Genomic DNA, 114,860 nt, shown 5'->3' on the forward strand with positions numbered 1-114,860 from the left:
AGAAGCAGCCTTAGCGTGGCGCGTGATGCGACCACGCGAGAGAAAGGCACGCTGCTGAGTGGCGACGGCGTCAGCGTTACCGCCGGCAATGACCTGACGGTCAGCGGATCGGCCATTGCCGCCGACCGGGATGTAAACCTGCAGGCCGGCCATAACGTCGATATTGGCGCGGCCACCGAGAGCGACACGCATTACCGACTGGACGAGAAGAAAAAAAGCGGGCTGCTGGGCAGCGGTGGCATCGGTTTCACGCTAGGCAAGCGGTCGAGCAAACATGAAATCGACGAGAAAGGCACCACCCAGAGCCAAAGCGTCAGCACCGTTGGCAGCAACCAGGGCAACGTCGCCCTGTCGGCGAGCAACCAACTGCACGTTGGCGGTGCCGATCTGGTGGCGGGCAAGAGCCTGACCCTGAGTGGCGACAGCGTGCGCATTGATCCCGGCTTTGATGCACGCACGCGTAAAGAAACCTTCGAACAGAAGCAGAGCGGGCTGACGCTGGCGCTGTCGGGTACCGCAGGTAGCGCACTCAACACCGCGGTCAGCTCGGCACAGCAGGCCAGAAAAGAAGGTGACGGGCGGCTTGGTGCGTTGCAAAACACCAAGGCGGCGCTGTCCGGGCTGCAGGCCGTACAGGCCGGGCAACTGGATAGCGCGAAAGGCAACGATGCGGCGAACACTAATACGGTGGGCATCAGCGTTTCCTACGGCAGCCAGGCGTCGAAGAGTGAAACCCGTAGCGATAGCCGCCAATCGCAGGGCAGCACGCTCAACGCCGGGCAAAACCTGTCGATAACGGCGACCGGTAAAAACCACGCGGACGGAAGTGGGGATATCACGATTGGCGGTAGCCAACTCAAAGCGGGCAAGGACCTGTCGCTCGACGCGGCGCGTGATCTCAGCCTGCATTCAGCGCAAAACAGCGAAAGCACCGTCGGCAAGAACAGCAGTCAGGGCGGCAACATCGGCGTGGGGATTGGTGTCGGTTCAGGCGGCTGGGGTATCAGCGTGTCGGCGGGGATCAATGCCGGCAAGGGGCATGAGCGGGGCAACGGCCTGACGCATAGCGAAACCACGCTGGATGCAGGCAGCACCCTCAGCCTGAGCAGCGGCCGCGACACCCGGCTACAGGGCGCGCAGGCGAGCGGAGACAAAGTCACCGTAGAGGCTGGGCGTGACCTGACGCTGCAAAGCGAGCAGGACAGCGACCGCTACGATGCCAGACAGCAGAACATCAGCGCCGGCGGCAGTTTCACCTTCGGTTCAATGACCGGCTCGGCGTATATGAGCGTCAGTCGGGATAAGCTCAACAGCAACTTCGATTCGGTGAAGGAGCAAAGCGGGCTGTTTGCGGGCCGAGGTGGCTATGACGTCAAGGTGGGTGAGCATACGCAGTTAAACGGTGCGGTGATAGCAAGCAGCGCAGCGCAAGACAGGAATCGCCTTGAGACGGGCACGCTGGGCTGGAGTGATATTCACAACCAGGCGGATTATAAAGCGACGCACAGCGGCGGTTCGTTTAGCAGCGGCGGTCCGGTGGGTAAGGATCTGCTGACCCATATGGCTGGCGGCATGCTGTCGGTGGCCAACAACAGCGGGCATGCCGACGGGACGACCAAGGCCGGGGTCAGCGAGGGGACGCTGATAGTCCGGGATAGCGTCAGGCAACGGCAGGATATCACCATGCTGAACCGGGATACCGAGCACGCCAACGACGGCAGCATCAGCCCGATCTTCAACAAGGAAAAGGAGCAGAACCGGCTTAAGCAGGTTCAACTGATCGGGGAGATTGGCGGTCAGGTGATGGATATCGCGCGGACACAGGGACAAATCCGGGCGACGACAGTGGGTAAGGCGGAACTGGAAAAGAGCGGTGTCAAAGAGCCGGGTAAAGGTGCCAGCAAGGAAGCGTGGGCGGCTTACAATGAAAAGCTGACCAATACCTCGTCGTATAAGACGGCCCAAGCCGAATGGGGCACCGGAAGCGCCATCCAACAAGGAATGCAGGCGGCGACGGCGGCGATACAGGGACTGGCCGGTGGCAATAGGGCACAGGCATTGAGTGGAGCTGCAGCGCCGTATCTTGCGGAGCAAATCCACCAACTGGCCCCGGATGAAGCCAGTCGCGCGATGGCGCATGCGGTGGTGGGAGCCGTCACCGCTTACGCCAGTGGCAACAGTGCGGCGGCTGGAGCCACTGGTGCGGTCAGCGGTGAATTGATGGCGCAACTGGTGCTGGAGCGGCTGTATCCGGGTAAAAAAGTCAGTGAGCTGAGCGAAAGCGAGAAGCAGGCAATCAGTGCACTGAGCACACTGGCAGCCGGGCTTGCGGGTGGACTGGCAACGGGCGATACTGTGGGGGCGGTAACGGCAGCGCAGGCCGGGAAGAATGCGGTTGAGAATAACTATCTGAGCAGCATAGAGAAGAGCCGCCAGACGGAGTTGAACCACAGACAGAACCTTACTCCACAGGAACAACAGGAACGGGATGCCCTCAATCAGAAAGATGCCGAAACAAATAAAGTCTTGGTTGATGCCTGTATGGGGGGCAGTGCAGAAGCTTGTACAGTTGCCCGTAAGGATGCACTGGAGAAACAGAATACCTATCAGAACCTGGGATACCAGGATCTGAAAGAAGCCCAGGAAGGTTACCAGCAGATACAGCAGTTGCTGAATGGCACCAGTGAGGAAGCGAAGCAGACGCAAGCGCTGTATAACGGCATGGTAGCGGCTTATATGCGCACAGGGATGAGCGAAAAGGCGGCTAGGTCTGCGGTGGGTTATCAGCTTGGTGCCATGTATATAGCGGGTGGTATAGCAGGTATCGGAGCCGGTAAGGCGGCGGATGAAGGGCTAACGCTGGGTGTGAAACCGTCCACACCTTCGGCGAAGCCAGGAGCCGGTAGTACTCAGGCAGAAAGCAAGTCTTCCAGCATTGCGGAGAATGCAGCGACTTATCCGAAGCTGAAAGACGATCTGGTACAACAGAATCTGAATAATATTGCGAAGCAGGATCCGAGGCTGGCGGAAGTGGTTAAAGGTAGCGGCACAACAAACCCTAATTTCTCTGTCGGCATGGGAACAGCGACTGAAGCTGAGCGGTTAGGTAAAATCTGGGTCGGTGATGGAGCTAGATTGCTTACTGATGGTAAGGGTTGGGTTAGTGCTGATGGTACACGGGTGTATCGCTTCCCAGCATCTAAACCAAATACACCGCAAGACCTGAACCCAACAGGTGTACAGGCCAACTTTGAAACATTAAAAGATGGTAAAAGAGTTAGTAATGGTCACATGGGGATTACTCAGTGAAAGGAGTACTTAAAAGCTTAGGAGTTAACTCAGCAGATTTTAGCCCTGAAACTTACCAGCCTGAAGAAGACGATTGCTTTGGGCTATGGGTTAACTTGTGTATCGGTCCTGATGATCAAGAGGGTGGTCACGATTATCAATTATTTATCTGTACCCCGGAATGGCTCTGCAAGCATCACTGGGTACCAGAACTGATGCGACACACGCTTCTGGTACGTAAATATGATCTTGATGAAATAACAAAGACCATCACTGATTATATTGACCAGTGCGAAGGTAACGACTGGATGGAAATAGCACAAAAGCTCTCCCGCGTCTTTGCCTGGGAATATGAAGACTACCAACCTTAAACGACAATCCCGGCTAACTGGCCGGGATCTTTGCTTCTAAGCCCTAAAAACTTCCTCTTCCCGCCGCCGTAACCGGAGAACAGCGGGAGTTGAGGTGATCGCCAGTTGTTACGCATCGGTGATCCCAGACACAATGAGTCAGCCGTTATTGATGATCTGCTCGCTGTTCTGCCGTACACACGGCTAAGTTTACCAGAATTTCTACAATCAGTCGTTTAATGCGTTGGGGATCGCACAGGAGGCAAGGTTCAACAGGGAATGCAGGCGGCGACGGCGGCGATACAAGGGTTAGCCGGTGGCAATATGGCACAAGCCATCAGTGGCGCAGCAGCGCCGTATCTTGCGGAGCAAATCCACCAACTGGCGCCGGATGAAGCCAGTCGCGCGATGGCTCATGCGGTGGTGGGAGCCGTCACCGCTTACGCCAGTGGCAACAGTGCGGCGGCAGGAGCCACGGGTGCGGTCAGCGGTGAATTGATGGCGCAACTGGTGCTGGAGCGGCTGTATCCGGGTAAAAAAGTCAGTGAGCTGAGCGAAAGCGAGAAGCAGGCAATCAGTGCGTTAGGCACACTGGCGGCGGGATTGGCAGGTGGTGTGGTGGGTGACAGCACGGCGGATGCGGTGGCCGGAGCGCAGACGGGTAAGAATTCGGCTGAAAACAATAATCTTGCCAATGTGCTTGCAGCGGCAGAGAAGAGCAAGCCGGGCACCATCGAGAAATATGAAGCGGATAAACAGTCCGAAATTGCGAAAGCCTGTAGTGGTGGCACACCGGTATCTTGTCAGGCCATGGTAGCCGCAGCGGGTACTGCTTTAGCGGGACCATTATTACCGGGCGCGGCGTTGGTGACGGGAGGAATTGGTGGCGGAGCGAATGCCGGCATCCAATATTTAGCCAATGGAGAAATCAACCCGAATGACGTCATTATTGCTACTTGGGTCGGTGCTGCCACGGCAGGGACTGGATTTTGGGGAACTGTGGCGGCAAATGGAGTGGGAGGTGCGACCTCCAGTTACATTAAAGGTGATGATCCGCTGCAAGGAGGGTTGATCAATGGCGCGGCAGCAGGCTTGGGGTATGGTGCAGGCAAATTGACACAAGGAGCGTTGGATAAAGTCATTAACCCTAACTGGAAAAACTGGGAGTGGGTTGATATGGGAATGGGGATATCGAAGCCTATGCCATTAGATCCGTTGCCTGGGGTTCTTGGGAATATGGGAGGCTCCGCTTCGACCGAATATATAAATGACCGATTAGGAAAGTCTTTGAGTGATAATTCAGGAGATAAGAAATGATATCTCCTGATCGTAAAAATATTTTCATGCTTTTTATATACATGGTGATCGGTAGCGCTGTTGGCATTTTTATGACCGTTTTAATAACCTCACTACTGGTAGATGTTTATTTATATATTATCAAGGGCGTGAAGATTGATATTTACTCATATGATTTTATGAAGCTTTTTAACATTAGCTTCTTTTGTGGGCTTATCGGTGGTGGAGGTTGCTGGGCAATCTATTATCGGAATTACAGACGAAACAAATAGCCCCAATCCTGGCCACCGAGCCGGGATCGTTATTTTTACGCCCTAAATGTTGCCGGGGTTCGCTGGCTAATCTCAATCCTGCCCACTCCCGTGATGGCCTTGATGTGCTTGAGTCTGGTGAGGTCAAACCCGCTGAGCCAGTCGCCGGCAATGATCAGTTCGCAGTGGTAGTTATCCAGGGACTGAAGGCGCAGAAAGACCCGGAGGCACTGGCAGCAGCAAAAGCAACCTTGCAACAGGAAGGCAAACCGGCGACGGCAGCGATACAGGGACTGGCCGGTGGCAATATGGTACAGGCATTGAGTGGCGCAGCAGCGCCGTATCTGGCGGAGCATTTGTTAGTGAGAACGCAGGAACTGCTATTCAAGCTCAATTATTAGCTCATGAAAAGTCTGGAGATAAGAAATGAATATCCAGACTGTTGGGATAAAATTATTAGTTTATCTGATTTTTTTCTGTGTTTTATTGTTTGTAGGGATGGCATTAGGCACGAGGTTGATAATTGATTTAATTTTTTACTATCAACAAGATACCTTTGTTTTTGGTTGGGGGAATGATGTTGTTTACTCGGTCAAAGCAGGTTTAGCCACAGGCATTCCCGCAGGTATCGGCATCTGGTTTATGTCGTGGATGAAAGCGCGCAAAGAAAAGCAACCTCCACCAAAAGAGTAACCATTCAACCCGGCTACAGGGCGCGCAGGCGAGCGGAGACAAAGTCACCGTAGAGGCTGGGCGTGACCTGACGCTGCAAAGCGAGCAGGACAGCGACCGCTACAATGCCAGACAGCAGAACATCAGCGCCGGCGGCAGTTTCACCTTCGGTTCAATGACCGGCTCGGCGTATATGAGCGTCAGTCGGGATAAGCTCAACAGCAACTTCGATTCGGTGAAGGAGCAAAGCGGGCTGTTTGCGGGCCGAGGTGGCTATGACGTCAAGGTGGGTGAGCATACGCAGTTAAACGGTGCGGTGATAGCAAGCAGCGCAGCGCAAGACAGGAATCGCCTTGAGACGGGCACGCTGGGCTGGAGTGATATTCACAACCAGGCGGATTATAAAGCGACGCACAGCGGCGGTTCGTTTAGCAGCGGCGGTCCGGTGGGTAAGGATCTGCTGACCCATATGGCTGGCGGCATGCTGTCGGTGGCCAACAACAGCGGGCATGCCGACGGGACGACCAAGGCCGGGATCAGCGAGGGGACGCTGATAGTCCGGGATAGCGTCAGGCAACGGCAGGATATCACCATGCTGAACCGGGATACCGAGCACGCCAACGACGGCAGCATCAGCCCGATCTTCAACAAGGAAAAGGAGCAGAACCGGCTTAAGCAGGTTCAACTGATAGCGGAGATAGGCTCGCAGGCCGCCGACATAGCCAGGACGCAGGGGGATATCAACGGGCTGAGCGAGGCGAAAAAACAGCATCCGGGCCTGAGCGCTGACGAACTGAGAAAGACCGATACGTACAAGGCAGAAATGGCGAAGTACGGCACGGGCAGTGCACTGCAACGTGGAATGCAGGCGGCAACAGCGGTAATACAGGGACTGGCGGGTGGCGATATAGCGAAAGCTGTCGCGGGAGGCGCAGCGCCTTACATCGCGAACATTATCGGCAGCAGCGGACTGGATGATGCCGGAAAAGTGATGGCGCACGCGGCGGTGAATGCGGCGCTGGCGGCAGCGCAGGGGAATAATGCGCTGGCCGGAGCGGCAGGCGCGGCGACAGCAGAGCTGGCGGGGATGATAGCGCTGGACGTCTACGGAAAAAGCGCCGGAGAGCTGAGTGAAAGCGAGAAGCAGACGGTAAGCGCCCTGGTAACGCTGGCGGCAGGTCTGGCAGGCGGGCTTGCCGGAAACAGCGCGGCGGACGCGGTGGCGGGAGCGCAGGCGGGTCAGACGACTGTCAGTAATAACCTGTTTGGCGGCAACGAAGAAAGCCAGACGAAGTTTGTTCAGGAACACGGTAAGGGTGTGCTTTCCTGTACGGAGGCGCCTTCATCAGCCAGTTGCCAGCGCGGTGAGGCGGTGAATAAAGCGATAGCCGGGGCGCTGGCAACCGGTGGAGTGGCATTGTTACCGGGTTCTGCACAGGCCATGTGGGGGCTGGGGGCAGGGGTGAATGCAGGTGCTCAGTACGCTGAAGATGGCAAGGTGAATCCGGTTAACTCTGTTGTTGCAGGCTGGACAAACGTTATCAGTATGGGAAATGGCCTCTGGGGAACAGTGGGCTGGAATGCCGCAGGAGGAGCCTTAACCAGTCAGATCAATGGTGATAATCCTTTGACCGGAGCGATTACTAATGGAGCTGGGGCCGCACTGGGCTATGGTTTTGGCAAAGTTGCAACCTCAGTAACGAATAGCGCCGGAAAATGGATAACAGGAGGATGGGATCCTAAGTTTAATCCTGACTTGCTGAAATACACTGAAATCAAAGGGCAATTAGGGATCTCTAAGGAGAAGCTGCCAAGTAAGCTTCCGAGTGTAGCGGGTAATATTACATCTTCAATCAGCTCTGAATCAGGTAGTAATGCTGTGCAAAAATTAATCGATGGTCGGGGTGAAAAATGAGGGTTAATCAACAAAGTAACTTGGTTAAAAATATTCTTTTTTCATTAGCCACCGTATTTATTATCTCCCTGTCAATAATTTTTGCCGCTCTTTCTGCAAGGTTGTTATTTTCTGGGCTGCTTTGGGCATTCTGTGGTGAGTTTGATATGACCTGGAAAGACGTTATTAAAGTCTTCAAAATGGGGTTATATGCAGGAGTAACTCTTGGAGGCGCAGTTATTTTATTCCGCCTTTTTAAAGTAAAAGGCTTTTAAACTACGCTGAAAAGATCCCGGCTCTGTGGTCGGGATCTTTTTACCTGTCACTCAGCAGGCCGGATCAACTGATCGGGGAGATTGGCGGTCAGGTGATGGATATCGCGCGGACACAGGGACAAATCCGGGCGACGAATGCGGGTAAGGCAGAATTAGCGGCGAAGGGCGAGAAAGAACCGGGTAAAGGTGCCAGCAAGGAAGACTGGGCGGCTTACAACGAGAAGCTGACCAACACCTCTTCGTATAAGACGGCGCAAGCCGAATGGGGCACCGGAAGCGCCATCCAGCAAGGAATGCAGGCGGCGACGGCGGCGATACAGGGACTGGCCGGTGGCGACCTGAAAGCCGCGATAGCGGGTGGTGCTTCACCTTATCTTGCCGAAATGATAAAAGTATCGACCCAAGGTAATGAAGCAGCCAGGGTGACAGCACACGCTATTGTGGCCGGTGTACTGGCAGAAATGCAGGGTAACAATGCTCTTGCAGGTGCTGCGGGTGCGGCAACCGCGGCGGCAAGTACCAATGTGATTGCGAAAGCGATGTATGGCACCGATGACTTTAGCAAGATGACGGAAGAACAACGCCAAACGGTCTCAGCCTTAACGACCTTGGCGAGTGGTCTGGCTGGCGGGTTAGCAGGCGGTGATAGCGGCAGTGCGATTGCAGGCGGTCAAGCAGGTAAAAATACCGCTGAAAACAATGATATGTCGACTCTAATCCCCCTAGGAATTCAATAAGATGCTTCCTTGGCATTTTGGATGGCGCAACAAGGATCTAGCCCGGAAGAAATCAATCAGGCTGTAGCTGATTCCCATCTCGGCCCATCCTTTGGTGTTACGTATAAAGTGAAACCCTATGTAAAAGGTGAGGTTGCGGTTGGAGCAGGGTATGGTTTTTATGCGGATGGAACAATTGAACATTCACAACTATCCCTAAATAGTGGGGAAACTCTTGCTATCGGTGGCCGAGCTGCGGGACAGGTTGGTATACAACTCGGCCCTTATTATCCAAATTTGATTGCGATGGAAAAAATAACTCTTTAGATTTTGGATTTGGAATGGTGGGGTTGGGATTGGCTTATGGTAAAGATGGCGTTGGATTATCTATCGGTGTCGGCCCTGCTATTGGATGGAGTGGAATATCGAAAAATACTACCGTAGGCAATGTTGATATAAATGGCTCATCAGGAAGTGAATTTTATCATTATAATTTTAATCATAAAGGTGAAAAAAAATGAGTCTGCTTTATATTCAGCTTTCAGGATTGGTGCTGTTTTTCTTTTCTTTTTTGTTCTTTTGTAAAAAGATAGGGGTCAATATTTCAGCACCATCATCAATGTCTATGTTTATTGATTCTATTTTCTTTGTTTTTGAAGGAAATAAAGCCACGTTGATTGGCAGGATGATTTTGCTTTTTATCATCCCTTTGTCATTTATTGTTCGGAATTTTCATGATGATAAAAATAGTTATCTGTTAGTGTTTATCTGTGGGGCATGGTTGTTACTTTTATATTGTTATTATTATAGAGTTAGCATTCAGCCTGGAAAGATAAAGAGTTCGGCACTATTTAGTGAGGTGATTTTTTCAAGAAGACAAGGTGTAAGAGGTGTACTCCTTTGGGGGATTAGGTTGCTATATATAGCGGGATTTTATTTGCACTTCACCTTAATGTAATAGATCCCGGCCACCGAGCCGGGATCATTGCTTCTAGGCCTTGAAAATAGTCAGTGTTCGCCGTCTTACCTCGATCCTGCCTGGTGCAGTGGTGATGACGATGTGTTCCGGTTGGGTAATGCCAATCTCGGTAAGCCAATCGCCACCGATGTTGAGTTCACCGTTATCGAGAACCCAGTCGGCGCTGAGGTCGCCCCGTTTCTGACTCTCTTACACACACGGCTTCCCAGCGCTGCGGGTCGCTGACGTAGAGCGCCGAGTTCTGGTGTTGCACTGCAATCCAGGTAAAGGATATGGATGGTACTCCAGTACCGAAGAAAGAAGGTGGTCATTGGGACCACCTCCAAGAGATGCAAAATACTCTTAGAGGCTTGAGAAATCATGCTGATACATTGAAAAATGTTAATAACCCAGAAGCTCAGGCGGCGTATGGGAGGGCGACAGACGCAATAAATAAGATTGAATCTGCGATGAAAGGGCATGGTATATGAGTAGCTTTAGAACACTAATTGGAAACATCAATACGGAAACAGATCCAGATAAACAGTCCTCTCTAGAGTTATGGTTCGAAAGTGTACTTGATGTGCCTTTTGAAGAACTAACAGTGGAAGATCTGTGTCGCTCTGTACGTCAAAAGCTATGTGTCAGTGTTTTATTGCCTAACATACTGGAAATAATAAAAAAAGATCCACTGGCGGGGGAGCGTTATGATGGTGAAATGATAGCTGCACTATCAACCTTGAAGCGAGACGAGCTAGGTGATCAGGTAGAAGTTTTTAGGGAAATTAAAAACGTTGTTAATCAGATAGATCCTGCTGATATTGATAATGAGTTAAAGAAAGAAATTTTTAAAATTAATGAAATAGCTTAAGGCGGATTATAAAGCGACGCACAGCGGCGGTTCGTTTAGCAGCGGCGGTCCGGTGGGTAAGGATCTGCTGACCCATATGGCTGGCGGCATGCTGTCGGTGGCCAACAACAGCGGGCATGCCGACGGGACGACCAAGGCCGGGATCAGCGAGGGGGCGCTGATAGTCCGGGATACCGAGCACGCCAACGACGGCAGCATCAGCCCGATCTTCAACAAGGAAAAGGAGCAGAACCGGCTTAAGCAGGTTCAACTGATCGGGGAGATTGGCGGTCAGGTGATGGATATCGCGCGCACGGAAGGTGCAATAGCAGCGACCAAAGCCGCTAACGAAAAGATGAAGTCTGCGAGCCCGGAAGACCAGTCGAAAGCGGAGGCGCAGTGGCGCAAGGCCAATCCAGGCAAGGAGCCAAAAGCGGAGGACATCAACAAGCAGGTTTACCAGAACTTCTACAATCAGGCGTTTAACGACTCGGGGTTCGGCACAGGTGGCAAGGTTCAGCAAGGAATGCAGGCCGCCACCGCTGCGATACAGGGCTTGGCCGGTGGAAATATGGCCGCCGCCATAGCCGGAGGCGCAGCGCCCTACATCGCGAACGTGATTGCGCAAAGCACCAATGATCCGGCAGCACGAGCACTGGCTCATGCGGCAGTAAACGCAGCCATTGCAGCAGCGCAGGGAAATAATGCGTTGGCCGGCGCTGCTGGCGCCACTGCGGGTGAAATCGCAGCGGGCATCATCAAAGACCAGTTGTACGGTAAAGACACCAAAATCAGCGACCTGAGCGAAGAGCAGAAACAAACCATCAGTGCACTGGCGACCTTGGCCGGTGGTTTGGCAGGTGGGTTGACCGGCGATAGCTCGGCAGATGCGCTGGCAGGTGGTCAGGCGGCGAAGACGACGGTTGATAATAACTATCTGAGCAGCACAGAAGGCAGACAGCTCGATAAAGAGCTATCCGACTGTAAATCCTCCGGTGGTGACTGCCAGTCCGTTGTTGAGAAATATATCGAAATCAGCAACAAGAACAGCAAAGAGCTGGTTGACGCCTGTACTGGTGGTGGTGTGGCTTGTGTGACGTGGGAAGAGCTTATTCAAGGTGCAACCAATGTTGCCAATGATGCGCATCCGTCACAAATCCGGTTGGATGAAAAACTGAAAGATCCGGATGCCGCTGCGTTGGTTAATTACCTTAACGGTACGGATCTTAAGTTCCTTCAAGACAACATTACCACCGGAGATCGCTTCATAGCAGTTGTGAGTGATCCGACTTCGTGGCCGGTAGCCATAATGGGCGGGAAAAATATTATTACCAATGCGGTAACGAAAGGGAAAGAGCAATTAATCGCGGTGGGGGTATCAAGCGCAGCCAATGCTGCAATCCAATACGGTACAACGGGTGAAGTTAAACTCTCAGACGTGATTGGTTCAGGTGTGATCGGTGCAATCACTGCGGGTAAGGGCTATAACCCGACAGTGACTTGGAATGCTGCCGGGGGGTATTACCAAGCCGAGATGAAAGGTGATGATCCGTTTATGGGGGCATTGCTGAGCAAGGCAGGTGCATCGGCTGGTTATGCAACTGGTAATATCATTAAAATCCCAATGGATAAGGCATTGAATCCAATATCAAAACAGTATGAGTGGGTGCCTACGGGAGTTTGGACAATAACCAAGCCAGTACAGCAAAACCCATTACCTGTGATAGTGGGTAATGCAGGAGACTCCGCTGCTTCGGGATTATTTACCGAGGGGGTTAATGAAGCCTTGAAAAGCAAAAAGGAAAAATAATGGTCAATAGTAAATATAGATCTTTTATTATTTTACTTTATCTATGCTTGAGCCTTTTTATTGCGTTGTTCATTATAGCGATGTCATTCAGCCTACTTGGTTATTGGGTAGGAGGAGGAGAGGACATACCTTCATTTTTTTTTGATAAACTATTTACTTATTTTAAAGTAGCTCTTGTTGGAATATTGATAGGGTTACCTATATGGTTTTTCTATTATCGCGACCTGTAATTCATGTTGTTATGTACCCCAGCCAGGGCTGAGGTACTTGGTAGCAGGTTCAACTGATCGGGGAGATTGGCGGTCAGGTGATGGATATCGCGCGGACACAGGGACAAATCCGGGCGACGAATGCGGGTAAGGCAGAATTAGCGGCGAAGGGCGAGAAAGAACCGGGTAAAGGTGCCAGCAAGGAAGCGTGGGCGGCTTACAACGAGAAGCTGACCAACACCTCTTCGTATAAGACGGCCCAAGCCGAATGGGGCACCGGAAGCGCCATCCAGCAAGGAATGCAGGCGGCGACGGCGGCGATACAGGGACTGGCCGGTGGCAATATGGCACAGGCATTGAGTGGAGCTGCAGCGCCGTATCTTGCGGAGCAAATCCACCAACTGGCGCCGGATGAAGCCAGTCGCGCGATGGCGCACGCGGTGGTGGTAGCCGTCACCGCTTACGCCAGTGGCAACAGTGCGGCGGCAGGAGCCACGGGTGCGGTCAGCGGTGAATTGATGGCGCAACTGGTGTTGGAGCGGCTGTATCCGGGTAAAAAAGTCAGTGAGCTGAGCGAAAGCGAGAAGCAGGCAATCAGTGCACTGAGCACACTGGCAGCCGGGCTTGTGGGTGGACTGGCAACGGGCGATACTGTGGGGGCGGTAACGGCAGCGCAGGCCGGGAAGAACGCGGTTGAGAATAACTTCTTGGGAGCTACATCATCCGACAAACTCGACAAGGCTGTTGAGAAAATTAAGAACGGTGATAAGTCTCTGGCGACGGCTAACGAGCTGATTAAGCTGGAAAACGCAGACAAGCGCAGTGATGCTCTGGTGTCAAAATTTGCCAAAGACCCTTCACAAATGAACAGTACCGAACGGGCTGAACTGGCGGGTTATCTGCGCGTTTACGCTGCTGAAATGGAAAAAGAGTATGGTCCAGCGGTATCACAGGAGCTGGTTAAAGGGCTACTCTCCGGGCAGGATTATATCAAACGCAGTCCTGATTCAGAGGCAATGGCAAAAGCCCAGAACATCATGAACACCTGGGGTTATCATAAATCGAATGCCAGTATCGGGGATGCACCGTTACTGTTTGGCGGTACAGTGCTGGGAACCACAATAAAAGCTATGGCCACTAATGTAGCGATTGGGGTGGGTGTTAATACTGGGGTTCAGCTCGCAGGCAAAGGTCCGTTCAGTTATGTGGATGCAATTATGGCTGGAGTGACAGCAGCCGCGACAACAGGGAAAGGCATTATAGTTTCTGTTCCGATCAATATGGGAGGAGCTGCAATAGGAAGCGGGATTAAGGGAGAAGAACCGCTTAATTCTATGGCAGGCGCTGGAGCAGGTACTGTAGCTGGAGGTGTAGGCGGCACCATTATAAAAGGCGTGACATCAAAAGTTGCTGAAGAGGCTGTTTCTGATTTAACAGGTGCTATTGGTGGTAGCTATCTCAGTGAAAAAACAGGAAATTATGTAAAAGATAATTTGGATGGAAAGGGGGGGAATGACAATGAAAAGTAATTTTCCCTTATTAATCAAGTTGATGCTAATGTGCCTGATGCTATTTTTATTTTTCGATATTATATCAGTGCTACTTGCATCCTCAATTGTCTATTTTAAAAAGGATTTTTTCCCTTTTAGTTGGAGTGACGTTTTTTCATCTTTCTTTGAGTCTGGATATGTCGGTGGTCTCATTTTGGGGGGTGGGATCTGGATAAAAATCTGGTTAAAGGAGAGAAAAAGCCAGAAAACTCTATCTGAATGAATGCTCGATTCCAACTCCAATGAAATCGACGAGAAAGGTACCACCCAGAGCCAAAGCGTCAGCGCCGTTGGCAGCAGCCAGGGCAACGTCACCCTTGTGGCAGGTAAACAAAAACCTCGGACAAGTGGCCGAGGTTTTGCTTTTATGCACTAAAATACCCTTGTTCTCGCTGTGTTATCACTATCTTGCCCGGCGCAGCGGTGGCCTTGATCTGCTTGGGTCTCGTGAGGTCAAACTCGCTGAGCCAGTCGCCACCAATAACCAGCTCGCCGTTCTGCCGCACCCAGTCTGCACCAAGGTCATAGCCGTGCTGGCTGTCTGCGCACAGGGTGTCCCACTCGTCATTATCGGTAACAAGGGTGAGCGTGATCAGGTTGCCCTGACGTAACAGCCTAAACCGGCTTCCTGGTCGCCAGCCGTGACGGATAAGGGTCAGTGTGGCTATCGGTTCGGCGGTGAAGGTTATCTTCATGGTGTCACCTCGTTGCTGTTGGTGGTCGGTGCTTTGTCGATATAGCGTTGGACCACGGCTCCATCCAGCGTCTTACACAAGGCATCATGGGATTCAGTGATAAGCCGTTCCAGCATCTGGCGCAGGGTCAGGCCGTGGTGATACGCCAATCGGTCAAGTGCAAACTGGGCGCGGTGACTCACTTCCATGTTCAGGCGGGTGATGTTGTGGTTGCAGCGACGGCGTGCGCGGTACTCTGCCTGACGTTGTGCGTTGATCTTGGCCATGATGAACCTCCTTGTTATTGCGTAACGGTGCGCATAACGTCGATATCGGCGTGGCCACACCGAGAGCGACACGTATTACCAACTGGACAAAAAAGGGCGGGCTGCAGAGTAGCCAACTCAAAGCGGGCAAAGACCTGTCGCCCGACGCGGTGCGTGATCTCAGCCTGCATTACTGGTGCCAGTGCGCGTAAAGAGCACGTTCATAAGATAATTTTATTGGTGGTTTTTATTCCCTAACACACTTATGAAAAATGGCAGTATAGCCAGTATTATACACTAGGTCAGCAGCCATAGTGCCACTCTGCCGGGTGTTTAGGCGAGCAGGATTTAAAAAAATTGACTGTAAGCACCACCTGGTATTGCAAAGAAAATAACAGCAATCGCTACCATGCCAAGAGACAGAAAGCAGATTTAATGATCAATTAATAACAAGGAGGTTTTATGAATAAGGATTTGAAAATCACCATAACAAAAGGGCGCTTCAGAAAATTAAGAGAATGGAATCGTCGCAGGAACTACTATTTCAAGCAGCTAAAACTTAATGGAAAGATTTACCTGGCAAAACTGATTTGGGATAAAAGGATAAGGAGTGAGCTAAATGTAAAATCCATTAAAACCATTCTGCTCCTGCGCAATGAGGGTACCGTCGGCGACGTGGTGGTTACTACACCACTGATAAAGGGGCTGTCTGAGGCTGGCTACACGGTTGATTTATTATTGACAACGTCGAGTAGTGTAGTGGTTAAATATAATCCTTATATCAGAGGTGTCTACCAGACAGAGGATTGTAGCACTGCGATTTTTCTTAAGAGCTTTAATCATACCGTTGCAGAGTCGACAATAAATCGGTTAAGAGCGAATCATTACGATCTGATCATTGACCTTTGCCTGTTCGAAACTCCAGTGCATAGGTTAAGGTTATTTAGTGAAATAAATGCCAAAGCGGTTATTGGCTTCAATAAATGGAATTGCATTAACCATTACAGTAAATCGCTTGCATTTGAAAATGGTAAGCAACATGTAACAGAGGCTATTGCCATGGTGGCTAGTTTTATCGGAATTGGCCATATAAATCCCAAAGCTTATGATTTGCACATTCCTGGTGCAGTTTTTCGTGAAGTGCGTGATTTTTATGACGCCAAAAAAGAACGGATAAAAATTGTGATTAATGTATTTACTGGCAGTGCGGAGAGGGATCTATCTCAACGGCAACTGTTCAATATTGTTAAGATGCTTAATAGCAAATCAACCAATATCACGTTCATTCTTCTCGATCATCGGCGACAATTGAATCTACAACTTCCTGATAATGCCATTATAAACCCATTTAATTCACTACATCATGTTATGGCATTACTGTATGGGGCTGACATGGTGATAACGCCAGACACGTCGATTGTGCATATATCTGCCGCATGGGAGAAAACACTTATCTCTGTTTATAAAGACGTCATCGACAACAACTACTTATGGGCGCCGGGTTATGGCAATGCAAGTCAGATAATTGTTCATAATAGAATAATAGCGGATGTTGCGAACATTCCGGAGCTGATATGGCACGAGATAGACCAAAGAGGTTTGCTAAAGTAACCGGCCCTTAGCCACTGGCACTCTCAAGCTCCAGAGTCGCATAAGGTGCCTGGTTGATACGCCAACACCCGCCCCGTAGCAGGGCGGGTTAAAGTGAGCGCAGGCTAAATCAACGCTCTGCGCCGTTGCTGGCGATCAGTTTCTGATACCAGAAGAAGCTCTTCTTGCGCTGGCGCGCCAGATCCTTCTGGTGATCGACATAAACAAAACCGTATTGCTTCTGGAAACCGTTCAGCCAGCTCAGCAAGTCGATAAATGACCACGGATAATAACCACGCACGTCAGCCCCCTGAGCGATTGCATCTTCGATCGCGCCGATATGCTGGTTGAGGTAGTCAATGCGGTCGTCGTCTACCACTTCGCCATCGATAATCGGATCTTTGGCGCCAAGGCCGTTTTCGGTGATGTAAATCGGAATGTCACCGTAGCGCGCCTTGATATTCATGATGCCTTCGGTCAGGCCCTGCGGATAAATCTCCCAGTCCCAATCGGTATAGACGCCGTTCGGATTGCGCACGAACTTGAACAGACCCTTGAAGCCGAACTCATTGCCTTGCTGGTGGCCTTTGCCTTTTTCGCCGGTGGTGTTGATAGTCAGGTGGGATTCCTGATGGTTGGCGGCAATGGTTTCGCGCTTGTAGTAATTCAGGCCAATGAAATCGCAGATATTGTCACGCAGCAGTTGGCGATCGCCGTCAGCGAACTGCGGAACGCCCCACAACGCCTGAGTCTGCGCCAGCAGTTCTGCCGGGTATTCGCCTTTCAGTACCGGGTCATACAGCCAGTGGGTAAAAATGCCATCGGCCAACTGACAGGCGGCGAGATCTTCCGGTGACTGGCTGAGTGGGGTATTGGTCTGCAACACATTGACGAAACCGATCTTGCCGTCGATGCCGCTGGTACGGAATGCCGCCACCGCTTTGGCGTGGGCGACAAAAACGTGGTGACAGGCCTGCACCGCGCGCGCCGGGTTTTGCACGCCCGGTGGATGACCGCCGGTGATATAGCCAAAACCAATAAAGCAGATGGTTTCATTAAAGGTCGACCACAGCTTGACGCGGTCACCGTAACGCTCATAACACAGGCGGGCATAGGCTTCGAACGCCTCGGTAGTGGCTCGCGCTTCCCAGCCGCCTTCGTCTTGCAGCGCCTGCGGCAGATCCCAGTGATAAAGGGTGATCATCGGTTCGATGCCGTGTTCCAGCAGCGCGTCGATCAGATCGCTGTAAAACGCTACCCCGGCCTCATTGACTTGGCCACGGCCCTGCGGCAGCAGGCGCGGCCAGGAGATGGAAAAGCGGTAGCTCTTCATGCCCATTTCGGCCATCAGCGCCACGTCCTCGCGGAAGCGATGATAGTGATCGACCGCCACATCGCCGTTGGTGCCCTGATAGGTGGTGCCGGGCAGGTGGGAGAACACGTCCCAGATGGATGGGCCCTTGCCGTCGGCGTCATGGGCGCCTTCAACCTGATACGCCGCGGTAGCCGCGCCCCAGAGGAAATCTTTCGGGAAAGCAGACATAAACAACTCTCTCTGTCAGATGAATGATTGAATCAGTATCAGCCTAGTCTAGGGGGAACGGGAATGGTTTTGCAACCGGTTTCTGAAACCGGTTGCAGTTTTGTTGGCTGGCAGAGAGAGCGAGATTAACGGCGGTTCAGCTGATAGTAGGCCTCGTTCCAGCGGATTTCGTTCTTGAACGCCGGCAGCGTGGTGTCGTTATCGATCAGCAGGAACTCGATGTTGTGCATTTCGGCATACAGACGCAGATAATCGGCGTTCAGCGCCTGTGAGAATACGGTATGGTGCGCGCCGCCGGCTAAAATCCAGGCTTCGGCAGCGGTAGCCAGCGTCGGCTGTGCCTGCCAGATAGCGCGCGCCACCGGCAATTTCGGCAGTGGATGCGGCTGTTCCACGGTATCCACCTGGTTGACCAGCAGGCGGAAGCGATCGCCCATATCGATCAGACTGGCGTTGACCGCCGGGCCGGCCGGGGTAGAGAAGATCAGGCGTGCCGGATCCGCCTTGCCGCCGATGCCCAGCGGTTGAATGTCCAGCAGCGGTTTTTGCTCCTTGGCAATGGATGGGCACACTTCGAGCATGTGTGAGCCAACCACCAGATCGTTACCCGGCTGGAAGTGGTAGGTGTAATCCTCCATAAACGAGGTGCCGCCGTCCAGGCCGCCGGCCATCACTTTCAGAATGCGCAGCAGGGCGGCGGTCTTCCAGTCGCCTTCGCCGCCAAAGCCGTAGCCTTGCTGCATCAGGCGCTGTACCGCCAGCCCCGGCAGTTGCTTCATGCCATGCAGATCTTCAAAGTTGGTGGTAAAGGCGTGAAAATCCCCTTGCTCAAGGAAGCGTTTCATACCCAGCTCGATACGTGCCGCGTCGATCAGATTTTCGCGTTTGGCGCCGTTGCTTTTTACCGCTTCGCTCAGCACATAGCTGGCTTCATATTCTTCAATCAGCGTATCGACGTCGCCACGACTGACTTCGTTGATCACGCTGACCAGATCGCCGATGCCGTAGGCGTTCACCGCATAGCCGAACTGGATCTGTGCGCCGACTTTATCGCCTTCGGTTACTGCCACCTGGCGCATATTGTCGCCAAAGCGCGCCACTTTCAGCTGCTGGCTTTCCTGACGGGCGGCGGCAACGCGCATCCATTGTGCGATGCGTTGATGCGCGTTGCGGTCCTGCCAATGGCCGGTGATCACGCTGTGCTGCTGACGCATGCGTGCGCCGATAAAGCCAAACTCACGGCCGCCGTGCGCGGTCTGGTTGAGATTCATAAAGTCCATATCCATGCTGTCCCACGGCACTTCGGCGTTGAACTGGGTATGGAACTGCAGCAACGGTTTGTTGAGGATCGACAGGCCGGCGATCCACATTTTTGCCGGCGAGAAGGTATGGAGCCAGGTCAGAATGCCGAGGCACTGCTGTTGATAATTGGCATCGCGGCACACGGTGGTGATTTCATCCGGCGTGGTCACCAGCGGTTTTAGCACCAGCTTGACCGGCAGACCGGCGTCGCGGTTCAGGCTGTTGACCACCTGCTCGGCATGTTCTTTGACCTGTTGTAGCGTTTGCGGGCCATACAGATGCTGGCTGCCGATCACGAACCATACTTCGCGCTGTTTGAATGCGTCCATCAGTAACTCCTGACATGTTGACTGGGTGATAAGAGAGCGGACGCTGCCGCAGGCGGCGCCCGAAAGTTCAATGGCTGTGGATCCTTATGCATGACGTTCAGCGGCGTAGCGCGGCTCGGCGGCGTCGCACCACTGCTGATAACGCTGGTAGAGCTGCTGGAAGCGTGCGACTCGCAGCGGATCCGGTTGCAGCGTGCGCTCCAGCCCACAGGCCATGTGCCGTTGTGCGGCAGGGACATCGGCGAACTGTCCGGCAGCGACGGCGGCGAAGATCGCCGCGCCGAGCGCACAGCACTGATCGGAGGCGACGATCTGCAGCGGGCGATTCATCACGTCGGCGCAAACCTGCATGATGGTCGGTGATTTACGGGCAATGCCGCCCAATGCCAGCACGTTCTCAACCGGGATATCCTGCTGTTCAAAGCATTCCATAATGGCGCGCGCGCCAAAGCCGGTGGCGGCGATAAAACCGCCGAACAGCGTCGGTGCATCGGTGCCGAGATTGAGATCGGTAATCACCCCCTTGAGGCGCTGATTGGCATATGGCGTACGGCGACCGTTGAACCAGTCCAGTACCACCGGCAGGTGATCGAGCGAAGGATTAGCGGCCCAGGCGTCGGTAAGCGACGCCAGCAGCTGGTTTTCAATCTGTTTGAGCTGTGGTTCCAGCTCCGGCTGGCGCGTTGCTGCTTCGCGCAGTGGCCAACTCAGCAGGCGGCTGAACCAGGCGTACATGTCACCGAACGCCGACTGGCCTGCCTCCATGCCGATCAGCCCCGGCATAACGCTACCGTCAACCTGACCGCAGATACCGGCAATGGCGCGATCGCCGACCCGTTCACGATCGGCAATCAGAATGTCGCAGGTGGAGGTGCCGATCACCTTGACCAGGGTATACGGCTGGGCGCCGGCGCCGACCGCACCCATATGGCAGTCGAACGCGCCGCCGGACAGCACCACGTGTTGCGGCAGGCCCAGGCGCTGCGCCCATTCGGCGGTCAGCGTGCCGACCGGCAGATCGGCGGTATAAGACTGTTCGAACAGGGGATAGGGCAAGTCTTCCACCAGCAGCGGATCGAGCGCGGCAAAGAACTCTTTTGGCGGCAGACCACCCCAGTCCGGGTGCCAGAGCGTTTTATGGCCGACGCTGCAGCGCCCGCGTTTTAACCGCGCCGGCGCAGTGGTTCCCGACAGCAATGCCGGCACCCAGTCGCACAGTTCAACCCAGGAAGCGGCGGCGTGGCGTACCGCATCGTCGGCGCGCGATACGTGCAGAATTTTGGCCCAAAACCACTCGGAGGAATAAACACCGCCGATATAACGTGAATAATCGGCCGCGTTGCCGCTATGGCACAGCCGATTGATCTCTTCGGCTTCTTCAATCGCAGTGTGATCTTTCCATAACACGAACATGGCATTCGGGTTATTGGCGAATTCTGGTCGCAACGCCAGCACATCGCCGTTCTCATCAATCGGCGCCGGCGTTGAACCGGTGGAATCCACGCCGATGCCAATCACCTGCTGGCGCTGCTGCTCGCTCATGCGCTGCACCACCGCCACGATTGCCTGCTCCATCGCCTCGATATAGTCGAGTGGGTGGTGGCGGAACTGGTTTTCAGCCGCATGACAATATTCGCCGCGTTGCCAGCGGGGGTAATAAACCACCTCGGTGTCCAGCTCATTGCCGTTATGGCACTCCACCGCCAGCACCCTCACCGAGTCGCTGCCGAAGTCCAATCCCAGGGCGATTGCGCCTGCCGTCATGATGTTGACCCTCATTATTAATCTGTTGTGGCGGATACCCGATAGGTTTCAGGGTGCAGGCGCCGAACGGGGTCGGTTACCGGGGGCAGCCTCGGCTACTGACGGGCGAGCACGTGCCGTCAACGCATCTGCATCGTGAAAGATGGCTATAACCATAGGAGCGTGTGTCATGGGGCAGTGAGGAGCGGTTAGCTGGAAGTATGCACTTTCCTGCTTCCTGCAGTGATTTTGTGATGGCAGTCAAAAGTTAATGATTGGCTAAATTTGCTAAATATATGTACATATCTGCTGTAATCTCTGGATGTGATAGCGCTCTACATTTCAGCAACAAATACCCGCTAAAACTAACCCGGTCTGAAAGTCGATGAGGAACGAAGGCGCATCAATAAGCGTTTTTCTTTATCGATAACCGTATCACTACCCTAATGAAAGCGTTTTCACTGCGCGGTGATTTCAGCGCCGGGGAGAACAACACAGCGGAGAGCATCATGCATAAATTCACTAAGGCACTGGCGGCGATTGGCCTGGCAGCGGTTATGTCACAATCGGCTATCGCCGAAACCATGAAGCTGGGTTTTCTGGTCAAGCAACCGGAGGAGCCCTGGTTCCAGACCGAATGGAAGTTTGCAGACAAGGCCGGTAAAGACCTCGGCTTTGAAGTGATCAAAATCGCCGTGCCGGACGGCGAAAAAACCCTCAACGCCATCGACAGCCTGGCGGCCAGCGGCGCCAAAGGCTTTGTGATCTGCACGCCGGATCCGAAACTTGGTTCGGCGATCGTCGCCAAGGCGCGCAGTTACGATCTGAAGGTGATTGCGGTTGACGATCAGTTCGTCACCGCCAAAGGCAAGCCGATGGACAGCGTGCCGCTGGTGATGATGGCGGCGACCAAAATCGGCGAGCGTCAGGGGCAAGAGCTGTGGAAGGAAATGACCAAGCGTGGCTGGAAAGTGGAAGAAACCGGCGTAATGGCGATCACCGCCGATGAGTTGGACACGGCTCGCCGCCGCACCAGCGGTTCGATGGACGCGCTGAAGGCCGCCGGCTTCCCGGAAAAGCAAATCTATAAGGTACCGACCAAATCCAACGACATTCCAGGTGCGTTTGACGCCGCCAACTCGATGCTGGTGCAGCATCCCGGGGTGAAGAACTGGCTGATTGTCGGCATGAACGACAATACCGTGCTGGGCGGCGTGCGTGCTACCGAAGGTCAGGGCTTTAAAGCACCGAACGTGATCGGCATCGGCATCAACGGCGTTGACGCGGTGAGCGAACTGTCCAAGGGGCAGGCCACCGGCTTCTATGGCTCGCTGCTGCCAAGCCCGGACATCCATGGCTACAAGAGCATTCAGATGCTGCATGACTGGGTTGAAAAGGGCGCCGAGCCACCGAAATTCACCGAAGTTACCGACGTGGTGCTGATCACGCGTGACAACTTCAAAGCCGAACTGCAGAAAAAAGGCCTGATGTAACGCTTTGCATTGCCCGCTCGCCCAGTGCGTATGCCGTGACGGCCATCGGTTGTCACGGCGTTTGCCGGCGAGCGGCGTTTTCAGACAAGCATGAGGAAAGCACTATGACAGCCACCACGCCGTATCTGGCTTTCAAGGGCATCGGAAAAACCTTTCCGGGGGTCAAGGCGCTGGACGATATCAGTTTCAGCTGCCAGGCCGGGCAGATCCACGCGCTAATGGGGGAAAACGGCGCCGGCAAATCGACGCTGCTGAAGATCCTCAGCGGCAACTATGCGCCAACCAAGGGCGAAATCCATCTCAAGGGCCAGCCGGTGCGCTTTAATGCCACCACCGACGCGCTGGACGCCGGCGTGGCGATCATTTACCAGGAGCTGCACCTGGTGCCGGAAATGACGGTTGCGGAGAACATCTATCTGGGCCAGTTGCCGACCAAACGCGGGTTGGTCGATCGCAAGCTGTTGCGTTATGAAGCCCGTTTGCAGCTTGAGCATCTCGGGTTGGACATCGATCCGGATACGCCGCTGAAGTACCTGTCAATCGGCCAGTGGCAGATGGTGGAAATCGCCAAGGCGCTGGCGCGCAATGCCAAAGTGATTGCCTTTGACGAGCCGACCAGTTCGCTGTCGGCGCGCGAGATTGAGCAACTGTTCCGCGTGATCCGTGAACTGCGTGCCGAGGGCCGGGTGATTCTGTACGTATCGCACCGTATGGAGGAGATCTTTGCCCTGAGCGACGCCATCACGGTGTTCAAGGATGGGCGCTACGTGCGCACCTTCGACGACATGAGTCAGGTGAATAACGAACAGCTGGTGCAGGCGATGGTCGGGCGCGATCTGGGCGATGTTTATGGTTATCAGCCGCGTGAGCATGGCGCGGTACGCCTGCAACTGGACAACCTGCAGGCCAGCGGCGTGAAAACGCCGATCAGCCTCAGCGTACGTGCCGGGGAGATCGTCGGCCTGTTTGGCCTGGTGGGGGCTGGGCGCAGCGAATTGATGAAGGGGATATTCGGCGCCACGCGCATCGCCGGCGGTCAGCTGTCGCTCGACGGCGAGAAAATCCGCATAGGTTCGCCCATCGACGCCATTCGCGCCGGCATCATGCTGTGCCCGGAGGATCGTAAGGCCGATGGCATTATCCCGGTGCATTCGGTGCGCGACAACATCAACATCAGCGCGCGGCGTAAAAGCATCAAGGCCGGTTGCCTGATCAACAACGCCTGGGAAACCAGCAATGCGGCGCACCACATCCGCGCGCTCAATATCAAAACCCCGAGCGCCGAGCAGCTGATTATGAACCTGTCCGGCGGTAATCAGCAGAAGGCGATCCTCGGGCGTTGGCTGTCGGAAGAGATGAAAGTGATCATGCTCGACGAGCCAACGCGCGGCATTGACGTTGGCGCCAAACATGAAATCTACAACGTCATTTACCAGTTGGCGCAGCAGGGCATTGCGGTGCTGTTTGCCTCCAGCGATCTGCCTGAAGTGCTCGGGCTGGCTGACCGGATCATCGTGATGCGCGAAGGCGCCATCTCCGGTGAGTTGCTGCATGACCAGGCCAGCGAGGAAAAGGCCCTCAGCCTGGCAATGTTACGCACCCCCGAAATTGCCCCTGACGCCGCCAGCGCGGTGGCCTGACTGTGAAGGAGAAAGAGATGTCGACCATGACAACCAATAATTCTGTAAAAAGCCGCGGCGGCCAGGGGTTGACGCGTATCTGGGACAGCTACGGCATGCTGGTGGTGTTTGCGGTGCTGTTTATCGCCTGCATGGTATTTGTGCCCAACTTCGGCTCGTTCATCAATATGAAAGGGTTGGGGCTGGCAATTTCCATGTCCGGCATGGTGGCCTGCGGCATGCTGTTCTGTCTGGCGTCCGGTGACTTCGATCTGTCGGTGGCGTCGGTGATCGCCTGTGCCGGGGTCACCACCGCGGTGGTGATCAACATGACTGAAAGCCTGTGGATTGGCGTCGGCGCCGGTCTGCTGCTGGGCATGGCTTCGGGGCTGATCAACGGCTTTGTCATTGCTCGCCTGAAGATCAACGCGCTGATCACCACGCTTGCGACCATGCAAATCTTCCGTGGGTTGGCGTATATCATTTCCGACGGTAAAGCGGTGGGCATCGAGGATGAGCGCTTCTTCGCCCTCGGCTATGCCAACTGGTGGGGGCTGCCTGCGCCGATCTGGATCACCATCGGCTGTCTGGCACTGTTCGGTTTTTTGCTGAACAAAACCACCTTTGGCCGCAATACGCTGGCGATTGGCGGCAACGAAGAGGCGGCGCGTCTGGCCGGGGTACCGGTAGTACGTACCAAAATCATCATCTTCGTGTTGTCCGGCCTGGTCTCGGCGGCGGCAGGCATCATTTTGGCTTCGCGTATGACCAGCGGTCAGCCGATGACCTCCATCGGCTATGAACTGATCGTGATTTCCGCCTGCGTATTGGGCGGCGTGTCGCTGAAGGGCGGGATCGGCAAGATTTCCTACGTGATCGCCGGCATTCTGATCCTCGGCACGGTGGAAAACGCGATGAACCTGTTGAACATCTCGCCGTTCTCGCAGTACGTGGTACGCGGGTTGATCCTGCTGGCAGCGGTGATTTTCGACCGTTACAAACAGAAGGCGAAACGTACGGCCTAGGGGAAAAGTTCGCCGGCATCACAGTTCTGCCACCGGCCCGCGCAGTTATCTGGCGGGCCGGTAAACTAAACACAGGTACCTCGCAGTGGCGTCGTCGGCGCAACGCGGGCGGGGTGGACGCGAATTTTGGAGGCTAGATGTATCATCGCATGGTTCAGGAACCCCAACCGAACCCGCTGTTGCCGGGTTACACCTTTAATGCCTACCTGGTTGCCGGGCTGACGCCGATCATGGCGGACGGGCCGCTGGATTTCTTTATCGATCGCCCTGGCGGCATGAAGGGCTACATTCTCAATCTCACCATCAAAGGCCAGGGCAAGGTGTTTGACGGTGAAGACACCTTCTACTGCAACCCCGGCGATCTGCTGCTGTTTCCGCCCAAGGCGGCGCACTATTACGGCCGCTCGCCGGAAAGCGATTGCTGGTATCACCGCTGGGTCTACTTTCGTCCGCGAGCCTATTGGGCCGACTGGCTGGAGTGGCACAGCAAAACCCATGAGGTTGGACGCCTGTCGCTGCCGAACAACAACCTGCTGCTGGAGTTTGATCGGTTATTTGCCAACATTGAACAAACCCAGCGTTCCGGTCGACGCTTTGCGGAAGAAATGGGGATGAATCTGCTGGAGCGCCTGCTGCTGCGGGCGATGGAGGAAGATCCGCTCAGTCCGCAGAAAATCATGGATCCGCGGGTAATTGAAGCCTGTCAGTACATCACCGGCAACCTGGCTGGAGAACTGCGCATTGATGAAGTGGCGCGCCACGTCTGCCTGTCGCCATCGCGGCTGGCCCACCTGTTCCGCGAACAGGTAGGGATCAACATTTTGCGCTGGCGTGAGGACCAGCGGGTGATCCGTGCCAAGCTGCTGCTACAGACTACCCAGGAATCTATCGCCACCATCGGTCGGGTGGTCGGTTATGACGACCAGCTGTATTTTTCACGGGTATTTCGCAAACGCGTGGGGGTCAGCCCCAGCGATTTTCGCCGCCGCAGCCTGGAAATAAACTACCCGGCGAAGAGTCTGCGTGAGCAGCCGTGGCCATTGCAGGAAGCGGCATCGTCTCGCTAGTGGCGTTAACATTTAATTTACTTCTTGTCGCGGCCGGCGTCATGGTGTCAAATCGGAGAGGTCTAGATAAGCCTTGTCAGAGGAAACACCATGGCTGAAAAATTACGTGTTGGGTTGGTCGGTTACGGTTATGCCAGCAAAACGTTCCACGCGCCGCTGATCGTCGGCACGCCCGGCGTCGAGCTGGCGGCGGTATCAAGCAGTGATGCCGGCAAAGTGCACGCCGACTGGCCAACCCTGTCAGTAGTCAGCGATCCGCAGGCGCTGTTCAACGATCCGACACTCGATCTGATCGTCATTCCCACCCCGAACGATACCCACTTCCCGCTGGCGCAACAGGCGCTGGCCGCTGGCAAGCACGTGGTGGTAGATAAACCGTTTACCGTGACGCTGTCCCAGGCGCAGCAGCTCGACCAGCAGGCCAAGCAAAGCGGTTTGCTGCTGTCGGTGTTTCATAACCGCCGCTGGGACAGCGATTTTCTGACGCTTAAAGCATTATTGCAGGAACAGGCGCTTGGCGAGGTGGTGTACTTCGAATCGCATTTCGATCGTTACCGCCCCGAAGTGCGTCAGCGCTGGCGTGAACAGGGTGGCGTTGGTAGCGGCATCTGGTACGATCTTGGCCCACATCTGATCGACCAGGCCCTGCAGCTATTCGGCAAGCCGGACTCGCTGTTTGTCGATATGGCCGAGCTGCGTCCGGGTTCGCAATCCGTTGACTATTTCCACGCGGTATTACACTACGCCAAACGCCGGGTGGTGCTGCACGGCACGGTGCTGGCGGCGGCGGAAAGCGCGCGCTATATCGTGCATGGCACCCAGGGCAGCTTTGTCAAATTCGGGCTGGATCCGCAGGAGGATCGGCTGAAGGCCGGCGAACGCTTGCCGCAGGCCGATTGGGGCTATGATATGCGTGATGGGGTGGTGACGTTGTCACGTGATGGTGTACTGGCAGAAAAACCGTTGTTGACCCTGCCGGGCAACTATCCGGCCTATTATGCCGCCATTCGCGACGCCATCAACGGCAGCGCAGCAAACCCGGTGCCCGCCAGTGAGGCAATCGCGGTGATGGAAATGATCGAGCTGGGCATGGCGTCGGCGGCACAACAGAAAGCGCTGCCGGTGGCCTGAGTGCCTGCGTTACGGTCGATAAAATTATTCTGATTGATATTACGGGTTCAGCCACTGAACCCGCTTTTTTGCAAGGAATTCTGTCTCATGTCCTGGTTGCAGCGCCTGCGCATTGATAAATTTTTGCTGGTCTTGATTCTGGTAGTGATCGTTGCATCACTGTTCCCGTGTGAAGGGGTGTGGAAAGTCTTTTTCGAACGTCTGACTACCGCCGCCATCGCGTTACTGTTCTTTATGCACGGCGCCAAGCTGTCGCGCGATGCGATCGTCGCCGGTATGAGCCACTGGAAACTGCATTTACTGGTTTTCCTCAGTACCTTTGCGCTGTTTCCGCTGCTCGGGTTGGCGATGAACCTGCTGGTGCCCGGCGTAATGACGCCGACCGTCTACCTGGGTTTCCTGTATTTGTGTGCGCTGCCGGCTACCGTGCAGTCCGCTATCGCGTTTACTTCGGCAGCCGGCGGCAACGTCGCGGCGGCGATTTGCAGCGCGTCGGCCTCAAGTATTCTCGGGGTGTTCCTGTCGCCATTGCTGGTGGGCGCGCTGATGCATACCCAGGGTGGCAATACCGATGTGTTGCACGCCATCGGTTCGATCATTCTGCAACTGATGGTGCCGTTTATCCTCGGCCATCTGGCGCGGCCGCTGATCGGCAAATGGGTCGATCGCCATCGCAAACTGATCAACCTCACTGACCGCTCATCGATTCTGCTGGTGGTGTATACCGCCTTCAGTGCGGCGGTGGTGGAAGGTATTTGGCAGCGGATTGACGGTTGGTCGCTGTTGGTGATTGTGCTGATGTCGCTGCTGCTGTTGACCGTGGTGCTGGTGATCAACACCTACGCCGCGCGTCTGCTGGGCTTTGACACCGCCGATGAGATCACCATCGTGTTCTGCGGGTCGAAGAAAAGCCTGGCGAACGGCATTCCGATGGCCAACGTGCTGTTCCCGGCGGCGGCGGTCGGGGCGATGGTGCTGCCGTTGATGATTTTCCACCAGATACAGCTGATGGTCTGTGCCGTGCTGGCACAACGCTATGCGCGCAAAACCGCCCGGCAGCAGGCGGTTGAGGCGAGCAAATAGCGTCATATCTACGGGCGCAGTCACTGCGCCCGTAGCGTTCAAGCGCCGACTTTATCGCGCAGCGCCTGTTTTTCCCGTTGGTCAAGAAATGCCATTGTCAGGCCGTTGTGCTGCGCACGGCGGATCTCGTCCGGGGTCAGTCCGGCCTGTGGCGCCGCCACGTTGTACTCATGCGCAATCTCGATGCCCTGAACCGCCGGATCGTCGGTGTTGATTGACGCCAGTACGCCGTGGCGCAGGAAGGTGGCAAGCGGATGCTGTGCCAATGAGGGCACGGTGCTGGTCTGGATGTTGGAGGTCAGGCAGGATTCAATGCCGATGCCATGTTCTGCCAGGAAATCCATCAGCGCCGGATCTTCTACCGCCTTGACGCCGTGGCCGATACGCTCGGCGCCCAGTTCGCGAATCGCCTGCCAGATGCTTTCCGGCCCGGCGGCTTCGCCGGCGTGCACGGTGATGCGCAGGCCAGCGTCGCGCGCACGGTTAAAGTGGCTGAGGAACAGGCTGCCGGGGAAGCCGAGCTCGTCGCCAGCCAGATCCAGCGCGGTGATGCTGTCGCGGTGTGCCAACAGACCTTCCAGCTCTTTCAGACAGGCATCTTCGCCAAAGGTGCGGCTCATGATGCCAATCAGGCGCACGTCAATGCCGCGATCGCGGCAGCCGCTACGCACGCCGTCAACCACCGCTTCCACCACGCCGGCAACCGGCAAGCGATGCTTCATTGCCATGTAATACGGTGAAAAGCGCAGCTCGGCGTAATGCAGCCCGGCGTTGACCGCATCTTCAACGTTTTCATAGGCCACACGGCGGCAGGCTTCCAGATCGCCCAATACCGCCACGCCCCAGTCCAGTTTTTGCAGGAAGCTCACCAAATCGGGCTCGGCATGGGTGATCTGCACGTGTGGACGCAACGCTTCCAGCTCGTTGGCTGGCAGTTGAAGATTGAACTGGCGACCCAGATCGAGAATGGTTTGCGCACGAATGTTGCCGTCAAGGTGGCGATGGATATCGGTAAGCGGTAGGCGGGGATCTATCATGATGTGCACTCGTCATTTTGTTGTAGGTAAAGTGCATATCAGTATAAAAACAAACGGATGAAAATTACCATGATGTTGCAAAAAAAAGTGATCATGATCACCATAAACGCTGAAGTGGCGGTAATTTTAAGCAATGGCAGGGTAACTCCCCGCCATTGCACGCTCAGCGTGACGCCAGGCGGTAGGATTGACCGCTGGCAGCGAACGCGGCGCTGCTGCGTGAGTCTGTGCTGGCACTCAGCGTATTTTGCAGCCAGGCGATAATCTGTGGCATATCCAGCGGCTGAGACTGATCGACCCGTAGCACCGGTCCCAGCGCCATCGGCGCAGCCCGTTCGGCCAACTCACGCAATTCCGGCAGATATTCTGCGCCGGGGTGTCCCTTGGCGCGCTGATGCAGCCGTGCGGCGTATCGCGCCACTGCCAGTTCAGGGGAAATCTGGTTCCAGATCTCCACCACCTGCGTGACGCCGGCCTGTTGCAGATAACGGCGAAGGTCATCTTTCGGTTGAAAACCAAACCAGGCGTCAATAACGTACACGCACTGCGCCGACGCCTGGGCGACGATTGCCCAAATCGCCTGATAGGCTGCGCGCCCCAGTTGGCGGTTAAGCTGGCGGTCGACCTGGGGAAAACAGTGCATAAATGGCTCTTTGATACCGTCGACGGTCAGGTAGGGCAAGGCAAAATGGTGCGACAGTCGCACGGCGACGCTGCTTTTGCCTGATGCGGGTACGCCGTTGACCAAAATAACGGTTTTTTCGCCAACCGTGCCGAGTGTCTGTTTCATAATATATCCACCACTTCTTGCCATTGTTTTGCTGCGCGCAGTTGTTGCATGACCCGTGGATTATCCAGTAATTCGACGATGGCGCGAATGCCGTCCTGAATATGTCCCTGACCGTCGGTAGCGCCGAAGAGAATAACGATATCGGCCTTTTCACCATCGCCAAAGGCAATCGGCTGTTCGAGCAATACCAGACTGAAGCAGTTTTTAATTACGCCGCATTCCGGCCGCGCGTGGGGAATGGCGATCCCTTCGTCAAAAACGTAATACGCGCCGTGAGTCAGCGTGTTGTCAATCACTGCTTTATAATAGGACTCGTGAATATATCCCTGATTGACCAGCGGCTGTGCCGCCAGGGCAATTACCCGTTGCCAGTCATCTTCCTGCACCCCGACCTGAATGGCATTTGCTTCGATCAGCAATTGTTTTATCGACATAAATTCCCCTCAGATGGTCTTCCTTGTGATATTGCGCAGTTCGTCGATTTTGACAAACAGTAAATCAAGCTGGTCGCGATGTCGTTTGCTTTTGGCATATATTTTCAGCGCCCGGTTATATTCCAGCATTAATTGCTTTTGTATTTCGCCGTCCTGCGGATTATTTGCCAACCGCTGTTCCCATTGGGCAATAGTTTCCGCGGCTCGCGCGGCCTCGGCGTGGTTATCTGCCGCATCGACAGGATTTTCCTGCCGACGGCGTTTGATAAATTCAAACATCATCGTCTCCAGCCCCGACTCGCGCCGGGGCGCCAGGGTTGATATTGATAGGTGAGAATAAAACGGCGTTTATTTAAATAAACCGATCTTTTCGGCTAATACCTGGGTGACCGCGTCGTTGGCCGGGATCAGGAATTTGCGCACGCTGTCGCTGACTTTGCCTTTTTCAAACATCTCCTTGCAGCGACCGACCCACTGCACGTTCATTTCGGTGCCAACGTTGACCTTTTCGATGCCGCCAGCCACTGCCAGTCGCATATCTTCATCGCTGACGCCGGTGCCACCATGCAATACCAGCGGGGTGCCGGTGGCCGCGGTGATTTCCGCCAAACGCCGATGCTGGAGCTGCGCCTTGCCGGTATACAGGCCATGCACCGTGCCGACCGACACGGCCAGCATGTCGACGCCGGTTTCGTCAACAAACCGTTTGGCATCTTCGACGGTGGTAAAGCTGATGTCTTCTGCTGCCACCATCTTGCCGTCTTCGGCACCGCCAATGGCCCCCAGTTCCGCCTCCACCGACACACCGCGCGGATGGGCGATAGCGATCACCAGCCGGGTATTGGCAATATTTTCTTCAATATTGAGGTGCGAGCCGTCGTACATCACCGAACTGAAACCGGCGTCGATTGCCGTACGAATGGCCAACGGATCCGAACAGTGGTCGAGGTGCAGACAGGTCGGTACCTGTTCGCTGGCCGCCAGCGAGCTGACGGCGTCAACCAGCAATTTGTGGCCGAGATAGTCGGCGGTACCGGTGGAAATCTGGATCATCAACGGACTGTTGGTCTGTTTGGCCGCGCGGAAAAAGGCCGGCAGCATCTCCAGACAGTGCAGGTTAAACGAGCCGAGTGCCTTGAAGCCACGCGCTTTGGCTACCTGCGACAGCTCGGGGAAGTTATAGAGTTTCATGGATTTTTTCCTCATGATGCTTGGTTGATTTACCGTTGACGAACCACGCCAGAAGCGTGACAAAAGCAATGAACAGCGCGACAAACAGCCAGTTGTTCTGCAAGGCATGGCCCAGTACCAAACCACTGCTGATGACATCGGAATCGCTGAAGGTCACGCCGACGAAGCCGTAGCTTTCCAGCATCGGCACCAGAATCGCCGGCAGGAAGGTGATGAACAGGCCATGCACCACGCCGCCGATCATCGCTCCGCGCCGACCGCCCAGCGCGTTGCCAAAGATCCCGGCGGTGCCGCCGGCAAAGAAGTTGGTCAGCAGTCCCGGCAGGATCATCGCCAGACCAAACATCGGGAAGACGATCATGCCGATCACCGAGCCAAGGGTGGTCGCCAGGAAGCCGACGATCACCGCGTTGGGGGCGTAGGGGAACAGCACCGGGCAGTCGAGCGCCGGTTTGGCATCCGGTACGATGCGCATGGCGATGCCGCGAAACGCCGGTACCAGTTCGTTGAGCAGTAACCGCACGCCGCTGTACAGAATGAACACCCCAGCGACAAACTGAATCGCCTGCATGAAGGAATACATCAGGTAATTCATGCCGTTGGCAAACTGCGCGATATACTGTGGGCCGGCCGCCAGCGCCGGGATCAGGTACATCGGGATCATCACGACCGCCATCGATAGGTAGGTGTCTTGCAGGAATTTGAAGTTGTCCGGCAATTGCAGATCTTCGGTGGAACGCGAGCCCTTGCCGACCACCTTGGCCACCGCCGCCTGCACCAGATAGCCGATGGTGCAGAAATGCCCCAGCGCCACCTCGTCGGAGCCAGTGATCCTGCGCACCGCCGGCTGTGCCAGCGCCGGCATCACTACCGCCATGATGCCGCCGAAGATGCCGCCGGTAAGGATCAGCGGCAATCCGCTCAACCCGGCCTTGTAGCCGATTACCGCGCCAATGGTGGCCATCCACAGCATCGCCTGTCCGGTAAGGAAGATGTATTTGAACGGCGTGAGGCGGGCGATCAGAATGTTTACGGCAAAGATCACCATCAGCGTCAGTGCGACCTCCGATCCCAGCTCACGGTTGGCCAGACCGGCGATCGCCGCCACGTCGGTGATATAACCGGTCATGCCGAAACCGTGGGTGAAAATACTGTTCAGGTAGGTGAGGGTGTCGACAATAATATTAATGCCGGCCATCATGATTAAAAAACCCAATAACGTCTTGAAGGTGCCTTCTGCCACTTTGCCGGTGGATTTTTTTTGCAGCAATAATCCCAGCATGGCAATAAAGGCAATTAATATCGACGCCTGCCCGAGCAGGTCTCTGACAATGAAATCTATCACGCTGTTCATGATGGGGTCCCTTGCATATTACGTTCTTTCAGAAAGGCGACGATCTTCTGTTCAATCTCGGTCTTGTCCGTCAGCTTGTTAAGAATAATGACCCGTTTTTTCTCTTCATCACTGGCATCGGCATTCAGGATGTCGGCAAAAGTTTTTTGCGTCAGAATAATATCGGATCTAAAGGCGCTGGCTTCGGAAATTGTGGTGTGATCAATATCCGCATCAATATCCAGTTTTTTAAGCACCGCCCTGGCACTCATTTCAATGGCAAAACTTGAACCCAAACCACAGCCGCATACACAGAGTATTTTTAACATGGATATTCTCCTCAAATGATATTTAACTGTTTGGCCAGTTTGTAATGGTGCCCTTCGAGATCAACCAGCCGTTTCTTCATGCTGATCAAATCAATTGGAATAGCCTGATTACTGGCATTGATAATGACGGCTTTGTTTCTCATCCCGGATTGAATACAGCGCACCACCTCGCTTGCCATCAGGGTGCCCTGATAAATTTCTTCGCAGGTAGGCTCGCCATTGCGCAGCCCGTAACCGACAATGGTTTTACGAATACGAACGCCGATACGTGGTTCCAACTGGGCAATCATGGTATCGATAGCTCCTTGAAAACCTGGTGAATATTCTTTTGTATAGCCCTCCGAACATAAAATGATGACGCTGTTTTGCCGTTCAAGCCGCAGCTTTATTTTTTCCGCCAGGCTGCTTAATGACCGTTGGCACTCGGGGATCAACGCAAAATCGGCGTTGGATTTAATCGCCGATTGCAGAGTTAATTCACCGCAGTAGCCACCCAGCAGTTCGAGCATAAACACCCGACCCGGTAACGCACGGCCGGTATTACGCAATTTGGCGACCTCTTTCAATATTTGCTCACAGGCGGTGGAAAAGCCAATGGTATAATGACTGCCGAAAACGTCATTATCGATCGTCATGCCAACGCCGAAGCAATTAATGCCAAATTCGCTCAGGGTATTTAAGAACTGTAGCGATCCATCACCGCCCGCCATAATAAGCACATCGATATGCAGAGATTTGAGTTGTCTGGCGATTTTTTCGTATTCTACGCTGGACAATTTCCTTGCCGTGCGCCCAGAGGAAATAATCGGTAGCGCGTTAATGGCATAATCAATCAGATCGCGATGGCTAATCGATTGATGGCGATGTTCAAGCAAGCCGGGAATACCTCCGTTAAACAACACGATTTCCGCCTGCGTCAGATTGGCAATCTGGAAAATAAAGTTATTGATGCCTGTAACATCACCGCCACTTATCACCACACCGATTTTCATCTCAATGACTCCCGTTGGTTTCCGTGAGCTCATTGTTCAATTTTGGTGTGGGTAAAATTTGCAATAGACATCACAAAATAATCACAAAAATAGTTGCCAATAACCTTGACTGCCGTGGTCAGTGGTTATTTTTTGCGAAGTAACTCACAAAGTCGCCATTAGCGATAAACGACCGACTCAGCGGTTTATTTTTGAAATTCAAATGGTTGTGTCAATATGATGACCAAGGGCAGGGAAAGGCCGCAAATGCCGATCGGCAGGCGGTAAAAACTTGGCGTAAATGTGATTTTCATCGCATTTTCTTGGGGCGTTATCAGGTCGCGACGCCACTGGGGGCAGTTTTGCCCCCACGACATGCAGCCAGAGGGGGAGAGGTCAGGCCTTGATTACGCTGACGCCAGCCTGTTGCAAAGGCGCGATCAGCGCGTCGTCGGTGGCATGTTCGACAATGATGGTTTGCGCCAGGGTAACGTCGCCGATGGCATACTGCGATGCGGCATTCAGCTTGGCGGCGGACGCAAGGACCACGGTCTCCGCGGCGCGTGCCGCCAGGGCACGTTTGATGTAGGCCTCTTCCAGATCGCCGGTGCTAAGGCCGGCAGTCGGGTGCACGCCGGTGACGCCCATAAAGTAGATATCGGCCCGAATGTGCGACATTGCCTCAACGGCGGCGGCGCCAACGCTGACAATCGAATGTTTGAACAGCCTGCCACCGATCAGGATCACCTCGATATGGGGATGTTCCACCAGATCGACCGCCACGCTGGGGCTGTGGGTTACAATAGTGGCATGTAACGAGGCTGGCAGTTGCTTTACCAGCGCCGCCGACGTGGTGCCGCCATCGACGATAGCCACCTGGCCTGGCAGGATCATGGCGGCAGCGGCGCCGGCAATGGCGCGCTTTGCCGTCGATTCCAGCGTATTACGTTCGGCAAATGGCGCAATGGCCGACGATACCGGTAGCGCGCCGCCGTGGACCCGTTGCAGCAAACCTTCGCTGTCCAGCTCGCGTAAATCCCGCCGGATAGTGTCTTCTGACAACCCAAACATCTCGCTTAGCTGTTTGGCCAGCACCTGGCCCTCTTGCGCGAGCTTTTCGAGGATCAATTTTTTGCGTTGGCTGGTGAGCATAAAACCCCGTTGACTTAATCTGCACGAATTATCTTGATAATACACGAAACTGCACGTTAGTATCAATGCTTATCCACTGACTTTAGGAGCCGATCAATGATCGCCACCCAGGATCGCGTCCGCATCATCAGCACACAGGTGCTGTCGGACGATTGGTATCTACTGAAAAAAACCACCTTTGATTTTCTGCGCCGTGATGGCAGTTGGCAACGGCAAAGCCGTGAAACCTATGACCGCGGCGATGGCGCGGTGATCCTGCTGCTTAATCGCCAGGCCAAAACGGTGATTCTGACGCGGCAATTTCGCTATCCGGCGTTCGTCAACGGTCATGATGGCATGTTGATCGAAGCGGCGGCAGGCCTGTTGGACAATGCGTCGCCGGAACAGCGCATTCGTGCAGAAGCCGAAGAAGAAACCGGCTATATCGTGCAAAAGGTGCAGAAAGTGTTCGAAGCTTACATGAGCCCCGGTTCGGTGACCGAAAAACTGCATTTCTTTATTGGCGAATATCAGGCATCCGACCGCGTCCATGCCGGCGGTGGAGTTGTCGCCGAGGGTGAAGACCTGGATGTACTGGAAATGACGCTGGATGACGCGTTGCTGGCCATCCGTCAGGGGGTCATCGTCGACGCCAAAACCATCATGTTACTGCAATACATTGCGCTTAACCCGATTCAGGAGAACGAAGAATGACGGTACAACAGATTTTGATCGCTGGCCCTTACCGTAGCGGCACTGACGGTGATGCAGAAAAAATTGCTGCCAATCTGCACCGCCTGGAACAGGCGGCGCTGGCGGTATATCAGCGTGGGCATCTGCCGGTGATTGGCGAATGGCTGGCGTTGCCACTGGCGGCAGCGGCAGGGTCGCAGCAGTTGGGGGATGAGATCGGCGAAGCTTATCTGTATCCGGTTGCCCATCGGCTGATTGGGCGCTGTCAGGGCATTTACCGCATTGAAGGAGCGTCGCGCGGGGCCGATAAGGATATCGAAGTGGCGAATGCGCTGGGATTGCAGGTCTATTACCGGCTGGAAGACCTTCCCGACGCCGAGTGAAACGAACGGCAGGCGCAGCCCTGCCGTGGTGCATTAGCGGTCGCCCAGGGTGAATTTCAGGCCGGCAATCAGTCGGTCAAGGCCGGCATCCAGCTTGCTGCGTGGACAGCCAACGTTCAAGCGCACAAAACCGCGCCCCTCTTCGCCGTAGGTAAAGCCCGGCATGATCGCCACCTTTTGGCGTTCGATCAGCACCTGCTGCAATTCACGATCGTCAATATTCAGCGGCCGCAGATCGATCCAGGCCAGATAGGTAGCCTGCGGTGGCTGCCAGTCGAGCTGGGGAAAGGCCTGATTCAACCGCTGCGCGACATAATGCAGGTTGGCGTGCAGATAGTCGCGCAGTTGATCCAGCCACGGCGCGCCGTGACGATAGGCGGCAATATGCGCCACCACCGCCAACACCGCCGGGGACGAGAGTCCGTCGCGGCCCTTCAGCGTCTGCAGATAGCTTTCACGCGACGCGTCGTCGCTGATAAAACCGAATGCCCCGGTCAAGGCCGGAATATTGAAGCTTTTCGACGCGGATGTCAGCAGCGCCCATGGCGTAGTGGCCACCTGGCTCCATGGCACATGCGGCTGCGAGTCCCAGGTCATGTCCATATGGATTTCGTCGCTGATCACCCGCACCTGATGACGTTCGCACAATTCTGCCATCTGCTGCAGTTCGTCGACGCTCCACACTTTGCCGGTAGGGTTATGCGGGCTGCACAGCAACAGGATGCGGGTTTGCGGTCGTGCCAGTAGCGCTTCCAGATGTGCCATATCGCAGCGCCACTGGTTACCCACCTTTTGCAGCGGGCAGGGTAACAGTTGGCGCTGATTGCCCAGCACCACTTTGTAAAAGGCATCATAGGCCGGCGTATGGGTGACCACGCACTCGCCTGGGGCCGACCATTGGCGGATCAGCTGCGCCGCCATGTAAATCACCGACGGGCCGTATACCGCCATTGCCGTGTCGATCGGTGTCTGGAAACGCTGCTGATACCAATGGCGCACCGCGCCAAGAAAATCTTCATGTTGCCAACGGCTGTAGCCCAGTACGCCGTGCTGTAAACGCTGCTGCAAGGCATCCAGAATGCAGGGAGCGGTAGCAAAGTCCATATCCGAAATAGTGAACGGCAGTAAATCGGCGGCACCAAAGCGGTCGGCAATGTAATCCCATTGGGTGCACCAGGTGCCGTGGCGATCGATAGGGGTAGAAAAATCAAACATGAGACGCTCCCTGCAATGGCGTAACGGGGGGGTTACGACTTATCAGTGAGTCTAATTCATCCTTCACCGATTGCACCTGCGGCCCGATAACCACTTGCAGATTATGTTCGTTCAGATGTACCACGCCAATGGCGCGGTTGGCCTTCAGCGCGGCGTCGTCCACCTTGCTCATGTCGTTGACCGACAGGCGCAGACGGGTGATGCAGTTATCCAGCGAGACGATATTCTCGCCGCCGCCCAGCGCCGCCAGAATGGCCGGTACGTTATAGCCGGATTTGCCGACCACCATGCCAGGCGTGCCAGAGGCCAGCGGACTGTCATTCTCGCGACCCGGTGTTTTGATATTAAAGCGCAGAATGGAAAAGCGGAAAATGGCGTAGTAGGCGGCAAACCAGACGGCGGCGACCAGCGGTACCAGATACCATTTGGTGGCGGTGCCGTGCAATATGCCAAATACCACGAAATCAATGACATTACCGTCGGTATTACCGATGGTGACCCCCAGCAGCGCCATCACGGTGAAGCCCAGCCCGGTGAGAATGGCGTGGATCAGATACAGGAATGGCGCGACAAACAGGAACAGGAATTCGAGCGGTTCGGTGGTGCCGCCTACCACGCAGGCTACCACGCCAGAAATCAGCAGTCCTTTGATCTTATGCCGATTTTCTGGCTTGGCGCAGTGATACATCGCCAGTGCCGCCCCCGGCAGACCGCCGAGAAACGCCGGCATTTTACCTTGTGACAGGAAGCGCGTGGCGCTTTCCGCAAAGCCGTGGGTGGTCGGGCAGGAGAGTTGCGCCTGGAAAATGGTCAACGCGCCGCTGACGCTGTGGCCACAGACATCCAGGGTACCGCCCGCTTCGCTAAAGCGGATCAGCGCCACCAGAATATGGTGTAAGCCAAACGGCAACAGCAGGCGTTCGCCAGTGCCGAAAATCATCGGGCCAAAGGCGCCGGCGCCGTTGATCACCCAGCCGAGGCCATTGATGCCGGCGGCAAACCACGGCCAAATCAGCGGGATCACCAATCCACACAGTCCGAGCACCACGGTGGTGACGATCGGCACAAAACGCGTACCGCCGAAGAATGCCAGCGCGTCCGGCAAACGGATGGTGTTAAAACGCTCGTGCAGCAAATAGACGATAATACCGACGATCACCGCGCCGAGAATACCGGTATCGATCGACTGAATACCGAGAATGTTCTGGATATTATTGGCCTTCAGCACCGCCGGATCGACGGTGGGCAAGATACCGGCGCTGGTGAGATAGAAATTGGTCGCCAGATTCAGTACCGCAAAGCCGACGAAGCCGGAGAAGGCCGCGACGCCTTTATTTTCGCGCGCCATGCCGAGCGGGATGGCAATGGCGAACATCACCGGCAGAAAGCTAAAGGCAAACGAGCCGACCTTGCTCATCCAGGTGAACAGTAACTGGAAAATCGGCTGGCCGAGGAACGGCAGCAGGGTAATGACATCGCGACTGCTCAGTGAGCTGCCGATCCCCAGCATGATGCCGCAGAAAGAGAGGAGCGCGACGGGCAACATAAAGGTTTTGCCCAGACTTTGGAAAAACTCCCAAAGCGTGATTTTTGGTTTTTTAGCCGCTGGCATAAACGGGAACTCCTGGCGAAAAGGCGAACAAAAAAGGAATGTACCGATGTAAGGTAAAAATAAGATAAAACGTTTTACCTATGAAAAATGCGCCGTTTATCACAATTTGCATGCAGGTTTTACCGCAACAATAGGTTAGAAAGTAAAACGTTTTACTGAATAACGACATTCGGTATAACATTTGCCGTGCCGCTACCGCGGCGCTTTCATTGCACCGAGGTTAAAACAATTAAAAAGATCACCATCACCGATGTCGCGCTACAGGCGGGCGTTTCTGTCACTACGGTGTCGCTGGTTCTCAGCGGCAAAGGGCGCATTTCGGCCACTACCGTGGAGCGGGTCAATCGGGCGATCGAACAGCTTGGCTACGTACGCAATCGCCAGGCGGCAACGCTGCGCGGCGGCGATTCTGGGGTGATTGGCCTGATCTTGCGTGACATTTGCGAGCCGTTTTATGCGGAAATGACCGCCGGGCTGAGCGAAGTGCTGGAGGCCAACGGCAAAGTGCTGTTTCTGACCCAAAGCGGCCGCGAGGGGCAGGGGCTGATGCGCTGTTTTGACACCTTGTTGCAACACGGCGTTGACGGCATGGTATTGGCCGGCGGCCTGCGTTCGGTCAGCGGTTTGCGCGAGAAGGCCGAAGAACAGGGGGTGCCGCTGGTGTGTGCCGCGCGCTCCAACGGTCTGGAAGGCGTGGACGTGGTACGGCCGGATAACATGCAGGCGGCAAAAATGGCCACCGAACTGCTGATTAAGCGCGGCCATAGTCAGATTGCCTATCTCGGCGGCCAAAGTGACTCGCTGACCCGCGCAGAACGGCTTGGCGGCTTTTGCGCCACCCTGGTGCAGTACGGTTTACCGTTTCGTTCCGAATGGATAGTCGAATGCGATTGCCAACAGCAGGCGGCGGCGCAGGCGGCGGAGCAGCTATTGCGACAATATCCGAACATCAGCGCATTGGTCTGTCATAAAGCCTCGGTGGCACTCGGTGCCTACTTCGGCATCGTGCGCAGCGGGCGTGGCATCGGCTCTGAGGGGATGGACAGCTTTTATGGCCAGCAGGTGGCGTTGATTGGTTTCGGCGATGTGCCCGAAGCGGCGTTAACGCAGCCGCCGCTGACCCTGGTTTCCAGTTCCGCACGTGAAGTGGGGCGCAGCGCGGCGTCGCGACTGCTGCAACGCATCCAGCAGCGGGATCTGCCGCCGCAGGACGTCATTCTGCCGCCGAGCCTGATCCCGCGCGGTTCGGTTTAAGCGTCTTGGCGCGCTGGGCGTTCTGGCGTTGTTGTTGCATGAAATCGATAAAGACCCGCAACTTTAGCGGCATGTGCCGACGGGCAGGGAAATAGATAAAGAAGCCGGCGGCGTCGCTGGCGTGATCTGCCATCACTTCAACCAGTCGTCCACTGGCCAGCTCTGGTTCTACCGTACCGCGAAAACGCTGCGTCAGCCCCAGCCCGGCCAGCGCGGCCGCCTTCAGCAGCAGATCCTCATTAAAAATCATCGAGCCGCTCACCTCCAGTGCCAAATGCTGGCCACCGTGGGTCAAAAACCACGGTTCGAGCTTGCCGCTGCCGGGGAAGCGATAGCGCAGGCAGTTATGCTGGCGCAACGCCTCCGGCGTGGTCGGCATGCCATGCTGCGCCAGATAGTGTGGTGCGGCGACGATCACCCGTTGCTGGCCATTGTCGATCGGCACGGCGATCATGTCCTTTTGCAGTACCGCATGCATGCGGATGCCCGCGTCAAAATGGTCCAGGACCAGATCGGCGAAGCGATCGTCGGTAAACAGCTCCAGCTGGATTTCCGGATAGCGTGCGTGGAATTCGGTCAAAAACGGCATCACCAGCAGCGAAGCGGCCAACTGCGGTAGGGTGATGCGCAAATGCCCCGACGGGCGACTGCGCAGCGCACGGATATTTTCGGCCGCGACATCGATCTGGCTCATCGCCGGTGCCACGCTCTGATAGAACAGCTTGCCCTCGTCACTCAGCCGCACCGAACGACTGGTGCGGTTGAACAGGCGAATGCCCAACCGGGTTTCCAGGGTCTGGATATTCTGTGATACCGCCGGCGGCGTGACGCCCAGTTGCCGGGCTGCATGGGTAAAACTGCCAAGCCGGGCGACCGCTTCGAAAAAGGGCAAAAGCTGCAACAGTGAACTCATTATCGTTAACCCTGCCTTAATGGTGCATTAAATTTTAGCCTATTTTATTTCACAATGAACGCTTTAGACTGATTTTACTCACAAATATTGGAGTAGCAGAACATGTCAGCAGTGAATCAGTCAGTAGCAAAGCGTGTGCAGGCAGTGATACAGCGGGCAATAGAGCAGGAAAGGATCGTCGGTAGCGTGGTGTTGGTGGCGCACGATGGCGAGCTGATCTGCGCCGAAACGGGCGGGGATGCCGACCGCGAGTGGCGCAAACCGATGCGCCGCGCTACGCAATTCAGACTGGCTTCGGTATCCAAACCCTTTATTACGCTGGCGGCAATGCGCCTGCTGGAGCAAGGCAAGCTGCAATTGGATGATGCGGTCAGCCGCTGGTTGCCATGGTTTACGCCGGCGCTGGCCGACGGACGGATACCGCCGATAACCCTGCGGCAATTACTGACGCATAGCGCCGGCCTGGATTACCGTTTCAAGCAGCTGCCGTCGCAACCGTATCATCGCCTGGGGATCCAGGACGGACTGGAATGCGCCAGCGGCACGCTGCAGCAGAATCTGCGTCGGCTGGCGGACGCGCCGTTGATCGCCGAACCGGGCAGCACATTCAATTACTCGCTGTCGATTGACGTACTGGGGGCGGTGCTGGAACAGCTCGCCGACCAGCCGTTGCCGCAGCTGTTTGAGCAGTTGGTGGCGCAGCCGCTCGGTCTGCGTGCTACCGGGTTCAGCAGCGCCAACGCCGACAATTTGGCGACGGCCTATTATAACGGCGCCACGCGACCGGAACCGATGTACGACGGTTTGCAGTTAACGCTGCCGCCGGAGTTCGGCTACCAGATCGATTTCGCGCCATCGCGCGCGCTGGACGCCGACGCTTATCCTTCCGGCGGCGCCGGCATGGTCGGCAGCGCCGATGATGTGCTGAAAATGGTGGAGGCGATGCGCCACGGCGCAGGTGGTTTCCTGCATGCGGAAACGGTAGCGCTGATGCATCAGCCGCACGTCAGCGCGGCGGCGGAAACGCAAGGGCCGGGTTGGGGGTTTGGCTTTGGCGGGGCATTATTGCTGGATGCGGCCTTGGCGGCGACGCCGCAGCGCAACGGCACGCTGCAATGGGGCGGAGCCTACGGCCACAGCTGGTTCTGCGATCAACAAGCGGCGCTGAGCGTGGTGGCGTTGACCAATACGGCGTATGAGGGCATGAGTGGAATATATCCGGGCGAGATCCGCGATGCGGTGTACCGGGTCTGAGCTGCCTGCCCGCGCAGCAAAAGGGGCGCTAGATGCGCCCCTGATAACAGCGTTATTGCGCCGGTGCAGGCACCGGAGCCGGCATGGGTGCCGGGGCAGGCGGAACGCCTTGCTCTGCCGGACCGGCCAGCATGCCGAACAGGCCAAGGAACTCCTGCAGGCTCATTTTGTTACCGTTCAGATCAACCTGATTGTCGGCGTAGTGGAAGCGGGTGCCGATCACGTTGTCCTTCATGGTGGTCAGCTTGAACATCTGGCCCATCGCCGCCAGGCCTTGCACTTGCTGCTGCGCCAGTTTTTGCGCCTCTTCGGCGTTGTAGCCTTGCAGCATGGCGGTTTGCGCGGTGGTTTCCATCGCCATTGATACTGGAATACTCAGATTGGCATCCAGTTTCTTCACCGAACGGGACAGCAGCTGATCGACAGATTCAGCCGGTGTGCCGGCCTTGGCCGGATCAAGCAGATCCAGATTCAGCGTAAAGGTACTTTCGCCTTTGGCGTTTTTCCAGCTCAGCGGCGCGATGCTGATGGTCGGATTGCCTTTAAGCAGCAATGGCAGGTTTTGCATCAGGATTTCCGTGGTCTGCTGCTGATAGGCCTCGGCGTCCATTGTTTCTCCCTGCTGCATCATGGCCATGACCTGCTGGTTGTAGCGGTCGGCGAATTCCTTCAGCGACTGCGCGTCCAGCTTGTCGATCTTCAGCGACAATTTGCCGGCACCAAAATCGCGATCCTGAATTTTCAGTGCGTCCATGGTGTAGTCAATCTGGCCGTTCAGGTTGCTGTCGGTTTCGCCAAACTGGCTCGCCAGGTTGAAACCGTCCAGCGTCAGGGTGTCTTTCTGGTCTACCGTCACTTTCAACTGCTTCACCGCCAGCGTCTGGTTGCCCAGGCTAAGATCGAACTTGCCGGCGTGGGTATCGGTTTTCAGACTCAGACCCTGTAGGGAAACCTGCTCGTTCTGGCCAAACTGGTTCGGGCCGGTAATCACCGCGCTGTCGCTGCTGCCGTCGAGCTGTATTGCTTTCAGATCGCGGGCAATGTCGGCATTGATGGTTGCGCCGGAGAACTTCAGTGAGGAACCGTTTTTCTGGTAGTCGACCGGGATCACCTCGATGGCGCTGGAGGTATCGCCGTTATAAGCAATGCGCGAATCGGCGCTGAACAGCGATTTGCCTTTGGTGATGTCAAACAGGGTTTTGGCCGCCGGGGTGTTTTCCAGTTCGGTATGCACCGACGCCATGCTTGGTATCAGATTGAACTTCTTCAATTGGGCGAACGGGAAGGGACCGTGATCGATGGTTTCCAGGAATGCCAGTTCGTCGCCCGGCTGTAGCGCGGCATCGTCGCCGCTGATGGTGCCGTCAGCACGCAATACGTAACGTACCTGGCTGCTGAACAGCCCGCGCTGGTAGTTTTCGTAACCCAGCTTGACGCCGGCTTTTGGCAGATAGGCTTTCAATTGGGTGTTGGCGTTGGCCACCACTTCGCCCATCCGCTGTTCGATAAGTTTGCCGGTATACCATGAAGCCCCAGTCCATGCTGCGCCTAGAACCACAATGACGCCAACGGCGACTAATGATTTTTTCATCGTTCTATCATCCTTTCATAAACCATCCGACGCTGGCAGATGGGGAGGCAAATTGGGCCAACAAAAAACGCCCGCAGGCGTTTAATTGTGACGGTAACCCCGGCACTATAGCAACTAATTTACTGAACTTTATACTCATATCGCGCAAGCTGCGGCACGGTGCCACGGCTTGCGCGGTTCAGTAGTGCGCGGCGTTATGACAGTTGATTGTAGACCCGAGCGATACGGCCGCTGCCGCTGACGCTGACCGGCGATTCAAACGCGCCGATAAAGCAGGACTCGCCCGGATGTAGCGTAATCTGCTGGCCCTGTTTCTCCAGACGGGCTTCACCCTCAACGCAGAACACGATGGCCGCGCTCCGTTGTGCCAGGCTTTGCGCGCTGCTGGAAAGGTCATGCAGCGAGAAGGCGAAATCTTCTACCGGGATGGGGAAGAACAGCTCATCGCCACGCTTTTCCGGCTGTGTCAGCAAACCGGACGCCGGCTGTGGGCGGAATTGCAGGTTGGCCAGCAGTTCGGGGATATCAATAAACTTCGGCGTCAGACCGGCACGCAGTACGTTGTCCGAGTTGGCCATTACCTCCAGCGCAACGCCTTGCAGATAGGCGTGTGGGGTTTCTGCGTACAGGAACATCGCTTCGCCCGGAGCCAGTTTTACCACGTTGAGCAGCAGTGGGGAGAACAGGCCGCTGTCTTCCGGATAGAAACCGGCAATAAAGCGTACCGTGTCCCACGGTTCGCCCTGTTGGTTATTCAACGCCGCCTTCAGCACGCCGAGCGCCAGGGATTTCTGTTCGCCGCTCATGCCGAGCAGGCTGGCAAACAGTTTAGCCAGGCGTTCGGTATCCGGCTGTTGCAAGAACGCGGCGATGTCGTGATGCGCGCCGGCGATCGGTTGCAGTAACGCAACGATGTCGGCCAGTTCACGGAAGCCGTTCATCGCCAGGAACGGCGTGAGGGCGAACACCAATTCCGGCTTGTGGTTGGGATCCTTGTAATTGCGCTCGGCGGCGTCAAGTGGGATACCGGCGGCGTTTTCGCGGGCATAACCCACTTCTGCCGCGGATTTGCTTGGGTGGACCTGAATCGACAGTGGCTGATCGGCGCACAGCACTTTGAACAGAAACGGCAGTTCACCAAAGCGAGTGGCGACGTCCTGTCCGAGCTGCTTTGGCTGAGCCTGATTAATCACGTCGCGCAATGAACGCAGATCGCCATTGGCGTCAGGCACTTGAGAACTGCTTTTGGGATGAGCGCCCATCCACAGTTCTGCCATCGGTTTTCCTTGCGGATTGGCGATGCCGTACAGTTTGGTTAGTGCCTCGTGGCTACCCCATGCGTAATTTTGCACCGCATTGGTCATTTTTTGCATGATTACTACCTGCTTTATAAAGGAATTACCGCCAAGTAAACAATGCACCGAGGGTGCTTGCAAGCGGAGAAATCTAAAAATGTCATTATCCTTGACAGTGGGCGTATCGCCACCTCGCTACCCAGCGCGCGGCGGGCGGTTTGGCGCTATCCTCTGTTTGCCGTCAGGCGAAACCGGGGCTGGCAGGGATAAACGCAGACTCTTAATGCGAATAGTTATTATGTCACTATACTGGATGTGCCTGTAAACAGGTTCGCGCCGTAGCGGCGTGGACATCTTACTTTTAGGAATTGTGCTAAGGAGACAGTGATGGCAGCCATTCGTATTGAAAAAGACTCTATGGGCCCCATCGAAGTACCGGCCGATCGGTTGTGGGGGGCACAAACGCAGCGCTCCCTCGAACACTTCCGTATTTCCAGCGAAAAAATGCCGACCGCGCTGATCCACGCGCTGGCGCTGACCAAGCGCGCGGCCGCCAGCGTCAATGTCGATCTTGGCCTGCTGCCGGCGGAGCGGGGCAAGGCGATTATTCAGGCGGCAGATGAAGTGCTGGCGGATAAGCACGCCAACGAATTCCCGTTGTCGGTCTGGCAAACCGGTTCCGGCACCCAGACCAACATGAACATCAACGAAGTGTTAGCCAACCGCGCCAGTGAGTTGCTGGGCGGCGAGCGTGGCGAAGGGCGTCTGGTGCATCCGAACGACGACGTCAATAAAAGCCAGAGTTCTAATGACGTTTTCCCGACCGCCATGCACGTGGCGGCGGTGATCGCGCTGCGCCAGCACCTGATCCCCGAACTGCAGCGGCTGCACCAGACGCTGAACGAAAAAGCCGACGCCTTTAGTGACATCGTGAAAATCGGCCGTACTCATTTGCAGGATGCTACGCCGCTGACGTTGGGACAGGAAATTTCCGGTTGGGTGGCAATGTTGCAACACAGTCTGCGCCATATCGAGGCCAGCGTACCGCACCTGTGTGAACTGGCGCTGGGCGGCACCGCGGTCGGCACCGGTCTGAATACCCACCCGGAATACGCGGTGCGGGTAGCAAAAGCGTTGGCGGACTCAACCGGCCAGCCGTTCGTGACGGCACCGAACAAGTTCGAAGCGCTGGCCACCTGCGACGCGCTGGTGCATGGCCACGGCGCGCTGAAGGGGCTGGCGGCGTCGATGATGAAGATCGCCAACGATGTGCGCTGGCTGGCGTCCGGTCCGCGCTGTGGTATCGGTGAAATCGCCATTCCGGAAAACGAGCCGGGCAGTTCGATCATGCCGGGCAAGGTCAACCCGACGCAGTGTGAGGCGATGACCATGCTCTGCGCGCAGGTGCTGGGCAACGATGTGGCGCTGAATATTGGCGGCGCCTCCGGCAACTTTGAGCTGAACGTATTCCGCCCGATGGTGATCCATAACTATCTGCAATCGATTCGCCTGCTGGCGGACGGTATCAACGGCTTCAATGCGCATTGTGCGGTGGGCATCGAACCGAATCGCGATCGTATCTCGCAGTTGCTGAATGAATCGCTGATGTTGGTTACCGCGCTGAATACCCATATCGGCTACGATAAGGCGGCGGAAATCGCCAAGCAGGCGCACAAGCAGGGGTTGACGCTGAAGGCGTCGGCGCTGAAGCTGGGCTATCTGACGGAACAGCAGTTTGACGAATGGGTTCGGCCGGAAGATATGGTTGGCAGCATGAAGAAATAAGCGCTACCCGTTGGTCAGCGCTGGGGCTTACGCAGGTAGGCCCTTTTTTATGAGGAAAATCGCGTTATGTCACGCACTCAACGGCTGTTGGAACTGATGCAGATCCTGCGTCAGCATCGTTATCCGCTTGCCGGACACGCGCTGGCGCAACGGCTGGGTATCAGTATGCGTACGCTGTATCGCGATATCGCCACCTTACAGCAGCAGGGTGCCGAGATCGTCGGCGAAGTGGGCATCGGCTATGTGTTGCGGCCGGGATTCATGTTGCCACCGCTGATGTTTTCAACCCAGGAAATTGAAGCGCTGGTATTGGGGATGCGCTGGGTGACGCGTCGTGGCGACAGCCAACTGGCCACTGCGGCAGATCGGGCGTTGGCCAAAATTGCCGCAGTGCTGCCCGCCGCGCTGCGCGAAGAACTGGAAGCCAACACGCTACTGATTGGCCCGGTGGAGAGCGTGCCGGTGTCCGACGCGTTGCGCTCGACGATACGCGACACCATCCGTAGCGAATGCAAGATCGACATTACCTACCAGGATGCCGCCGGTGCGGTTACGCAGCGACGTCTGTGGCCGTTTGCTCTCGGCTATTTTGAACAGGTGCAGGTGTTGCTGGCCTGGTGCGAGCTGCGTCAGGCGCTGCGCCATTTTCGTCTCGATCGTATCGGCGCCATTTCTCCCCTGGCGCAACGCTACCCGCGCGGTCGCCGGGCGTTGATTAAACTGTGGCGGGAAAGTACCGGCATTGGCGAGGCTACTGCCAAAAACTGACAGTACGGGCGACTAGGCTGTGGTCATCGGAACCTGTCGAGGTTCTTCATTACCAGGAGCTAATCATGATCGCACCAGGCATCACCATTCTTTATGTCGACCAACCAGAATCGAGCGCGCAGTTTTACAGCCGGTTGCTCGGAGCGGCGCCGGTAGAACTCTCAGCTACCTTTGCCCTCTGGGTGACCGACAACGGCTTCAAGCTGGCCTTGTGGTCGAAACACGACGTGCAGCCGGAGCCCACCGCCAACGCCGGGGGCGGCGAACTGGGATTTTTGTGCGAGCAGTCAGAGCAGGTTGATGCTTTATACCGTCAGTGGCGTGACTGGCAATTCGAGATTTGCCAGACGCCGCGGCAAATGGCGTTCGGCTACTGCTTTATGGCATGCGATCCTGACGGGCATCGTCTGCGGGTATATACCCTTAATCGCTAGGCGCGTCGGTATACAGATGCAGCCGTTTCACCAGTAGGCGCAGCGGTTTGGCCTGCGGCTTGTATTTATGCTTCACCGCGCTGGCATCATAGTCAAGCAGCTCGCCAATCTTTGGCACCTGCGCGCCGCTGTCAACCTGACACAGCGCCATCAGCGGCAGCGGGCAGGGGTGTTGCACCTGCTTTTGCTGTTGCTGATACCATACGCGAGCGATGGGCTGCACCTTGACCGGTCGCTTGATTTTCAAGGTGGCCGCCTGCGGCAGGCGGCTAACGTCATCAATTTCCCGGCTCACCAGTTCGGCCCACTGCTGGCGGTTATACGGCGGCACCGCGCGGCCGGCCTTCAGGCTTTTTTCCAGCGTCTGCAGGATATCGTCACGTTTGACGTGCTTGATGATGTGCTTGTTGGCCCAGCCAAAGCGTACCGAATCAGGGTTGGTCAGCAGGGTGATGGCACGGTAGGCGCTCAGGGTAATCAGGCCATGCAGGTGGGTGTGCACGAAGTCAAAGCGCTGTTCCGGCGCCAGGCCGGATTCCACGGTAATAATGTGCTCCAGTTGTGCTTTCAACTGATTGATTTGCTGCACCTGCTGTTGCAACGCCAGAGACTGTGGCCGCTCAACCGCCAGGCAAATCACGCCGGGCAGACGTACTGCCGCCTTGCTGCTGACGTGCTGCTTGTTATGGTGAATAAACAGGCGTTGATAATGTTCCAGCGCCAGATCGCGCGCCGCCTGGCCGAGGTGCTGCTGCACGGCGATCTGTTCAATCGGCTGATGCTCGTTGCCTTTGGCGATCTCCGGCAGGCTGAATACCCGTGCCGCTAGTAGCCGCAACGGCAGAATTTGCTGCTGGAGTTGCCCCAGTTCGGCTTCGAGCTGGTTAAAGCATTGGTTCATCCGGGCAATCAGATCGTATTTGCTCATCGCAACCTCGCATTTTAGTTACAACATACATTGTAGGGCAGGGTAACCGAGGAGGCAACATCAGCAACGGTGGGGCATGATAGCTAACAGCAGTCCGGGTCAGGCAGGGGATACAGGCGCGACAGCTCGCCGCGCCTGAGTTGAGGATTACAGGCGTGCCGCTTCTGGCAACTGTTTCAGCGCTCGTACCACCCACAGCGCCAGCAACAGCATGACGCTGATAAAGACGACGACGCCAGTCCAGCCGAAGCTGTGCCAAAATACGCCGCCGAGCGTGCCGGCAACGCTGGAACCGGCATAATAGCAGAACAGATAGAGTGAGGAGGCTTGTCCTTTGGCACGCCGCGCGCGGCGGCCGATCCAGCTGCTGGCGACCGAATGCGCGGCAAAGAACCCGCCGGTGAACAGCATCATGCCGATGAAAATCAGTGTGACCGGCGCCAGGAGAGTAATAAGAATCCCGGTCAGCATAATCAAAATGGCAAACAGCAGCACCGGCCCGCGACCGAAACGAGACGTCATGGCGCCGGCCTTCGGCGAGCTGTAAGAACCGGTGAGGTAAACCACCGACAATAAACCGACAATCGCCTGGCTAAGATGATAGGGATCGGCCAGCAAGCGGTAACCAATGTAGTTGAACATGGTGACAAAGCTGCCCATCAGCAGAAAACCTTCGGCAAACAGTAATGGCAGGCCGCGGTCATGCCAATGCAGTTTGAAATTGATCAGCAGAGTTCGCGGCCGCAGCGAACTGGCGCGAAAGTGCCTTGATGCCGGCAGGATACGCCAAAATACAAACGCCGCAATCAGCGCGAACAAACCGATCACCGCCAGTGAAATGCGCCAGGAAAAGAAGTCGGTTAATACGCCGGTGACCAGGCGGCCGCTCATGCCGCCGATCGAATTGCCACTGATATACAGTCCCATCGAGAACGCCACGAAGCTGGGGTGGATCTCTTCACTCAGGTAAGTCATGCCAACGGCGGCAAGGCCGCTCAGGGAAAGGCCGATCAGCGCGCGCATCAGCAGAATGCCGTGCCAACTGGTCATAAATGCGCAGATCAGCGTGCAAACCGCCGCCAGCAGCAGCGAGGTTACCATCACCGATTTACGGCCGATGGCGTCGGACAGCGGGCCGGTAAATAACAGGCCAATCGCCAACAAACCGGTAGAAAAGGACAATGACAGGCTGCTTTGTGCCGGCGACACGCCAAAATCCTGTGACAGCACCGGCAGGATTGGCTGCACGCAATACAGCAGGGCAAAGGTGGCCAGCCCGGCAGAAAACAGCGCCAGCGTGACGCGCATGAATTGCGGCGTACCGCGTTCGATATAAGGGCGTTTATTCAATGAAGAGGATTGTTTTTTAGGCGCAGTGGCCGCCAGCGGATCGTTGGCGGCCCGCGTCGACGGCGTATCGGCCGCTGAACGCATTGGGGTGTTCACAGATATTCCTTACCGGGGATCGGGTGATTAAACAAGCATATCGTTGCTTTATAAAATCATAGGGAGAAGCCAGTTTTTTGTCTAATATATTAATAATTCCAATTAAGACGTTAAACATATGAATATTGAGCTTCGTCATCTGCGCTATTTTATTGCCGTCGCAGAAGAACTGCATTTTGGCCGTGCGGCACAGCGGCTGCGCATCTCGCAACCGCCCTTGAGCCAACAGATTCAGGCGCTGGAAGAGATGGTCGGCGCACGGCTGTTGGCGCGCAATAATCGCAATGTCAGCCTGACGCAGGCCGGCGAAATGTTTCTCAAGGAAGCCTGGCAGGTGGTCGATCAGGTCAATCGCGCAGCGGAAAAAGCGGCGCGGCTAGAACGGGGAGAGATCGGTGAGCTGACCATTGGTTTTACCTCATCGGCGCCGTTTATCAGCCAGGTATCGCGCAACTTACGGGCTTTTCGTCTGCATCATCCGGATGTGCACATCAAAATGCGCGAAATCAACACCAAGCAACAGTTGGAACCGCTGCTGAACGGTGAACTGGATCTGGGCGTGATGCGCAACACCAGGTTGCCGGAGGCGTTGCAGCATCAACTGCTGCTGCAAGAGCCGATGCTGGCAGTGGTGCCGGAAGGGCATCCCTTGACCTATCTGGCCCCCGGTACGTTGCGCTTTGCGCATTTGGCAGATGAACCGTTTGTTTTTTTCTCCCGCGAGGTGGGTACCGCGCTGTATGACGAAACGCTGCTGTTGCTGGAGCGAGCCGGCATCACCCCTTACATTACGCAGGAGGTTGGTGAAGCGATGACCATCATCGGGCTGGTTTCCGCCGGGCTGGGCATTTCGATCCTGCCGGCGTCGTTTGGTCGCGTCAAACTTGATGGCGTCAGCTACCTGCCGTTGGCAGAGCCGGATGCACTCACCGAAGTGTGGTTGGTAAATCACCGCCAGCGGCCATTGACTGCCGCCGCGAAATCGCTGATGAGTTTACTATTGGCGCCGTCGGCAAAAGACGCGTATCAGCGCAAATAAAAGGCGAATCTGCACCAAATACCGGCGAATTTGTGCAGCGAATCACATAACGAATCAAATAGTTGACGCTGTATTACAAAAGCCCCACCATAGCCCATAGTCTTTATTTAGAAGCGCGAAAAATTGTAGGAGCAGGGGCGTGATTGCTGATGGGCAGCCTGGGCATATTGATCAGATAAAGCAAATAAATGCAGGGGCAGTGTATCGATTGATCGATCAGCTCGGGCCGATTTCGCGTATCGAACTGTCAAAACGTGCCCAACTGGCGCCAGCCAGTATCACCAAAATCGTGCGTGAACTGCTGGAAGCGCATCTGGTCAAGGAAACCGAGTTCCAGGAAGTGGGCAGCCGCGGCCGTCCAGCGGTGGGGTTGGTGCTGGATACCGAGGCCTGGCATTATCTTTCCGCGCGTATCAGTCGCGGCAGCATTACGCTGGCGCTGCGTGATATCAGCAGCAAACTGGTGGTCGAAGAGCAGCTTCCGCTGGCGGCGGACCACCCGGAACCGCTACTGACACGCATCGTTGCCGAAGTCGATCGGTTCTTTATTCGTCATCAGCAACGTCTTGAACGTTTGACCGCCATCGCCATTACATTGCCGGGCATGATCGACGTTGCTAATGGCATTGTGCACCGCATGCCGTTTTACCAGGTCGAAGATATGCCGCTCGGCCCGGCACTGGCGTCCCGCACCGGTTTGCCGGTATTTCTGCAACATGACATCTGCGCCTGGACCATGGCCGAGGCGTTGTATGGCGCCTCTCGCGGTAATCAAAACGTGATTCAGGTGGTGATCGACCATAACGTCGGTGCCGGAGTGATCACCGGTGGGCGGGTGTTGCATTCCGGTAGTCAGCGAGTGGTGGAAATCGGCCATACGCAGGTCGATCCCTACGGCAAACGGTGTTATTGCGGCAACCACGGTTGCCTGGAAACCGTGGCCAGCGTTGAAAACATGCTGGACATCGCCCAGCAACGCCTGAGCGCCTCGATGACGTCGACGCTGCACAACGCGCCGCTGAGCGTTGAATCTCTGTGCGATGCCGCCTTGGCCGGTGACCAACTGGCGAAAGACATCATCCTTGGCGTGGGCCACAGCGTCGGGCGCATTCTGGCGATTATGGTCAACCTGTTCAACCCGGAAAAGATCCTGGTCGGCTCGCCGCTCAATCGAGCAGCAGAAATTCTGCATCCGGCGATTGCATCATGCATTAACCAGCAGTCGCTGCCGATCTACAGTCAACATCTTCAAGTGGAATCCACCCAGTTTTTCAATCAGGGCACCATGCCCGGCGCGGCACTGGTGAAAGAAGCGCTGTACAACGGTTCGCTGTTGGTCAAGCTGTTGCAAGGCTGAGGCTTGGCCGGTCATATCAGTGATTCTTATTCTTTAACGACAAAATATTGCGCTACCTCAAGCCATCCCGGCCCGGCATCCCCTAGAATTTTCCCGTTCGACACTCTCCGCCTATAGGGCGATATTTGGTTTAACGGAGCATTCCGGGGCAATCCAGTCATGTTAAAGCGTTTATTTGTTACAGGTACGGATACCGATGTCGGTAAGACCGTGATTTCCCGCGCTCTGTTGCAGGCATTTGCCGCACAGGGTCGTACTGCGGTGGGGTACAAGCCGATTGCGGCGGGATGTTACGAAACCAGCGAAGGCATGCGCAATAAAGACGCTTTGGTTTTGCAGGCTTCTTCCAGCGTGCCGCTGAGTTATCAAGAAATCAACCCCATCACCTGTCCGGATGAAGTGTTTCACGTTCATGCCAGCGACGATATCAATTACGGCGTAATGAGCAGCGGTTTGCACCATTTGGCCGACAAGGCTGAAACCGTGGTGGTGGAAGGTAGCGGCGGCTGGCGGGTGCTGATGAGCGACCTGCGGCCCTATGCCGAATGGGTGGTACAGGAACAGCTACCGGTGGTGTTGGTGGTTGGCATCAAGCTCGGCTGCGTCAGCCATGCATTGCTGACGGCGCAGTCGATTATCAATGACGGTCTGCCGCTGTTGGGCTGGGTTGCCAACCGCATTAACCCTGGGCTGGCGCATTACGCCGAAACCATCGATGCGTTGCAACAGCGTATCCCGGCACCGATGCTGGGCGAAATACCGTATCTGCCGCGTCCGGAACAGCGCGATCTGGCGCACTATCTGGACATTTCGACCCTGCTGGATCGTTAGGCATTGTGGTAGACCGAAACCGAACGCAGGCCACGCGAAATGGTGGTGGCGATGACGCAAGACAGCAAAATGCCGGGCAGCAAGGTGTATTCTCCGGTCATTTCAAACACCATCAGCGCGGCCATTATCGGCGCATGGGTGGTGGCGGCCAGTAGGGTCGCCATGCCGGTCAACGCCATCAGGAGCGGGATCGCGCTGCCCAGTTCCGGCCACAGGGCGCATATCTGGCCGATCGCCGAGCCGAGCGCGGCACCGACGAACAGCGTCGGGGTAAAGACGCCGCCAGGTGCGCCGGAGCCGCTGCTGGCCAACACCGCCAATAATTTACAGATCAGAATGGCCGCCACCAGCAGTACACCCGGAGGCGCGCTGAGCAATGCTTGCACCACGCTGTAACCATTGCCCCAGACTTCGGGGAACAGCAGCGAAAGCAGACCGACGATCAGCCCGCCGAGCGCCAATTGCAGCGGCGGCGTCAGGCGCAAAGAGCGAAAAGCCCGCCCGCTGGCCGACATCGCCGATAAAAACAGTGGGCCGCAAACGCCTGCCAACACGCCAAGCAATGCCATCAGCAGATATTGCACCGGCCACGGTGACGGTAGCGGTGCAACCAGATACAGTGGCGCCTGACCGCCGTTCAACAGATTGGTCACCAACAGCGCACTGACGGCGGCAATCACTACCGGGCCAAGCGAGGCGAGCATCAGGGTGCCGAAAAGAATTTCGGCAATGAACAGGCTGCCCGCCAACGGCGCGTGATAGGCACTGGCCATACCGGCCGCCGCGCCGCAGGCCACCCACAGCTTCCACTCTTTCTCGCGCGTAAAGCGCTGGGCAAACACCGACCCCACCAGCGCCGCCAGCAGGATCATTGCGCCTTCGCGGCCGATGGCGCTGCCGCTGGAAACCACCAGCAGCGAGGCCAGACACTTAACCAGACTGGCGCTGACGTCCAACCGACCGTCACCGGTTTCAATCGCTTCCATATAGTCGGTGGGCGCGGCCGGGCGCTGATGACGGTAACGTTGATACATCCACAGCAGCAGGCCGGCTCCCAGCCCGCCCAGTGCCGGCGTCAAAGCGCGTCGCCAGGCCGGTAACGCGGCGGCGGCGGCCACCAGACTGCCGTCCTCGTGATCGAGCAGCAACCACTCCAATCCCAGCATGGCGCGGTGGAACAGCCACACTACCAACGCGGCGCAGATACCGAGGAATACCGCGATAAACAGACGGCGTAGCAGGGCGCGATAGTGGCGAAGATGGACCAGTCTTTTCATGCGTCAGTAAAATGGTGAATAAAATGAAAGGGTCAGCGGGCATTGTGCTTGTCTGGCGGTGTGAAAACCAGCGAATCTTTGCAGATTCGCCGGGGGTTGTGATGGCGAACGTTTTATCGGACGGTCAGCGCTGCCGGGGTGTATGTGCCGGTCATCGCTTCCAACAGCGCCACCAGATCGTCAACGTCGCTTTCTGGCAGCGTGGTACCGACCTGATATTTCAGCATGTCGCGCACCGCCTGATGCAGCGTGGTGACGCTGCCGTCATGGAAATATGGCGCGGTCAATGCCACATTACGCAGGGTGGGCGTTTTAAAACGATGGCGGTCGGCGTCACGTTTGGTTACGTTGTAACGACCAAGATCGGCTGTGGTTGGATTACCGCGATCGGCGAAGTAATCTGCTTTTAACCTCATGATTTCATAGGATTGGCCGCCCAGATTGACGCCAGTATGGCAGGTGCCGCACTTATGGTCGCGGAACAGCTGATAGCCTCGCTTCTGCTGTGCCGTAAGCGCCTGGCGATCGCCGGCCAGAAAACGGTCGAACGGGCTGTCCGGAGTCAGCAGCGTTTTTTCGAACTCGGCAATGGCGTTGGTAATGTTGCTGGCGGAAAAACCGTCGGCATAGACGCGGCGAAAGTCCGCTTTCAACTGTGCATCCTGATCCAGTTTATCGATGATTTGCTGCCACGAGGTGGAGGCCATTTCGATGGGGTTAAGCGGTGGTCCGCCGGCCTGTTCCTGCAGGTCATGCGCGCGGCCGTCCCAGAATTGCGCAATGTTGAACACCGCATTGAACACCGTTGGCGCGTTGATCGGTCCTTGCTGGCCGTTAACGCCGAGTGAGGTGACGCGGGCATCGACGCCGCCGGCGCCCAGCATATGGCAATGGGCGCAGGAAATACTGTTGTCGGCCGACAGGCGTGGATCGTGAAACAGCCTGAACCCCAGAGCCACTTTGTGTGCATCGGTCGGTAATGCCTTCGGCAGCGGTTGCAATGCCTGACCAAGCAATGCCGCAGGGGTGCCTGGCAAGGTGTAATACTGCGTGCGCTGTTGGCGGATCCACGCCAGCAGCGTTTGCCGGTTGGCGTCATCGAGTTCCCCGGCCCAGTGCAGTGCCTTGTAGCGAACTGGCGGCATTTGTCGATATTGCAGTACCGACTCCAGCTTGGCGAGGTCGGTCTCGGCTACCGCGCCACCTTGTTGTAGGGCAGTGAGCGTCGGCGCGAGTGAAAAATGGCGCAATCCGGTTTTTATGTCGTATTGCATCAGTTGCCTGCTAATTGGCAATCGGGCATAGAACGGCAATTCGGCAGACGCGGTATGGCAATAATCACAACCGTGTCGGGTAAGGATGGTGCTGATGGTATTGCCCGCCAGCGGCGGTTGACGTTGTTGATCGAAGTGGTAGATATAACCGACCACGCTCAGATAGCCGGCAATCGCCACGATTGCACAGCCCAATATGATTTTTTTCATTGTGTTCTCGCTCCATTGAGTTTGCATTCCAACAGCCATTCAGCCAGCCAGTGATGCGGCAAGGGAACGGCAAGCTGATTGTCCAGGCCAGAGGCGTGACGGTAGTTGATTGAAATCAAGGCAGGAGAGTGGGCTGACCTATCATTGGTATAGGCGGTGACGATAAGTGACGCTGTAACAAAATGTTCAATTGATGCGTCAGGCTGTAACCGGGATCGCGATCCGGGCACGTACTTCAGCCGCAAATGCCAAGGCTGGTATACTTCATCTCATTACACTTCTGCGGGATATGATTGGACTATCAATGACGAATGACGATTACTCGGTGCCAGTGGCACACCGCCCGCTGATCCTTATCGCCTGTATGCTGGCGATGTTCATGTCGGCGATTGAGGCGACGATTGTCGCCACCGCCATGCCGACCATTATTGCCGATCTGGGGGGATTCTCGCTGCTGGGGTGGGTCTTTGCGGTCTATCTGCTGGCACAGGCGATCACCATCCCGATCTACGGACGCCTGGCCGATCTGTATGGCCGCAAACGCATCTTCTTTTTTGGCGCGTCGCTGTTCCTGCTGGGCTCGGTGCTGTGCGGCTTTTCACCCAACATGTACTGGTTGATCGGTTTTCGATTATTGCAGGGGTTGGGTGCCGGTGCGGTGATGCCGATTGCCACTACCATTATCGGCGATATCTATAGTCCGCGGGAACGGCCGAAGGTGATGGGCTATCTGTCCAGCGTGTGGGGCTTTTCGGCGATCATCGGCCCGTTACTGGGCGCATTTATCGTACAGCACCTGCCGTGGGCGCTGGTGTTCTGGGTCAATCTGCCGATCGGCCTGTTGGCCATGCTGCTGCTCGGGCGCTATTTGCCCGCCGGCAGTCAAGTGCGTCGGCACGCGTTGGATCTGGCCGGTACCGGTTGGTTGACGCTGTTTGTCGCCAGTCTGTTGCTGGCATTGTTGCAGGCCGAAAGCATGGGGTGGTGGGTGCTACCGATGCTGCTGCTGGCAATGTTTTCGCTGATCATGCTGGTGCGTCAGGAGCGTCGTGCGCAGGAGCCGTTATTCCCGCTGGCGCTGTGGCGTAGTCGGGTGATTATCGCCGGCAACATCGGCGGTCTGGCGATTGGCGCGGCGATGATGGGCATCAGCGCCTTTTTGCCGACGTTTATTCAGGGAGTGATGGGAGAGACGCCGTTACAGGCCGGAACCACGTTGGCATTGATGTCAATCGGCTGGCCGCTGGCCAGCACCTTCAGTGGCCGTCTGATGCTGTGGACGTCCTACCGCACTACTGCGCTGTTGGGGGCGGGATTGCTGGTTGCCGGCGGGCTGATCCTGTTGCTGCTTGAACCGCACGGCGGCTTGCTATGGGGCAGAACGGCGGCCTTTATGGTCGGCGCCGGCATGGGGTTGTGCAACACCACCTTCCTGGTCTCAGTACAGAACGCCGCCCATCACAGCATTCGTGGCATCGCTACCGCCTGCACGGTATTTACCCGCATGATGGGGTCGGCGATCGGCACGGCAATTCTCGGGGCGACGCTGAACATCAACCTGCAGTTGCGCCTGCCGCAAACTGCCGATCCGCTACAACAGTTGATGGAACCCGCGCGGCGTGGGGCGCTAGAGCCCGACGTATTGGCCAATCTGATCCAACAGGTGGCGGCGTCGCTGCATTGGGTATTCCTGGTTTCGGCGCTGGTGTCGTTGTTTGCGCTGGCAGCGGCAATGCTGGTGCCGGCACGGCATCGGCCGCAAGGGGAAGGCGAGGAAGTGGAACAGACGTAACGGGCGCAGCGAACCGCGCCCGGGAAGGTTATTGCGGGGAGGTCATATCCTGGCTGGTGCCGGTTTGCGCCGCGTCCCCGCCGTCATCGCCATTATTCAGGCGAGTGTAGACAATTTTCTGTGTGTCGTTCTCGCAGTGGCCAACCACTTGGCCGCCAGCTTGCTCGGCCTGATCGTTTGGCACGATATCCAGCTTGAAGCCGGATTCTGGTACGCCGTTGCTGATGATTTTCTGCGAAATTTCCGCCTTCACGCTTTCGCATGAGGCGAAGGCCGCCAGCGGCGCCGTGGCCATCAGCAAAGCGCCGAGTACAAACGCTTTTCTCATCACTCTGTCCTTGGTTAAGAGCCCATTTCCTTATCAGGATAGCAGCTCGCGCGGTTAAAATTAACGCTGGCGGCACGCTGGTGCCAGATTAAGGATAAATCTGACGCCCGGTGGTGCGGTCGAGGCATTTCAGCGTCGACGGTTCCCAATAGGCGTTGACATTAAGGCTGTCGTTACAGCGATCCTGGTCGTCGGCGGCTTTGTCGAGCTTGTCGAAATCTTTTTCGACCCGGGTGTTGACCTTATGGCGCAAGGTGCGGGTATCATTCCACTGTTCTTTACTCTGGCGGGCTTCTTCGGTAGACATTGCGCCGCTACCTTTGCCGTCAACGGTGACGCAGGTGCTGCCTTGTGTGCAGCTGGCGGCCATGGCCGGCAATTGCCAGGCGCTCAGAGCCAACAGCGCTGCGGCCGGCAGCAGACTGCGCAGCAGTCGTTGGCGAGAAAGTAATTTCATGGTTTTATCCTTCTGAGAAAGTGTTGCGCGCTGGCGGCAACACCGACTTGGGTACCCTTGTCAGGGCATGAGGTCAATATACCACCACCTGTTCACCAGGTACCAGCCAAGCACCGCTTTCGTTTATATTTCGGAGAGAAAACCGTCCTGATGCTTAAGACTACCTTATTGTTCTTCGCCACCGCGCTGGCTGAAATTATCGGCTGCTTTTTGCCTTACCTGTGGCTGAAAAAAGGCGCAGGCGCGTGGCTTTTGCTGCCGGCAGCCGTCAGTCTGGCGGTTTTCGTCTGGCTGCTGACCCTGCATCCGGCAGCCAGCGGCAGAGTGTACGCGGCGTATGGTGGGGTGTATGTGGCAACGGCGCTGTTATGGCTGCGGGTGGTAGACGGGGTAAAGCTGACGGCATTTGACTGGTTGGGGGCTGGGGTAGCGCTGGCGGGCATGCTGATTATCGTCGCCGGCTGGCGCGCGGCATAAACAAGGCGGCGGGCGATACCCGCCGCCGTCCTGTCAGGCACCGCGATGAACGCTTAGCCCGGCAAAACTCTGGCTGACTGGCATCATCTCCAGCGTGTTGATATTCACCCGCGCCGGCAGGGTAGCGACCCAAAATACCGCGTCGGCAATGTCTTCCGGCGTCAGTGCGTCGGCACCGTCATAGGTTTTATTGACCTTGCCGTCGTCGCCCTTGAAGCGAACGTTGGAAAACTCCGTTCCGCCGACCAGACCTGGCTCGATATCGGTTACCCGCAGGCGCGTGCCGTGCAGGTCGGCGCGCAGGCCAAGGCTGAACTGTTTAACGAACGCTTTGGTCGCGCCGTACACGTTGCCGCCGGCATAAGGCCAGTTGGCGGCGGTAGAGCCGATGTTGATTACATGGCCGACGTTGCGTTCCACCATCGCCGGCAGCAGTGCGCGGGTCATATTGACCAGGCCTTTGTTATTGGTGTCGATCATGGTTTCCCAGTCATCGGCATTGGCCTTGTGCGCCGGTTCCAGCCCCAGCGCCAGCCCGGCGTTGTTGACCAGCACGTCCACGTTGCGCAGCGCTGCCGGCAATGCCTCGATGGCCTGCTGAATGGCGGCACGGTTGCGCACATCCAGCTGTACGGTGTGCAGCGCATCGCCCAATTCGCCTTTCAGCGCCTGCAGGCGTTCTGCACGGCGCCCGGCGCCAATGACCTGATGCCCGTCGGCAATAAATTTACGTGCAATAGCCTCACCAAAACCGGACGTTACGCCGGTAACAAAAATGATCATCCTGCTGTTCCTCAAGGTTTTTTAGCCAATACCGTACTCTATGATTAACATATTTCGCCGGCACAAAACATATCATTCGCCAATCATCGGCAGATGATAGACCAGGCAGTCATACTTGATATGGTCGCGGCGGCCGCTGACCACGCCGCCCAGCGACTCGACCAGCCGGCGGCTGGGAGCGTTCTGTTCGGCAACCGGATAAATGAAGTACTGCGGGCGATAACGCTCGCTGGCCCAGGCGGCGATGGCATGGACGATTTCGCGGCCATAGCCGTGGCCATGCTGGTTTTCCTTCACCCAGATACCGAGTTCCGGGGTATGGCTATGCAGATCGTGCACGCCGCTCATGCCGATAAACTGTTTGCTGTCGCGCAGGCGAGCAACGAAAAAGACTTCTTCACCTTCGCGGATCAGGGGCAGCCAGCCTTGCCAGACGTTGGCGAACGCCTCGGGCGACGGCTCCGGTTCGAAATTCATGAAACGGGTCAGCGTAGGGGTAATCGCCTGGTAAACATCATCGGCGTCAGCTGCGGTAAAAGGGGCAATCAACAACCGATCGGTGTTCACCCGGCACTGAGAAAGGTCACTGTGTTTCATTATTATTACCTCACTTTTCAGGCCAAACGGCAGAAATCCGCCCGGTTAAACCAGGGCGGATCGTTGATACTACGTTGATTGCCGACAGATGCGAATTATTTTTGCGACAGGTGCGGCTCGATTAACAACAGATCGGCGACGGACAGACGATCGGCTGCGGTACGGGCCTGATGCCAATAGGGATAAAGCAGCGGCAGGCGGCTGACATCCTCCAGTTGGCGCAGCTCATCCTGGTTCAGCGTCAGACTGGCGGCATGAAGATTATCGGTCAGTTGCTGGCGATTGCGTGCGCCAATCACTACCGAGGTCACGGTGGGGCGCTGTAGCAGCCAGGCGAGGGCCACCTGTGCAGCCGACAGACCGCGCGCATCGGCAATGGCTACCAGCACGTCAATGATATCATACAGTTTTTCCTGGTCGCGCACCGGCGGTTCACCCCATTGCGCCATATGGCGCGTGCCTTCCGGGGTGCGTTGATTGCGACGATATTTGCCGGAGAGCAGACCACCGGCCAACGGGCTCCATACCAGCACGCCCAATCCCTGATCCTGCGCTATCGGCAGCAGTTCATATTCTGCCTCGCGAGCCTGCAGGCTGTAGTGGATCTGTTGGCTGACTGGCCGCACGCTGCCGGTCAGCGCCGCTGCGCCCAGGTGCTTCATGATATGCCAGCCGGAAAAGTTGGATACGCCGACGTAGCGTACCTTGCCGCTACTGACCAGATGCTCCAGCGCGCGCAGGGTTTCCTCTACCGGAGTCATGCCATCCCATTCGTGTAACTGATACAAATCGAGATAATCGGTATTTAGCCGCCGCAGGCTGGCCTCGCAGGCGCGGATCAGGTGGTGGCGTGATAGCCCGGCGTCGTTCGGACCGTTGCCCATCGGAAAGCGCGCCTTGCTGGCCACCAGTACCTGGTGGCGCTTATCGCCCAGCGCCTGCCCCAGTATTTCTTCCGATTTACCGGCGGAATAGACGTCGGCGGTATCGAACAGGTTAATGCCGGCGTCTATGCACATGGCTACCTGTTCACGTGCTTCGCTGACGTTGGTATCGCCGGTTTTGGCAAATTTGCCTTCGCCGCCAAAGGTCATGGTGCCGAGACTTAGCACCGACACCTTCAGGCCGGAATGCCCCAGTTGACGGTATTCCATCGTTTAACTCCTTACCTTGGTTGATGACAGCCTTCCCTTGGCGTCTTGCGGCGCCGCAGGGAGCAGATTGGCCGGTTTTTTCTGGCGGATTTCATTACCTGCTTCGGCATCCAGACCAAAACTGTCGACCACCGACAGCAAGGCAATACCGCCAATAACCACAAACGCCATTTGGAAGTTGACCAGTGGGATGGCGTCGCCGGCGGTGGGGAACCAGACGTCAGCCAGCCGCAGTGCCAATGCGCCGATGGCGATGCCCAGACCGCCACCCATTTGCTGCGCCATGGTAAATAGCGCATTGGCGCCGTTCATCTGCGTTTGCGGCACTTCAGAAAAGGCCAGGGTATTCAGTGCAGTGAACTGCATCGAGCGCGTCAGGCCGCTGATGAATAACAGTGTGACGATCAGCCACACCGGCGTTTCTGGCGTCAGGAACGCGCAGGCAAAGATGGTCGCGGCGTTCAGCAGGCCGTTGACCATCAGGGTGCTGCGAAAGCGAAAGCGATAGAGGATCGCCGAGGTAAAAGGTTTCATCGCCAAATTGCCGGCAAACACCGCCAGAACCAGCAACCCTGCGTCAAAAGCGTTCAGGCCGAAGCCTATCTGGAACAGCAGCGGCAACAGGAAAGGCACCGCGCCAATCGCCACGCGGAACAGCGTACCACCCCATATTGTGACGGCGTAACTTTTTACTCGCATCGCCCACAGGTTGATTAACGGATGAGGGCTACGCCTGGCATGACGAATGGCCAGCATACCCAGCGCCAGGCTAGCGGCAATGCAGGCCAACGGCACCAGCCAGGAGAGTTGTGGATGATTGATCAGGTCGAGGCCAAACATCAGCCCAAAGCAGGCGACGCCGGTCAGCAGAAAACCGAGGCCGTCAAACGGCACCCCGGTTTGCGCCTCCTCCTGCGGGATCAGTCGCCAGGCCAGCAGCAGGGCGATAATACCCAGCGGCACATTGAGGATGAAAATCCAGTGCCAGGAGGCGTAAGTGGTAATGAAGCCGCCGACCGGCGGCCCGAGGATCGGCGCCACCAAACCGGGCCAGGTAATGGTGGCAATCGCCTTGATTAAACCGCTTTTCTCGGTATTGCGCAGCACTACCAGCCGGCCAACCGGCACCATCAGCGCGCCACCGAACCCCTGCAGAATGCGCGCAGCGGTAAAAGTCGGCAGGCTGATGCTAAAGGCGCACAGCACCGACGCCAGGGTGAAAATCAGCACGGCGGCAGAAAATACATTGCGTGCGCCAAAACGGTTGGCGATCCAGCCGCTGGCCGGGATAAACACCGTCAGGGTCAGAATATAGGCGGCAATGCCGACATTCATGTCGACCGGCTGCACGCCGAACGCCGCAGCCATTTGCGGCATCGCGGTGACAATCACCGTGCCGTCGAGATTTTCCATAAAGAATGCGCCAGCGACCAGCAGTGGCAAGGCGCCTACGCGTGAAAACCAACTCATAAGCGAACGCTCGAAACAGAATGCGGACCGGTTACAGGCATAACAGAAATCTCTTCACAGAAATAGGCGAGTCGGGCAGGTTTTTGAGCATAGCGCAATGCGAGGTTGTTAAAAAGTGGTTAAGAACTATAAGGAGTATTTCAGAATTAACGTAGCAACATTAGCAACAGGTGCCATGACGGATGATTTGGCCTGGTTAGTGAGCGGCAAGAGGCCTGGTAGGGCGTCTGTGCTGCATCGTAGTCGGCATGGCAGATCTGGCGTCGAATCGTTGGCTGGTCGTGTCAGGGGTTTGCCTGCGGCGCGGCGTGCATGTTTTTGGTGCAAATGCTGGCTGATTGCGTTTAGGGCGGCTTACGCGCCGTTATCGGCAAATTATTTTGGCTCGATGATGGTGCAACGTTTCATTTTATTAAAAAACAGCAAACGGTTGCCTAAAAATAGCAACCGTTTGCTTTTTGTCGATATATTTCCATCAGACCCTATTAGTAAAGGGTTTATTTATAAAGTACTGTTTGTTAACGATTAAAAAGATAAAACCTCACTCTGGCATGCCGCTTGCTATCTTTAAATTAACACCTGCAATGGAATATAAGACCGCCATTTCCCCTGGTTGAGTTATCTCAACCGGCGTTGATGCGCGGGTCGCTAGAATAGGAACGGCATTATGAGCATGCAATTTACCACGGCCATTCGTGGCAACTTTTTCGATATCGCCGCCTGCGTCGATCGGCCAGAGCAACTTGATGCACAGCTGCGGCACATTGCCGACGGTCTGCTGTTGCTGGATCATGGCACTATTGTCTGGCACGGCAGTTGGCAGCAGGGGGCGTCACTGCTGGCGCCGGATACGGTGGTAACCGACTATCGCGACAAGTTGATCGTGCCGGGGTTTGTCGATACCCATATTCATTATCCGCAAACCGAAATGATCGGTGCCTATGGCGATCAACTGCTGGCGTGGCTGAAACATTACACGTTTCCGACCGAAAGCCAGTTCGGCTGCGCCGAGCATGCCGAGAAAATGTCGGCGTTCTTCCTGCAACAATTGTTGAGCAACGGCACCACCACGGCGCTGGTGTTCGGTACCGTCCATCCGCAGTCGGTCGATGCGCTGTTTGGCCAGGCGGCAGCGCTGAATATGCGCCTGATCGCCGGCAAGGTGATGATGGATCGCCACGCGCCAGCCGCGCTGCTGGAAACGCCGCAGCAGAGCTATCAGCAGACCCGAGCACTGATCGAGCGCTGGCACGGCAGGCAGCGTCTGGGTTACGCCATTACGCCGCGTTTCGCGCCCACCAGCTCGCAGGCGCTGCTCGAGCAGGTTCAGCGCCTGCGCAACGAGTTTCCCGACGTCTGGCTGCATACCCACCTGAGTGAAAATCATGATGAGGTGGCATGGGTCAAGCAACTGTTCCCACAGCGGCGTAACTACCTGGATGTCTATCATCATTATGGGCTGACCGGCAGCAAAAGCGTCTTTGCCCATTGTCTGCACCTCGAAGAACAGGAATGGGACTGTCTGTGTGATACCCATTCATCGATCGCCTTTTGCCCGACCTCCAACCTGTTCCTCGGCAGTGGGCTGTTCAACCTCGGCAAAGCCTGGCAGAAAAAGGTGAAGGTGGGCATCGGCACCGACGTGGGGGCCGGCACCACCTTTAATATGTTGCAAACGCTGGGTGAGGCCTACAAGGTGGCGCAACTGCAAAGCTACAAACTGGCGGCCTGTGAGGCGTTTTATCACGCGACGCTGGGCGGCGCGCGCGCCTTGTCGCTGGATAAACAGATTGGCAACTTTAGCGTCGGTAAAGAGGCCGACTTCGTGGTGCTCGATCCGGCAGTGTCACCGTTGCAGAAACTGCGCAATGCCAACTGTCACGACCTGGCCGAACAGCTGTTTGTGCTGCTGACCCTGGGTGACGATCGCAACATTTACCGCACGTATGTCGACGGCAAGATCGTTTATCAGCCGTCGGCCCGTCAGGAGGCCGCATGATCGAGTTTCTGCTCAACCAGACGTTAACGCGTGAGACGGATCTCGACCCGAACACCACGCTGTTGCATTACCTGCGTCGTCATCAGGGCCGTTGCGGCACCAAAGAAGGCTGCGCGTCTGGCGATTGCGGTGCCTGCACCGTGGTGCTGGCGGAGGTAGAGGGCGAAACGCTGCGTTACCGCAGCGTCAACGCCTGCCTGACGTTTGTCACCGCGCTGCACGGCAAACAGTTGATCAGCGTCGAGGATCTCAAGCACCACGGCCAGTTGCACAGCGTGCAGCAGGCGATGGTCGACTGCCATGGCTCGCAGTGCGGCTTTTGCACCCCAGGCTTCGTGATGTCGCTGTTCTGCTTGCAAAAGAACAGCACGCATTATCAACGACAGCAGGCCCAGCAGGCGCTGGCCGGCAATCTGTGTCGCTGCACCGGTTACCGGCCGATTATCGACGCGGCACAGCAGGCCTGCGAAAACCGCGAGGCCGACGACTTTGACCGCCAGCAACGGCACACCGTGCAGCGACTGCGGCAGATCGCGCCAGCCAGTGAGCTGAGCGCCGGTGGCAAGCGCTGTCTGCTGCCGCAGAGCGTCGATCAGTTGGCGACGCTGTATCAGCAGTACCCACAGGCCCGACTGCTGGCCGGCGGCAGCGACCTGGCGCTGGAAGTGACGCAGCGTCATCGGGATTTGCCGTTGATGATTGCCATCGGCCAGATTGCCGCGTTGCGCCAGGTTGAACGTGGCGAACGGTTGCGCATCGGCGCCGCCGCCACGTTGAGCGAGGTTTACCCGTTGCTGATGGATTACCACCCGGCGTTCGGCGAGTTGTTGCAGCGTTTCGCCGCTCAACAAATCCGCAACCAGGGCACGTTAGGCGGCAATCTGGCCAATGCCTCGCCGATCGGTGATGCCGCGCCGCTGTTGTTGGCGCTGGATGCCGCGCTGCTGCTGCGTCACGGTACACGGCAACGTGAGCTGCCACTGCGTGACTTTTTCCTTGATTACCGCCAGACGGCGCTGCAGCCGGGCGAGTTTATTGACAGCATCCTGCTGCCGGCGCAGGCGCCACGGGATTTTCGCGCCTGGAAAGTGTCGAAACGCCTGGAGGATGACATCTCCGCGGTATGCGGCGCTTTCAATCTGACGATTGAACAAGGCATGGTGCGCGAGGCGTACGTGGCCTATGGCGGCATGGCGGCCACGCCCAAACGTGCATTGACCTGTGAACAGGCGTTGGTCGGCCAAACGTGGGATCGCGCCACGCTGGAGCGCGCCACACAGGCGTTAACCCGGGACTTTACGCCGTTGAGCGATTTTCGCGCCAGCAGCGCTTACCGCATGCTGGTGGCGCAGAACCTGCTGCGCCGCTATTTCATTGCGCTCACCGCACCGCAAACTGCCATCGAGGTTGTCTGCCATGAGTAATACACCGCACCACCAGACCAGTCAGGCGGCCTTGGTCGCACGTTTTCGCCAACCGCTCGCCAGCGGTGTCGGTCAGGCGCGCAAACATGAAAGCGCAGACAAACATGTCAGCGGTGAAGCACTGTATATCGACGACCGGCTGGAGTTTCCGAACCAGTTGCATCTGGCGGCCAAACTGAGCGAGTGCGCCCATGCGCAGATCGTCGCGCTGGACGTTTCCGCCTGTTATGCCTTTCCCGGCGTGGTGCGAGTGATGACCTGGCAGGACGTGCCGGGAACGCTGGATATCGCTGCGCTCACCGAAGGCGATCCGCTGCTGGCGCAAGACAAGGTGGAATATGTCGGCCAGGTAGTGGCGGTGGTGGCGGCAGACGATGCGGAAACCGCCTGGCGCGCCGCGCAGGCGATAAAAGTGAGTTATCAGCCGTTGCCGGCGCAGTTGGATGTGCGTAATGCATTGGCGCAGGGGGATGTGGTGCAGGAAAGTCATTGCCACCGGCGCGGCGACGCTGCGGCGGCATTGGCCCGAGCCAGGCACCGGCTACAGGGCGAGTTGCAGGTCGGTGGCCAGGAGCATTTTTATCTGGAAACGCAGATTGCCTCGGTAATGCCGGAGGAGGACGGCAGTATGCGGGTGTACTCCTCAACGCAGAACCCGACCGAAGTACAAAAACTGGTGGCCTCGGTACTGGGGGTGCCGATGCACAAAGTGGTGATTGACATGCGTCGCATGGGCGGCGGCTTCGGTGGCAAGGAGACGCAGGCAGCAGGCCCGGCCTGCCTGTGTGCGCTGGCGGCATATCTCACCGGGCGACCGGCCAAAATGCGTCTCAATCGCCGCGACGATATGCTGATTACCGGCAAGCGACACCCTTTTTACATTCGCTATGAGGTGGGGTTTGACGATAACGGTCTGCTGTGCGGCGTCGACATCGAGTTGGCCGGCAACTGCGGCTATTCGCTGGATCTGTCCGGTTCGATTGTCGATCGCGCAATGTTTCATGCCGATAATGCCTACTTTTTGCAGGACGTAGTGATAACCGGTCACCGTTGCAAGACCCACACCGCGTCGAACACCGCTTACCGCGGCTTCGGCGGTCCGCAGGGGATGATGGCGATCGAGCAGATCATGGATCACATCGCGCGTTATCTGGCGCTCGACCCGCTGGCGGTGAGAAAAATCAACTATTACGGTAAGCACAGTCGCAACGTCACGCATTATCAGCAGCCGATCGAACAGAACCTGCTGGCTGAGATCACCGCCGAGCTGGAGCAGAGTGCCGACTATCAGGCGCGGCGCGCGGCGATCCGTGACTACAACGCCCGCAACCCGCTACTTAAAAAAGGGCTGGCGTTGACCCCGGTCAAGTTTGGCATTTCATTTACCGCCAGTTTTCTCAATCAGGCCGGCGCGTTGGTGCTGATTTACACCGACGGCAGCATTCAGCTCAACCATGGCGGTACCGAAATGGGCCAGGGGCTGAATACCAAAGTGGCGCAGATCGTGGCCGAGGTGTTTCAGGTGGATATCGAGCGCATCCAGATCACCGCCACCGATACCGGAAAAGTGCCGAATACCTCGCCCACGGCAGCGTCGTCGGGCACCGATCTGAACGGTAAAGCCGCCGAAAATGCCGCCTTGATCATCAAACAGCGGTTAATCGCCATGCTGTCGAGCCAGCACGGCGTTGCCGCCGAGCAGATTGTCTTTAGCAACGGCCAGGTACGGGTCGGCGAACATTACTTCAGTTTTGAACAGGTGGTGCAGCAGGCCTATTTTAACCAGGTATCGCTGGCCAGCACCGGCTATTACCGCACGCCAAAGATCTTCTATGACCGCGACAAGGCGGCGGGCCACCCATTCTATTATTTCGCCTATGGCGCCGCCTGTGCCGAAGTGCTGATCGATACGCTGACCGGTGAATACCGCCTGCTGCGTGCCGACATTCTGCATGACGTCGGCGACTCGCTGAACCCGGCGATCGACATCGGTCAGGTGGAGGGCGGTTTTGTCCAGGGCATGGGCTGGCTGACCAGCGAAGAGCTGGTATGGGATGAGCAAGGCAGCCTGCAGACCAACGGCCCGGCCAGCTATAAAATCCCGGCGATTGGCGATGTGCCGGCGGATCTGCGGGTCAGGCTGTTGGAAAATCGCCAGAACCCACAGGATACGGTGTTCCATTCCAAAGCGGTGGGCGAACCGCCATTCATGCTGGGGATTTCGGTATGGTGCGCGATCAAGGACGCGGTCGCCAGCCTGGCGGACTATCGCGTTCAGCCGCTGATTGACGCACCGGCGACCCCTGAACGGGTGTTGTGGGGCATTCAGCGGCTGCTTGAAGGTGACGTTGTCACTAAAAAACCGGCCGGAGGACAATAATGGAGGAATGGATTGACGCGCTGGCCGAGCTGCGGCGGCGCGGAGAACCTTGCGTACTGGTGACGGTGCTTGACGAGCTGGGCTCTACGCCACGTGACCGGGGTAGCAAAATGCTGGTGAGCGCCGAGCGGGTGGTGAATACCATTGGCGGTGGGCACCTTGAATACCGCGCGCTGGCGATTGCTCGACAGATGCTGCAAACCGGCAGTGCAACGATGCAGATAGAACGTTTTCCGCTGGCGGCGCGGCTGGGTCAATGCTGTGGCGGCACTACGCGTCTGCTGTTTGAGCCGCTGATCCCCGCCAGGCCACAGCTGGCGCTGTTCGGTGCCGGCCACGTTGGTCGGGCGCTGGTGCAGATCCTGGCGACGCTGCCGCTGCGAGTGCGCTGGGTAGACAGTCGTGCTGAACAGTTTCCAGCCACGCTGCCTGACAACGTTCGCCCGCAGGCGATTGACGATCCGCTGGACGCGGTGGATGAGATGCCGCCCGGCGCTTTTTACGTGGTGATGACCCACGATCATGCGCTCGATCTGGCGCTGGCCGCGCGGATCCTGCAACGAGGCGACGCCGGCTACTTTGGGCTGATTGGCTCAGTCACCAAGCGCAAGCGTTTCGAATACCAGCTTGGCCAGCGCGGCATCGACACTGCGGCGATGGCCAGTATGCGCTGTCCCTTGGGGCTACCGGAGGTCAAAGGCAAGCTGCCGGCCGAAATTGCGGTGGCGGTAGCTGGGGAACTGATCGCCTGTTACGGTGCGCTGGCGGCCTAGCTAAACGGTTATGGGCAGGCGCTGGCGATCAGGGTAAAACGTCCAACAAGTCTATCTGTGCTGGACGTTACGAGTTAAAAGCAGATTGCAGTTTTGGCCGTGTTCGCTTACCAGCGACTACGGCTATGCGGTTGTTTTTGCTCAATCTGCCAACTGCGCCTAAGCTTGGTGATGGCATGGGAACACGAGTTAGCCTGATTAAACATGGAGGAGTTTCGAGAGATGCGTTTATCCACCTTAGTACTGGCAATTGGCGTTGCGCTAGCCAGCCAGGCGCAAGCCGAAGAAACCAGACTGGATTCCGACCACACCGGTGTGCCAAGCGGCCAGGTGAAGGAGGTGAATGTGACCGGTGAAGCCAACCAGGATCTGCCGAAAAAGAACGCCAACCCGTTCTTCTACCAGAGCCGTCTGCCGTTCCAGGCGCCGCCGTTTGATCAGATCAAGGAAACGGACTACGCGCCGGCCATCGACGCGGGGATTAAACAGAAGCTGGAGGAAGTCGAGAAAATCGCCAATAACCCGGCCAAGCCAAGTTTTAACAATACCTTTATCGCGTTGGAAAAATCCGGCGCGTTGCTGACACGGGTAATGAACGTGTTCAGCGCCATGACTTCGGCCAATACCAACGATGCGCTGCAAAAGCTGGATGAAGAAACCTCGCCCAAGCTGGCCGCGCTCGATGACGCCATCATGCTCAACAGCAAGCTGTTCGCCCGTATCAAGGCGATTTACCAGCAACGCGAAACGTTGGAGCTGGATGACGAATCACGTCGGTTGGTGGAGGTGACCTATCAGGACTTTGTGCTGGCCGGCGCCAACCTGTCCGACGCCGATAAAAGTAAATTGAAGGCGTTGAACCAGGAAGCGGCAACCCTCAGTACCCAGTTCACCAACAAACTGCTGGCAGCGAGCAAAAACGGCGCGTTGGCGGTGAGTGACAACAGCAAGCTGGACGGTCTGTCCGATGGGGAAATCGCCGCCGCAGCGCAGGCAGCCAGTGAACGCAAGCTGGACAAGCAGTGGCTGCTGGTGTTGCAAAACACCACCCAACAGCCCAGCCTGCAAAGCCTGAAGGACAGGGAAACCCGCCAGGCGCTGTTTGACGCCTCCTGGACCCGTGCCGAAAAGGGCGACGCCAACGACACACGCCAGACCATTGCGCGTCTGGCGAAAATCCGTTCCGAACAGGCCAGGCTGCTCGGCTTCCCGGACTACGCATCATGGAAGCTGCAAAACCAGATGGCCAAAACGCCGAAGGCGGCGCTGAGCTTTATGCGCGATATCGTGCCTGCCGCGACGGCGCGCGCACAACGCGAAGCCAAGGACATACAGGCCGTGATCGATAGCCAGAAAGGGGACTTCAAGCTGGCCGCCTGGGACTGGCAGTTCTACGCCGAACAGGTGCGCAAGGCTAAATACGACCTGGACGAATCGCAGATCAAGCCGTACTTCGAACTGAATAACGTGCTGAACAATGGCGTGTTTTACGCCGCCAACTTGCTGTACGGCATCAGCTTTAAACAACGCAAGGATATTCCGGTGTATCAGCCGGACGTGCGGGTTTATGAAGTCTTTGATAAAGACGGTAAATCATTGGCGCTGTTCTATACCGACTTCTTTAAGCGCGATAACAAGGGCGGCGGCGCCTGGATGAGCAATTTCGTCGAGCAGTCCAAACTCAACGGCACCAAACCGGTGATTTACAACGTCGCCAACTTCAGCAAACCAGCGCCGGGCCAGCCGGCGCTGCTGTCATACGACGATGTGATCACCATGTTCCACGAATTTGGCCACGCTCTGCACGGCATGTTCGCCGATCAGCAGTATGCCAGCCTGTCGGGCACCAATACCGCGCGCGATTTCGTTGAGTTCCCGTCGCAGTTCAACGAACATTGGGCGCGCGATCCGAAGGTCTTTGCCCACTTCGCCAAGCACTATCAAACCGGTGAAGCGATGCCGCAGGCGCTGGTGGACAAAATCAACAAGGCCGACAAGTTCAACAAAGGCTATGACATGACCGAACTGCTGGCGGCAGCACTGCTGGACATGCACTGGCACATGTTGACCGCCGACCAGCCGCAGCAGGATGTCGACAAGTTTGAGGCGCAGTCGCTGCAAAAGGATCATATCGATCTCGGCTATGTGCCGCCGCGCTATCGCTCCAGCTACTTCCAGCACATCTGGGGCAACGGCTACGCCGCCGGTTATTACGCCTATCTGTGGACCGAAATGCTGGCGGACGATGCGTTCCAGTGGTTTAGCGAACATGGCGGCCTGACGGCTGAAAATGGCCAGCGCTTCCGTGACCAGGTATTGTCGCGCGGCAACAGTCAGGATCTGGAAAAACTGTATGTTGACTGGCGCGGCAAAGAACCGAGCATCGAGCCGATGTTGATTAATCGGGGGTTGAAAGACGAAACCAAATAACCTCGGTTTTCCCTGAGAGTGGCTACAACGCCGGTCAACCGACATTGACCGGCGTTTAACCCGTTGTCCTCGGTCTTTTCTATTGTGCGGCGACATCTACCTGCCGATGGTTTATCATGCTGCGGTTAATTTCGTACCCGTGAGCCATGACCATAAAAACTCAGATTATTCGTTGCGCGTTGGCGGGTGTTTCCCTGCTGATTTCCGGCTGCGGCACGCTATCGCGCATGCCAACCGATAGCTCGCCACAGGAAAGCGCTCGGCTGGCGTGTAACGGGGACTTGCAAAGCGAGATCGACAGCCTGGCGCAGCCCATGATCGATCAGCGGCAAACGCCGGGGCTGGTGGTCGGGGTTCTGACGCAGGACGGCGAGCAGCGTACCTATGGCTATGGCGTGACCGACTACCGGAACGGTTATCCGATCACCGGCAATACGCTGTTTGCCGTTGGATCGGTGAGCAAGGGGTTCATTGCCGAAGTGACGGTGGTGCTGGTCAACAAAGGCCTGTTTCACTGGGACGATACGCTGGACATGCTGTTGCCGGCCGGTACCCGCCTTAGCGCCGATGCGCGTAAAATTACCCTGTTGCAACTGGTCACCCACACCTCCGGCCTGCCGCGCCAAATGATGACGTCGGACATGTTCAGCGCCTTTATTACCTATCTGTTTACCGGAGATAATTTCTATCAGTCGCTGGATGATGCCGCCTTCCTTGACTATCTGACCACCTTTACCGCACCGGCGGTTGTCGAGCCGCGTTACTCCAATCTGGGCTATGCGCTGCTGGATTACATTTTGCAGTTGCGTACCGGGAAAACGGTGGAGCAGTTGACGGCGGAAAATATTCTGACGCCGCTGGGGCTGACGCATACCCGTTATCACGCATCGCGCTTGCCGGATTTCCAGCAACGCGCCATTGGCCATGCCGGCGATCAGCCGAAATTCATTCGCCGCGGCCAGCCGGTGCCGGATTGGCGTTTTTCGTCCTATATGATCGGCGCCGCCGGTTTGTACACCGACGCCAACGATTTGCTGCGCTATGCGCATGCCCATTTCGCACCGACCGGTTCGGCCGAACTTGACCAGGCATTGAAAGACTCGCTGAGGGTGCATTTTGAGCGGCCTAAAGAGGCGGCGGCGATTGCCTGGGTGGTCGATGAGGTCGGCGACCAGCAGATCACCTATCAGGTCGGCTTTATCGGCGGTTATTCCAGCTATATCGGGCTGGATCTGCGCCATAAAACGGCGGTGGTGGTGTTGCAGAACAGCTTTAACTGGACCAATAACATCGGCCATCGTCTGTTGCAGCGGATGGGCGAAGCGGCGGACGGACATTTTACCTGTCAGCCAGCGCATTAACCCCCTCTGCGTTGCGCAGAGGGGTCTGATGACTAGCGATTCACCAGCTTGGCGGGTAACGCCACTACCAGCAGCGAACTGAGCAGCAAACAGCCGGCAAACGCCCACAGCGCGCCACCGCTTTTACCGGTCAGATCCAGCGCCAGTCCCATCAGCGAATTGCTCACCAGCCCGGCGATGTTCGCCAGCGAACAGGCCAGCGCGAAGCCGGTTGCCGCCGCCGTACCTTTCAGGAAGGTGGCCGGCAGGCTGAAGAACACCGGCACTGCGCCGATAATCGCCGCCTGCGCTATCGAAAACAGCAACACCGTCGCCAACACGTTATGGGTGAAGAAGGTGCTGCCGGCCATCGCCATGGCGCCAATGATAAATGGCACGATGATATGCCAACGCCGCTCGCGCATCCGGTCCGAACTGGCACCGATCAACAGCATGCCGAGCAGTGCGGCGACGCTTGGCACCGCGGTGAGATAGCCGATCAGGGTAATGTCGGTGACACCGGCGGTTTTGATAAAGGTCGGCATCCAGAATCCCATCGCATAGGCGCTGAGCAGAATGGCGAAATCTATGCCGCCAAGCATCCACACCTTCAGATTGAGGAAACCGTCGCGGAAGCTGTGCTTGGCGTGATCGGCTTCGGCATCGTCCAGTGCCAGATCGTCGGCGATGTGCTGTTTTTCTTCATTGCTCAGCCATTTGGCCTGCTGATAGGTATTCGGTAAAAGCCAAAACGTCATCACGCCGAGCAGCACGCTGGGAATGCCTTCCAGCAAAAACAGCCACTGCCAGCCATGCAGCCCATGAGTTTGATCGAAGTGGCCCATGATCCAGCCGGACAGCGGACCGCCTATCACGCTCGACAGCGGCAGGCCGATCATGAACAGCGCGATGATACGGCCGCGTCGATAGGTCGGAAACCACAGCGTCAGATAGTACAGTACGCCGGGCAGGAAACCCGCCTCTGCCACGCCGAGCAGGAAACGCAGCCCATAGAACTGGGTGGGGGTGGTGACGAACATGGTGCAGGCGGACAGCAGCCCCCAGGTGATCATGATGCGGGCGATCCATACTTTGGCACCGACGCGCTGCAATATCAGATTACTGGGCACTTCAAACAGGATATAACCGACGAAGAACAGCCCGGCTCCCAGGCCAAACGCGGCTTCGCTCAGCTGCAGGTCGTCTGCCATCTGCAATTTGGCCAGCCCGACATTGATGCGATCGAGGTAGGCGGCCAGATAGCACAGGCACAGGAACGGGATCAGTTTCCAGGTGATTTTGCGGTACAGCAGCAGCGATTCTGCGCCCGCTTTCCCCGCCAGCGGGGTGTCAACAATGGCCATGATGTTGTGTCTCCAGGTGGTGCGTTGTGGCCTCCGGAGAGGAGGAGCTTGGTGTGTCTGCTTGTTGCCGCCCTGATGCGGGCGGTCGTTGTTATTAAGCTCTCCGTGCAGGTGGTATCTCCGTGCTGTTACCTGTGATGACGCGGTGGATCGTCGCTCGGCATTTGTTGCGTTGCATAGGTGGCCAGGTAATCGATGGCCTGCTCTTTATCCACTACGTCGCCGTATTTGCTGTCGATATCAAACAGATTGGCTTCGTGCGGGCCAGGGTGGCGATCGCCGACGCATTGGCGTACCACGATGGTGCGAAAACCGTGCTGTACCGCATCCACCGCGCTGGCGCGAATGCAGCCGCTGGTGGAACATCCCGCCAGCAGCAGGGTGTCGACCCCCAGCGTAACCAGCATGGGTGCCAACGCGGTGCCAAAGAAGGCGCTGGCGTACTGCTTGCTCAGCACCACCTCCTGTGGCAATGGCTGTACCTGTGGGCAGAATGCCGCCAGGGGGTTACCCTCCACCATGTCCTTCATTACCGGTGCTTTTTTCACCCACATGCCGCCGTCGGCAAAACGGTCAGCATGATAGCGGATATTGGTATGAATAACAGGGATCCCTTGCCGCCGCGCCGCCGCCAACAGCGCCACGCTTTCGGCTACCGCACTGACCACGCCGGGGGCATACAGCGGCGCGCCCTCGGTGGTATAACCCTGCATAAAATCGATCATCAGCAGCGCCGGACGCTGGCCGAAGCCGATGCGGTGCCCCCATACGCCACGGTAGTTGTCGCTGGCGGCGTTGTCTGTGGTTTCCATCAGCGGTTCCTCAGTACGCGCCGGACAGCAGGGCGCCGGCACCGGGAACGATCGGCTCCAGTTCCAGTGCAGTCAGCATGGCGTAAGTCGTGGCGATGGCGGCGGTGACCACCGGCTTGCCGGTCTGCGCCTCGACGGTGGCCACTGCCGACAGCGATGGCATTTGTACGCAGGCGGAAAGCACAATCGCATCCACGCCGCTGACGTCAAGCTGCGCGACGATGGCCGGCAGTTTGGCCGGATCGTGACGGCCGACCGCCAGGTTGTCGGCGATTTCCAGCGCATGCCATACGCTGACTTCGACGCCTTCATGCTCGATATAGTCCACCACCAGCTGTGTCAGCGGTTTCATGTACGGCGCCACCAGCGCGATGCGTTTGGCACCCAGCACCTTCAGCGCGTTAACCAGGGCGCCGGCACTGCTGATCACCGGCGCGGCGGCGTCATTGTCCCGGGTAACCTGCGCCAGCCGTGCCTGCGACTCACGGTGATAGCCGAGGCCCATCGACATGATCGCCACCAGACAGGCATAGCCGAGCACATCAACCCGCGCGTCGGACAGTTCCAGCGCACAGCGATCGGACTCGCCATCCATCGCCGCCAGTTCCTCTTTGCGTACGTGCTTCATGCGCATGCGGCTGGAATGGAAGGTAAAGCGCTCTTCCGGGCGGATCAGCTGGCGTGCCAGCAGCATCGCCGGGATTTCGGTTTCCATGGTGGTGTTGGAGCTGGGCACAATTTGGCCGATACGGTAGTTTTTGCTCATGAGATGACTCCTTAATTAGCCAAGAAAATCGCCGAGGGCCTGGAAGAAACCTTCCTCGTCGTCCCACGGGATCATATGGCCGGCGTTTTCGACCACCACCACGCTGATTTCTGGTTGCAAGGCGCAAATTTCGGCGCGATCTTCCGGCAGGATCACCTCGCCTTTGCCTGCCACCATCAGCAGCGTCGGCATGGTTAGACGCGGGTAATCCTGATGACTGTCCACCTGGTGAAAATCGGTGTAGGCCCGTTCGATCGCCGGTTCATAGCAGGTATGCAGCCATTCGGCGCGTAACTGGCGCTGTTCTTCGCTCCAGGTCGGGCAGTAGGCGCGCATCTGCTCGGCGCTGATGCCGGCCTCGGCGGCGCGAATCGAGTCGGCGTACCACGGCCATTTTCCCGGATAGGCACGTCGACCGGGGCCGGATACCGGTGGGTCGACCAGCACCACGCGCTGCACACCCTGTGGATGCTGCGCCGCAGCGCGCAGGGCAAAGCGTGCGCCCATCGAATGTCCCAGCAGCGAGTAGCGACTCAGGCCCAGCGCAGTCGCGAAGGCGGTAACGTCCTGCGCACAGGTTTCGGCATCGTACGCCAAATCGGGACCGCTGGCGGACAGGCCGCGGCCGCGCACGTCCAGCACGTAGGTGTCGTATCTTTCGCCCAACCGTTCAGCGACGAAGCCCCAGGTGATTGCCGGGCTGGTAATTCCCGGGATCAGGATCAGCGCCGGACCGCTGCCGCCGTAGCGCAGGTAATGCTGGCGGATGCCGTTGGCCTGCAACTGGGCGCCATACAGGTAAGTGCTCATGCGGCGTTCTCCGATTTCAGCGCCTGTGAATACAGGTCATAACCATATACCCAGGCCGGATCTTCCTGGCTGCGCAGGAAAGTATTGGCATTGGATACCGCCTGCACGCGTGAGGCGCGTTCTTTGCGGTTGGCTTCATATAGCTGGAAGGCGGTACGGTAATCCCCAAGGCCGGTTTCTTGCAGACAGCGAGCCAGCATGGCAGCGTCTTCAATTGCCATCGCCGCCCCTTGCGCCATATGCGGCTTCATCGGGTGACAGGCGTCGCCCAACAGCACCATCCGGCCCTCGCTCCACAAAGGCAGCGGTTTGCGATTGAGCAGCGGCCATTTGGTGACCTGTTCGCTGGATTCGATCAACGCTTGCACGATCGGGTGGTAGTTGGCGAAGGTGGCAAACATCTCTTCTCGACTGCTGTCGATAAAGCTGCCCTTAAAATCCCATGCCGGGTGTGGCACGCCGCTGACGTAATAATATTCATCGCGACGTTTGGTGGTGTAATAGACCATCAGATGACGGTCTTCGGACCACCATTTCACACAGTCTTCAAACGTCAGGTTGTATTTCGCCAGTTTTTCGCCGCGGATCAGCGCGCGGTGAGCAACCCAACCGCTGTAGGTCGGTGCTTCCACCCCCAGCAGATGTTCGCGAATGCGCGAGTTGATACCGTCGGCGCCAATAACGATATCGGCATGGGTGATCGTGCCGTCGACAAAGCGCAGTTCCACATCATTGTCACGTTCTTCAATGCCGCTCAGGCATTTGCCAAAGTGCAGCGTACCGGGCTGCAATGCTTCCAGTTGCAAGGCCTGCAAATCGCCACGGTGCACCGTTACATAGGCGGCGCCGTACTCTTTGCGGGCAAAATCGCCGAGCGGTATGCGTGACAGATAGTCACCGCTCTCGGCATCGCGGCTGAACCAGAAGTCGGGATGCGAGGCCATTTGTTCCAACGGTTGTTCGATACCGATACGGCGGAAGATCTTGAGGACGTTCGGCCCCATGTGAATACCGGCACCCAGGCGCGAAAAAGCCGGGCTCTGTTCGTACAAATCGACGGTAAAGCCGGCCTTTTGCAACAGTGCGGTAGCGGCAGCGCCACCCAGGCCTGCGCCTACGACGGCGATGCGAGGTTGTTTACTCATCATTTTTCCCCTGTTTGTGGTGTTTCAGCGTGTCATCCGGGTAGAAGCTGGACGATCGATTTATAGTGTATGCACTGAATAACGCAAAGTTACATAACTGTTAAATTAGATCTGGCTCACGCTAATTATCGGCGCGTTGCTGTTATGTTGATGTTAATTGCAAGCTGTGGTGCCGGTGAAATAGGATTTGCTTATGTGTGACTCAGGTCGCTTGCAGCTAATGGTTTTTTGGTCTTAGATAGTTAAAAGAGCGTGTTCACTTTAATTTGTGCAATTCGTCATCAGTGAGCGCGTGATGTGACGGTCATTCATTCATCAACAGGAGAGATGCCATGGCGGTTAATCAGAGTCAGCTGGTCCAGCTTTTTGAACGGGTGCTCGCGTTGTCGAAGGTCGATGCTTCACAGAGCGTGGCGATCCTGAAGAGCCATTATTCGGATCCACGTACCGTGCAGGCCGCCACCGATGCGGCATTGCGTCTGGGAGCCAGGGTTTACGCCGTCGAATTGCCGTCGTTCAATCATCCTCGCGCGATGGGCAATGATATGACCGCCTACTGCGGTGACACCGCGCTGACCGGCAACCTGGCGGCGCAGCGGGCGCTGGAAGCGGCGGATCTGGTGGTTGACACCATGATGCTGCTGCATTCACCGGAGCAGGAACAGATCCTCAAGACCGGCACGCGCATATTGTTGGCAGTCGAGCCGCCTGAGGTATTGGCACGCATGTTGCCTACTGAAGAAGACAAGGTGCGGGTGCTGGCCGCCGCTGCGCTACTGGAAAAGGCCGGCGTGATGCAGGTGAAGTCGGCCGCCGGCAGCGATTTTCGCGCGCCGCTGGGTCAGTATCCGACGGTGACTGAATACGGCTATGCTGATGAACCTGGGCGTTGGGACCATTGGCCGAGTGGTTTCTTGTTTACCTGGCCGAATGAACTGCAGGCGGAAGGGGTGTTGGTACTGGACGTTGGCGATATTTTACTGCCGTTTAAGAGCTATGCACGCGAACGCATAACGCTGGAAATTGAGCAGGGCTTTGTCACCGGTATTCATGGCGGCTTCGAGGCGGAGTATCTGCGTGAATACATGAAGTATTTCAACGATCCTGAAGTGTATGGCATTTCCCACATCGGTTGGGGGCTGCAACCGCGCGCCCAGTGGACAGCGATGGGGCTGCATGACAAAAACGACGGCATGTGCATGGACGCTCGTGCGTTTTATGGCAACTTCCTGTTTTCGACCGGGCCGAATACCGAGGTGGGCGGTACGCGCAAGACGCCATGCCATATGGATATCGCGCTGCGTCGTTGCGACGTGCTGCTGGATGGTAAAACGGTAGTGGCAGAAGGGGAAGTGGTGGCGCCGGCCGCCTCTTGCGTGGCGCATCGTTGATGCGCGGCGACTGCCAAAGTTGGGGTTTTTATACTATTCTCGGTGCTTTCCATTGACGGTGAGAATAACGCAATGATGCCCCATGACAAGCAGGCGGAAGGAACAGGCAAGCCCGACAACTACCATTTTACCGAACAGGTCGGGCACTTGCTGCGCAAGGTTTATCAACGCCATGTGGCGATATTTCAGCACAACGTCGGTGATTCGCAACTGACCGCGGTGCAGTTTATTACGCTTTGCGCGGTGCGGGATATGGGGCCCAGCTCGCTGACCGAGTTGGTACAGGTAACGGCGGTGGATCAGGCGACGATCCGTGGCATTATCGAACGCCTGAAAGCGCGTGAGCTGATCACCGTTTCGCCGGATCCGATCGACCGTCGCAAGGTGGTGGTCGGCTTGACCGACGCGGGGGCAACGCTATTGGTGGAAACCGTGCCACATGCGGAAAAAATTACCGAGCTGACGTTCGGCACCCTTAACCCGGCCGAACGGATCGCGTTGATATTCCTGCTGAATAAAATGCTGGAAGACCAGCCATCCGGCTGAGGCGTGAAGCGCGTCTCTGTACCGGTTGGCGGGCATTAAAACAAAAACAACCCACGCGCAGGAGAGACGCAAACCATGGCGATGACTGTTGATTCGCCCAGGGAAGGAGCGGTAACAACGCTGACGGAGCATCCATTGATGCTGTCGGTGAACGGGCAACACGTGCAGGTCCGAGTAATGGCGGACACCTCGCTGTTACTGGTATTACGTAACGATCTGGCGCTCAACGGCCCCAAGTTCGGCTGCGGTTTGGGGGAATGCGGTGCCTGCACCGTACTGATTGACGGTCTTGCCGCCCGAGCCTGCGTGATCCCGGCTCGGGGAGTGACCCAGCGCGCCATTACCACGCTGGAAGGGCTGGGCAACCGTGATTGCCTGCACCCGGTGCAACGCGCGTTTATCGAACAGCAGGCGGCGCAATGCGGTTATTGCCTGAACGGCATGATCATGACCACCAAGGCGTTGCTGGATCGTAATCCCAGCCCCAGCGACGCGGAGATCCGCCGTGCGCTGTCCGGCAACCTATGCCGTTGCGGCACTCATATTGAAATTCTCAACGCGGTAAAACGCGCCATTGAACTCTGTGGTGGCGAGGCGCGTGATGACTGAGCGCAGCGTACCGACCCAGACGGAATTGTTACAGCGTAATGGCGTCTTGCTGGTTATCGATCAGATCCAGCCGCCGCCAGGGCTGGTGCCGAAAGGCCAAACGCCGACGCTAAAACCCAAAGAGCAGGCCATATTTATCGCCATTTGCGACGATGGGCAGGTTTACGCATTTAATGGCCACGTCGATTTGGGCACCGGCGTACGCACCGCGCTGGGGCAAATCGTTGCCGAGGAGCTGTCGCTGCGCATCGATCAGGTGCAGGTGGTTCTGGGCGATACCGCGCGTGCGCCTAACCAGGGGGCGACCATCGCCAGCGCCACGCTGCAAATTTCTGCGGTACCGCTGCGTAATGCCGCCGCCGAAGCGCGCCGCTGGCTGCTACAGCAGGCGGCACAACGTCTGGCGCAGCCGCTGGATTCGCTGCGCCTGGACGATGGCGTGGTGCATGCCGCAGAGGGGCAAACGCTCAGTTATAGCCAGCTGGTGGCGGGCCGGCACGTAGAGCTCGGTCTTAGCGGTGATGCGCCGCTCAAACCGCATAGCGAATATCGCCTGGTTGGCACCAGCGCCGCGCGGGTAGATATTCCCGCCAAGGCGACCGGTGAAACGACCTTTGTGCATGACATGCGTCTGCCGAATATGCTGCATGGCCGGGTAGTCCGCCCGCCGTATGCCGGTTATGACAGCGGTGAATTTGTCGGCACCAGTCTGTTGGCGGTGGATGAACGGTCGATCGCGCATATTCCGGGGATCGTCAAGCTGGTGGTGATCGAAGACTTTATCGGCATCGTTGCCGAGCGCGAAGATCAGGCAATGAAAGCCGCGCAGGCATTGCAGGTCAGTTGGAAGGACTGGCGGCGCAATCTGCCGCAAATGACCGACCTGACGCAGGCGCTGCATGATAACCCGCACAGTACGCGGGTGGTGCACGATACCGGCAACGTTGACGCGGCGCTGGCGGCGCTCGACCAGCGTTTCACTCGCCGCTATTTGTGGCCGTATCAGTTGCATGCGTCGATCGGCCCCTCCTGTGCGCTGGCAGACTATCAGCCCGAGCGGCTGCGCGTGTGGTCCGGCAGCCAGAACCCGCATCTGCTGCGTGCAGATCTGGCCTGGTTGCTGGAGTACCCGGAGCAACAGATCGACATTATTCGTATGGAAGCGGCCGGCTGTTATGGCCGCAACTGTGCCGATGATGTCTGCGCCGATGCGGCGTTGCTGTCGCGGGCGGTGGGCCGCCCGGTGCGCGTGCAGTTGACCCGTGAACAGGAACACCTGTGGGAGCCGAAAGGCACCGCCCAACTGATGGAGGTGGACGGTGGTCTGGACGCCGACGGCCAGTTGGCAGCCTATGATTTCCGTACCTATTATCCGTCCAACGGTGCGCCAACGCTGGCGCTGCTGCTGACCGGGCGGGTTGAGCCGGTACCGGTGGCCTACGAAATGGGCGACCGTACCTCGATTCCGCCGTATGACTACCCGGCGATGCGCATCAGTATTGAAGACATGGCGCCCATTGTCCGAGCCTCATGGCTGCGCGGCGTGTCGGCGATGCCCAACACCTTCGCCCACGAATCCTATATTGATGAACTGGCAGTTGCCGCCGGCGTCGATCCGCTGGAATACCGCCTGCGTTATATCAAGGATCCGCGTGCCATCGAACTGATGCGCAACACCGCCGAACGTGCCGGTTGGCAACCGCACACCGTACCGATGCAAACCGCCGCCGAAGACGGCGTGCTGCGCGGGCGGGGCTTTGCCTATGCACGTTACATTCACAGTAAATTCCCCGGCTTCGGTGCGGCATGGGCGGCGTGGGTTGCCGACGTTGCGATTGACAAAACCAGCGGCGAAGTGGCCGTCACGCGTATCGTCGTTGGCCACGATGCCGGCATGATGGTCAATCCGGACGGCGTGCGCCACCAGATCCACGGCAATGTGATCCAGTCGACCAGCCGGGTGTTAAAGGAGCGTGTCACGTTCGAACAATCGACGGTGTCGAGCAAGGAATGGGGCGGTTATCCGATCCTTACCTTTCCGGAGGTGCCCGACGTCGAGGTGGTGATGATGCCGCGCCAGCAGGAGCCGCCGCTGGGGGCCGGTGAGTCGGCTTCGGTGCCGAGTGCCGCGGCGATCGCCAATGCGGTATTCGATGCCACCGGCATTCGTTTTCGCGAGCTGCCGATTACCGCCGATCGACTGCGTGAAGCGCTTAACGGTCCTGACCGACCGCCGGCGCCCGCCAAGGCGAGCCAAAAACGACGAAAATGGTGGTTTGGCGGTGCCGCGGGGGTGATTGGCGCACTGCTTGGCGTTGCCAGCAGCGCCTTGCCATGGCGGGCGGAAATTGCGCCGGTCAGCGCACCGGGGGCCGGCACCTGGTCTGCGGCAACCCTGGAACGCGGTCGTCAACTGGCGGCGGCGGGTGATTGTGCGGTATGTCATACCGCCGCCGACGGGGTAACCAATGCCGGCGGATTGGCAATGGAAACGCCGTTTGGCACGCTGTACAGCACCAATATTACTCCGGACGTTACCACCGGCATCGGCAACTGGTCGTTCACCGCCTTCGATCGGGCGATGCGCCAAGGCATTAGCCGCGATGGTCGCCATCTTTATCCGGCGTTCCCCTATACCGCCTTTAGCAAAATGACCGAGGGTGATATGCAGGCGCTGTATGCCTATATGATGTCGCAACCGGCGGTGAGTCAGACCAATCAGGCCAATGATATGCGCTTTCCGTTTTCCGTACGGCCGCTGCTGGCCGGTTGGAACGCGCTGTTCCTCAGGCAGGGAGAATTCAAACCGGACGTGACGCAAACCGCGCAGTGGAACCGCGGATCGTATCTGGTCAACGGCCTGGGTCATTGTGCAGCCTGTCATTCTCCGCGTAACCTGCTGGGAGCGGAAAAGGGTGGCACCAGCTTCCTGGCCGGTGCGATGGTGGACGGTTGGCAAGCGCCTGCGCTGAACAATCTGGCGAATGCCGATAAACCCTGGAGTGAGGAGCAGCTATTTCAGTACCTGAGCAGTGGCCATTCGGCTGAACATGGCGTTGCCGCCGGGCCGATGGGCCCGGTGGTCAGCGAGCTGGCTACGCTGCCGCAAAGCGATCTGCGCGCGATGGCCAACTATCTGATCTCGCTCAGTGAGCCCGCCAGATTAAATACGCAACCGCAGGTAAGCGCGCTGGCCGCCGCCGCACCGCAGGTGTCGCAGCAGGCCGGTGAACGGTTGTTCCAGGGGGCCTGTCAGGCATGCCATAGTGCCAGCAGCGGCGGGCCGCAGCTGTTCGGCGTCAGTCCCGATTTGGCGAATAACACCAATATCTTCAGCGACAGGCCTGACAACCTGATAAAAGTGATCCTGCAAGGTATTGCGCAACCTGCAACCACCGAACTCGGCTATATGCCGGGTTTCAAAGACAGTTTTTCCGATCGACAGGTGGCGGACCTGGTGAACTATCTGCGTCAGCGCTATGCCGGGCAAAAACCGGCCTGGCAAGAGGTTGAGGCGCAGGTGGCGCGTTTGCGTGCCAATCCGGGAACGCACTGAACGGCGCTGATTGCACAGCGCCGCGTCGATTATGCCAGCGGCCCGCCGAGAATGGTTTCTTTCATGCCTGACAGGATGCGGTCGCCGGTTTCTGTTTTTAGCTCTTCGTACCAATCGCGGGTGACGGCCATTTCTTTACCGTGAGTGACGTCGCAGCGTTTGCGGGCTTTCAACACCAGATCCTTGACGCGATAGCTGCGTTTTTCCTGATAACGCAGCAGCGCATCTTCCACGCCAAGCGAATTGGTTTGCAGCGCAATCGCCAGCACCACCGCGTCTTCCATCGCCGCGCAGCCACCCTGGCCGATGTCCGGCGTGGTGCTGTGGCCGGCATCGCCCAATAACGCCACGCGGCCGCGCACCAGGCGTTCAAACGGCTCGATGTCGTGGATCTCGATGCGGTTGGTGGTGGCGGGATCGATAGCGGCGATCAGTTTTTGCACCGGCTCAGCCCAGCCGCTGAAGTAGCGCTGCAGGTCGGCGCGGGCGGTAGTGCGATCTTCCGGCAGCCCGATGGGCAGCGGCACATCGAAGAAGAAATAGAAACGGTTGCCCGCTACCGGCATCAGCGACACGCGTTTGCCTTCGCCAACGAACGTGGTCCATTGATTGGCCGGGGCAATCGTTTCGTCAATGGTAACCAGCCCGTTCCAATTGACGTAGCCGGCGTAACGACGTTCAACCTGATGACCCAATACGTAGGGCCGGATGACCGAATGGGTACCGTCGGCGGCGATCAGAAAGTCACCGTGCGCCTGCGAGCCGTCGTCAAACCAGGCGCTGACGCCGTCAGGGGTTTCTTCCACACCGCTGACCCGTTTGCCGAACTGCACGCAGTCGTCACCGTAGGTGGCCAGCAGCATCGCCTGCAATTCGGCACGCGCTACCGGATAGGGCCGTTCGCCAACGCTGGTGACCAGGGGATCGAGGCTAAAGCGCGTGAGTGTCTGGCCGTGCAGATATTCCTGATACGCCATGTACTGCATCGGTCCGCCAAGCTGGCGCAGTGGTTCTTTCATGCCGAGGTAATTAAGGCATTTTACGCCGTTCGGCCAGATGGAAATGGCGGCGCCGACCGGTTTGATTTGCTTGACCGCTTCAAACACCTCGGCGTTGATGCCAATGCGTTTTAGGGCAATGGCGGTACACAAGCCGCCGATACCACCACCAATAATGATTGCTTTCATCGTATGCTTCTCCTGTCATGATAGAGAGGAAAAGCAATTTCCGTACCAGTCCATTTATACCGTATTCAGGCGCAGTACCGGCAAACCGTATCTTTGTTCAGTATGCTGCTCGGTTTCATCTTCGGGATCAGGAATGGGTGATTGGCGGTATTGCCGCCGTCGTCTCGCGTAAATTTGCGCGCCAATGCTCAGCGTCGCTGCAATCAAACGGTGCATGGCTGCACCATGATGAGACGCTGGCATCGGGGAGGATGGCGGCGATGAGAGAAACCGCAGCGGGTTGGCTGAAGGGCAAATCCGTTACTGCCATTGACGGGTATTGAGCGAAAACGTGCTCTGAATTTCAAACAGCAGCAATAACCCCAGGCAGAGGGATTTACACGCAGTCGACATATGTCGCTATGTGCGACGAGGGCGCGACCGGTGGCCCTCGCCGCGGCATTGTTACAGCCTGGCGCGATATTCCTCCTGCACCCGTGCCAGCGTAGCCCAGAAGGGACGTGGCGGCTGGTGGTTGAGACGATCGACCAGAATATCCAGATGCGTATGCCAGCCGCCGGCAACGCTGAGCATTTGCTCACGAGTGGCCAATCGGCGGTGGGTAACGGTAAGCAAGACGTCGCTGCCTTGCTCGGTCAGTTCAAAAGTGACCTCGGAAGGACGGTCTTTATCCTTCTCGGCCCAGGTGAAGCTCAGCACCCGTGGTGGAAACAGGCAGGTAATATGGCCGGGATTGGTAACGCTGCCGCTGTATTGTCGGAACTCGGGCGGCGTCGGCTCACTGTCGCCAGCCAGTTGACCGTTGTTGAATAGCAACGCCAGCGGCGCACCGACTTCCAGCGTCATTTCGCCGGCCGCCAGCCAGGTGGCGCGTTTGTCGGACTCGGTCAAATAGGCCCATACGCGCTCTATCGGGCCGGGCAACAGGCGCTGGATGCGCAAGGTACCCGTTTCAATAACCATGCCGTAATCGTTCATGCTTCACTCCTCGGGAGGGGGCGGATCGGGTTGACGCAATGCCTGTTCCAACGCGTCGAGCCGATCGGCCCAGAAATGTTCATAGGTTTGCAGCCATCGCATGGCCTGCGCCATCGGCTCGGGGGCGAGCCGGCAAATATGGTTTCTTCCTTGCACGGTCCGCTGCACCAGGCCCGCCTGTTCCAGGGCTTTGATGTGCTTAGAGGCGCCAGAAAATGTCATGTTAAACGGCGCGGCCAGCTCGCCGATGCTGTGTTCGCCTTCCGCCAGCGTATGCAAAATGGTTCGCCGCGTCGGGTCGGACAGCGCATGAAAAATGGCGTCCAACTGAGAGGAAGATAATTTAACCATATGGTTGAATATAGAACGAAGTGGGGGATATTCAACCATTTTGTTTAATAAATTACCAAGGCTGTGATGTCGGTGGCAAAAATAGCCGTCTCAGGAAACGTAGGCGGAAAAGGAAGTCGATGGCAATCAACGCCTTGCGGGTCATGGGTGTTACGGCTGGATAAGGTTACGCCCCGTAACCGGCAGGCTAGCGGGGCGTATCCAGCACCTTGGACGGTGCAACCGTTTCACCCAGCATTAACGGGTCAAACAGTGACAGCGATTCGATCTGATGCAGAAAAATGATTTTGCGAAAGCAGAATACCGAATCCGGCTTGCTGCTCAGATCGATCTTATTACGTTGATAATAGGCGGCATAATTGTTCTCCACCTTGATTTGCAGGGCATTTGGGTCGCGCTTACCGCTCAGTAGCGGTAGCAACACCAAATTGTCGGATGCGGTTGATTCATTTAATGCAGTATAAACCAAACCGATATATATTCGCTGTGATGCCAATGTCACTAAAACCATGTTTCCCTGTTCCATGCTCTGATATAAAATACCTTCCAGACCATTGGTCTTGGTAAGTTTTTTATAAAGATCTTTGCGTTCAGTGGTTTTTAAACGGATGTTGGGTGAGCGTGAGGTGTGCAACAAGCATAATAATATAGCGGTGGCCAGCATTACCACCACTGGCGTTTTAATCTCCAGAAAACTCCAGTTTAAAAAATCCGCATGGTAATGAAGGTCAAGCGGATAGTGGTTTAGCGTAGCGATCAGGTTGGCGAGTTGCGAAAATATCAATAGGACCAGCCAGATAATAAAAACCACAATGATGCCCTGCAAGACAAAAATACAGCCATACAGTGCGACCAGAAAGTAAACCTCCCAACCGTAGGTGCGTTTTAACTTAAAGCGGGAAGACAAATCCCGCGTGGTGTACCAATAGCCGCAGGCCAGTAACACCATAAATATTGCCGTGCCCATATCAGTACTGACTCATTTTTTTTACATGTGATTCAAAAGCCTGCATAAATTTTTCATTTTCGGTATTGACGAAGGCATTGCCATTTTCGTCAATCCAGATATGTTCCTCTTTGTCATGTTCACCTCGGCCGGTGATATCGCTAAACAGTGATAGAAATTTTTCCGGACTGGAAAATAACGCTGTCAAGTAATGTTTCATCATGCCTCCTGAACATTGAGCCAGGCTGCGATCCCAGGATCACAGCCTGTGGCGATAGTCCTTAATGCGACTAACCTTTAATCAGAAATTTTAAGGGTTAGTGCTTACCGCCTTTACGGCCTGCTTCAGAGGCTCGTTCGGGGTCATTTTTAAAGTTGCCCCCGCTTTCGCGGCCACCTTTTTTGCCCGCTTCAGAAGCGCGTTGTCTATCTTCGGCAAAATTACCTGAGCCACCACGATGTTCAGCCATAATTTCCTCCTACAGATAAATTAATATGGCAGTAAGGGTATTGCCGCCGTCAGCAACAATATTTTCCTTACGTTTTTAACCTTAGTAAATATTGCCGTCGCTGCAAGTCTAATTGGCCGTAATAAATTCACTTTCACCCTTATTCATATTTTCTGATATTTATTTAATTTGTCATTAACATATGGCTAGTTTTTTTAACAATCATTGCCGGATGAAGCGCTGTGGGGCGGCTCAGCGGCGAATACTGCCAGATGACCGATTTCGCAGGGTTACTGCCGTTGGCTGCGTGGCCGAATTTTGTTTGGTATTAGGGCGCTTTTGATCGCAGATGCGGCTAGGATTAATACAGTTTGTGCCTACTCACCTTGAGGAAAACAGCCAATGACACGTCTCACTGCCAAAGACTTTCCGCCGGAATTACTCGAGCTGTATGACTACTATGCGCACGGTAAAATTTCGCGCCGCGAGTTTCTCGATCGCGCCGCAAAATACGCGGTTGGCGGCGTGACGGCGATAATGCTATTGAACTCGCTTAGTCCGAATTACGCGCTGGCACAGCAGGTGGCGACCAACGATCCACAGATCCACGCCGGTTACATAAGCTATCCCTCACCAAACGGCCATGGCGAGGTGCGAGCCTACCAGGTTACGCCGAGCGCGGCGAGCGGGCCGCTGCCGGCTATTGTGGTGGTGCATGAGAACCGTGGTTTGAATCCCTATATCGAGGATGTAGCGCGACGGGTGGCAAAGGCCGGTTATCTGGCGCTGGCGCCGGACGGCTTGAGCTCGGTTGGCGGTTATCCTGGCAATGACGATAAAGGACGTGAGTTACAGCAGCAGGTTGATCCGCAAAAATTGATGAACGACTTTTTTGCGGCAATAGAGTTTCTGATGAAAAACGAGGCGGTGAACGGCAAGGTGGGCATCACCGGCTTTTGTTACGGTGGTGGCGTTGCCAATGCCGCAGCGGTGGCTTATCCGGAACTGGCGGCAGCGGTGCCATTTTATGGCCGTCAACCCAAGGCCGAAGATGTGCCACGCATCAAGGCTCCGCTACTGATTCATTATGCCGAACTGGATACGCGTATCAATGAAGGCTGGCCGGCTTATAAAGCAGCCTTGGAGGCCAATGAAAAGGTGTATCAAGCCTATATTTATCCAGCGGTAAATCATGGGTTTCATAACGACACCACGCCGCGTTATGACGAGGCTGCCGCTAATCTGGCCTGGGCGCGGACGCTTGAATGGTTCAAACGTTATCTTACCTGATGAGCAGCCAGGCCAGAGAGGCCGGCAGGGCATTAATGGGGTGTCGCGGGAATTCTGGCTATTACTTTGATTTCAAAATCAAAACCCGCCAGCCAGTTCACGCCGACCGCCGTCCAGTTAGGATAGGGGGCTTGCGGGAAGGTTTCACCTTTTACCGCCATAATGGTGGCGAACTGGTTTTCCGGATCGGTGTGAAAACTGGTGACATCAATGATGTCATCAAGGCTACAGCCTGCTGCAGCGAGAACCGCGCGCAGGTTGTCGAAGGCGAGCCTGACCTGGCGTTCAAAGTCGGGCTCTGGCGAACCGTCGGTTCGGCTGCCGACCTGTCCAGAAACAAACAGCAGATCGCCGGAGCGGATTGCTGCCGAATAGCCGTGTTGTTGGTATAAAGCATGGCGATTGGCGGGAAAGACGGCTTCGCGTTGGCTCATGTTCTTATCCTCTCATCATATTAATTACAGTAGGACTACGCAGGGACGGTATAATTTCATATACTCTCCGTATGTAAATTAATCACACATACGGTACGTATGTCAAATAATATACGAAGCGTATATGAAAAAGGAGTGCCAAATGGCAGCCAGACGTAGAGCAGAAACCATGGAAGAAAACCGTACCAAACTGATCGCGGCGGCAAGAAAAGCCTTTGCAATCAATGGATTTTCCGCGGCGTCAATGGACGATTTGACTGCCAGCGTTGGGCTGACCCGCGGGGCGATTTACCATAACTTTGGTGATAAAAAAGGCTTGCTGGCTGCGGTTGTGGCGCAAGTCGACGGTGAAATGGCGGCACGAGCAAAACAGATGGCCAGCAGCGCCGAGGATGACTGGGGCAAAATGCTGGCCGAGGGCGTAGCGTATATCAAGATGGCGCTCGATCCTGAAATACAACGTATCGTCCTGCTGGACGGACCGGCATTTCTTGGCGATCCGTCACGTTGGCCCAGTCAGAATGCCTGCCTGGATGTTACCCGACAAACCATCGCGGCGATGGCGGCGAACGGTATTTTAAAACCGGTTGATGTCGAAGCCGCGGCCAGACTGCTCAACGGCGCAGCGCTGAACGCCGCACTGTGGGTGGCGGCCAGTGAAACACCGGAAGCCACATTACCCAAGGCTATCGAGGCATTCCATTATCTGGCGGCGGGCTTTAAGGCAGATTAAATACGTAGGCAACTTGGCTATGACTGTTTTTTACCCGATAAAATGACGCGTTCTGAGCAAATCTGCAGGGTCAGAGTAGCCAACAACCTGCAGAATTCATCTAGCGCAATCTGGAGATACTATGCGATCGCGACCGGCAGCCAGACTTTTGGTTATTGATTCGGCGGGAAAGGTGTTGCTGTTCCGGTTTAGACATCGTACCGGGGCGCTGGCAGGAAACATCTACTGGGCAACGCCAGGCGGCGGCGTCGAGTCAGGTGAAACATTCGAGCAGGCAGCAAGCCGAAAGCTGCAAGAAGAAACCGGGCTTATCACTAATGAAATGACGTACGTGGCGCAACGAAATTTCATCATGAGTTTATCCAGCGGTGAGTTGGTGAACGCCGAAGAGCGGTTTTATCTGGTGCGAGCGGTTAGCCATCAGATCGACGCTACTCATTGGAGCACGGAAGAAAAGCAGGTTATCGATTTGCATCATTGGTGGAGTGAAGATGAACTGGCGACCACTCGCGAGATTGTTTATCCGACGGGGCTGGCTGAGATGCTGGCTGCAATCTAAAAAAAGCAATATGGTATGGCTGATGGCTATCAACCAAGACCTGGCCAGCGGATGTAAAGCCCAGAATCCCAGAATTCAGCTAACGTCACCTTGGTGCGCATAATGTATATTATGTTAAATTGCATTGAGGGATACGTACCAGACTGTCTGTCTGGCTTCCATATCTCCTCGCCTTCGCGGTCTGCCAGTAATTGACTCAGGCTTGTCGTTGTTGTTTGTGCAACGTTTTTGCTACGGAGCGACCCGCAACCTGATCCACCTACTCGTGAGCTTTTCCTGCGACATATCAGAGTTTGACAACCAGTCCACGACTTATCTTTTTCTCTGCGACTAAAGGATAATGATGAGTAACTCGCTTAAACCGGTCAAAACGCCCTGTTTTTTTGATCGCGCTAGGTGAAATCTGCACAGAATTGGCAGTAATCCCCCTGCAGATTCTCTCAAAATACGCCATCAGAAAATGGTATTAGTTTTGTGCAATCCTAAGGTATGTAGTGAATGATTGCCGTAGTCAAATACGTAACTGGCCATCAATCAGCGTACAACTTTGTCCGCCAATCCATGGCTCATTATTGATAAAGCGCACGCTAACGCGACCTTCTCGATTAAGCTGGCTACCTTGGCGAACCTGATAGCCCTGTGCCGTCAAACCTGCGTCGGGGAAATTATTGGCTTTCAACAACCGGGCCAGACAGGCATTGGCACTGCCGGTTACCGGATCCTCAACCAACTTATCCCATTCAACCAGAAACGCGCGCACTTCGTAATCGGCTGGATAACCTGCTGAATACACGCCATAAATCGCCACGCCATCGACATCACAAGCCGCTTGCAGCCTTTTGATCATGCTCTGATCCGGCGTTACCGCCAGGCAGGATTGCGCATTGGGCATGCGCACCATCAGCCAACGAATGCCCATATCTGCCATCACCGACAGAGTCTCTGGTTCAATAATCGCATATGGGAAAGCGGCCATTAGCATTTCGCGCTGCTCAACGTTCAGCGTTCGAAACGTTACCGCAGGTGCGGCAAACGCCAGGGTTCCTTCCGGTAAGATATTGACTGCAACCAGGCCAACACCGCATTGCTGCATAATAACCCCCGGTTGTTGGGTGACTAAGCCAGTTTCCAATAATGCATGGGCGGTGCCCAACGTCGGATGTCCAGCAAACGGCAGCTCTTTTTCGGGAGTAAAAATACGCAGCTGATAATCTGCCTGCGGATGAGTCGGTTTGAAAACAAACGTCGTTTCCGACAGATTGGTCCAACGCGCTAATGCCAGCATCTGTTTTTCAGTCAGGCCCTCGGCCTCCAGCACTACCGCTACGGGATTCCCTTGCAATGGCGAGGTGGCAAATACATCCACCTGTTTGTAGGCGCGCGCTATCACATCATCTGTTCTCGGCATTTACCCTAATCCTCTGTCGATAAGGCTTGATGATAGCCGTTAACGTTATTTTCATCAATTAATCAACGCCCTGCGCTTATCTCATCCTGAGGGGGTGCTCAACCTGGACGCGCGGTAATAAACCGGCAGGCTAATATGCCGTGCCGGCTTGGTTGACTGTCTTATGCCCCGCCGTCAGATCTGGCTGGTTGGCAGCACAAACAGCTCGGCGATGTTAACGTGCGCTGGCGCAGTGGCGGCAAACAGGATCGTCTCGGCAATATTGTCAGGATCGAGCGGCGTAAGTTGTGCAACGAAAGCCTCAAGCAATCCTTTATATTCTTCGCTGGTCGTGGTGAGCGATAATTCGGTGGCGGTTACGCCGGGTTGTATGCTGGTGACGCGGATATTGTGTTTTTTGCCGACCTCCATCCGCAAACCTTCGCTCAACGCACTGACCGCATATTTGGTTGCGCAGTAAACCGCAAAGCCCTGACCGAAAACTTTGCGGCCGGCGATCGACGACGTATTGATGATATGCCCAGCATGCTGTTCGATCATCACCGGCAGTACCGCTGCCGTGACGTTCAACACCCCTTTGATATTCACGTCGATCATGCTGTCCCATTCATCGGTTTTGAATTCATCGAGATTTGACATCGGCATGATTCCGGCGTTATTACACACGATATCTAGCTGGCCATAACGTTGCAGCAGTTTATTTACCGCCGCCGCAACCGAGTTTTTATCGGTGACATCCAGTGTCAATACCAGGGCCTGGCCACCTTGCCGCTCGATGTCAGCTCGCAATGCGTTCAGTCGTTCGGTTCTGCGCGCGGCAATAGCCACTTTTGCGCCGGCTTCGGCTAACTTCTTCGCCGTGGCGGCACCAATACCGCTTGAGGCGCCAGTAATAAGAGCAACTTTTCCATTCAGTTTTTGCACGATGTTTCATCCGGGTTGTATACAGCCGCAATCTCGACGCTGTCTCGAGGGTGAAACAAGATGATATACTTTATATACCTGGTTTCAATTACGCACCTTTAAGGTACTAGATATGTCAGAGGATACCGAGTTACCCATTTGTTCGCTGGAAATACTGGATAATATTCGCGTGGTGTTGGATCAAATTGCCAACAAATGGTCAATCATGGTGCTGACGTTGTTATATAACGGCCCGGTGCGTTTCAATACCATTAAGCGTCATCTTGGCAATATTACCCACAAATCGCTGACCGACACTCTGCGGCGGTTGGAACGCTCTGGGTTAATTACTCGTCAGGTCATTTGCTCTTCGCCCGTTGCGGTTCAGTACCAAATCACCGAATTGGGTAAAACGCTGGAAACGCCGGTGGTTGCCATGCTGCAATGGACCGAAAAGTACGCAGGTCAAGTGATTGAAATTCAGCAAAGAAATGACAACTCAGCCTGTCTGGACAGCTAGCTGAACGGCTGGTTTCTGATCAATGCACATGGGTGTTCGGGCGGATAGCGTCACGATCGGCAGCGCTATCCGTAGTTACCGACATTATTATCTAACCGTTAGCTGTAAAAATGTCAGGTTTTTTTCAGCATTGTTATGATGGTGATGTTTTGCGCTATCGGTGAGCTGGTAATATAAACGATGGCAACGATAAAGGGTGGGTTAAATATCAACTCCTCATGTCAAATTGTTAACGGAGAGCAATTTTTCCCATAAGTTATCGCTGATAAAATAACGCTAAAGGTTGCCAGATTTCCTTGTGAAATACAGGTGTGACGCCAACGATTCAGACGTTTCTTTAGCGGAGGATATTTAATATCCTTAATGTTTTTTAGTGCCAGATATATTTTCATTCTCCCTTTGCAATATACTGGCAGCAACGCTAGGCAGCATTAACCACCGCCATGGCAAAGCCATCCCAGCCTTTTTCACCGACGGTCTGTAGTGCCGTCGCGTCCAGTTGAGGATGGTCTGCCAGCATCTGCAAACACTCTCGAACGCCCTGAACGTTGGCATCTTCGCTTTGTGCATCAATAACCGCCCCGCCTCTGACGATATTATCTGCGATAATCACCGTGCCTGGACGGGAAAGTGATATCGCCGCTTGCAGATACTGTGGATTATTTTTCTTGTCTGCATCAATAAAGATCAGGTCAAACGGCCCCGTCAAGGTGGGTAATATAGCCAGCGCTGCGCCAATATGAATATCGACGCAGCCCGACAGCCCCGCATTGGCAATATTGCTCGATGCTACCTGTGCATGCTGTGGGTTGGCCTCGAGGGTAGTTATCCGGCCATCCGGTTGCAGTGCTCGTGCCATCCAGATGGTGCTGTATCCGCCAAGCGTGCCAATTTCCAGAATACGTGCAGCCCGCAGCATGCGGGTAAATAATGCCAGCATTTTACCCTGAGTGGCCGACACGTCGTGTGCCGGTAATCCCGCCGCTGCGTTGGCAGCCAATGCTGCCTGCAAAACATCGTCATCAGGTGCCAGCAACGCAGAAAAATAGGCATCTACGCCAGCCCACTTTTCTGCGTCTGCCAACGGATAGTCAGCCACGCGCATTGTTTGTCTCCCAGCTTCATTTATCACCACTAGAGTATATAGCGCGTTATGCAACTTGATGACAATCTTATCCTTCCTTTGCCGGTAGCCTTTGCCGGCCGTGCAGGCGAAAAGCGGGCTTGATGTCGCAGATACTCTCGTTTTTTCCCACCGCCATGGCAAAAAGAATGCCACCGATGATGGAAAACAACCCCAGTACGCTCCATGCAAGCGTCATATCGCTGCCGCCACCAAGCTGCTTGAGATAGCCAGCCACCAGCGGACCGCCAAACTGACCGATGAAATTGCTGCAGGCACCGACGAACGCTACCGCCGGCACCGCTTTTCTGGTCGGCAGGATTTCTGTCAGACGCACGTACACCAGCGGCACCAGCATCTTCATGGTCAAGCCGACGAACAGGAACAAGGCTATCTGTAACCAGTACAGCGATGCCGGGACAAAAGCCGCCACCGACAGCGCTATACCACACAGTACGGTTGGAATGGCGGCATGCAGGCGTCTTTCCTGATTAAATTTGTCCGAACGCCGGGTGATGTACCAGATACCCACCATGGTCATCAAAAAAGGCAGGCCACTGATGAAACCCACCATAAATTCGCTGAGGGTGCCGTACCCTTTGAGTGCCGTCGGCAGCCATAAGGTGAATCCATATGCCAACATGCTGTGCAGCGAATAACCAATCAGCATTAGCCACAGCGCCGGAATGCGCAGGATAGTCCACCAGCGATCCGATGTTTCCTTAACATAGCCGGACTGTTCCGCCGCCAGATCCGCCTCAATGACCTGGCGGTCTTGGTCACTCAGCCAGCGGGCAGCACGCAGGTTTTTCGGCACCAGATAAAACCAGATAATGCAGAAAATCCAGGCGGGCGCGCCTTCGATCACCATCATGATGCGCCAGTCGTGATGCGCCAGGATCCAGCCGGAAATCGGACCTGCCAGAAATGCGCCGGCACCCAGGCTCAGGTTCCATATACCAAATGCCCTGCCGCGCTCGCGCTTGATAAACCACTGGGCGAGAAACATCGCCGTCGCTGCCTGAATCGGACCCTCAGCCAGCCCAAGCAAGAAACGTACTGCGATCAGTTCGCCAAAGTTTCGCGTCAGGCCGGTGAGCATGGCACAGGCGCCAAACAGAAACAGACTCAGGCCGATCACCCGGCGTGAGCCGAAACGCAATGCCAGCCAGCCGGCGGTAAACTGCGTCGCCACATAGCCCCAGGCAAACGCCCCACCGAGCCAGCCCGCTTCTACCGGCGTCAGCGCCAATTCGGCCACGATATGGGGGAGCGCCATGCCAATATTGACACGATCGAAAAATGAAATGGTATACATGATAAAAACGGCAGGTAATATTATTGTCCAGCGTTTATTGCCAATAAGGCGCTGCGGTAAAGAATTTACGCTCATGGTAACTGCCTCGTATTCAGACTTTTGTAGGGTAAGTGCTTTCAGTCAATATCTCTCTGCCATCCGTTCCCTGGGGTATTTTTTATGATGTTATTGGGTGGGTAATATTCAGCTGGCCAAGCGTAGATGTGCATCAGCCGATAATTATCGTCGTCGCTAATCGCCGGGCGACACAGACAGTGGCGTCGTCAGCCTTGACCGCCGGGCCTGCGTCGCGGGCTGAAAGCTGCATAATAGCGTTATCTTGCTACTACGCCCTGTTCGCATAAATGACGTACTGAATCAGAACGCGGTTAAATATATTATCGCTTGTTGGCTTGGCTATTTTCCTGTCAATCTCTTCGGCTTGCCGCCTGATAGGCGTTTAAAACGGGGGTGAAATATACCTATGAATATATAAATGTATAATTCCCTGATGACTCACCACCCGTTTCTACGCTGCCTGGCTTTATCTACCGGAGGGCAAAACTGCGGCGAGGACTTATTCGGCCAGCGCGCGCATTTGCCTGATCAGATCGGATTTGCCCTCAAAACCGATACCGGGCAGTTCCGGCATGATGATATGACCGTCTTCTACCTTGACCGAGTCCGGGAATCCACCGTAGGGCTGGAACAGATCCGGATAACTTTCGTTACCGCCGAGACCCAGGCCGGCAGCTATGTTCAATGACATCTGGTGGCCGCCGTGAGGAATACAGCGTGAGGGGGACCAGCCAAACTGTGTCAGCACCTCCAGCGTGCGCAGGTATTCAACCAGGCCGTAGGAAAGCGCACAGTCAAACTGCAGATAGTCGCGATCGGGGCGCATGCCGCCATAACGCAGCAGGTTGCGTGCATCCTGATGAGAGAACAGGTTCTCTCCGGTGGCCATCGGGCCGGGATAGAATTCCGCCAGTGCCGCCTGAAGCGCATAATCCAGCGGGTCACCGACTTCTTCGTACCAGAACAGCGGATATTGACGCAACATCTTGGCATAGGCGATGCCGGTTTCCAGATCGAAACGTCCATTGGCATCGACCGCCAACCGCCCTTCGCTGCCGATCTCTTCCAGTACCGCTTCAATACGGCGGCGGTCTTCGTCGAGGGAGGCACCGCCGATTTTCATTTTTACCACGTTGTAGCCACGGTTGAGATAACCGCGCATCTCTTGGCGTAGTGCGCCGAGATCTTTGCCTGGATAGTAATAACCGCCGGCCGCATAGACGAATACCCGTGGATTGGCCTCAACCCCTTTCATCTCTGCCAGCAGACGGAACAGCGGCTTATTGGCAATCTTGGCGGTGGCATCCCAGATGGCCATATCCAGCGTGCCGACGGCAACCGAGCGCTCACCGTGGCCGCCTGGCTTCTCGTTGCTCATCATCACTTCCCACACCTTATGCGGGTCGAGATTGTTGCCTTGCGCGTTCAGCAGGCTGGCGGATTCCGCGTTCAGGATACGGTCACGAAAGCGCTCACGGATCAGCCCCCCCTGGCCGTAGCGTCCGTTGGAATTAAAGCCGTATCCAACCACGCGGCGCCCGTCGACCTCAACGTCAGTGACCACCGCAACCAGGCTGGCGGTCATCTTGCTAAAATCGATATAGGCGTTTCGAATAGGTGAAGCAATCGGTTTGGTCATTTCTACAACGTCAACAATACGCATGTTCTCTCCGGCGATTTTTGTCATCTGCGGTGCCCGAACGCTGTGTAACGTTATGCCAATATGTTAGCGTTAAGGCGAATCAAGGCCGCGACTGACGGACGGTAGTGTCCGGTCTTTTTTCATCTTATGCCCATAAAATGGCCTGTTCTAATGCAAATGAGGTTGGCTGTAATGCAAAATCGGCATCACCTGGAGTTGACCTGGCTTGAAGACTGCGTTGCGCTGGCAGCGTCGCTGAATTTTTCCCGTGCCGCGGCTTCCCGATATGTGACCCAGCCTGCATTCAGTCGGCGTATACAGTCGTTGGAAGAGTGGCTGGGAACGCCGCTTTTTGAACGAAACCGGCGCGGCGTCAGCCTGACGCGAGCGGGTGAAGTGTTTATCAAACAGGTACCGGATCTGATCCGCGCGCTGTATACGCTAAGAAACGAGGTGATTGATGCCTCAGGGGACGCAAAGCCGGACGTCATTTTCTCTGCCACTCACTCGCTCTCGTTCTCCTTTTTCCCCACGCTGATGCGTAACAACGACAAGATTGCCCGCTTCGGCTCCTTTCGACTGCTCTCTGACACCCTGAGCGCCTGCGAAAGAATGATCGGCAAAGGCGATGCGCAGTTCCTGCTGTGTTATTACCATCCGCACATGCATATCAACCTTGAGCAGGAAAAGTTCCTCAGCGTTCGTCTCGGGCGGGAAACCTTAATCCCCTATAGCCGGCGCGATGCCGCTAGCGGTCAGCCGATATGGCGTATTTCCGGCGGCAGGAAGTTCCCTTATCTGTCTTTCTCGGCAGAATCAGGACTCGGGCGGATTATTGCCAATACGTCGTCGGTAAATCGTGCCAAACGGGGGATGGAGCAGGTGTTTACCGCCGATCTGGCTGCGACGTTGCTGGCAATGGTCAAGGCCGGCGATGGCATTGCCTGGTTGCCGGAAACGCTGGCGCAAGCCGACGTACAAGCGGGCAACCTTGCGGCGGCGGCAGCGAGCGACAGCGGCGTTTGGGTGCCGATCGACATCAGGCTGTTCCGTCCGGCCGGCAAAATGTCGCGGGCGGTCGAAGCGCTGTGGGATATTTTCGTCGATGAGCAATGCTGAGGGGCATATTTCTTGCCGAGGCGACCCATCAGGCCAGACTCGGCAACGGGATTTTCAACTGGCGGCAGACCGTTGCGCCAACGATGGAAAACGCTGCAACACCCGGCCGAAAATCGTCTCCATTTGCACGGGCAACGGCAAATCGGCACACTCCCCGGCCTGCACGGCGGCAAATACCTGATGTTTCAAAAAATGCCGCCAGACGACCGGCATATCGGCCAGGAATGTCGTCAACAGTTGGTAACGTGCCGGCGTCCAGAGCGCTTCGAACGCCCTTCTTGCCGGGCCGACATCAAAATGTTGCCTGCCGGCATCTGCCATCGTCGCGCGCAGGCGGGCGGTGGCAGGCAGATCGATTTCGCCTTGCTCGATGACCACACCATACTGCTGGCGCGCCGCGCGTTCGGAAACAAAGCCGCAAATGACGTCACGCAGTACGGCGGCCGGCTGGCGCTGTTTTGCCGGGCCGTAACCGCCGGCACCGGGGCCTTTCAGGCTCACCACGTCGCCCGGCCCGCAGTGGATGACATCGGTATTGCCATGCTCGGTGATCTGCCCCGCTGGCGTGGTGGTACGAAACCAGGAGGTGGAGCCTGCCTGGCCTCCGGCGGCGCCGGCCGATGCGAACACCGAGCGGTTGCGGTTGCGTGCGGTGATCACGGTATTGGGAGCGAACACCTCAAATGCCATTTCGGTTGCCAGCCCGCCGCGAAATTCCCCGGCACCGGCGCTGTCCGGTGCCAGTCGATAACGCAGAAAGCGCACTGGCACCTCGGCTTCGCTGATTTCTATCGGCGTGTTCTTCAGAAATGCCGACAGCCCGCCGGAGCCTTCCGGGCCGTCGTGGCGCGGGGTGCCGCCGGATCCACCGCCAACCGGGCCCAGCGAGGCAACCACGGTGCGGTTTTGACTATCCACGGTACGGATATTGACGATCGAATTACCGCCCGGCGAATTGGCCGGTAACCGCTGCGGCATGGCCAGTGAAAACGCCCCTAGCGTGGCGATCTGTGCCATCGCGCAGGTCAGCGATCGCATGCCGACGGCGGCCGGCGCTTCGCAGTTCATAATGGTGCCCGGCGGCAGAATGGCTCGCGTTGCTCGCAGCGTACCGGCGTTGAGCAGCAGCTGATTATCCAGCGTGGCAAGTACATAGGTGACCCCCACCAGCGCCAGCGGATGACGTTCGCGCCCGCCGGTGGGCATGTTGAGCGACGAGGCCAACTGGGGATCGCTGTCGCTGTAATCCAGCTCAAGCGCATCGCCCTTGACCTTCAACGTCACGGCGATGCGACAGGGGTAACCGCCCTCGCCGTCTTCATCGGCGTAATCGGCATAAAAATAGTCACCGTCCGGGATGGTGGCAATGACCGCCCGCGCCTGTCGTTCGGCATAGTCAAGCAGCTCCTCCACCCCGAGCAGAAAGTCGTCAATGCCGAAACGTGCGATGATCTGGTGGATTTTGCTTTCGCCGATATTCACCGAGGCAAGCTGCGCCTTGAAATCACCCCAGTTCTGTTCGGGGGCACGTACGTTGAGCCGCATGATGCGGGCGACCTCCTGATTCAGCTTGCCGCCGCTGACGATCTTCAACGGCGGCAGCCGCAGCCCTTCCTGCACAATCTCCGTCAGTGAACGCGACAGCGACGCCGGCACCGCGCCGCCAACGTCGGTATTATGAATATGCCCGACCACAAAGCAGGCGATTTCGCCCTGATGGAATACCGGCTTCCAGATGTGAATATCCGGTGAATGGGTAGCCACGTTGCCAGCGTAGGCGTCGTTGGTGATGCAGATATCCCCGGGCTGGTAGTCGTCAATCAGCGCCAGCACCGGGCCATAGTCAATGCCGCTGTACCAGGGGGCGCCAAAACTGCGCGGCGACGCGAAGGCCAGGCCGCTGCGGCTGACAATCTGGCAGGAAAAATCCTCGGTTTCCTTGACAAAGGTCGAATGCGCGGTGCGCATCAGGGTAAAGGCCATGGCATCCGCCGCTGCCGCACAGTAGTTGGCCAGAATTTGCAGGTTACGTCCGTCAATTGCCATGATGAGCCTCGGTCAGTGGAGTGATAAGCAGGTTGCCGAATGTGTCAACGTTGACCTGCATACCCGGCGGTACGCAGGTGGTGCAGTCGTCTTGCATCACAATGGCCGGCCCGGCGAACTGATGCCCGGCACGCAAGGTGGCGCGGGACACCGCGTCAACCTGCCACCAGCGCCCGTCGATCCAGGCATCCACCTGGCGCAGCACCTCAACCGGGCCATCGCACGCAGCCAGCGTCATCAGCGCCGGTTTGGGGGTGGGTGAAACGATCACCAGTCGCAAAGCAATAATCTGCACCATCGCCTGCGGGTCGTGGTGGCCAAACAGCCGCTGATGATGGGCGTTGAACGCCGCCCGCAGCGCGGTAATATCGCCCTGCGCCAAGGCATGCTGGTCAAGCGCCACCTCGATTTCAAACGACTGGCCGCGATAGCGCATGTCTGCCGAAAAGCTCAGCGTCTGCGCCAGTCCGTCACCGTATTCCCGCGCCAGCCAGCCTTGCGCCTCGCTGCACAACCGATCGGCCTGTCGCGTCAGTTCGACGGCAATGTCGTCGGTAACATCGCAGTACAGCGTGCGGATGAAATCATTCTTCACATCGGCCACCAGTCCGCCGAGCGCAGACAATACCCCCGGCGTTGGCGGCACTACCACGCCTTTCATGTTCAATTCACGCGCCAGGAAACAGCCCATCATTGGCCCGGCACCGCCAAAAGCCAGGAACCAGAACTCGCGCGGATCGATGCCAAAGCGGGACAGCAATCCGCTGGTGTCGCTGTACATGCCGGAAATGGCCAGTGCGATGATATTTTCCGCCGTTTGTTCCAGGGTGATCCCCAGCGGATCGGCCAATGCCTGTATCGCCGTCCGGGCGGCAGCCACGTCGACCTGTACCGCGTGGTAACCCAGATCGCCATGACCGATCAGGCCGCAGGCGGCAAAGGCATCGGTGGCGGTGGCCGCCGTTCCGCCGCGCTGAAAGCATACCGGTCCGGGCAGTGATCCGGCGCTGTCCGGGCCAACCTGCAATACCCCCAACGGGTCGAGCCAGGCGATGGAACCGCCACCCTGGCCGACCGAGGTCACGGAAACCGAAGGAATATAGATCGGAAACTCGCCGATGATTTCACCGCTGCCATACTCTGGCCTGCCGTTGACGATCACCGCCACGTCGGCGCTGGTGCCGCCAATATCCAGGCTCAGCAACCGATCAAAACCGCAGCGCTGCGCAATGTAGCTGGCACCGATCACCCCGGAGGCGGTGCCGGACAGTACCATCTGTACGCACTCCGCCTTGGCCTGCGCCATGCTCATCACGCCGCCGTTGGACTTGGCAATGCGTGGCGGTACCGTCACGCCCATCCCGCTCAGCGCCAGTTCAAAGGCCTGCAGATAGTCAATCACCTGCGGCTGCACGTAGGCATTAATCACTGCGGTAATGGTACGTTCGTACTCGCGGATGATGGGCCAGATGTCCGCCGAACAACAGACCAGCATATCGGGCGCAATCTCGGCGATGATCCGGCGCACCGCCTGTTCATTGGCGGGATTGCGGTAGCTGTGCAGCAGCGAAATCACGATGCCGGCACAGCCTGCCGCGCTGGCCGCCGCCACCGCCTGCTCTATGCTGTGACGGTCGGGCGCCGCCAGAATGCGGCCATCACTGTCGGTACGTTCATTGATGCCGAACACCCGATCGCGAGAAATCAGCGGTGTCGGTCTGCGGGAGAATAAATCATGAATACGCGGGATCTTCAGTCGCGCCAATTCCAGCACGTCACTAAAGCCGTGGGTGGTGAACAGCGCCAGTTTGACCCCCTTGCGCTGGATCACCGCATTTACCCCCACCGTGGTGCCGTGGGTAAAGTAAGCGATCTGCCGAGGATCGATGCCGTCCCGCTGCTGTAATGCCGCCAGTCCAGTGGTAATTTCGCTGCCCGGACTGTCGGGGCGCGACAGCACTTTCAGGGTGCGAATGCTGTTGTCGCGTTCGTCCAATACGGCAAAATCGGTGAACGAGCCGCCAATATCCACGCCAACGCGATAGCTCATGAGCGCTCCTCCCCGGCTGGACGGCTATATTCCATCAGCCTTTCCGGTCGGGTGACCGCATGCCAGCCCGCGCGTTGATAGATCTGATGGGCATCGTCGGTGGCCAGCAGCCAGCGTTTGACCTGGTGTAGCGCGGGATGCTGCGTCACGCAGGTGGCCAGCCAGCCGCCCAGCCCTCGCCCACGGTGAGCGCTATCGACGATCACGTCGCTCAGATAGGCAAAGCGGCAATAGTCGGTGATCAGCCGGCCAAAGCCGACCTGGCGTTGCTGCTGATAAAGGCCGAACGGCAGCGAGCAGGCCAGCGCCCGCAGGGTGGTCTCCCGCGACTGTCCTTTGGCCCAGTAGCTGTGCTGCGTGAGTTGTCGATGTACCCACGCCACGTCAAGCAACGCGGGATCGGTACTCAGCAGATAATCGTTACGCTGCCAATGGGCAGCGGGCGGAACAAATGGCGAAAGCATGCGGGCTCCTGGCTGAATTAACGTGACATAACATGAGTTTATGGCGTAATTCAGCCGCAGTTTTCGCAAAATGGCGGCGATAACAGCGTATTTATGGCGAAATTGGCAGGGAAATGAAATTTTGTGCCGGGGCAACGGCGAACCCAGAGGTAGGGTCCTTCACCCCTGGCGCGCGGTGAGCGATCAGTATTCCACCGGGGTATGGCGGGAAATCAGCGAACGCAGCGGGACGCTGCTTTTGATGATTGGCGATTTGATCACGATGTAGCTGAAGTACTTGTCGATGCCGACCTTGGCATCCAGCAGCTGTTCAATCACTTCCTGGTAGTGCTCGATGCTGCGGGTAATAAAGCGCAACAGGTAATCGTAGCCGCCGGTGATCAGGTGGCATTCCATCAGTTCGTCCACTTCGCGGATGGCGTTTTCGAAACGCATAAAGTCTTCACGTCGGTGGCCGGACAATGTGACTTCGGTGAACACAGTTACCGAATCGGTGATTTTGGTCAGGTTGATATGCGCTTCGTAGCCGGTGATAAAGCCGGCGGTCTCCAGGCGTTTGACGCGTTGCAGACAGGGGCTGGGAGAAAGACCCACCGCATCGGCAAGGTTGACATTGCTGATGCGGCCGTCTTTTTGCAGCTGTACCAGAATATTGATGTCAATGCGGTCCAGTTTCATTAAGCCGTTCATAACACCCCTCATTGTTACCAAATTGTTATCTGATGACGATGGTATAGCACGCTTTCTGCCGGCGGCGCCAGCGTTTTACCGCGCTATACCGTCGTCGTGTACCGCAAACAAACATAAGAATATCAATGAGGAAACCGTCTCAGCCCAGCCTGCCGGTGGCGCGGGCCAGCGCAATATCAAAGATGTGCAGCGCCTCTTCCAACTGCGAGTCGCTGGTGACCAACGGTGCGAGGAAACGAACGGTATTACGCTTGATGCCGCACTTGATCAGCAGTAGACCTTCCTGGCTGGCGCAGTCGAGAATACGCTGGGTCAGTGCCGCATCGGGTAATCCGCTTTCGACGTCGATAATTTCCACCGCCTGCATAAAGCCGATGCCGCGCACCTCGCCGATGCAGACATACTTGTCAGCCAATTGATGCAGACGTGCATTAAGTTCGCCACCCAACTGATTGGCGCGCGCCAACAGCGAGCCGTCGGCCAGCAGGTCCAGCACTGCCAACGCCGCCGCACAGGCCAGCGCATTACCGCCGTAGGTGCCGCCCAGGCCGCCCGGGGTGGGGGCTTCCATGATTTCCGCCTTGCCCACCACGCCAGAGATCGGCAAACCGCCGCCGAGGCTTTTTGCCACGGTCACCAAATCCGGCACGATGCCGGCGTGCTGGAAACCGAACATTTTACCGGTGCGGCCAAAGCCGGTTTGTACTTCGTCGCAGATCAGTACAATGCCGTGACGCTGGGTCAGTTCGCGCAATGCCTGCATAAACGCCGGCGATGCGGGCAGGAAGCCGCCATCGCCCTGCACCGGTTCGATAATGATCGCCGCCACGCGTTCCGCCGCTATCTGCACGGCAAACAGCGTATCCAGCGCCTGCAGGCAGTCGCCGTCAGAAATACCGTTAAACGCATTGGGGAACGGCACGCGGTAGATTTCACCGGGGAATGGCCCAAAGTTCTGTTTGTAAGGCTGACTCATGCCGGTTAGCGTGCAGCCTAACAGCGTGCGGCCGTGAAACGCGCCGTCAAAGGCAACGATCCCCGATCGGTTAGTGTATGCGCGGGCGATTTTAACCGCATTTTCCACCGCTTCTGCGCCGCTGGTAAAAAAGACGCTCTTGAATTTTTCACCGGCGCCGACCGCGTTATTCAACCGCCTGGCCAGCTCGATATACCCCGGATAGGCTGCCACCTGGAAGCAGGCGTGCGAGAGCTGTTGCAGCTGTTCGGTGACCGCGGCCACTACCGCCGGATGGCTATGCCCGACGTTCAAGACACCGATGCCGGCGACAAAGTCCAGATAGCGGTTGCCCTCGACGTCCCAGACTTCGGCGCCCTTTCCCTTGGCAATCACCAGCGGGTGTGCGGTGACCACGCCGCGTGCCACGTGTTCTTCCCGCGTGTCCAGGAATAATCCGTTGTCAGAAAATGTCTGCTGCTCAGCCAGTAAATTATCCATCTCTCTTCCTCATCGCATGACAATATTGAGATCAAGTATCGCAATAAGCCTTTTCCTCTTGCTGCCGAAATCGGAATGGCAGCAGCATTAACTGTCGAAATGCGGGCCAATACATGAACTAAATTTTCATCGGCAGCGTTTCACGCACCACTTCGCAGAACCAGCGAATGCCGTAAGGAATGACGTCGTCGTTAAAATCGTAGGCGGAATGATGCAGCGGTCGGCTGTCGGCGGATCCCAGCCACAGATAGGCGCCTGGCCGTGCCTGCAACATAAAGGCGAAGTCCTCCGAGGTCAGCGCCGGCTTCGCCGCCAGCGATGCGGCAAGGCCGGCGTTGTGCGCCGCCCGTAGTGCAATCTCCGCCTGCTGCGGCGCATTGACGGTGGCCGGATAATAGCGCTGGTAGTTGACTTCCGCCGTCAGGCGGTGCGCGGCGGTGACGTGCTGCGCCATGGCGCGCAGACATTGCTCGATGGTGTCTTGCACCTGCGGATCGAAGGTGCGCACCGTACCGGTAATGCTGGCGCTGGCCGGGATCATATTGTGCGAAAAACCGCCCTGCACGCGGGTTACCGTCAGCAATGCCGGTTCGCAGGGATCGACGGCGCGAGCGACGATGGTATTCAGCTGCACCACCAGTTCGCTGGTTGCCAGCAGCGTATCCGCGGTGAGATGTGGCTGGGCCGCGTGGCCTCCACCGCCTTTAACGGTGATGTCGAAGCGATCGGCGGCGGCCATGATCGGTCCCGGACGGGTCTGCGCGGTGCCCAGCGGCAGTTCCGGCCAGTTGTGCAGCGCATAGACCGCGTCACAGGGGAAACGGCTGAACAACCCGTCGTCAATCATCGCCTGCGCGCCCGCCAGCCCTTCTTCTGCCGGCTGGAAGATAAACACCACGCTGCCGTCAAAGGTGCTCGAACCGGCCAACTGCGCCGCAGCGCCCAGCAGTATCGCGGTGTGACCATCGTGACCGCAGGCGTGGCAGCGCCCCGGATAGCGGCTGTGCCACGCCTGTTGCCCGGCATCGTCCATTGGCAGCGCGTCCATATCGGCACGCAGGCCGACGGTGCGTGGGCTGCTGCCACGCCGCAGAACGCCGACCACGCCGGTTTTGCCGACCCCGCAGTGCACCTCGATATCCAGTTGACGCAGGAAGTCCGCCACCATGGCCGCGGTACGCTGCTCTTCGAACCCCAATTCGGGGTGGGCGTGCAGATCGCGCCGCAGCGCGATCAAGTGCTGGTGATCCATTCAATAGCCTCTTGTGCGTTCGATCGTGCCGATCATCGCCTCACCGCGCTCAAAGCGGCGAATATTGTCCAGCAACGCCTGTACCGCACTCTCTGGACGCGTCTGGCTGGCGATGTGTGGCGTAAGCCAGATGGCGGGATGCTGCCAAAACGCATGCCCTGGCGGCAACGGTTCCGGCGATGTCACGTCAATCACCGCGGCAGACAGTTGGCCGCTGTCCAGCGCATCCAGCAGATGTTGATGATTGAGCTGCCGGCCGCGACCGACCTGAACCAGCGCCGCCCCCGGCGGCAATTGGTTGAACAGCGCGGCATTGAGGATGCCCTCGGTGCTGGCAGTCAGCGGCAGCAGGCAGATCAGAATATCGCTGCTGGCGAGGAATGCCCTCAACTGCGCATCGCCAGCGTAGCAGCGTACGCCGTCGATGGTTTTGGCCGAGCGGCTCCAACTGGCGCAGGGATAGCCGAACGCCACCAGCGGCCGCAGCACCGCTTCACCCAGCGTACCGGCGCCCATCACGCCAATCCGGCAGGCGCCGGCGACCGGCGTCGGTTGTTCCTGCCAGCGCTGTTGACGCTGTTGCTGCAGATAACGCGGCATGCCGCGATGCAGCGCCAGTACGGCAAAGGTGACGTATTCCACCATGCCCTGGGTCAGTCCGGGTTCGATCATGCGCACCACCGGCAGTTCAGGCGGCAGGCTGGCATAGTCAAACTGGTCGACGCCGGCACCGACCGAAAACAGCACCTTAAGGTTGGGAAAGGTTTGCATGATATTTTGCGGCGGTTGCCAGGCGATCAGATAATCAACCTGCTGCGGGTCGCCGACCTCGGGCCATTGGCGAAAGGTCGCTTCCGGTGCCAACTGGGCCAGCAATTGGGCCCACTGGCGGCCGCGTGCCGGCTCGGATTTGTAGACGATATTCATCAGACCATTGCCTGGGTTGTCAGCCCGAACGCCAGTATGCGCTCGGGCTGGTATTGCCGCCCGCGGATCATGGTGGTTGGCGCGTCGACCTGCGGCACGCCAAGGGCGTTCAGCCATGTGCCAAGGCCGGATTCGGCATCGGTATCAATGCGCACGAACTGGCCCGACAGCCCGCTCAGCAAAGTGCTGACCAGCAACTGGGCGCGCGGCAGATCGCTGCAGACAATCGGCCCGACCACGTAACCGTGACCAAAGCGCCGCAGACAGGCAAAGCCGCTCACTGCGCCATGCTCTTCCAGCACCAGCACCCGTTCGGCCTGTTCCAGCAGCACCGCCGTCAGCCGTGGACGATGATAACCGTGCGCCTGGCCATCCAGCGCGGTCAGCGCGGCGGCATCGTCATGGCGTGCCGGGCGTAACCTCTGCCCGGCCGGCGGCGGCAGCGGACTGACCTCGCCCAGACTGCGGCACTGGTGCTGCTCGATGGTGCCGGTGGCGACAAAGCCGAGCTTTTCATACAGCCCCTTGCCCGCTTCGGTGGCGTGCAGCCGCACGCTGTGTCCTTCCAGCCGCGTCAGCGCGCTCTGCATCAGGCGTTTGCCAATGCCGTTGCCCTGCGCGTGGTCTGCGACGATCACCAACCCCAGCGAGGCATAGTCATGGCCCCAGCGCCAATAAAGAAGGGTGCCCAGCAGCGTACCGTGCTGTTCGGCAACCAGCCCTTCGCCCAACTGCAACGCCTGTTGCCAGTCTGCTCGGCGGTGTGGCCACTGCAAACGCTGGGTCAGCGCCAGCGCGGCTTCCAGATGGCTTGGGTTCAGGACGTTTATCTCAATGGTCATGCTCTTCTCCTTTACATCATGCCCGGCGCAGCCAGGCCAGAACCGTCTACCAGCCGCGCATAGCGGAACGGCGTCGGGTCGACAATCGGGGTAGCGTCGGTGGCCAGATCGGCCGCCAGCCGACCGGCGCCGGGGCCGATGCCAAAACCGTGCCCGCTGTAACCGGCCGACACGATCAGTCCCGGCAGTTTAGCCACCGGCGAGATCACCGGGATCGCATCCGGCGTGCTGTCGATCATGCCACCCCAGGCCTGCTCTACGCGAATATTCTCCAGTGCCGGGAACTCTCGGCTCATTGCCGCAATGCCCTCCTGCACCATCGCCATGTCGGCGGCGGGATCGAGAATGCGCATCTTTTCAAACGGCGACCTGCGGTCAAACTGCCAGCGAGCTGGCGACTCGGGGCCGTTGATAAAGGCGTCCAACCCCAGTCGAATGGTCAGATTCTTGCGGCGTGCCTTGAACGTCGGATAGAACTGGCGGGCGTAACGCAGCCCCTGCACCCCCGGTGACAGGCGGCCACGGCCGGACACCGACACGGTGTAGCTGCCGTCCAGCTGTGGGCGGCAGGCGAACGACGGCGTATACAGCGGTACGGCAATCGCCTGCTCGATGGGGGCGGTGCGAAATGCGGTACCAATCACATTGCCCAGCGGCAGATCGATACCGTGACGGCGGCAGAACATCGACGTCCAGGCACCGCCGGCGCAGATGACGCGGCTGGTCTTGATCAGTCCACGCTCGGTGACCACCCCGCTGATCCGGCCAGCGGAAATATCCAATCCGCGCACCGCGCATTGCTGGAATACCTCGGCTCCCAGCCGCTGTGCCGCAATTGCCAGTCCGGCGGCGGCCAGCCTCGGCTCGGCGTGCCCGTCGGTGGGCGAAGACACCCCGCCCAGCCACCGACTGGTGCTGCCCGGCGTCATCGCCTTGGCCTGTTCGGCGGTCAGAATGTCGCTGCGCACGCCATAGGCACGGGCCATTTTTCCCCAGTTGTCCCAGGCGTTGATATCCTCCTGATTGCCGGTGGCATATACCAGGCCGCTACGACGAAAGCCGAGTTCTTCGCCGGTTTCTTTGCCGAGCTCCTCCCAGCGCCGCAGCGCATGGATGATCAGCGGCAGTTCCCGCTCGTCGCGATTCTGCTGGCGACACCAGCCCCAGTTGCGGCTTGACTGTTCGCCGCCCACCAGGCCCTTTTCAACCAGCACCACGCTGACGCCCTGTCTTGCCAGCTCATAGGCGGCGGCGGCTCCGGCAATGCCGGCGCCAATCACCACCACATCCGCCGACTCGGGGAAGAATCGGCTGTCCTGTACGTATCGAATCGGTGCGGGCATGTTGTCCTCAACCTCGTTATTGGCATTGTTGTTGGATAGCGGCGATTAACCTGCGATCAATCGGCGTTAAAGCGCAATGTTGTTGGCCTCGTGTTCGTCCAGCCAGCCCTGGCGCAATTCCGGCACGGCACGCTTGAGACGCTCATAATACAGGTCGCTGGACGGTTTATCGTAGTCTGCCCGCGCCACCTGCGTCACCCTATGGCCATTTTTCACCACGATGATTTCATCGCACACCGAGCGTACCGCGTGCAAATCATGGCTGATAAACAGTACCGACAGTCCCAGCTCACGGCGCAGATCGGTAATCAGATCGAGGATCGCCGCCGCCACCACGGTATCCAGGGCGGAGGTCACTTCATCGCACAGTATCAGATCGGGTTCTGCGGCCAGCGCCCGCGCCAGGTTGACGCGCTGTTTCTGACCGCCGGACAGCGTCCACGGCTGGCGATCCAGTACGCTGCGCGGCAGCCTGACCAGCTCCAGCAGGTCGAATAGCCGTCGTTGCAGCGCCGAACCACGCAGGCCGTGAAACAGCCTCAGCGGCCGGGTAAGGATTTTTTCTATGCTGTGCGCCGGGTTCAGCGCGGTATCGGCCATCTGGAACACATACTGGATGCGGCGCAGTTCGTTCTCCGGCCGCTGCTGCATCGTGTTGGCAATGTAATGCCCGTTGAACAGGATATGCCCTTTCGACGGCGTATTGATGCCGGCAATGGCGTGTGCCAGCGTGGTTTTCCCCGACCCGGATTCGCCGATAATACCGATCGCCTGTCCACGATACAGCCGAAAATTGATGTCATGCAGGATCGGGATCTTCGGCTGTCCACTGGCGTCCAGCGGCCCGTAGCCGGCCGACAGATCGCGCACTTCCAGCAACGGCTGGGCGTTGTCTTCCTCGGCGTGCCAAGGGCTTGGACGTACCTTCTGCCGCGCGGCGTCCAACAGCTGGTGGCTGTATTGTGCCTGCGGCGCGCGCAGCAGATCTTCGGTGGAGCCATATTCCGCCATCGTCCCTTTCAGCAGCACCAGGATGCGGTCGGCCATCTGCGCCACTACCGCCAGATCGTGACTGACGTAAATCGCCGTCATGCCGCGCTGACGCACCACGCGCCGAAACGCCTTCAATACTTCGACCTGGGTGGTGACGTCGAGCGCAGTGGTCGGTTCATCCAGGATCACTACCTCGGGATCGCTGATTAACGCCATGGCAGTCATCAGACGCTGTAGCTGACCGCCGGAGACCTGGTGCGGATAACGCTGGCCGATGGTGTCCGGATTGGGCAGCGCCAGTTCACGAAACAGCGCCACGGCTTTTTTTTCTGCCGCGGCACGGCTCATCACATGATGAATCACCACCGGCTCTACCACCTGATCGATAATTTTCATTGCCGGATTAAACGACGCGGCGGCGCTTTGCGCGATATAGGCCACTTTGTTGCCGCGAAACTGACACAGTTGCCTGGCCGACAGCGCGGTAACGTCGGTACCGGCAACGTGGATGTTGCCGCCGGCAATACGACAGCCGTGACGCGCATAGCCCATCAGCGCCAGTGCGATGGTGGTCTTGCCGGAGCCAGACTCGCCGATCAACGCCAGCACTTCGCCCTGCTGGACGCTAAAACGGATGTCGGACACCAGCGGAATTTCGCTGCCGTCATCCGCATGGGCAATAACGCGCAGATTGTCCACCGCCACCATAGGGCGGGCGCCGTGTGCGGTAATATTCATGCAACCCCCTTGGCCGGGCTCAGCGGGCGCATCGCCTGTAGGCTATCGATAAACAGATTGGCGCCGATGGTCAGACTGGCAATCGCCAGAGCAGGCATCAGCACCGCCGGGGAGCCGTCAAACAGCCCCTGCAGATTTTCGCGCACCAGCGTGCCCCAGTCGGCGTACGGCGGCTGGACGCCCAGCCCCAGGAAACTCAGGCCGCTGAGCAGCAGCACGATATACACGAAGCGCAGACCGAAATCGGTGAGCATCGGATGCAGCATGTTGGGCAAAATATCGTGGATGGCGATATAAAAACGGCTCTCGCCGCGCAGCCGCGACGCCTGAACATAGTCCATCGAGCGCAGGTTGGCCGCCATGGCATAGGCGATGCGGTAAGCGCCCGGCCAGTAGGTGAATACCGCGGTGACGATCAGCATCGGCAGCGAGGAGCCAAACACCGCCACGATCATCAGCGCCAGGATCTTGCCGGGCAGTACCAGCATTGCATCGTTGATGCGCCCAAGGATCTCCTCAAGCCAGCGGCCCGCCACCGCCGCCAGCAGGGCCAGCAGCGTGCCGGCCAGACTGGCCAACAGTGCGGCGCTCAGCGCCAGTCCGATAGAATAACGCGCGCCATACAGAATGCGGCTGAACATATCGCGGCCAAGGTAATCGGTGCCCAGCCAGAAGTCTTTGCTCAGGCCGCCGAGCATCGGGCCGACGCCGATATCGTCCAGGCTATGCGGCGCCAGCGATGCGCCAAACAGAGCCAGCAGGATCCACACCAGGGTAATCAGCAGGCCGACTCGCCCGCTGGTGGTCAGCGAGAGAAAAAAGCGCCAGGGTAGCGTTAGCACATTCATTAGCCTCTCCCTTTTGGATTGAAGGCAATGGT

The 114,860-nt window shown here is 56.9% G+C and carries 107 protein-coding genes and 2 pseudogenes (2 of these 109 only partly in view); 50 read left to right on the top strand and 59 right to left on the bottom strand.

Features of this window, described 5'->3' with window-relative positions:
* The 15 genes and pseudogenes from AC2AXP_RS05940 to AC2AXP_RS06010 form a co-directional block, all read left to right on the top strand.
* Positions 1-3,309 carry the 3' portion of a hemagglutinin repeat-containing protein gene (locus AC2AXP_RS05940; protein ID WP_484381477.1) on the top strand. Its footprint begins 7,749 nt before the window's first position, so 3,309 of the gene's 11,058 nt are visible here — the last part of the coding sequence; the start codon falls outside the window, past its left edge; it ends in the stop codon at positions 3,307-3,309.
* Positions 3,306-3,659 (top strand): immunity 8 family protein, encoded by a 354-nt coding sequence (locus tag AC2AXP_RS05945; protein ID WP_484381478.1) that lies wholly within the window; start codon positions 3,306-3,308, stop codon positions 3,657-3,659. Before AC2AXP_RS05940 ends, AC2AXP_RS05945 begins: the two co-directional genes overlap by 4 nt.
* A gap of 303 nt (positions 3,660-3,962) precedes the next feature.
* Positions 3,963-4,955: a VENN motif pre-toxin domain-containing protein gene (locus tag AC2AXP_RS05950; protein WP_484381479.1), complete on the top strand. Its 993-nt coding sequence runs from the start codon at positions 3,963-3,965 to the stop codon at positions 4,953-4,955.
* A 415-nt stretch (positions 4,956-5,370) separates the two neighbouring features.
* Positions 5,371-5,586, top strand: a complete 216-nt coding sequence (locus AC2AXP_RS05955; protein ID WP_127913618.1) for a hypothetical protein — start codon at positions 5,371-5,373, stop codon at positions 5,584-5,586.
* 25 nt (positions 5,587-5,611) lie between these two features.
* Positions 5,612-5,878, top strand: a complete 267-nt coding sequence (locus AC2AXP_RS05960; protein ID WP_484381480.1) for a hypothetical protein — start codon at positions 5,612-5,614, stop codon at positions 5,876-5,878.
* A gap of 172 nt (positions 5,879-6,050) precedes the next feature.
* Positions 6,051-7,772, top strand: coding sequence for a VENN motif pre-toxin domain-containing protein (locus AC2AXP_RS05965; RefSeq protein WP_484381481.1), 1,722 nt, complete (start codon positions 6,051-6,053; stop codon positions 7,770-7,772).
* On the top strand, positions 7,769-8,026 hold the full coding sequence (locus AC2AXP_RS05970) for a hypothetical protein (RefSeq protein ID WP_484381482.1): 258 nt from the start codon (positions 7,769-7,771) through the stop codon (positions 8,024-8,026). Before AC2AXP_RS05965 ends, AC2AXP_RS05970 begins: the two co-directional genes overlap by 4 nt.
* A gap of 95 nt (positions 8,027-8,121) precedes the next feature.
* Positions 8,122-8,763, top strand: a complete 642-nt coding sequence (locus tag AC2AXP_RS05975) for a VENN motif pre-toxin domain-containing protein (RefSeq protein ID WP_484381644.1) — start codon at positions 8,122-8,124, stop codon at positions 8,761-8,763.
* A 9-nt stretch (positions 8,764-8,772) separates the two neighbouring features.
* Positions 8,773-9,069, top strand: a complete 297-nt coding sequence (locus AC2AXP_RS05980) for a polymorphic toxin type 25 domain-containing protein (protein ID WP_484381483.1) — start codon at positions 8,773-8,775, stop codon at positions 9,067-9,069.
* A 14-nt stretch (positions 9,070-9,083) separates the two neighbouring features.
* Complete coding sequence (locus tag AC2AXP_RS05985) at positions 9,084-9,263, top strand: polymorphic toxin type 25 domain-containing protein (RefSeq protein ID WP_484381484.1); 180 nt, start codon at positions 9,084-9,086, stop codon at positions 9,261-9,263.
* Positions 9,260-9,700, top strand: coding sequence for a hypothetical protein (locus AC2AXP_RS05990; RefSeq protein WP_484381485.1), 441 nt, complete (start codon positions 9,260-9,262; stop codon positions 9,698-9,700). Before AC2AXP_RS05985 ends, AC2AXP_RS05990 begins: the two co-directional genes overlap by 4 nt.
* Positions 9,701-9,984: 284 nt before the next feature.
* A pseudogene (locus AC2AXP_RS05995) lies at positions 9,985-10,191 on the top strand (VENN motif pre-toxin domain-containing protein); the annotation flags it as partial.
* Complete coding sequence (locus tag AC2AXP_RS06000) at positions 10,188-10,571, top strand: contact-dependent growth inhibition system immunity protein (RefSeq protein WP_484381486.1); 384 nt, start codon at positions 10,188-10,190, stop codon at positions 10,569-10,571. The pseudogene AC2AXP_RS05995 and the gene AC2AXP_RS06000, both read left to right, overlap by 4 nt.
* A 52-nt stretch (positions 10,572-10,623) precedes the next feature.
* On the top strand, positions 10,624-12,360 hold the full coding sequence (locus AC2AXP_RS06005; RefSeq protein ID WP_484381487.1) for a VENN motif pre-toxin domain-containing protein: 1,737 nt from the start codon (positions 10,624-10,626) through the stop codon (positions 12,358-12,360).
* Positions 12,361-12,634: 274 nt separating this feature from the next.
* Positions 12,635-14,098: pseudogene (locus AC2AXP_RS06010) on the top strand (VENN motif pre-toxin domain-containing protein); the annotation flags it as partial.
* 386 nt (positions 14,099-14,484) lie between these two features.
* On the opposite strand, the gene AC2AXP_RS06015 reads toward AC2AXP_RS06010, so the two are convergent.
* Both AC2AXP_RS06015 and AC2AXP_RS06020 read right to left on the bottom strand, forming a co-directional pair.
* Positions 14,485-14,814: a hypothetical protein gene (locus AC2AXP_RS06015; RefSeq protein WP_004963342.1), complete on the bottom strand. Its 330-nt coding sequence runs from the start codon at positions 14,812-14,814 to the stop codon at positions 14,485-14,487.
* Positions 14,811-15,080, bottom strand: coding sequence for a hypothetical protein (locus tag AC2AXP_RS06020; protein WP_004963340.1), 270 nt, complete (start codon positions 15,078-15,080; stop codon positions 14,811-14,813). The genes AC2AXP_RS06015 and AC2AXP_RS06020 overlap by 4 nt, the downstream gene beginning before the upstream one ends.
* Positions 15,081-15,521: 441 nt before the next feature.
* On the opposite strand from AC2AXP_RS06020, the gene AC2AXP_RS06025 reads away from it, so the two are divergent.
* Positions 15,522-16,670, top strand: coding sequence for a glycosyltransferase family 9 protein (locus AC2AXP_RS06025; protein WP_484381488.1), 1,149 nt, complete (start codon positions 15,522-15,524; stop codon positions 16,668-16,670).
* A 109-nt stretch (positions 16,671-16,779) separates the two neighbouring features.
* On the opposite strand, the gene AC2AXP_RS06030 is transcribed toward AC2AXP_RS06025, so the two are convergent.
* The 3 genes from AC2AXP_RS06030 to AC2AXP_RS06040 form a co-directional block, all read right to left on the bottom strand.
* Complete coding sequence (locus AC2AXP_RS06030; protein ID WP_004963330.1) at positions 16,780-18,192, bottom strand: glycoside hydrolase family 1 protein; 1,413 nt, start codon at positions 18,190-18,192, stop codon at positions 16,780-16,782.
* A 125-nt stretch (positions 18,193-18,317) separates the two neighbouring features.
* The gene (gene araA / locus AC2AXP_RS06035; protein WP_004963327.1) at positions 18,318-19,823 is read right to left on the bottom strand and encodes an L-arabinose isomerase; all 1,506 of its coding nucleotides are present in this window, start codon (positions 19,821-19,823) and stop codon (positions 18,318-18,320) included.
* Positions 19,824-19,907: 84 nt separating this feature from the next.
* The gene (locus AC2AXP_RS06040; protein WP_039992133.1) at positions 19,908-21,587 is read right to left on the bottom strand and encodes a ribulokinase; all 1,680 of its coding nucleotides are present in this window, start codon (positions 21,585-21,587) and stop codon (positions 19,908-19,910) included.
* Between the two features lie 488 nt (positions 21,588-22,075).
* Here AC2AXP_RS06040 and AC2AXP_RS06045 point away from each other — a divergent pair, with 488 nt between their 5' ends.
* From AC2AXP_RS06045 to AC2AXP_RS06070, 6 genes are all read left to right on the top strand, one after another.
* Positions 22,076-23,059 (top strand): arabinose ABC transporter substrate-binding protein, encoded by a 984-nt coding sequence (locus AC2AXP_RS06045; protein WP_039992744.1) that lies wholly within the window; start codon positions 22,076-22,078, stop codon positions 23,057-23,059.
* 104 nt (positions 23,060-23,163) lie between these two features.
* Positions 23,164-24,699 (top strand): L-arabinose ABC transporter ATP-binding protein AraG, encoded by a 1,536-nt coding sequence (gene araG, locus AC2AXP_RS06050; RefSeq protein ID WP_004963321.1) that lies wholly within the window; start codon positions 23,164-23,166, stop codon positions 24,697-24,699.
* 17 nt (positions 24,700-24,716) lie between these two features.
* On the top strand, positions 24,717-25,703 hold the full coding sequence (araH, locus tag AC2AXP_RS06055; protein ID WP_039992132.1) for an L-arabinose ABC transporter permease AraH: 987 nt from the start codon (positions 24,717-24,719) through the stop codon (positions 25,701-25,703).
* Between the two features lie 137 nt (positions 25,704-25,840).
* A complete protein-coding gene (araC, locus tag AC2AXP_RS06060; RefSeq protein ID WP_039992131.1) occupies positions 25,841-26,770 on the top strand; it encodes an arabinose operon transcriptional regulator AraC in 930 nt (309 codons plus the stop codon).
* Positions 26,771-26,860: 90 nt separating this feature from the next.
* Positions 26,861-27,901 (top strand): oxidoreductase, encoded by a 1,041-nt coding sequence (locus AC2AXP_RS06065; protein ID WP_004963315.1) that lies wholly within the window; start codon positions 26,861-26,863, stop codon positions 27,899-27,901.
* A gap of 87 nt (positions 27,902-27,988) precedes the next feature.
* A complete protein-coding gene (locus AC2AXP_RS06070; RefSeq protein ID WP_004963312.1) occupies positions 27,989-28,984 on the top strand; it encodes a bile acid:sodium symporter family protein in 996 nt (331 codons plus the stop codon).
* A 38-nt stretch (positions 28,985-29,022) separates the two neighbouring features.
* Here AC2AXP_RS06070 and add read toward each other — a convergent pair whose 3' ends face one another.
* The 9 genes from add to AC2AXP_RS06115 form a co-directional block, all read right to left on the bottom strand.
* Positions 29,023-30,021 carry an adenosine deaminase gene (add, locus tag AC2AXP_RS06075; protein WP_039992130.1) on the bottom strand — a complete coding sequence of 333 codons (999 nt, stop codon included), beginning with the start codon at positions 30,019-30,021 and terminating at the stop codon, positions 29,023-29,025.
* Positions 30,022-30,184: 163 nt separating this feature from the next.
* Positions 30,185-30,811 carry a P-loop nucleotide/nucleoside kinase family protein gene (locus AC2AXP_RS06080; RefSeq protein WP_273868080.1) on the bottom strand — a complete coding sequence of 209 codons (627 nt, stop codon included), beginning with the start codon at positions 30,809-30,811 and terminating at the stop codon, positions 30,185-30,187.
* Positions 30,808-31,245: a PTS sugar transporter subunit IIA gene (locus AC2AXP_RS06085; protein ID WP_004963303.1), complete on the bottom strand. Its 438-nt coding sequence runs from the start codon at positions 31,243-31,245 to the stop codon at positions 30,808-30,810. Before AC2AXP_RS06085 ends, AC2AXP_RS06080 begins: the two co-directional genes overlap by 4 nt.
* A 9-nt stretch (positions 31,246-31,254) precedes the next feature.
* Positions 31,255-31,524: a hypothetical protein gene (locus tag AC2AXP_RS06090; RefSeq protein WP_039992129.1), complete on the bottom strand. Its 270-nt coding sequence runs from the start codon at positions 31,522-31,524 to the stop codon at positions 31,255-31,257.
* A gap of 69 nt (positions 31,525-31,593) precedes the next feature.
* Positions 31,594-32,436, bottom strand: coding sequence for a class II fructose-bisphosphate aldolase (locus tag AC2AXP_RS06095; protein ID WP_198773135.1), 843 nt, complete (start codon positions 32,434-32,436; stop codon positions 31,594-31,596).
* The gene (locus tag AC2AXP_RS06100; protein ID WP_004963297.1) at positions 32,423-33,790 is read right to left on the bottom strand and encodes a PTS sugar transporter subunit IIC; all 1,368 of its coding nucleotides are present in this window, start codon (positions 33,788-33,790) and stop codon (positions 32,423-32,425) included. Before AC2AXP_RS06100 ends, AC2AXP_RS06095 begins: the two co-directional genes overlap by 14 nt.
* Complete coding sequence (locus AC2AXP_RS06105; RefSeq protein ID WP_039992127.1) at positions 33,787-34,098, bottom strand: PTS sugar transporter subunit IIB; 312 nt, start codon at positions 34,096-34,098, stop codon at positions 33,787-33,789. Before AC2AXP_RS06105 ends, AC2AXP_RS06100 begins: the two co-directional genes overlap by 4 nt.
* A gap of 11 nt (positions 34,099-34,109) precedes the next feature.
* Positions 34,110-35,090 (bottom strand): 6-phosphofructokinase, encoded by a 981-nt coding sequence (locus AC2AXP_RS06110; protein ID WP_004963290.1) that lies wholly within the window; start codon positions 35,088-35,090, stop codon positions 34,110-34,112.
* A 375-nt stretch (positions 35,091-35,465) separates the two neighbouring features.
* Positions 35,466-36,221: a DeoR/GlpR family DNA-binding transcription regulator gene (locus tag AC2AXP_RS06115; RefSeq protein ID WP_004963286.1), complete on the bottom strand. Its 756-nt coding sequence runs from the start codon at positions 36,219-36,221 to the stop codon at positions 35,466-35,468.
* Between the two features lie 96 nt (positions 36,222-36,317).
* On the opposite strand from AC2AXP_RS06115, the gene AC2AXP_RS06120 reads away from it, so the two are divergent.
* Together AC2AXP_RS06120 and AC2AXP_RS06125 are read left to right on the top strand one after the other, a co-directional pair.
* Entirely contained in the window at positions 36,318-36,914 is a 597-nt protein-coding gene (locus AC2AXP_RS06120) for an NUDIX hydrolase (protein WP_198773132.1), read from the top strand.
* Positions 36,911-37,276: a TIR domain-containing protein gene (locus AC2AXP_RS06125; protein ID WP_004963281.1), complete on the top strand. Its 366-nt coding sequence runs from the start codon at positions 36,911-36,913 to the stop codon at positions 37,274-37,276. Before AC2AXP_RS06120 ends, AC2AXP_RS06125 begins: the two co-directional genes overlap by 4 nt.
* Positions 37,277-37,309: 33 nt before the next feature.
* Here AC2AXP_RS06125 and AC2AXP_RS06130 read toward each other — a convergent pair whose 3' ends face one another.
* Both AC2AXP_RS06130 and malX read right to left on the bottom strand, forming a co-directional pair.
* Positions 37,310-38,491: a MalY/PatB family protein gene (locus tag AC2AXP_RS06130; RefSeq protein WP_004963276.1), complete on the bottom strand. Its 1,182-nt coding sequence runs from the start codon at positions 38,489-38,491 to the stop codon at positions 37,310-37,312.
* Positions 38,484-40,103, bottom strand: coding sequence for a maltose/glucose-specific PTS transporter subunit IIBC (gene malX / locus AC2AXP_RS06135; RefSeq protein ID WP_484381489.1), 1,620 nt, complete (start codon positions 40,101-40,103; stop codon positions 38,484-38,486). Before malX ends, AC2AXP_RS06130 begins: the two co-directional genes overlap by 8 nt.
* Positions 40,104-40,289: 186 nt before the next feature.
* Here malX and AC2AXP_RS06140 point away from each other — a divergent pair, with 186 nt between their 5' ends.
* Positions 40,290-41,357, top strand: a complete 1,068-nt coding sequence (locus AC2AXP_RS06140; protein ID WP_004963271.1) for a Mal regulon transcriptional regulator MalI — start codon at positions 40,290-40,292, stop codon at positions 41,355-41,357.
* Here AC2AXP_RS06140 and AC2AXP_RS06145 read toward each other — a convergent pair.
* Entirely contained in the window at positions 41,317-42,270 is a 954-nt protein-coding gene (locus AC2AXP_RS06145; protein WP_004963269.1) for a LysR family transcriptional regulator, read from the bottom strand. The two genes, AC2AXP_RS06140 and AC2AXP_RS06145, sit on opposite strands and share 41 nt — an antisense overlap.
* Positions 42,271-42,372: 102 nt before the next feature.
* On the opposite strand from AC2AXP_RS06145, the gene AC2AXP_RS06150 reads away from it, so the two are divergent.
* Positions 42,373-43,524 carry a serine hydrolase domain-containing protein gene (locus tag AC2AXP_RS06150; RefSeq protein WP_484381490.1) on the top strand — a complete coding sequence of 384 codons (1,152 nt, stop codon included), beginning with the start codon at positions 42,373-42,375 and terminating at the stop codon, positions 43,522-43,524.
* A gap of 52 nt (positions 43,525-43,576) precedes the next feature.
* Here the strand turns inward: AC2AXP_RS06150 and AC2AXP_RS06155 are convergent, their stop codons facing one another.
* Entirely contained in the window at positions 43,577-45,115 is a 1,539-nt protein-coding gene (locus AC2AXP_RS06155; protein ID WP_198773127.1) for a YdgA family protein, read from the bottom strand.
* Between the two features lie 194 nt (positions 45,116-45,309).
* A complete protein-coding gene (gene manA / locus AC2AXP_RS06160; RefSeq protein WP_484381491.1) occupies positions 45,310-46,488 on the bottom strand; it encodes a mannose-6-phosphate isomerase in 1,179 nt (392 codons plus the stop codon).
* 309 nt (positions 46,489-46,797) lie between these two features.
* On the opposite strand from manA, the gene fumC reads away from it, so the two are divergent.
* From fumC to AC2AXP_RS06175, 3 genes are all read left to right on the top strand, one after another.
* Positions 46,798-48,195: a class II fumarate hydratase gene (gene fumC, locus AC2AXP_RS06165; protein ID WP_004963256.1), complete on the top strand. Its 1,398-nt coding sequence runs from the start codon at positions 46,798-46,800 to the stop codon at positions 48,193-48,195.
* Positions 48,196-48,261: 66 nt separating this feature from the next.
* Positions 48,262-48,963, top strand: coding sequence for a helix-turn-helix transcriptional regulator (locus tag AC2AXP_RS06170; RefSeq protein ID WP_004963252.1), 702 nt, complete (start codon positions 48,262-48,264; stop codon positions 48,961-48,963).
* A 65-nt stretch (positions 48,964-49,028) separates the two neighbouring features.
* Entirely contained in the window at positions 49,029-49,397 is a 369-nt protein-coding gene (locus AC2AXP_RS06175) for a VOC family protein (RefSeq protein WP_004963250.1), read from the top strand.
* On the opposite strand, the gene tus is transcribed toward AC2AXP_RS06175, so the two are convergent.
* Together tus and AC2AXP_RS06185 are read right to left on the bottom strand one after the other, a co-directional pair.
* Positions 49,387-50,325: a DNA replication terminus site-binding protein gene (gene tus, locus AC2AXP_RS06180; RefSeq protein WP_273868105.1), complete on the bottom strand. Its 939-nt coding sequence runs from the start codon at positions 50,323-50,325 to the stop codon at positions 49,387-49,389. The two genes, AC2AXP_RS06175 and tus, sit on opposite strands and share 11 nt — an antisense overlap.
* A gap of 147 nt (positions 50,326-50,472) precedes the next feature.
* Positions 50,473-51,759 carry an MFS transporter gene (locus AC2AXP_RS06185; protein WP_088499687.1) on the bottom strand — a complete coding sequence of 429 codons (1,287 nt, stop codon included), beginning with the start codon at positions 51,757-51,759 and terminating at the stop codon, positions 50,473-50,475.
* Positions 51,760-51,889: 130 nt separating this feature from the next.
* On the opposite strand from AC2AXP_RS06185, the gene AC2AXP_RS06190 reads away from it, so the two are divergent.
* The 3 genes from AC2AXP_RS06190 (at position 51,890) to bioD (ending at position 54,998) form a co-directional block, all read left to right on the top strand.
* Positions 51,890-52,810 (top strand): LysR family transcriptional regulator, encoded by a 921-nt coding sequence (locus AC2AXP_RS06190; protein ID WP_004963241.1) that lies wholly within the window; start codon positions 51,890-51,892, stop codon positions 52,808-52,810.
* Positions 52,811-52,949: 139 nt separating this feature from the next.
* On the top strand, positions 52,950-54,167 hold the full coding sequence (gene mlc / locus AC2AXP_RS06195) for a sugar metabolism global transcriptional regulator Mlc (protein ID WP_004963238.1): 1,218 nt from the start codon (positions 52,950-52,952) through the stop codon (positions 54,165-54,167).
* Positions 54,168-54,326: 159 nt separating this feature from the next.
* Positions 54,327-54,998, top strand: a complete 672-nt coding sequence (bioD, locus tag AC2AXP_RS06200) for a dethiobiotin synthase (RefSeq protein ID WP_004963235.1) — start codon at positions 54,327-54,329, stop codon at positions 54,996-54,998.
* Here the strand turns inward: bioD and clcB are convergent.
* Entirely contained in the window at positions 54,995-56,275 is a 1,281-nt protein-coding gene (clcB, locus tag AC2AXP_RS06205) for a voltage-gated ClC-type chloride channel ClcB (RefSeq protein ID WP_004963233.1), read from the bottom strand. The genes bioD and clcB overlap by 4 nt on opposite strands.
* Before the next feature lie 113 nt (positions 56,276-56,388).
* Positions 56,389-57,759: a cytochrome c peroxidase gene (locus AC2AXP_RS06210; protein WP_484381492.1), complete on the bottom strand. Its 1,371-nt coding sequence runs from the start codon at positions 57,757-57,759 to the stop codon at positions 56,389-56,391.
* A 304-nt stretch (positions 57,760-58,063) separates the two neighbouring features.
* On the opposite strand from AC2AXP_RS06210, the gene AC2AXP_RS06215 reads away from it, so the two are divergent.
* Positions 58,064-59,551, top strand: a complete 1,488-nt coding sequence (locus AC2AXP_RS06215; RefSeq protein WP_039992121.1) for an MDR family MFS transporter — start codon at positions 58,064-58,066, stop codon at positions 59,549-59,551.
* Positions 59,552-59,579: 28 nt separating this feature from the next.
* Here the strand turns inward: AC2AXP_RS06215 and AC2AXP_RS06220 are convergent, their stop codons facing one another.
* The gene (locus AC2AXP_RS06220) at positions 59,580-59,879 is read right to left on the bottom strand and encodes a DUF1161 domain-containing protein (RefSeq protein ID WP_004963224.1); all 300 of its coding nucleotides are present in this window, start codon (positions 59,877-59,879) and stop codon (positions 59,580-59,582) included.
* An 88-nt stretch (positions 59,880-59,967) separates the two neighbouring features.
* On the bottom strand, positions 59,968-60,336 hold the full coding sequence (locus AC2AXP_RS06225; protein WP_004963219.1) for a DUF1283 family protein: 369 nt from the start codon (positions 60,334-60,336) through the stop codon (positions 59,968-59,970).
* A gap of 150 nt (positions 60,337-60,486) precedes the next feature.
* Here AC2AXP_RS06225 and AC2AXP_RS06230 point away from each other — a divergent pair, with 150 nt between their 5' ends.
* Positions 60,487-60,813, top strand: a complete 327-nt coding sequence (locus AC2AXP_RS06230) for a YnfA family protein (RefSeq protein WP_004963217.1) — start codon at positions 60,487-60,489, stop codon at positions 60,811-60,813.
* A gap of 33 nt (positions 60,814-60,846) precedes the next feature.
* Here the strand turns inward: AC2AXP_RS06230 and ydfG are convergent, their stop codons facing one another.
* The 4 genes from ydfG to AC2AXP_RS06250 form a co-directional block, all read right to left on the bottom strand.
* On the bottom strand, positions 60,847-61,596 hold the full coding sequence (gene ydfG / locus AC2AXP_RS06235) for a bifunctional NADP-dependent 3-hydroxy acid dehydrogenase/3-hydroxypropionate dehydrogenase YdfG (RefSeq protein ID WP_273868115.1): 750 nt from the start codon (positions 61,594-61,596) through the stop codon (positions 60,847-60,849).
* A 72-nt stretch (positions 61,597-61,668) separates the two neighbouring features.
* Positions 61,669-62,193 carry a GNAT family N-acetyltransferase gene (locus AC2AXP_RS06240; RefSeq protein ID WP_004963212.1) on the bottom strand — a complete coding sequence of 175 codons (525 nt, stop codon included), beginning with the start codon at positions 62,191-62,193 and terminating at the stop codon, positions 61,669-61,671.
* A 95-nt stretch (positions 62,194-62,288) separates the two neighbouring features.
* A complete protein-coding gene (locus tag AC2AXP_RS06245) occupies positions 62,289-63,347 on the bottom strand; it encodes an aldo/keto reductase (protein ID WP_198773120.1) in 1,059 nt (352 codons plus the stop codon).
* A gap of 3 nt (positions 63,348-63,350) precedes the next feature.
* Positions 63,351-64,817, bottom strand: a complete 1,467-nt coding sequence (locus tag AC2AXP_RS06250) for an MFS transporter (RefSeq protein ID WP_273868120.1) — start codon at positions 64,815-64,817, stop codon at positions 63,351-63,353.
* Positions 64,818-64,932: 115 nt separating this feature from the next.
* Between AC2AXP_RS06250 and AC2AXP_RS06255 the strand changes: the two genes are divergently transcribed.
* The 7 genes from AC2AXP_RS06255 (at position 64,933) to AC2AXP_RS06285 (ending at position 75,184) form a co-directional block, all read left to right on the top strand.
* Positions 64,933-65,346, top strand: a complete 414-nt coding sequence (locus tag AC2AXP_RS06255; RefSeq protein ID WP_484381493.1) for a hypothetical protein — start codon at positions 64,933-64,935, stop codon at positions 65,344-65,346.
* Between the two features lie 138 nt (positions 65,347-65,484).
* Positions 65,485-66,816, top strand: a complete 1,332-nt coding sequence (guaD, locus tag AC2AXP_RS06260; protein WP_484381494.1) for a guanine deaminase — start codon at positions 65,485-65,487, stop codon at positions 66,814-66,816.
* Positions 66,813-68,240 carry a xanthine dehydrogenase small subunit gene (gene xdhA, locus AC2AXP_RS06265; RefSeq protein WP_004963197.1) on the top strand — a complete coding sequence of 476 codons (1,428 nt, stop codon included), beginning with the start codon at positions 66,813-66,815 and terminating at the stop codon, positions 68,238-68,240. The genes guaD and xdhA overlap by 4 nt, the downstream gene beginning before the upstream one ends.
* The gene (gene xdhB, locus AC2AXP_RS06270) at positions 68,233-70,620 is read left to right on the top strand and encodes a xanthine dehydrogenase molybdopterin binding subunit (RefSeq protein WP_484381495.1); all 2,388 of its coding nucleotides are present in this window, start codon (positions 68,233-68,235) and stop codon (positions 70,618-70,620) included. Before xdhA ends, xdhB begins: the two co-directional genes overlap by 8 nt.
* Positions 70,620-71,393, top strand: a complete 774-nt coding sequence (gene xdhC, locus AC2AXP_RS06275; protein ID WP_004963191.1) for a xanthine dehydrogenase accessory protein XdhC — start codon at positions 70,620-70,622, stop codon at positions 71,391-71,393. The genes xdhB and xdhC overlap by 1 nt, the downstream gene beginning before the upstream one ends.
* Positions 71,394-71,615: 222 nt before the next feature.
* Positions 71,616-73,823 carry a peptidyl-dipeptidase Dcp gene (dcp, locus tag AC2AXP_RS06280; RefSeq protein ID WP_371901588.1) on the top strand — a complete coding sequence of 736 codons (2,208 nt, stop codon included), beginning with the start codon at positions 71,616-71,618 and terminating at the stop codon, positions 73,821-73,823.
* A 146-nt stretch (positions 73,824-73,969) separates the two neighbouring features.
* Positions 73,970-75,184 (top strand): serine hydrolase domain-containing protein, encoded by a 1,215-nt coding sequence (locus tag AC2AXP_RS06285; RefSeq protein WP_484381496.1) that lies wholly within the window; start codon positions 73,970-73,972, stop codon positions 75,182-75,184.
* Between the two features lie 32 nt (positions 75,185-75,216).
* On the opposite strand, the gene AC2AXP_RS06290 is transcribed toward AC2AXP_RS06285, so the two are convergent.
* From AC2AXP_RS06290 to AC2AXP_RS06310, 5 genes are all read right to left on the bottom strand, one after another.
* Complete coding sequence (locus AC2AXP_RS06290) at positions 75,217-76,527, bottom strand: MFS transporter (RefSeq protein WP_484381497.1); 1,311 nt, start codon at positions 76,525-76,527, stop codon at positions 75,217-75,219.
* Positions 76,528-76,655: 128 nt separating this feature from the next.
* Entirely contained in the window at positions 76,656-77,339 is a 684-nt protein-coding gene (locus tag AC2AXP_RS06295; RefSeq protein WP_004963180.1) for an N-carbamoylsarcosine amidohydrolase, read from the bottom strand.
* 10 nt (positions 77,340-77,349) lie between these two features.
* Positions 77,350-78,105: a maleate cis-trans isomerase family protein gene (locus tag AC2AXP_RS06300; RefSeq protein ID WP_004963178.1), complete on the bottom strand. Its 756-nt coding sequence runs from the start codon at positions 78,103-78,105 to the stop codon at positions 77,350-77,352.
* 15 nt (positions 78,106-78,120) lie between these two features.
* Positions 78,121-78,915 (bottom strand): alpha/beta fold hydrolase, encoded by a 795-nt coding sequence (locus AC2AXP_RS06305; protein WP_004963176.1) that lies wholly within the window; start codon positions 78,913-78,915, stop codon positions 78,121-78,123.
* A complete protein-coding gene (locus tag AC2AXP_RS06310; RefSeq protein ID WP_004963173.1) occupies positions 78,912-80,063 on the bottom strand; it encodes an FAD-dependent monooxygenase in 1,152 nt (383 codons plus the stop codon). Before AC2AXP_RS06310 ends, AC2AXP_RS06305 begins: the two co-directional genes overlap by 4 nt.
* A 329-nt stretch (positions 80,064-80,392) precedes the next feature.
* Here AC2AXP_RS06310 and AC2AXP_RS06315 point away from each other — a divergent pair, with 329 nt between their 5' ends.
* The 4 genes from AC2AXP_RS06315 to AC2AXP_RS06330 all read left to right on the top strand — a co-directional run bounded on the left by AC2AXP_RS06315 (position 80,393) and on the right by AC2AXP_RS06330 (position 86,162).
* Positions 80,393-81,451 carry a 2,5-dihydroxypyridine 5,6-dioxygenase gene (locus AC2AXP_RS06315; protein WP_484381498.1) on the top strand — a complete coding sequence of 353 codons (1,059 nt, stop codon included), beginning with the start codon at positions 80,393-80,395 and terminating at the stop codon, positions 81,449-81,451.
* A gap of 72 nt (positions 81,452-81,523) precedes the next feature.
* Positions 81,524-81,997, top strand: coding sequence for a MarR family winged helix-turn-helix transcriptional regulator (locus AC2AXP_RS06320; protein WP_004963166.1), 474 nt, complete (start codon positions 81,524-81,526; stop codon positions 81,995-81,997).
* Positions 81,998-82,072: 75 nt separating this feature from the next.
* Entirely contained in the window at positions 82,073-82,606 is a 534-nt protein-coding gene (locus AC2AXP_RS06325; RefSeq protein WP_198773113.1) for a (2Fe-2S)-binding protein, read from the top strand.
* Positions 82,599-86,162, top strand: coding sequence for a molybdopterin cofactor-binding domain-containing protein (locus tag AC2AXP_RS06330; protein WP_430299069.1), 3,564 nt, complete (start codon positions 82,599-82,601; stop codon positions 86,160-86,162). The genes AC2AXP_RS06325 and AC2AXP_RS06330 overlap by 8 nt, the downstream gene beginning before the upstream one ends.
* A gap of 29 nt (positions 86,163-86,191) precedes the next feature.
* Here AC2AXP_RS06330 and hpxO read toward each other — a convergent pair whose 3' ends face one another.
* From hpxO to AC2AXP_RS06365, 7 genes are all read right to left on the bottom strand, one after another.
* Positions 86,192-87,349 (bottom strand): FAD-dependent urate hydroxylase HpxO, encoded by a 1,158-nt coding sequence (hpxO, locus tag AC2AXP_RS06335; RefSeq protein ID WP_449145564.1) that lies wholly within the window; start codon positions 87,347-87,349, stop codon positions 86,192-86,194.
* Between the two features lie 54 nt (positions 87,350-87,403).
* A complete protein-coding gene (locus AC2AXP_RS06340) occupies positions 87,404-87,565 on the bottom strand; it encodes a hypothetical protein (RefSeq protein WP_164844312.1) in 162 nt (53 codons plus the stop codon).
* A 228-nt stretch (positions 87,566-87,793) separates the two neighbouring features.
* Positions 87,794-88,327, bottom strand: a complete 534-nt coding sequence (locus AC2AXP_RS06345) for an SRPBCC family protein (protein WP_004963154.1) — start codon at positions 88,325-88,327, stop codon at positions 87,794-87,796.
* 3 nt (positions 88,328-88,330) lie between these two features.
* The gene (locus tag AC2AXP_RS06350; RefSeq protein ID WP_004963151.1) at positions 88,331-88,678 is read right to left on the bottom strand and encodes an ArsR/SmtB family transcription factor; all 348 of its coding nucleotides are present in this window, start codon (positions 88,676-88,678) and stop codon (positions 88,331-88,333) included.
* 187 nt (positions 88,679-88,865) lie between these two features.
* Positions 88,866-89,627: a hypothetical protein gene (locus tag AC2AXP_RS06355; RefSeq protein ID WP_241971966.1), complete on the bottom strand. Its 762-nt coding sequence runs from the start codon at positions 89,625-89,627 to the stop codon at positions 88,866-88,868.
* Positions 89,628-89,646: 19 nt separating this feature from the next.
* Positions 89,647-89,847 (bottom strand): hypothetical protein, encoded by a 201-nt coding sequence (locus AC2AXP_RS06360; protein ID WP_004963142.1) that lies wholly within the window; start codon positions 89,845-89,847, stop codon positions 89,647-89,649.
* Positions 89,848-89,941: 94 nt separating this feature from the next.
* The gene (locus AC2AXP_RS06365; protein WP_004963140.1) at positions 89,942-90,094 is read right to left on the bottom strand and encodes a con-10 family general stress protein; all 153 of its coding nucleotides are present in this window, start codon (positions 90,092-90,094) and stop codon (positions 89,942-89,944) included.
* Between the two features lie 381 nt (positions 90,095-90,475).
* Between AC2AXP_RS06365 and yghX the strand changes: the two genes are divergently transcribed.
* Entirely contained in the window at positions 90,476-91,363 is an 888-nt protein-coding gene (gene yghX / locus AC2AXP_RS06370; RefSeq protein ID WP_198773109.1) for a YghX family hydrolase, read from the top strand.
* Between the two features lie 32 nt (positions 91,364-91,395).
* Here yghX and AC2AXP_RS06375 read toward each other — a convergent pair whose 3' ends face one another.
* Positions 91,396-91,797, bottom strand: coding sequence for a RidA family protein (locus tag AC2AXP_RS06375; protein WP_371901593.1), 402 nt, complete (start codon positions 91,795-91,797; stop codon positions 91,396-91,398).
* A gap of 142 nt (positions 91,798-91,939) precedes the next feature.
* Between AC2AXP_RS06375 and AC2AXP_RS06380 the strand changes: the two genes are divergently transcribed.
* On the top strand, positions 91,940-92,530 hold the full coding sequence (locus AC2AXP_RS06380; protein ID WP_039992115.1) for a TetR/AcrR family transcriptional regulator: 591 nt from the start codon (positions 91,940-91,942) through the stop codon (positions 92,528-92,530).
* Between the two features lie 121 nt (positions 92,531-92,651).
* On the top strand, positions 92,652-93,089 hold the full coding sequence (locus AC2AXP_RS06385) for an NUDIX hydrolase (protein ID WP_484381499.1): 438 nt from the start codon (positions 92,652-92,654) through the stop codon (positions 93,087-93,089).
* A 511-nt stretch (positions 93,090-93,600) separates the two neighbouring features.
* Here AC2AXP_RS06385 and AC2AXP_RS06390 read toward each other — a convergent pair.
* Positions 93,601-94,497, bottom strand: a complete 897-nt coding sequence (locus AC2AXP_RS06390; RefSeq protein WP_273868160.1) for a PhzF family phenazine biosynthesis protein — start codon at positions 94,495-94,497, stop codon at positions 93,601-93,603.
* Positions 94,498-94,671: 174 nt separating this feature from the next.
* Positions 94,672-95,421: an SDR family oxidoreductase gene (locus AC2AXP_RS06395; RefSeq protein WP_273868162.1), complete on the bottom strand. Its 750-nt coding sequence runs from the start codon at positions 95,419-95,421 to the stop codon at positions 94,672-94,674.
* Between the two features lie 112 nt (positions 95,422-95,533).
* Between AC2AXP_RS06395 and AC2AXP_RS06400 the strand changes: the two genes are divergently transcribed.
* On the top strand, positions 95,534-95,920 hold the full coding sequence (locus tag AC2AXP_RS06400) for a winged helix-turn-helix transcriptional regulator (RefSeq protein ID WP_198773104.1): 387 nt from the start codon (positions 95,534-95,536) through the stop codon (positions 95,918-95,920).
* Between the two features lie 421 nt (positions 95,921-96,341).
* On the opposite strand, the gene AC2AXP_RS06405 is transcribed toward AC2AXP_RS06400, so the two are convergent.
* The 3 genes from AC2AXP_RS06405 to AC2AXP_RS06415 form a co-directional block, all read right to left on the bottom strand.
* The gene (locus AC2AXP_RS06405) at positions 96,342-97,025 is read right to left on the bottom strand and encodes an O-methyltransferase (RefSeq protein WP_039992114.1); all 684 of its coding nucleotides are present in this window, start codon (positions 97,023-97,025) and stop codon (positions 96,342-96,344) included.
* 67 nt (positions 97,026-97,092) lie between these two features.
* Positions 97,093-98,436, bottom strand: coding sequence for an MFS transporter (locus AC2AXP_RS06410; protein ID WP_004963120.1), 1,344 nt, complete (start codon positions 98,434-98,436; stop codon positions 97,093-97,095).
* Between the two features lie 481 nt (positions 98,437-98,917).
* Positions 98,918-100,081 (bottom strand): mandelate racemase/muconate lactonizing enzyme family protein, encoded by a 1,164-nt coding sequence (locus AC2AXP_RS06415; RefSeq protein WP_039992113.1) that lies wholly within the window; start codon positions 100,079-100,081, stop codon positions 98,918-98,920.
* Positions 100,082-100,252: 171 nt separating this feature from the next.
* On the opposite strand from AC2AXP_RS06415, the gene AC2AXP_RS06420 reads away from it, so the two are divergent.
* Entirely contained in the window at positions 100,253-101,179 is a 927-nt protein-coding gene (locus AC2AXP_RS06420; RefSeq protein WP_039992112.1) for a LysR family transcriptional regulator, read from the top strand.
* 54 nt (positions 101,180-101,233) lie between these two features.
* Here the strand turns inward: AC2AXP_RS06420 and AC2AXP_RS06425 are convergent, their stop codons facing one another.
* The 12 genes from AC2AXP_RS06425 to AC2AXP_RS06480 all read right to left on the bottom strand — a co-directional run.
* Entirely contained in the window at positions 101,234-103,225 is a 1,992-nt protein-coding gene (locus AC2AXP_RS06425) for a hydantoinase B/oxoprolinase family protein (protein ID WP_484381500.1), read from the bottom strand.
* On the bottom strand, positions 103,215-105,275 hold the full coding sequence (locus AC2AXP_RS06430; RefSeq protein WP_484381501.1) for a hydantoinase/oxoprolinase family protein: 2,061 nt from the start codon (positions 105,273-105,275) through the stop codon (positions 103,215-103,217). The genes AC2AXP_RS06425 and AC2AXP_RS06430 overlap by 11 nt, the downstream gene beginning before the upstream one ends.
* Positions 105,272-105,739, bottom strand: coding sequence for a GNAT family N-acetyltransferase (locus AC2AXP_RS06435; protein ID WP_004963107.1), 468 nt, complete (start codon positions 105,737-105,739; stop codon positions 105,272-105,274). Before AC2AXP_RS06435 ends, AC2AXP_RS06430 begins: the two co-directional genes overlap by 4 nt.
* A gap of 183 nt (positions 105,740-105,922) precedes the next feature.
* On the bottom strand, positions 105,923-106,429 hold the full coding sequence (locus tag AC2AXP_RS06440; RefSeq protein WP_004963106.1) for an Lrp/AsnC family transcriptional regulator: 507 nt from the start codon (positions 106,427-106,429) through the stop codon (positions 105,923-105,925).
* Positions 106,430-106,568: 139 nt separating this feature from the next.
* Positions 106,569-107,885 carry a 4-aminobutyrate--2-oxoglutarate transaminase gene (gene gabT / locus AC2AXP_RS06445; protein WP_004963103.1) on the bottom strand — a complete coding sequence of 439 codons (1,317 nt, stop codon included), beginning with the start codon at positions 107,883-107,885 and terminating at the stop codon, positions 106,569-106,571.
* Between the two features lie 118 nt (positions 107,886-108,003).
* A complete protein-coding gene (locus AC2AXP_RS06450; RefSeq protein WP_004963102.1) occupies positions 108,004-109,137 on the bottom strand; it encodes a M20 aminoacylase family protein in 1,134 nt (377 codons plus the stop codon).
* A complete protein-coding gene (locus tag AC2AXP_RS06455) occupies positions 109,138-110,064 on the bottom strand; it encodes a 2-hydroxyacid dehydrogenase (RefSeq protein ID WP_484381502.1) in 927 nt (308 codons plus the stop codon).
* Complete coding sequence (locus AC2AXP_RS06460) at positions 110,064-110,906, bottom strand: GNAT family N-acetyltransferase (protein WP_004963097.1); 843 nt, start codon at positions 110,904-110,906, stop codon at positions 110,064-110,066. The genes AC2AXP_RS06455 and AC2AXP_RS06460 overlap by 1 nt, the downstream gene beginning before the upstream one ends.
* 11 nt (positions 110,907-110,917) lie before the next feature.
* Positions 110,918-112,249: an NAD(P)/FAD-dependent oxidoreductase gene (locus AC2AXP_RS06465; protein WP_198773099.1), complete on the bottom strand. Its 1,332-nt coding sequence runs from the start codon at positions 112,247-112,249 to the stop codon at positions 110,918-110,920.
* A 66-nt stretch (positions 112,250-112,315) separates the two neighbouring features.
* Positions 112,316-113,980 carry an ABC transporter ATP-binding protein gene (locus AC2AXP_RS06470; RefSeq protein WP_088499690.1) on the bottom strand — a complete coding sequence of 555 codons (1,665 nt, stop codon included), beginning with the start codon at positions 113,978-113,980 and terminating at the stop codon, positions 112,316-112,318.
* The gene (locus AC2AXP_RS06475) at positions 113,977-114,828 is read right to left on the bottom strand and encodes an ABC transporter permease (RefSeq protein WP_004963089.1); all 852 of its coding nucleotides are present in this window, start codon (positions 114,826-114,828) and stop codon (positions 113,977-113,979) included. Before AC2AXP_RS06475 ends, AC2AXP_RS06470 begins: the two co-directional genes overlap by 4 nt.
* Positions 114,828-114,860, bottom strand: partial view of an ABC transporter permease gene (locus tag AC2AXP_RS06480; RefSeq protein WP_088499691.1) — the 3' portion only. Its footprint extends 921 nt past the window's final position; only the last 33 of its 954 coding nucleotides appear in the window; its start codon lies beyond the right edge, outside the window; it ends in the stop codon at positions 114,828-114,830. The genes AC2AXP_RS06475 and AC2AXP_RS06480 overlap by 1 nt, the downstream gene beginning before the upstream one ends.

The sequence above is a fragment of the Serratia sp. Sp408 genome, assembly GCF_057180665.1.

Bases quoted from the DNA above. Each gene is read 5' to 3' on its own strand.
- AC2AXP_RS05950 (WP_484381479.1), top strand. From the start codon at position 3,963: ATGGCACAAGCCATCAGTGGCGCAGCAGCGCCGTATCTTGCGGAGCAA.
- AC2AXP_RS05960 (WP_484381480.1), top strand. From the start codon at position 5,612: ATGAATATCCAGACTGTTGGGATAAAATTATTAGTTTATCTGATTTTT.
- AC2AXP_RS05965 (WP_484381481.1), top strand. From the start codon at position 6,051: ATGAGCGTCAGTCGGGATAAGCTCAACAGCAACTTCGATTCGGTGAAG.
- AC2AXP_RS05970 (WP_484381482.1), top strand. From the start codon at position 7,769: ATGAGGGTTAATCAACAAAGTAACTTGGTTAAAAATATTCTTTTTTCA.
- AC2AXP_RS05975 (WP_484381644.1), top strand. From the start codon at position 8,122: ATGGATATCGCGCGGACACAGGGACAAATCCGGGCGACGAATGCGGGT.
- AC2AXP_RS05985 (WP_484381484.1), top strand. From the start codon at position 9,084: ATGGTGGGGTTGGGATTGGCTTATGGTAAAGATGGCGTTGGATTATCT.
- AC2AXP_RS05990 (WP_484381485.1), top strand. From the start codon at position 9,260: ATGAGTCTGCTTTATATTCAGCTTTCAGGATTGGTGCTGTTTTTCTTT.
- AC2AXP_RS06000 (WP_484381486.1), top strand. From the start codon at position 10,188: ATGAGTAGCTTTAGAACACTAATTGGAAACATCAATACGGAAACAGAT.
- AC2AXP_RS06015 (WP_004963342.1), bottom strand. From the start codon at position 14,814: ATGAAGATAACCTTCACCGCCGAACCGATAGCCACACTGACCCTTATC.
- AC2AXP_RS06020 (WP_004963340.1), bottom strand. From the start codon at position 15,080: ATGGCCAAGATCAACGCACAACGTCAGGCAGAGTACCGCGCACGCCGT.
- AC2AXP_RS06025 (WP_484381488.1), top strand. From the start codon at position 15,522: ATGAATAAGGATTTGAAAATCACCATAACAAAAGGGCGCTTCAGAAAA.
- AC2AXP_RS06030 (WP_004963330.1), bottom strand. From the start codon at position 18,192: ATGTCTGCTTTCCCGAAAGATTTCCTCTGGGGCGCGGCTACCGCGGCG.
- araA (WP_004963327.1), bottom strand. From the start codon at position 19,823: ATGGACGCATTCAAACAGCGCGAAGTATGGTTCGTGATCGGCAGCCAG.
- AC2AXP_RS06040 (WP_039992133.1), bottom strand. From the start codon at position 21,587: ATGACGGCAGGCGCAATCGCCCTGGGATTGGACTTCGGCAGCGACTCG.
- AC2AXP_RS06045 (WP_039992744.1), top strand. From the start codon at position 22,076: ATGCATAAATTCACTAAGGCACTGGCGGCGATTGGCCTGGCAGCGGTT.
- araG (WP_004963321.1), top strand. From the start codon at position 23,164: ATGACAGCCACCACGCCGTATCTGGCTTTCAAGGGCATCGGAAAAACC.
- araH (WP_039992132.1), top strand. From the start codon at position 24,717: ATGTCGACCATGACAACCAATAATTCTGTAAAAAGCCGCGGCGGCCAG.
- araC (WP_039992131.1), top strand. From the start codon at position 25,841: ATGTATCATCGCATGGTTCAGGAACCCCAACCGAACCCGCTGTTGCCG.
- AC2AXP_RS06065 (WP_004963315.1), top strand. From the start codon at position 26,861: ATGGCTGAAAAATTACGTGTTGGGTTGGTCGGTTACGGTTATGCCAGC.
- AC2AXP_RS06070 (WP_004963312.1), top strand. From the start codon at position 27,989: ATGTCCTGGTTGCAGCGCCTGCGCATTGATAAATTTTTGCTGGTCTTG.
- add (WP_039992130.1), bottom strand. From the start codon at position 30,021: ATGATAGATCCCCGCCTACCGCTTACCGATATCCATCGCCACCTTGAC.
- AC2AXP_RS06080 (WP_273868080.1), bottom strand. From the start codon at position 30,811: ATGAAACAGACACTCGGCACGGTTGGCGAAAAAACCGTTATTTTGGTC.
- AC2AXP_RS06085 (WP_004963303.1), bottom strand. From the start codon at position 31,245: ATGTCGATAAAACAATTGCTGATCGAAGCAAATGCCATTCAGGTCGGG.
- AC2AXP_RS06090 (WP_039992129.1), bottom strand. From the start codon at position 31,524: ATGTTTGAATTTATCAAACGCCGTCGGCAGGAAAATCCTGTCGATGCG.
- AC2AXP_RS06095 (WP_198773135.1), bottom strand. From the start codon at position 32,436: ATGAAACTCTATAACTTCCCCGAGCTGTCGCAGGTAGCCAAAGCGCGT.
- AC2AXP_RS06100 (WP_004963297.1), bottom strand. From the start codon at position 33,790: ATGAACAGCGTGATAGATTTCATTGTCAGAGACCTGCTCGGGCAGGCG.
- AC2AXP_RS06105 (WP_039992127.1), bottom strand. From the start codon at position 34,098: ATGTTAAAAATACTCTGTGTATGCGGCTGTGGTTTGGGTTCAAGTTTT.
- AC2AXP_RS06110 (WP_004963290.1), bottom strand. From the start codon at position 35,090: ATGAAAATCGGTGTGGTGATAAGTGGCGGTGATGTTACAGGCATCAAT.
- AC2AXP_RS06115 (WP_004963286.1), bottom strand. From the start codon at position 36,221: ATGCTCACCAGCCAACGCAAAAAATTGATCCTCGAAAAGCTCGCGCAA.
- AC2AXP_RS06120 (WP_198773132.1), top strand. From the start codon at position 36,318: ATGATCGCCACCCAGGATCGCGTCCGCATCATCAGCACACAGGTGCTG.
- AC2AXP_RS06125 (WP_004963281.1), top strand. From the start codon at position 36,911: ATGACGGTACAACAGATTTTGATCGCTGGCCCTTACCGTAGCGGCACT.
- AC2AXP_RS06130 (WP_004963276.1), bottom strand. From the start codon at position 38,491: ATGTTTGATTTTTCTACCCCTATCGATCGCCACGGCACCTGGTGCACC.
- malX (WP_484381489.1), bottom strand. From the start codon at position 40,103: ATGCCAGCGGCTAAAAAACCAAAAATCACGCTTTGGGAGTTTTTCCAA.
- AC2AXP_RS06145 (WP_004963269.1), bottom strand. From the start codon at position 42,270: ATGAGTTCACTGTTGCAGCTTTTGCCCTTTTTCGAAGCGGTCGCCCGG.
- AC2AXP_RS06150 (WP_484381490.1), top strand. From the start codon at position 42,373: ATGTCAGCAGTGAATCAGTCAGTAGCAAAGCGTGTGCAGGCAGTGATA.
- AC2AXP_RS06155 (WP_198773127.1), bottom strand. From the start codon at position 45,115: ATGAAAAAATCATTAGTCGCCGTTGGCGTCATTGTGGTTCTAGGCGCA.
- manA (WP_484381491.1), bottom strand. From the start codon at position 46,488: ATGCAAAAAATGACCAATGCGGTGCAAAATTACGCATGGGGTAGCCAC.
- fumC (WP_004963256.1), top strand. From the start codon at position 46,798: ATGGCAGCCATTCGTATTGAAAAAGACTCTATGGGCCCCATCGAAGTA.
- AC2AXP_RS06170 (WP_004963252.1), top strand. From the start codon at position 48,262: ATGTCACGCACTCAACGGCTGTTGGAACTGATGCAGATCCTGCGTCAG.
- AC2AXP_RS06175 (WP_004963250.1), top strand. From the start codon at position 49,029: ATGATCGCACCAGGCATCACCATTCTTTATGTCGACCAACCAGAATCG.
- tus (WP_273868105.1), bottom strand. From the start codon at position 50,325: ATGAGCAAATACGATCTGATTGCCCGGATGAACCAATGCTTTAACCAG.
- AC2AXP_RS06185 (WP_088499687.1), bottom strand. From the start codon at position 51,759: ATGCGTTCAGCGGCCGATACGCCGTCGACGCGGGCCGCCAACGATCCG.
- AC2AXP_RS06190 (WP_004963241.1), top strand. From the start codon at position 51,890: ATGAATATTGAGCTTCGTCATCTGCGCTATTTTATTGCCGTCGCAGAA.
- bioD (WP_004963235.1), top strand. From the start codon at position 54,327: ATGTTAAAGCGTTTATTTGTTACAGGTACGGATACCGATGTCGGTAAG.
- clcB (WP_004963233.1), bottom strand. From the start codon at position 56,275: ATGAAAAGACTGGTCCATCTTCGCCACTATCGCGCCCTGCTACGCCGT.
- AC2AXP_RS06210 (WP_484381492.1), bottom strand. From the start codon at position 57,759: ATGAAAAAAATCATATTGGGCTGTGCAATCGTGGCGATTGCCGGCTAT.
- AC2AXP_RS06215 (WP_039992121.1), top strand. From the start codon at position 58,064: ATGACGAATGACGATTACTCGGTGCCAGTGGCACACCGCCCGCTGATC.
- AC2AXP_RS06220 (WP_004963224.1), bottom strand. From the start codon at position 59,879: ATGAGAAAAGCGTTTGTACTCGGCGCTTTGCTGATGGCCACGGCGCCG.
- AC2AXP_RS06225 (WP_004963219.1), bottom strand. From the start codon at position 60,336: ATGAAATTACTTTCTCGCCAACGACTGCTGCGCAGTCTGCTGCCGGCC.
- AC2AXP_RS06230 (WP_004963217.1), top strand. From the start codon at position 60,487: ATGCTTAAGACTACCTTATTGTTCTTCGCCACCGCGCTGGCTGAAATT.
- ydfG (WP_273868115.1), bottom strand. From the start codon at position 61,596: ATGATCATTTTTGTTACCGGCGTAACGTCCGGTTTTGGTGAGGCTATT.
- AC2AXP_RS06240 (WP_004963212.1), bottom strand. From the start codon at position 62,193: ATGAAACACAGTGACCTTTCTCAGTGCCGGGTGAACACCGATCGGTTG.
- AC2AXP_RS06245 (WP_198773120.1), bottom strand. From the start codon at position 63,347: ATGGAATACCGTCAACTGGGGCATTCCGGCCTGAAGGTGTCGGTGCTA.
- AC2AXP_RS06250 (WP_273868120.1), bottom strand. From the start codon at position 64,817: ATGAGTTGGTTTTCACGCGTAGGCGCCTTGCCACTGCTGGTCGCTGGC.
- guaD (WP_484381494.1), top strand. From the start codon at position 65,485: ATGAGCATGCAATTTACCACGGCCATTCGTGGCAACTTTTTCGATATC.
- xdhA (WP_004963197.1), top strand. From the start codon at position 66,813: ATGATCGAGTTTCTGCTCAACCAGACGTTAACGCGTGAGACGGATCTC.
- xdhB (WP_484381495.1), top strand. From the start codon at position 68,233: ATGAGTAATACACCGCACCACCAGACCAGTCAGGCGGCCTTGGTCGCA.
- xdhC (WP_004963191.1), top strand. From the start codon at position 70,620: ATGGAGGAATGGATTGACGCGCTGGCCGAGCTGCGGCGGCGCGGAGAA.
- dcp (WP_371901588.1), top strand. From the start codon at position 71,616: ATGCGTTTATCCACCTTAGTACTGGCAATTGGCGTTGCGCTAGCCAGC.
- AC2AXP_RS06285 (WP_484381496.1), top strand. From the start codon at position 73,970: ATGACCATAAAAACTCAGATTATTCGTTGCGCGTTGGCGGGTGTTTCC.
- AC2AXP_RS06290 (WP_484381497.1), bottom strand. From the start codon at position 76,527: ATGGCCATTGTTGACACCCCGCTGGCGGGGAAAGCGGGCGCAGAATCG.
- AC2AXP_RS06295 (WP_004963180.1), bottom strand. From the start codon at position 77,339: ATGGAAACCACAGACAACGCCGCCAGCGACAACTACCGTGGCGTATGG.
- AC2AXP_RS06300 (WP_004963178.1), bottom strand. From the start codon at position 78,105: ATGAGCAAAAACTACCGTATCGGCCAAATTGTGCCCAGCTCCAACACC.
- AC2AXP_RS06305 (WP_004963176.1), bottom strand. From the start codon at position 78,915: ATGAGCACTTACCTGTATGGCGCCCAGTTGCAGGCCAACGGCATCCGC.
- AC2AXP_RS06310 (WP_004963173.1), bottom strand. From the start codon at position 80,063: ATGATGAGTAAACAACCTCGCATCGCCGTCGTAGGCGCAGGCCTGGGT.
- AC2AXP_RS06315 (WP_484381498.1), top strand. From the start codon at position 80,393: ATGGCGGTTAATCAGAGTCAGCTGGTCCAGCTTTTTGAACGGGTGCTC.
- AC2AXP_RS06320 (WP_004963166.1), top strand. From the start codon at position 81,524: ATGATGCCCCATGACAAGCAGGCGGAAGGAACAGGCAAGCCCGACAAC.
- AC2AXP_RS06325 (WP_198773113.1), top strand. From the start codon at position 82,073: ATGGCGATGACTGTTGATTCGCCCAGGGAAGGAGCGGTAACAACGCTG.
- AC2AXP_RS06330 (WP_430299069.1), top strand. From the start codon at position 82,599: ATGACTGAGCGCAGCGTACCGACCCAGACGGAATTGTTACAGCGTAAT.
- hpxO (WP_449145564.1), bottom strand. From the start codon at position 87,349: ATGAAAGCAATCATTATTGGTGGTGGTATCGGCGGCTTGTGTACCGCC.
- AC2AXP_RS06340 (WP_164844312.1), bottom strand. From the start codon at position 87,565: ATGCACCGTTTGATTGCAGCGACGCTGAGCATTGGCGCGCAAATTTAC.
- AC2AXP_RS06345 (WP_004963154.1), bottom strand. From the start codon at position 88,327: ATGAACGATTACGGCATGGTTATTGAAACGGGTACCTTGCGCATCCAG.
- AC2AXP_RS06350 (WP_004963151.1), bottom strand. From the start codon at position 88,678: ATGGTTAAATTATCTTCCTCTCAGTTGGACGCCATTTTTCATGCGCTG.
- AC2AXP_RS06355 (WP_241971966.1), bottom strand. From the start codon at position 89,627: ATGGTGTTACTGGCCTGCGGCTATTGGTACACCACGCGGGATTTGTCT.
- AC2AXP_RS06360 (WP_004963142.1), bottom strand. From the start codon at position 89,847: ATGATGAAACATTACTTGACAGCGTTATTTTCCAGTCCGGAAAAATTT.
- AC2AXP_RS06365 (WP_004963140.1), bottom strand. From the start codon at position 90,094: ATGGCTGAACATCGTGGTGGCTCAGGTAATTTTGCCGAAGATAGACAA.
- yghX (WP_198773109.1), top strand. From the start codon at position 90,476: ATGACACGTCTCACTGCCAAAGACTTTCCGCCGGAATTACTCGAGCTG.
- AC2AXP_RS06375 (WP_371901593.1), bottom strand. From the start codon at position 91,797: ATGAGCCAACGCGAAGCCGTCTTTCCCGCCAATCGCCATGCTTTATAC.
- AC2AXP_RS06380 (WP_039992115.1), top strand. From the start codon at position 91,940: ATGGCAGCCAGACGTAGAGCAGAAACCATGGAAGAAAACCGTACCAAA.
- AC2AXP_RS06385 (WP_484381499.1), top strand. From the start codon at position 92,652: ATGCGATCGCGACCGGCAGCCAGACTTTTGGTTATTGATTCGGCGGGA.
- AC2AXP_RS06390 (WP_273868160.1), bottom strand. From the start codon at position 94,497: ATGCCGAGAACAGATGATGTGATAGCGCGCGCCTACAAACAGGTGGAT.
- AC2AXP_RS06400 (WP_198773104.1), top strand. From the start codon at position 95,534: ATGTCAGAGGATACCGAGTTACCCATTTGTTCGCTGGAAATACTGGAT.
- AC2AXP_RS06405 (WP_039992114.1), bottom strand. From the start codon at position 97,025: ATGCGCGTGGCTGACTATCCGTTGGCAGACGCAGAAAAGTGGGCTGGC.
- AC2AXP_RS06410 (WP_004963120.1), bottom strand. From the start codon at position 98,436: ATGAGCGTAAATTCTTTACCGCAGCGCCTTATTGGCAATAAACGCTGG.
- AC2AXP_RS06415 (WP_039992113.1), bottom strand. From the start codon at position 100,081: ATGCGTATTGTTGACGTTGTAGAAATGACCAAACCGATTGCTTCACCT.
- AC2AXP_RS06420 (WP_039992112.1), top strand. From the start codon at position 100,253: ATGCAAAATCGGCATCACCTGGAGTTGACCTGGCTTGAAGACTGCGTT.
- AC2AXP_RS06425 (WP_484381500.1), bottom strand. From the start codon at position 103,225: ATGGCAATTGACGGACGTAACCTGCAAATTCTGGCCAACTACTGTGCG.
- AC2AXP_RS06430 (WP_484381501.1), bottom strand. From the start codon at position 105,275: ATGAGCTATCGCGTTGGCGTGGATATTGGCGGCTCGTTCACCGATTTT.
- AC2AXP_RS06435 (WP_004963107.1), bottom strand. From the start codon at position 105,739: ATGCTTTCGCCATTTGTTCCGCCCGCTGCCCATTGGCAGCGTAACGAT.
- AC2AXP_RS06440 (WP_004963106.1), bottom strand. From the start codon at position 106,429: ATGAACGGCTTAATGAAACTGGACCGCATTGACATCAATATTCTGGTA.
- gabT (WP_004963103.1), bottom strand. From the start codon at position 107,885: ATGGATAATTTACTGGCTGAGCAGCAGACATTTTCTGACAACGGATTA.
- AC2AXP_RS06450 (WP_004963102.1), bottom strand. From the start codon at position 109,137: ATGGATCACCAGCACTTGATCGCGCTGCGGCGCGATCTGCACGCCCAC.
- AC2AXP_RS06455 (WP_484381502.1), bottom strand. From the start codon at position 110,064: ATGAATATCGTCTACAAATCCGAGCCGGCACGCGGCCGCCAGTGGGCC.
- AC2AXP_RS06460 (WP_004963097.1), bottom strand. From the start codon at position 110,906: ATGACCATTGAGATAAACGTCCTGAACCCAAGCCATCTGGAAGCCGCG.
- AC2AXP_RS06465 (WP_198773099.1), bottom strand. From the start codon at position 112,249: ATGCCCGCACCGATTCGATACGTACAGGACAGCCGATTCTTCCCCGAG.
- AC2AXP_RS06470 (WP_088499690.1), bottom strand. From the start codon at position 113,980: ATGAATATTACCGCACACGGCGCCCGCCCTATGGTGGCGGTGGACAAT.
- AC2AXP_RS06475 (WP_004963089.1), bottom strand. From the start codon at position 114,828: ATGAATGTGCTAACGCTACCCTGGCGCTTTTTTCTCTCGCTGACCACC.